Below are 110,340 nucleotides of genomic sequence, written 5' to 3'. Positions count from 1 at the left end.
GACTCTCGGAACAAGGTTGAGCAAATGAAAAGGCGGCGTCTCCTGTCGGAAGCGCCGCCTTTTCCATGGATGCGATGGGTCTTAAGCGATCGTCCGCTCAACCACGTGGTGCCCGTCGAGGGTCACGTGCCCTTCAGGCTCCGTGACGGCTTCGGCCGCTTGCCGGCGGTCTGGCGTGACCGCTTCGGCGGCGAGAACCTTCAAGGCCTCGTCGAGGGTCATGGTCTGCTGGTTCGGGCTTCCCAGGCGGCGGATCGAGACCGTGCGCTCGGCCGCTTCCTTGCGGCCGACCACGAGAAGCACCGGCACCTTCACGAGCGAGTGCTCGCGGACCTTGTAGTTGATCTTCTCGTTGCGCAGGTCCGGCTCGACGCGAAGGCCTGCGGCCTCGGCGGCGCGCACCACCTCCATGGCGTATTCGTCGCCCTCGGACGTGATGGTGGCGACCACCGCCTGCACCGGCGCGAGCCAGAGCGGGAAGTGACCCGCGTAGCTCTCGATCAGGATTCCGAGGAACCGTTCGAGGGAGCCGCAGATCGCCCGGTGCACCATCACGGGCTGCTTCTTCTCGCCGTCCGGAGCGATGTAGAAGGCGCCGAACCGCTCGGGCAGGTTGAAGTCCACCTGCGTGGTTCCGCACTGCCAGTCGCGCCCGATGGCGTCCCTCAGGGTGTACTCGAACTTCGGGCCGTAGAACGTTCCCTCGCCCTCGTTGACGCCGGTCTTGATGCGACCGCCGGACTCCGCCGCCATCCGGTCGAGGACACGCCGCAGGATGCCCTCGGCGTGATCCCACATGGCATCGGTGCCGACGCGCTTCTCGGGCCGGGTGGCCAGCTTCACCACCACTTCCTCGAAGCCGAAGTCCCGATAGACCGACAGCATGAGGTCGTTGATCTTGAGGCATTCCGCCTCGAGCTGCTCCTCGGTGCAGAAGATGTGGGCGTCGTCCTGGGTGAAGCCGCGCACGCGCATCAGCCCATGCAGGGCGCCGGACGCCTCGTAGCGGTGAACGGCGCCGAACTCCGCGAGCCGCACGGGCAGGTCGCGGTACGACTTGAGGCCGTGCTTGAAGATCTGGACATGGCCCGGGCAGTTCATGGGCTTGAGCGCGAAGACGCGCTGATCAGCCTCCGGATCGTTCGGCCGCAGGAAGGCCGAGGCCGACTTCACGGCGAACATGTTGTCCGAGTACCAGCCCCAGTGGCCGGAGGTCTCCCACAGGGACTTGTCCAGGATCTGCGGCGCGTTCACCTCCTTGTAGGTGCCCTTCAGGCGGCGGCGCATGTAGGAGATCAGCTCCTGGAACACCGTCCAGCCCTTCGGGTGCCAGAACACGACGCCCGGCCCCTCCTCCTGGAAGTGGAACAGGTCCATCTCGCGGCCCAGACGGCGGTGGTCGCGCTTCTCGGCTTCCTCGAGCTGGCGGATATAGGCGTCGAGATCCTCCTGGTTCGCCCAGGCGGTCGCGTAGATGCGGGTGAGCATGGCGTTGTTCGAGTCGCCGCGCCAATAGGCGCCCGCCACCTTCATGAGCTTGAAGGCGTTGCCGATCTTGCCCGTCGAGGTCATGTGCGGGCCGCGGCACAGGTCGAACCAGTCGCCCTGGGCGTAGATCTTGAGATCCTGGCCTTCCGGGATCGCGTCGATCAGCTCGATCTTGTAGGCCTCGCCCTTCTCCTTAAAGACCCGCCGGGCCTTGTCGCGGCTCCAGACCTCCTTGGTGAAGGGTTTGTCGCGCGCGATGATCTCGCGCATCTTTGCCTCGATGGCCGGGAAGTCCTCGGGCGTGAAGGGCTCGTTGCGGGCGAAATCGTAATAGAAGCCGTTCTCGATCACCGGCCCGATGGTGACCTGCGTGCCGGGAAACAGCTCCTGCACCGCCTCGGCGAGCACGTGCGCGGCGTCGTGCCGGATCAGCTCCAGGGCGCGGGGATCCTCGCGATTCAGAAATTCGATCTTGGCATCCCGGGTGATCGGATCGGAGAGATCGGCGACCGTGCCGTCGAGCGCCATGGCGATGGTGCGCTTGGCGAGCGACTTGGCGATGCCTTCCACGATCTCACGGCCGGTGATGCCGGATTCGTACTGGCGCTGGGCGCCATCGGGGAATGTCAGGGTAATCATCGAATGGTTCTCCTGGCTCACTCCTGCCAACGGAGCAGGTAAGCGGGGCCGACGGGGCGTTGAGAGGGACGCGAGCTCAGCCGCCGTCAGGTTCGACTGAATCGCAGGTGATCGCCGGGGCGGTTTCCGGCGCGTTGACGCCCCGCCAGCGGCCATAGGCCCAGGGCTTATACCAGGCCGCGCCGTCGGGCAATGTTTCGGGCACCAGGTCGATGCCGTGGGTGCCGAACGGGCCGCAACGGCAGATTCGGGCGAGTCCCATCCAGCCGCCCGGCCAGAAGCCGTGCAGCTGGATCGCCTCATCGGTGTATTCCGAGCATGATGGCAAGTGACGGCACTGGCGACCGATCAGGCCGGAGAGCGTGAGCTGGTAGCCCCGGATCGCCACGTGGGCGGCCCGGCGGGGGAAGCGCTTCGCTGCTCGCTCAGGAACCCTGTTTCCCACGCCCATTCCTCGATCCAGCTTCATTTGACGTAATGTTGTTACACGATTCCAGTGGGGTGACTCTACGGCATACATGCGCAAGTACAACCTGAGATTTGACCGTTATATCGTGCGATCCTTCAAAGACTCAACCACCGCATAGTGGCATCTATATAACGTGTGACAGATACTTAATTTCGTTGCCCTTCCTTCTGCTTGAGCCGCCGGGCATCCTTCGGAGCACGAATAATGACTGTTAAAATCAGGAAATTCATCTGGGATATTACCTATAACTGCCCGCTCAGGTGCGGACATTGCTATTCGGAATCCGGGCGCCGGCCGGCCCGCACGCTGGACCGGGCCGCCGCCATGCGGGTCGTCGACGTGATGCTCGGCGCCCAGGCCGAGAACGTGATGTTCAGCGGCGGCGAACCGATGTCCGTCCCCTGGGCGGTCGAGGCCATGAAGCGCCTTCATGACGCCGGCGTCGAGGTGACCCTGTTCACGACAGGCTGGTCGATGAAGGAGAGGTCCGCTGCCGCGCTGGTCGATTCGGTCTCGGGCGTCGCCGTGAGCGTCGACGGCGCCGACGCGGCGATCCACGATGCCGTCCGCGGGCGCGCCGGCGCCTTCGAGCGCGGCATGAAAGCGCTGGATATCCTGCACCGGGTCAAGGATGAACGCAGGGCCGCCGGACGGACATGCTACACGCTGGGAATCGACTATACCCTCACCCGCCCGGGCGCCGAGGAGGCGGACCTGGAGCGCTTCGTCGATGCGGCCGTCGAGCGCTTCCCGAGGCTCGACTTCATCCGCTTCGGCGCCGTCATCCCCTCCGGTCTGGCGGCCGAGCGGGCCTTCGAGACCACCGGGCTCCTCACCATCGATGAGCTGGTCGACATGATCGATGTCGGTCGGCGCTTTGCCGCCCGCCACGACGGCGGCCCCCGCATCTCGGTGACCGACGTCCGGTATTTCCTGCCCAGTCCCGGGTCGAGTCTCGTCGACCTGGATATCCTGCAGATCGAGCCCGATGGCGGTCTCCGGGCCTTCCCGATCTACGAGGCGAAGATCGGCAACGTCCTTCACGAGCCGCTGGAGGTCCTCTGGCCGCGGGCGCAGGCCTGGCGCTCCGATCCCTTCGTGGCCGAGCAGATGGGAAAGGTCAGGACCATGGCCGACTGGGCCGACACGACCCGGACCCTGGACCGGCGCTACGGCTCCGAGGATGACCGCGCCCGAATCGCGCGGCGCGGCTTGGCGATGGCGGTGCCCGCCTAGACCGGAGAATCGGGCCCGGACGCAGCTCCGCATCCGGGCCCGACCCTTTAGGCATTTATCCAACGCGTTCGACGCGTCGGGCCTCGATCTGGTCGAGCGCGTCGACGACCGCATCGAAGGTGAGCAGGATCGAGGCGTGGCGAGCCTTGTAATCCCTCAACGGCTCCAACACCTTGAGGTCCTCCCACTTGCCCTGAGGCGCCTCCCCGCCGGCCTTGAGCAGACGACTTGCCGCATCGCGCACCCCGCGAAGCTCATCTATGGTCGCGCCGATTATATTCCGCCCCATGATGGACGACGAGGCCTGCCCAAGAGCGCAAGCCTTCACTTCATGGGCGAAAGCCGTCACGACGTTGTCTTCAAGCTTCACATAGACAGTTACGGTCGAGCCGCAGAGCCTGGAATGCGCGGTCGCGGACGCATCGGGTTCGGGCAGCCGCCCCAGATGGGGAATGTCGGCCGCGAGCTCGAGAATGCGCCGGCTGTAGATGTCGTTCAGCATGACGGCCACGAGATGACGGTTGGGAATGTGCTCATATACCTATATAAGCCCTGTGAATGAGTTCTGCGACAGCGGTTGCCGCAGGGCTGTCGAGAAAGAGAATAGAAACCGCTGGGCGCGAAGCTGCCTCGGTTCGAAAGTTGAAGAAAGAGGCTCCACGTGAGTGATGTGGTCAAGTCCCTGTCCACGCGTCTGAGTACAGCCGTCGACAAGTCTGGTGTCCCGTCGCGGGAAGAAGCCGAAGCGGCCGTCCGCACCCTGCTCCGCTGGGCCGGCGACGATCCGACCCGCGAGGGTCTGCAGGATACCCCGAAGCGCGTGGTGAAGGCGTTCAAGGAATTCTACTCCGGCTACGGGGAGGACCCGTCCGAGATCCTCGACAAGATCTTCGCCGAGGTTGAAGGCTATGACGACATCGTGCTCGTGCGCGACATCCCCTTCTACTCCCATTGCGAGCACCACATGGTGCCGTTCTTCGGCGTGGCGCATGTGGCCTATTATCCCACCAAGGGGGTCGTCGGCCTGTCGAAGCTCGCCCGCCTGGTCGACGCCTATGCGCGCCGGCTGCAGACGCAGGAGACCATGACGGCTCAGATCGCCAGGGCCATGGTGGATGCGCTCGAGCCCCGCGGCGTCGCGGTCATGATCGAGGCCGAGCACATGTGCATGTCCATGCGCGGCATCCAGAAGGCGGGTGCCCTGACGCTGACCACCCAGTTCACCGGCGTCTTCAAGGAGGACCCGGCCGAGCAGGTGCGCTTCCTGACCCTCGTTCGCGGCGGCCGGGGCTGAGGTCTCCCATGAGCACGTCGCCGGCTGGCCTCTTTCCCGTTCCCGGCTCCAAGGCGGAGCTCGAGGAGGGAACCGTCCTGTCGCCCCGCTTCGGGCCCGAGGGGCTGATCACCTGCGTCACGACGGATGCGGCCACCGGCGAGATCCTGATGGTCGCCCACATGAACGCCGCAGCTCTCGCCAAGACGATCGAGACCGGCGAGGCCTGGTACTGGTCCCGCTCGCGGGGCGAGCTCTGGCACAAGGGGGCGACGAGCGGTCAGATCCAGACCGTCAAGGAGATGCGGGTCGACTGCGATCAGGACGCCCTGCTCCTGAAGGTGCAGGTGGCGGGCGACGGCGGCTGCTGCCATACGGGACGCCGCTCCTGCTTCTACCGGAGGATCGAGACCTCCGGCGACGAGCCCCGCCTCGTGATCGATTGAGACGACAGTCCTCCCAAAAATCGAGGGCTGCCATCCTCCATGAAGCGGGTGCAGTCTGCGCTTGCTCGGGTTAGGAAAGCCCGATGACACGACAAGACCTTCTCCCCGCGCGGCTGGCAGCCAGCGCCCTCTTCTTCGGCAACGGGTTCGGCATCGGCACCTGGGCGGCCCAGCTTCCCCGGTTCAAGGAATCCCTCGGCCTGTCCGATGGCCAGCTCAGTCTCGGGCTGCTGGCCTTCTCCCTCGGCGCGGTGGCGCTCATGCCGATCATCGGCTGGGCCGTGGCGGTGGTCGGCAGCCGCACCATGACGGTCGCGGCGGCATTCTCGTTCGCAGCCGCCCTGATGCTCCCGGGCCTTGCCCCGTCCTTGAGCCTGTTCGTGGCCGCCGCCCTCGTGGCCGGGGCCTGCAACGGCACCATGGACATCGCCATGAACACCAATGCCACCGTGGTCGAGAAGGCCTGGGGCTCGGCGATCATGTCGTCCTTCCACGCCTTCTTCAGCCTTGGAGGTCTGGCCGGGGCCGGAGCCTCGGGCCTCCTCATCGCGCTCGATGTCGGGATCGTCCCGACCCTGGTCATCTCCTGCCTCGGGATGGGTCTCCTGTTCCTTCCGGCGGCGTTCTGGGCCCTTGGGGAGAAGGAGCGGCCCAGCGAAGGCCACGGCTTCGCCTGGCCCCGGGGGAGCGTCATCCTCCTGGCCGTGCTCGCCATGTTCTGCTTCATCGTCGAGGGCGCCATGGTCGACTGGTCGGCCATCTATCTCCAGACCGTCGCGGGCGCGAGCCTCGAGGCGGCTGTCACGGGCTTTGCCGCGTTCTCCCTCGCCATGACGGTCTGCCGCTTCATGGGCGACTTCGTCGTCCGGCACCTCGGCCGCATCCGGACCCTGCAGCTCGGCGGCCTGCTCTCGGCCTTCGGCCTGGCCCTTGCCATGCTCCTGCCTCAGCCCCTGCCAGCCTCGATCGGCTTCGCCCTGGTCGGGATCGGCCTCGCCAACGCGGTGCCGGTGCTGTTCAGCGCCGCGGGACAGATGAAGGATCTTCCGCCCAGCATGGGCGTCGCCATGGTGGCGACTCTGGGGTATGGCGGCCTGCTGCTCGGCCCTCCGCTGATCGGATTCGGAGGCGAAATCTTCAGCCTGCGCGCCATGCTGGGCCTGCTGATCGGCTTCGCCTTCATCATCATCATTTTGTCGCAGCGCGCTTTGCAGCGCTCCACTGTTCAGTTTTCATGAACCAGTCCTAATTGAAACTTGAGGGCATCCTTCATGCGGCTTTCACGGAAGGCCGTCAGGAACGAGACGGGATGCCTTGGAGTCGATTGATGTTGTGGGACGGGATTGCCCGGCGCAGCGCCGGTTCAGGGGGTGGCGGAGGAGCGGTCGAGACCAAGCCTCCGGCCGAACGCGATCCCCGAGCGAAGGCGAAGATCGGGCTGGCGCTGGGCGGAGGCGCCGCGCGGGGCTGGTCCCACATCGGCGTCCTGAGGGTCCTCAACGAGGCCGGCATCGTGCCGGACGTGATCGCCGGCTCCTCGATCGGCGCCGTGGTCGGCGGCTGCTACGCGGCCGGCAAGCTCGACGAGCTCGAGGCCTTCGCCCTGTCGCTGACCAAGCGGCGGGTCATGGGTCTTCTCGACTTCCATTTCAGCGGCGCGGGCCTGATCGCCGGCGGGCGCCTGCAGCGACTTCTCGACCAGGATCTGATGGACCGCCGGGTCGAGACCCTGCCGGTCAAGTTCTGCACCATCGCGACCGAACTCGTGAGCGGCCATGAGATCTGGCTGACGCGCGGCCCCCTCGTCCAGGCCATGAGGGCCTCCTATGCCCTGCCGGGCGTGTTCGACCCCGTGATGATCGGCGGGCGCTGGCTCATGGACGGAGCCCTCGTGAACCCCATCCCCATCACGGCCGCTCGGGCGCTCGGCGCCGACATCGTCATCTGCGTGAACCTCAACGGCGAGGTGCGCGTGCGCGGCACCGTGATCCAGTCCTACGATGCGGGGACGAGCGACGAGCAGGAGATCGAGGAAGCGATCGATGAGGCGCCCCGGCGCTGGGGCATCTTCCCGGGACATCGCGGGGACAAGCCGCGCAAGCCGAACGCGCCGGGCCTCGCTACCGTGATGGTGGACGCCTTCAACATCACCCAGGACCGCATCGCCCGCTCGCGGCTTGCGGGAGATCCGCCCGACATCATGGTGGCGCCCAAGCTCGCCAAGATGGGTCTGTTCGAATTCCACCGGGCCCGGGAATGCGTCGCGCTGGGCCGGCAGGCCACCGAGCGTGCCCTGCCGGATATTCTGGAATTGCTGCAGGAGACGCAGGCAACCTGATCAGGCGGTCGCGATGTACTCCTTGATCGCCTGAGTCTCCGCCTCGACCTCCTCGAGGCGCAGCTTCACCACGTCTCCGATCGACACAATGCCGGACAGGCGTCCGCCTTCGACCACGGGGATGTGCCGGAACTTCTGCTGGGTCATGAGCTCCATCACGTCGTTGATGGATGTTTCGCCCGTGCAGGTGATGACCTTCTCCGTCATGAACCGGGAGACCGGCTCGTCCAGAGCCTTGGCCCCATGGGCCGCGACGGCGCGCACGATGTCGCGCTCCGAGATGATGCCGGAGACCGGCCGATGACCGTCCACGATGAGTAGGGCACCAATTCTGCGCTCCGCGAGAACCCCGGCGGCTTCGCTCAACGATCGGCCCGGCTCGATGGTGGCAACCTCGCGGCCCTTGAGCGAAAGGATTCGATTGACGATCATTCATTCCCTCCCGTTGTGCGAACGGCGAGGGCCGTCAGGCCCCGCATCCGCAAGGCTGATCCTGAGGGCGCCCCCATGACAGCGGGGCGAAAACCCTCCATCAGCCTTAGGATGATTGGGGCAAACCATGTCGGTTTCAAGCCGAGATACGGCTGGGCCGGGCCGGGAGCGGGTCCAGAAGGGGGAAAATGAGAAGCCCTGCCAGGAAGCCGCCGATATGCGCCTCCCAGGCGATGCTCGCATCCATCATCCCCAGCGGCTGGACGAAGGCGAAGATGTAGTTCGCGGCAAACCAGATCCCGAGGAAGATCAGGACCTGCCGGTTGCGCACCATGTGCCCGAGGGTTTCGCGCGGCCGCTCGTGCGGCTGCGTCAGCCGCCCTTCCCGATGCCACGAAGCCGGGGCGAACATGAACCAGGAGGCGGCCGCCATCAGCCCGGACACGGCGCCGGACGCGCCGATCATCGGCAGCACCTGAAAGGGATTCATGACCGCGTACACGATGGCTCCGCACACGGCGGCGGCCGCCGACAGGACGAAGAACCGGCCGGCGCCGCAGCGCCGGACGATCGGCGTTCCGAAGGCGGCGAGCCAGACGCTGTTGATCAACACATGGGCCCATGAGCCGTGCAGGAACGCATAGGTCAACGCCGTCCAGGGTCGCCCCTCGTCCGAGGCCAGCACGTATTGCGCGAGCGCCATCATGGGCGTGACCGTATCGTCCGGAACGCCCTCGCCCAGGGACCGCATGATCTCTTCGACCTGAACGCCCCCAAAAGCGACGGCCCAGCGCGCCGGGATCACCGCCCCGTCGATGACGATCGTGAAGTCGGTTTCATCGGACAGAAGCAGCCGGACGCCATGGATGCCGATCAGCACCGCCAGGCACAGGCTGATGGTGGCCGGCAGGTTGAGAATCGGCTCGCGGACACGGGGCGGGTTTGGGGACATAACGTGCTTTTTGTCTGGCCACCGGCCGGGATCCCGGTGGCGGCGTTCGGTTCATCGCCTGACTAGCGCCGATCCGGGTCGGCCGTCGAGAGAAACCAACGGCTTGGCAGCTTTCGGCGTGGTCCGCACAGGACGCGCCGGCTTCGCTCACCGGCGCATCGAAGTTTTTGTTAACCATGTTGGAACCGGTTGGGCCGCGACGCGTTAACTCACCTTTTACTTTCCGCTTGAGCCGAAAATGCAACCATGTCAGTTTGGTTAAAAGAACGTTAACCGGCTGGTGGGGCATGCGGAAGGTTTATTTCAAGAACAGCCTTTTCTGTGGCGTAAATGAGAAGCCTGCCTCCATCGGCACCGTCGTCAAAACGACGTTTCTCGCCCTGTCCCTCCTGGTCGTCGGCACCGCCGCTCAGGCTCAGACCCTGGCCGCTCTGCCCGTTTCCACCGCTCCGATCTCGAGCATGGGCACCGCCAAGCCCCTCCAGGGCTGGTCGCAGTTCTGTGAAAACTTTCGGTCCGAATGCGTCGTGAACACGGCCGAGCCGGACACGATCGACCTGACGCCCCAGGTCTGGAAGACCATCGTGTCGGTGAATCAGCGCGTGAATTCCAGCATCAAGGCGGTGACGGATGCCGACCATTGGGGCGTCGTCGACGTGTGGGGATTTCCCGATGACGGCCGTGGCGACTGCGAGGATTTCCAGCTCCTGAAGCGCAAGCTCCTCGCCGAGGCGGGCCTGCCCCGCCGCGCCATGCGGATGACGGTCGTGATCGACGAGCTCGGCGAAGGCCACGCGGTTCTCATGGTCCGCACCACCCGGGGCGACTTCGTCCTCGACAACAAGACCTCGTCGGTCCTGCCCTGGCACCGCACCGGCTACGTCTACATCAAGCGCGAGAGCCAGGACACGATCGGCTGGGTGTCGCTCGGCGGAATCGTGTCGTCGCCCACCACCACGGCGAATCGGTAAGGCCGGATGAGCTTTCGGCGTGAGCCGGGCGCCGGCAGCGTGAGGGACTCGGTCGACGAGACCTGAGGCGCGGGAATCAATCGATCCGGCGCATTCCCTTTTCAAACCGCTTCCAATTGTCCACGTAGTTCCGGGCGGACCAGCGCAGCCGCTCGATCGCGTCCGCGTCGAGCACGCGGATCGCTTTGGCCGGCGCGCCGACGATCAGGGAATTGTCGGGGAATTCCTTGCCTTCCGTCACAAGAGCATGGGCGCCCACCAGGCAATTCGCCCCGATGCGGGCATGGTTGAGAATCGTCGCGCCCATGCCGATCAGGGAGTTCTCGCCGATTGTGCAGCCGTGCAGGATCGCCTTGTGCCCGATGGTGCAGCCTGGCCCGACGGTCAGCGGCGCGCCCATGTCGGTGTGGAGCAGGGCCCCCTCCTGGATGTTGGTCGCCTGGCCGATATCGATGAGCTCGTTGTCGCCGCGCAGCACGGCGCCGAACCAGACACCCACGTCCCGCGCCAGCCGCACCTTGCCGATCACATGGGCGTCGGGAGCGATCCAGAACCCGCCGGGCTCGGGCAGGATGGGCGAGATGTCGTTGAGGCTGTAGGTCGGCATCGCGGGTCCGCACGGAAAACAGCAGAACCTTGAGAAGGTTCTGCTGCGGGAAAGCCGGTCAGTCCTCGAGGTCCGTGTCGAGGATGGCCATGGTGAAGTTGAAGGAGCGATCCCCGTCCTCGTCGTCGACGAAGAGCACGCCGACGAATTCCTCACCGATGTAAACTTCCGCCGAATCGGTCTTCTTCGGGCGACCGACCACGCGGATCGAGTGGTTCGCAAAGCTCTGGCGCAGGTAGCGCTCGACCTTAGCCATCTCGGTTTTGTCCACTACAGGTCCTTTCTTGATGTCACGGATGCTGCACTTGCCATGCCCGGCAAACGCGAGCAAGCGCCGTTAGGTCCCTGAAGAGTGGCTTTGCTCAGATTCCGTCCGCCTCGGAGAAGCAGTGATTCATGGACCGGGACGGCTCCTCGCATCCGGCCGCGCCCACGACCTTGGCCGGAACGCCGGCCACCGTGGCATTCTGCGGCACGGGCTTGAGAACCACCGATCCAGCCGCGATCCGGGCGCAGGAGCCGACCTCGATGTTGCCGAGGATCTTGGCCCCGGCGCCGATGAGCACGCCCTGGCGGATCTTGGGATGCCGGTCCCCGCGCTCCTTGCCGGTGCCGCCGAGGGTCACGTCCTGGAGCATCGAGACGTTGTCCTCGATGACCGCGGTGGCGCCCACCACCAGGCCGGTGGCATGGTCGAGGAAGATGCCCCGGCCGATCCGGGCGGCCGGATGGATGTCGGTCTGGAACGTGTCGGACGAGCGGCTCTGGAGATAGAGGGCGAGATCCTGCCGTCCGCGGGACCACAGCCAATGGGCCAGCCGGTGGGTCTGGATGGCGTGGAAGCCCTTGAAATAGAGCACGGGTTCGAGCGCCCGGGTGGCCACCGGGTCGCGGTCGATCACCGCGCTGATGTCGGCCCGCATGGCCGCCCCGATGGCGGAATCATGCTCCACCGCCTCGAGGAAGATCTGCTCGATGATGTCGGCGGGAACGGCCGCATGGCCGAGGCGCGAAGCCACCCGGTGAATGACCGCGGCCTCCAGGCTCGGCTGATGCAGGATCGCGCTGAGCATGAGCCCGGCGATGGCCGGCTCCGCCTGAACGACGGCCTCGGCCTCGGCGCGCAGACGATTCCAGATCGGATCGACCGTTCCGGCGATGGCGTCCGGGGCTCCGGGCTTCAGGCGCGTTTGGGTCATGATAGTCTCCTTGCCGACTCCGCTATCGCTTCGGGATAGATAAGAAGCCTAGCCTTTTTACCACAGATGCAAGCGAGCCATGACGTACTCTTTTTCTCCCGCGACTTCCAAACTCGGCGTATCCCTCTCGGAGGGTATCGCGACGCTCGCCATCGACAATCCGTCCAAGCACAACGCCATCGACCTGGAGATGTGGCAGGCCTTTCCCGACCTCATGGCGGCTCTCAGCCGGGACAGCGAGGTCCGGGTCGTGGTCATCAGGGGCGCGGGCCGCGAATCCTTCGCGTCGGGGGCCGATATCGGCGAGTTTGCGACCCTGCGCGCCGATGCGGAGGGCGGACGGCGCTACGAGGCCGTCAACGAGGCCGCCTTCTGGGCGGTCGCCCATTGCGCGAAACCGGTCGTCGCCATGATCCGCGGCTTCTGCCTGGGCGGGGGCTTCGGCCTCGCCCTCTCGTGCGACCTGCGCGTCGCGTCCGAGAGCGCGGTCTTCGGCATCCCGGCCGCCCGGCTCGGGATCGGCTATCCGCCGGGCGCCATGCGGCTCGTGACCGCGGCCGTGGGCGCCCCGGCGGCCAAGGACCTGTTCTTCACGGCGCGGCGGATCGACGCCCACGAGGCGGCGCGCCTGGGCGTGGTGCAGCGGGTGGTGCCCGACGGGCAGCTGGAGGACGCCGTCCTGGCGCTCGCCGAGACAATCGCGGGGAACGCCCCGCTGACGATCCGGGCCGCCAAGGCGGCCATCGACCGGTCTGTCGGCGTGGCCCATCCCGACCTCGACCCGGTCGGCCTTGCCGACCGGTGCTTCGACAGCCTCGATGCGGTCGAGGGACGCAACGCCTTTCTGGAGAAGCGCCAGCCGGTCTTCACCGGCCGGTAGGGTCGTTCCCCATCGCCACTCCGGAGGGCCCCGCGAGCCGGGCGCCGTTCACCTCTCCCCACGGGAGAGGTGAGGTTGCGCCTCCTCACGCCTCCCGGCGATACACGAAATAGCGCCCTTCCGGCACGCCGGTCTCGGCCGAGACGTCGCGGCAGGACGGCATCGGGAAGGCCCGGTCGCCGAGCAGGATCCCGCCGGGCTGCAGCAGCTCCTCGAGGAGCGGCGCCAGGCGCCGGGCGAGGCTGAGATTCGCGGCCTCGTCGCCGGTCCCGATATCGATGTGGATGAGCGCCGCCGAGCCCCGGCCATGCCGCTCGATGAAGGACGGCAGGGTGTCGAAGAGGTCGCCCACCACCAGGTAGCCCTCCGGCGGATAGCAGTCCGGGTGGGCGGCGGGCGAGCGCTCGAACACATGGATCTCCCGCCCCGGCAGCCGGGCGCGCAGGTGATCGTAGGTGCGTCCGTTGCCCAGGCCGATCTCGAGCACGAGGCCCGTGGGGGCGAGGCCCTGCACGGCCCAGTCGAGCAGGTCGCGCTGGGCGGTCAGGCGCCGGATGGCGCTGTCGAGGCGGGTCATGGGCGTCTCCCGGTCACGGCCGGCGGGCCAGGAAGTCGAGCACGCCCTGCTTGTGCACCTTGTCGCCGACCGCGAGGTTGTGGTCGCGGCCCGGAATGTCGAGCGCCGTGGCGCCGGGGATCAGCGCGGCGAGCTCGGGACCGGACCCCGCCACGTCGTCGGCGGTGCCGACCGACACCAGGGTGGGGAGCCGGATCGACGCCACCTCGGCCGGCGTGAGCACCTGCCGCGAGCCACGGATGCAGGCGGCGAGCGCCCGGCGGTCGCTCCGGTTCTGGTCCGCGAAGGCGCGGAACATGCGCTGCATCGGGTCGGTGAGGTCGTCGAGGGACGGCACCTCCATGGCGTCCGCGATGCCGAGCGGCAGGCCGACGCCCTCCACCAGATGGATGCCCAGCCCCCCGAGCAGCATGGAGCGCATGCGGTCCGGCGTGGCGATGGCCATATGGGCGGCGATGCGCGCCCCCATGGAATAGCCCATCACGTCGGCGCGCTCGATGTTCAGATGGTCGAGCAGCCGGCGCCCGTCCTCGGCCATGCGGTAGGAATCGTAGGCTGCCGGCTCGTAGAGCTTCTCGCTCTCCCCGTGGCCGCGGTTGTCGAAGGCGATCACCCGGTAGCCGGCCCGCGTCAGGGTTTTCACCCAGAGCGTGTTCACCCAGTTCACCGCATGGGTCGAGGCGAAGCCGTGGATGAGAAGGATCGGCTCGCCCTCGCCCTCGTGGGGCGGGACGTCGATAAAGGCGATGCTCACGCCGTCGGAATTGAAATAGCGCATGGATCCCAGGGGAAGTTGCACGGGAGGTTGCCGGATGCGCCGCACCCTAGCGCATCGCGCAGAAAAGTGGACCCGGTTTTTCCGGCCCCGAGGATGCGCGGCGCGGGGGCGAGCGCATCACCCGGCCGAGGGCATCCGACCGGGGATGACACCCTCGGCGTCAGCGAACCGGGTCCGGGTTCCCGGAATTTTGAGCTAGGCGCATGGGCGATCGGCCATTATGGTGCGCGCGAATTTCATCCCTCGCGAGCACCGTCCATGGCCGATAAAGGCACTCCGCACTTCCACAACAATCCGGGCGTTCCCGTCATTCACGTGGGCTCGAAGGAGTTCATGTGCATCGGGGCGACGCCGCCCTTCGATCACCCGCACATCTTCATCGACATGGGCTACGACAGCGAGACCGTCTGCTCCTATTGCTCGACCCTGTTCAAGTACGATTCGTCCCTCAAGGTCGACGAGGCCCGTCCGGCGGAATGCGTGTGGGAGCCCGATTTCGCGACCTCTCCCGCCTCGCGCTGACCCCTCGTGCCGTCCCGAACGATTCCCCGCCCGACGGCCGCCCCGGATGACGCCTTCGGGCGGAGTCCGACTCCCGGACCGGGGCGCTAGGTGTCCGGCCTGTCGATCGCGGTCGTCGGCGCCGGCATCGGCGGCCTGACGGCCTCCCTGGCGCTCGCCCGCCGGGGCCATGCGGTCACCCTCGTCGAGCGCCGGACCGGCTTCTCCGAGGTCGGGGCCGGCCTCCAGCTCTCGCCCAATGCCAGCCGGATCCTGATCCGGCTCGGGCTCGGCGCCGCCCTGCGCCGGGTCGTCACCGAGCCGCAGCGGGTCGTTGTGCGCGCCATCCGGTCCGGCAAGCCCATCGGCCAGGTGGCCCTCGGGGCCTTCCTGCGCGAGCGCTTCGAGGCGCCCTACTGGGTCGTCCACCGGGCCGATCTCCAGACGATCCTCCTCGATGCGGTCCGGTCCAATCCGGCGATCCGGCTCGTTATGGGCCGCAGCGTCGAGGCCGTGGAGGACGGGCCGGACGGGGTCCGCCTCGACTGGCTCTCCGCCGGCGGCGCGCGGGACACCCATGCGGCCGACCTGATCGTCGGCGCCGACGGGATCTGGTCGAAGGTCCGCCAGGCCCTCGGCGACCGGACCGCCCCGGCCTTCCGCGGCTCCGTAGCCTGGCGCGCCACCCTGGCCAGGGATGCGGCGCCGGCCGAGCTCGCCGGCGACGAGACCGGCCTCTGGCTCGGTCGACACGGCCACGTGGTGCATTATCCGGTCGCGGCCGGCAGGCTCGTCAACGTGGTGGCCATCGAGCGCACCTCCACGCCGGTAGACGGCTGGGCCGCGCCGGGCCGCCAGGACGCGCTTCTCGAGGCCTACGCCTCGGCCGCCCCTGCCCTGCAGGCCCTCCTGTCGGGGCCGGCGGAATGGCTGCGCTGGTCCCTGTTCGACCATCCGGCCGGGCGCCTCGCCGGGGGCCGCATCGCCCTCCTGGGGGACGCCGCCCACCCGGTCCTGCCCTTCCTGGCCCAGGGCGCGGCCCTCGCCATAGAGGATGCCGCCACCCTGGCGTCCCTCCTTGGATCGGAGCGCCCCGACCCGGTCCGGGCTCTCGCAGCCTACGAGGCGCAGCGTCTCGCCCGCGTCCGCCGGGTGCAGACCGAGGCTCGCCGCAACGGGCGCATCTACCATGCGGGCGGCTTGGTGGCGTTCGGGCGCGACCAGATCATGCGCCGCCTCGGGCCCGAGGGCATAACGCGACGCTACGACTGGCTCTACGGCTTCCGCGCGCCGGAGTGAGCGGACGCCGACGGCCGGATCGTCGAGGTCTTGGGCCTTGCCCGGTCGGCCAATCTCGCCCCGGCTCGGAATATGCGAGCAAGCGGGTTGCCGGTCCAAGCTCTACCGTCTAAGTAGCTTCCAGGCCCGCATGACGAAATTGGTAGACGTAACGGACTTAAAATCCGTGGCCTTCGGGTGTGCCGGTTCGAGTCCGGCTGCGGGCACCACTCCCATGACATTCTTTCGGATATGTCCGCATCAGGACACCGAACCAACATGGCTTGGCGCTGCCGGCTTGAGCGAGCGCCTCACGCCTACGAGGAAAGGGCACGGGCGCCCGAGACCGGCGAGCGAGACTTGCTGCACGCGTGTGTGAACGCACCGCCGTCGGAACGCTTCAGGAGCATCCTGATCGTGGCGTTATCACCCATCTCTGCTTTCGAGGAGAAGGACAGTGACCACGAGAGGCCCTCGGCTTTCCAGCGCAGCGCTCCCCTACACCGGCGACGATCTCACCATGGAGCGGCGTCGCATCCCGATCTCCCTGTGCCTGGCGGGAACGGCCGTGGCGATGAATGTTCTCGCGGCCGTCCTGTCGCTGATCGCCCTCTCCGTCTCCTGACCGCGTCGGGCGGCTCGATCCTCCTGCCAACGGAGTTGGACATGAAGCGCATGAAACAGGTGTGTGTCGCTCTCGGCTTCATCGGCCTCAGTTCCGGCGCCGTGGGCCAGACGCGTCTGCTGACGTCCGACATGGCCTGCAACCAGGCTCAACGGCTTGTCGCCGCCCAGGGCGCGGTCGTTCTCCACACGGGCGCTACGACCTACGACCGCTATGTGGCCTCCGGCTCCTATTGCGGGCTGGGCGAGACCCCCGGGCCCGGGTGGGCTCCCACGCGGGATGTCGCCCGGTGCCTGGTCGGATCGCGCTGCGTCTCCATCAGCCGCGGCAGCGGCCCCTGAGCCAGCGCGGCCTGCTTGCCTTTCCCGTGAGGGTCTGAACCCGCGCAGGATGGCGGCCCCTCGCCCGGCTCCCGCAGAGCGGGGCCATCGGGACTGCGAATGCCTGAAAAAATAACGACGGATTGCTGCCGAACGGGCCCAACGCGCCGGACCTGTGAGGCAGTTCACAGCGGCTGGCGCGGGATTGCGTCACCTTTCGTGCCGTTCAGCGGTCGAGAGGAGAACGCTATGAAGATGATGCATTCTTGCCGGGAGAAGCGCGAGCCCGTGTCGCGACCGTTCCCCATGTCGGTTGCCCTGCTGTTCATCGTCGCGGGCATCAACGTAGCCGCCACGATTCTCTCACTCCTGGCCTCGGCTCAGGGGTGACGACGGTGGGCAGGGCGCCGTCGTTGGATCCGGCCGAACAGGATCGTACGCATGGATCAGCTCAGCCGCTGGACCTCCTGGAACTCTCCTGCAGAGCGTGCGGTGTCCTTGAGGTTTCCGGTCGCCCACATGGCAGCCTGGGTCCTGTTGGCGACGCCGATCTTGCGCAGGATCGCCTTGACGTGGACCTTGATCGTCGCCTCGGTGATCTCGAGCTTCCGGGCGATGACCTTGTTCGGATCGCCTCCCATCAGGGACTGCAGGATCACCGTCTCACGGGGCGACAGCTTCTGAACCTTCGGATCGGGGGCCCGGTGCTCGGACAGCGGAATGATCTCGGCCGTGGCGGATTGCGTCAGCTCTCTGTCGAGCAGCGCCCGAACCATGGATCCAGGCAGAATCCGCTCACCCAGCATGGTCAGTTCGAGAGACTTGATCAGAACCTCGCGGGCACTTGTGGCGAGGCAGAAGCTGTCGACGCCGCCGGAGAGTGCCGCGTGGACGGTCTCGCTATCGAACTGATTGGCGATGACGACGACGCGCGCGGCAGGATTCCGGCCCTTGGCGTCCTGGACGAATGCGAGCGCCTGTGCGAGGGACCCGGTGGCATCCACGATATAGAGAGCAGGTTCCGGGCCGGTGGTCGCGAAGCCCTGCGAGGCGCTTTCGAGCACGTCGAAGCAGGTTCCCGACAAGAGCTGCGTTAGTCCGGCTCGCAGAAGCGCGTTGCCACAAAGCAACTCTGTTGCAAACTGCCGCGGAGAAATCGATGTACCGTTATAGCACGTCGTTTCCGACGCCATGACTTGCTCAGAATGATCTTTGATCATTACTTGCCCCTCCGAATAAACTCTACGCCAACAGCCCGTTCTCATTTATCAGCACCGAAAGATCTAAGTTGATCAAGAGACGGGGGCGCCCTCTAATCACTAAGAGGTACGTATTACTCCGTAAGGGCGCCCTCGGATAAATCTCGTGTTAAGGATTTTCGGCACCGGCAGGAGCCGAGATCGCTCCTCGAGAGGTTCGCGGCATCGATTCGCCGAAGCCGGAGACGATGCGCCGTGCCGCCTCACTCCTTGGGGTTACCGACTCGGAGCCGTGGCGTTAATCCGCAAGCTTAAAGGGCGCAGATTGCCGGCTACGCGGCCGAAACCATATTCTTCTCATCGGTGAATCGAAAGGCTGGAGGGGGAACATGCCATTCGACGAAGACGCTTTGACGAGTCCGTACACGGCGAACAGCAATCAAACCGGAATGATCACGGAAAATGACTTGAAGATACTGTGGGTCGCACGCACGCTGACGAACATCGACTTCCAGTATGGTGAAGACATCTTGAATCTCAGTCGTAGCGCGATCGAAGCCGAGCAGAAACGCTACATCGAGACGCAATTGCTCCTGAAGTATCGCGAGCGCCGCGAGCCCTACCAAAGGCTGTTGGAGAGCCTCCGGGCCTGACGGGCAGCAAGGGACCGCCCAATAAAAGAGGCCCCTGGGGGCCTCAGTTTCTCAGAGGGAGCAACCAACGCTGTCGACAACGGCTCACTCTCCCCCGGCCGGACCCGCCGGTCAATTCACGTATCCTTTCGGATCATGACGAACGTGATCACAGCATCCACGAAGCCATGATAGTCGCCCGGTACGCCCCTGGAGCTCGCGAGCACTTTCAACGATTGGCGGAGGATGTCTCGGGAGTTGCCCCCGGTCGTTCGATTTTGTTTTCGTGGAAGCGGCGAACCATGTCGCTGCCGATAGTGGTTTTCAAATTGCTCGCAATTTGGTCGCGGCTCGCTGCATAGCAGTCCTGCATGGCGAAACTCTCGTTGGCTCTGGGATTGTAGAACCGCCTCTCGGTGCGATTGTACGTCCACGGCTCGTCGCTGCAGTTTCGCCCGAAAGCGCCGACCGTGTTCTCCGTGACCGTCCATTTGAGGCTGGCATTGGGACATTGACCCTCATACTGGCCGCTATACGCACCGATGCGGGGATAGCAACTCGTCTGGGCCTGGACTGCGCCGAGCCCAGCCAGGAGAAGTGCAGCAGACAAAATCGCTCTGGCCATGATGTCATCCAATGACGTGATGGCTGTGATTAGCAACAAACGGCGCCCGGGAAAACATGGGCGCCGGCCCTAGGGCGGCTTAACGCGGCAGGATGCCGCCTATCGGCTGGTCCAGGCGCGCAAGGCAAGAATCGGCGTCAGAATGGGCCAGCCGAAGCCCGCGATGAGGATGTGATCGAGACCGACCCCTTCCTCCCTGTCGATCATCGTCGACACTGCCAGGAGCAGGATCACACCGCATAGATAGACCATCAGAACTTCACGCATGAACCCAGCCCGCCTTCGTCGCTATGGTCGAGCTTTGACCCAGGCCAGGGATGAATCCAATGCGACCGGCGGTCGCCTCACGGGTCGGGAGCGGACATGCCGGACACCGGCGAAGGCCAAGGGCGCTCTCCAGATCGCGGCCGACGGGCCCGCCGCAATCAAAAGCTTCTTCTTTTCCATAATCTTAGCTGCAACCCTCCCGGGCTTTTCCCGTTCTCCGGCTCGAAGGTTAAAAACCAAAGGAGAAGCAGGATGCCAAAGCGGCACCATCCCTATGCCGCAGGCAGCCATCGAGGCTGGAGCGTCGGCTCGAACAGCCTGACGGCGGCCGGACAGTCCGAGATCCTGAAAGATCTCGGACGGCAATTGCAGCAGAGATATCAGAATGTGCTCAAAGAGCCGGCTCCTGACCGCATCAGGCACTTGCTGGAGCGGCTGGACCGAACCCGCCACCCTGAGGAGGACGGCAATCTCTAGGCCCAGGCCGAGCCTTCCGGCTCGGTCCCCGCTCCAGCCATGGATGTCAACGCCGGCGACGGCTCTCGTGCCCGGAGGCGGATGCCCGGGGGACGAGATTGTAGATCAGGAAGCCGGCCAGGATACCTGCACCGAGCAGAACCAGCGGATAGGATCGCGCCGTGTAGGCCGCCTCGGAGGCTTTCTCGCGGAGCACGTATAGCGGCGCGGAATCATGGATCAGACGTTCGGCGCGCCTCAGGTTTTCGCGGCGGGTATGGATTTCGAGATCATATCCCTCATCGTCGTCGTGCTGGTGGAGCGCGATGCTGTTGCGAGCAAATCCACCAGACACCAGACGCTGAACGGCCCGATTGGCCTCCTTGCGGGACGAGAACGTGCCTGTGGCAATCGACGAGTGCGGCATCAGTCAATCCTTTCAAACTGCTGACGCCAATTCCTGGCAAGCGCCAAGGTTCCACGTTTCCGCCGGTTTGGACGGCGGAAACGACGCCTGGTCTGCTGTCGGGATCCCTCAGTTTCGCCGGGACGCCTGGGCGGCCTTTTCGGCCTCCATCAGGACCTCCAATGCCCGCCAGGGCTTCTGCATGAAGCGAACGTCACGCGGCACGCCCCCTTCCTGCTGGTCGAGCGGACGTCCCGAAGTCAACACGGTCCTGACCCAGGGCCATTTCAGCCGGACGGTTCGAACCAGATCGAGGCCATCCATCAGACAGGGAAGACGAACATCGGCGAACAGAAAGGCCACTTCGTCGGAATGCAGCCGCAGATAATCCAGGGCCTCTTCCGCGCTGGACGCTTCAACGACCTTGAGATCCGTCTCCTCAAGAAGAGCCGCCGCCAAGCCCCTGACTTCGAAATCGTCCTCGACGATCAAAGCAATTCGATAAGGCTCAATCCTCTGTCCCATCCGGCCATCTCCTCTGCAATCCGTGTGCTGTTTCTGGGGCCATCTACGAACGCAACGACTGTTGACGCTCTGTGATCATTGGAAAGACCGGCCCGAAAACGCTAAGCGGGTGGTCGGCGTGATGATGCGAATGCGCACGAGGGAGCTGCCTCGTCTGTTTCAACTCCCGGGAACGCTTCGCTTTTGAAGGCTGAATACAAATTCTGCATTCCCCGACGGCAAGACCATCGGGCAGACCCCTCTTCAGAGAACGGTGAACATGGTTCTGCGTTTCAGCTTGGCCGTTAAGAAATTTGCCGGAACTGCTTTTTGCCCTGGAGGAACCCACGTCGTCGCTGTAGCTTAAGCTTGGACCGACCGTTCTCACGCGAGAGTTCAACCGTGTTCAAGGAGACGCAGCTTCACCAGGAGTTCTTGGATCTGGAGCACCAGATGCGGCTTCTGGATCGGCAACTCGCAGACGCCCTGCAACGCATCCGCCATGGCTCCTCGCCAGACCTCGTCGAGAAGGCGAAGCAGGACGAGCGACATCTCCTTGCGGAACTCGATCGCCTGATGACACGGCTGCGCGCCATCGAAGGGCAGCTTCTCCAGATTCAGAAAACCGCCACGCGGCACTGACGATCACGCGCCGGTACCGGCCGCACCATGTGTGAAAGCACACCTCGCGCGGCGCGCTCAGGGTTCATGGTGGCTGCGACTAACGTAGGGTTATGTATGAAGAGGATGAGGCATGGCCAACAAGCGTTCTCATCTCACGTCTTGCGAGGCAGCCGCCCGTGACGGGCTTGCGCGACGGCTGGGCCTTCCTGTCGTTCCGACCTTGCTCGGCGCGCTGGCCATCCTCAACGTCGCGTCGGTCGTCATGGTTCTGATGGAATAGGCTCTCTCCGCCCACGCGGTATCGCGGCGGACCAGAGGCATAGAGAGAACTGCAGGGCGCTCTGTGACAGAAGCAGCCCTGCAGGTTCGGGAAGGGATCAGCGCAGCCCGAGGAACGACAGAATGGCGAGGACGACCACGATCGCTCCGATAAGCCAGATGATGTTGTTCATGACGATGCTCTCCTGACGGTTGAATTGACGTCATGCCAACGGTCAAGGTGAGTCTTCGTTCCTTCGGTCAAGCCGCGAACGGCTAATTGGACGAGCAGGCGGTGTCGTCTCTGCCGTCGCGCCTGCCCGACGGGCCGATCTGGCGCCTCGACACGGTCGTGCAGGATTCCCGCGTCAGCCCTCGGCTCGTGTCAGCCTGGACCCGGCCGTCATAGACGCGCTCCGTCTCGTAGCCCGGACCGGCCTGGTAGTTCCATGTCGAAACGCCGGCGCTTCCGACACACCCGGTCAGTCCCACGGCAAGGATTGCGGCAGAAGCCAGATTTCCCGTCGCTTTGAACATCGCTGATCCCAATTCTGGTGACGCTGAACGCATGTCCATCGCCTTATAGCCTGCCCTTCCGATACGGCAACGTGCCCACGGCCACCAACAAAAAACCCCGGTGACGTCACCGGGGTTTTTTGTTTCAGCAGGATGAGCCGATTAGAAGTCGCGCTGGACGCGCAGGCGGCCTTCCCAAGCGTCGTCATCGTCGTTGCCGACGACCCCACGCGGGTCGAGATTCGAGTACAGGACCTCGACGCCGATATCGAGACCGGAGACCGGAGACCAGATCACGTTCGTGCCGGCGCGCCACTCGTTGAAGTCGTTGGCGACGGCAGGAGCGTTGTTGCTGTACTCGACGCGAGCGTACGAACCGAACACGCTCTGGCGGATCGTCGGGGTCCAGTAGTGATTGATGCCACCGGCGATGGACCAGCCGCGGCCGGTATCGATATCGCCATCAGGGCCGATATAGGCGTCGATCACCGAGTTGAACGCCGTTCCGACCGTGACATCCGGGTCGAATCCGAGATAGGCGAGCGCGCCGTCGGCATAGGTGGCGGCGATCCAGAGAGCGTCACCTTCCGCCAGCATCGGCAGGTTGACGTAGCCCTGAGCTGTCAAGGCCCAGCCATATGCGCTGTCCGGGATCGTGCCCCCGAGAACCGGCCCGTAGGTGGCCGTATCGAGAACGTTGCTGCGGATCTGGTGAACCGCGCCGCCGATCTGAGCCGAACCCCAGGTGCCGGCGTACTTCACGTTGGCGACAAGATCGGGGGTGCGCTGACCAGCCGCCAGCGACGAACCGCTGCGGATGAGGACGTCGTCGGCAACCGCCGCATAGGCTCCCTCTTCGAGCGCCAGCGTGGCCGAGAAGCCGTTGCCGAACGAGAAGGTGTAGGCCAGGGCGTTCACGGTCGGAGCGTCGTAGAAGCGCAGGGTGCCCCAGTTCTCGTTCGGGAGGTCGCTGTTCATGAAGAACGACACGGTACGACCGGCGGTCAGGCCGCCGAACTGCACGAAGGCCTGGTCGACGATCGCCGAGTCACGCCCGTACACGCCGGTGTTGTGGGTGATTTCGAAGCGCGCGAAGGTGCGGAGCAGACCGTAGGCGGTGGCGGTGCGGGCATCGAGCTGGATGCGGCCACGAGCACGGAAGCCGATCGAGTCGTCTTCGCGGGACGTCGGCTCGAGGTACTGGTACTCGGCGCGAACACGGCCGCCGACGCGGAGGCAGGTTTCGGTGCCGGGGATGTAGAAGAAGCCTGCGCCGTAGGTGGAGCAGACGCGGACGTACTCGACGGCAGCGGCCTTCGCGACCGGCAGATCGGCGGCATGTGCCCCTGCCACCGCGGCGAGACCCGCGACCGATCCGAGGAAGAGGCTCTTAGCGAGCTTCATGGTGTTCTCCAAAGAATGCTTGAGTCCAGGACCCATGTACAACCGTGACCATAATCATGGCGGACTTGAGCGCAACCGGCAGAAACGCCGGAACCGCCCAAGACCCGTGCAATCTGCTGAAAACATAAGCATTTTCGGGCACAGTCAGAAATTATCTGATCCACTGTGACAAAATTTCAACATCCGTGACGCAGGGGGATGGTCTGCATGTCCCAACGTCAAATTCGTGCCCGGTCACCACCCGGGCAGGCCACGTTCGACGACCGCGGCCAGGCTCAGTCGTCAAGGAAGTAATCGCTGTCGCGACAGACATAGCCGACCGGGCATTGCGGCGTATCCCTGGTCGGCACGAATCCAGGCTCGATCGTTTCGTTGAACTGACAGAAGGTGCGATCCCGAACGTAGCGGTCGTAGGTATAGGTGCCCGTGCCCAGAACGACGGCGCCCCGCGAGAAAACGATCCCCCGCGCCTGGTTGCACGTCAGGCTTGGCGTCATGGGGCGGGACTGAGCCCATGCGCTCGATGCGGTGACAAAGGCAACCAGAACAAGAGCAGTTCTTCTCATCACCGAACCCTTCGTACGGACGCGCTCAGCAGGGAGCAGTTTCGCGCATATCAACGTAGGAATCGGTGCTTGGTTACCGGCGGGATGCGAGTTTGTCCTTCAAGAACACGGGAGGGGGTCCGCACTCGATGATGCGCCAAGCACGCGTGGAGCATCGGAATCGGTCCCGAAAGTGGGTCGGCTCTCGGGTCCGAAGCTCTAAAGCATCGGCTGCAGGCGCCGCGCCAGCTCGACGGCGGCGGCATAATCGGTCTTTCCCGATCCCAGCACGGGAATTCCCGACACGAGGATGGACCGGGGCATCCAGAGCTCGGGGAAACCCTGCCCTCTCGCATAGTCCATCAGAACATCCCGGTCCGCATCGGCCTTGTCGGTGATGAGAATGATCTGCTCGCCCTTGCGCGGGTCCGGTATGGCCACGACCACGTGGCTGTTCTCGGGCCAGAGGGTCTGGACGGTCGCCTCGATGGCGGCCAGCGACACCATCTCTCCGCCGACCTTCGCAAAGCGCTTCGCCCGTCCCCGGATGGTCACGATCCGGTCCTCCACGGTAACGATGTCGCCGGTATCGTGCCATCCGTCGACCGGGGGGCGGATCCCGCCCGGAGCCGCGGAATCGAGGTATCCCTTCATGATGTTCGGGCCACGCACGTGCAGACGGCCGCCCTCATGGATTCCCTCGACCGGATCGAGCCGCCATTCGATTCCCGGCAAGATCGGCCCGACGGATCCGGGCCTGTTGCGATCCGGCAGGCTCACGGCGATGACGGGCGAGCACTCGGTGGCGCCGTAGCCTTCCAGAATCACAGTCCCGTGCCGCGACCAGAGCTTGCGCGTTTCATCCTTCACCCGCTCGGCGCCGGCAATGACGTAACGGACGCTCGCCAGGTCGTTCTCGCCTGCGGCCCGGGCATAGCCCTGCAGGAAGGTGTCCGTCGCGAGCATGATCGTGGCGCGGGTTCCGGCGACGAGCTTCGGGATCTGCCTGTAGTGAAGCGGACTCGGATAGAGCACCGACTTCATGCCGTTGAGAACGGCCGTCAGGAGCCCTGCCGTCAGGCCGAAGGAGTGGAAGATCGGCAGCGGGTTGAAGAACACGTCGGTCGGCTGCAGCACGTCCCCCGCGAGCGCTTTGACCTGATAGGCATTGGCGATCAGGTTGGCGTTCGAGAGCACCACGCCCTTCGGCACGCCTTCCGAACCGGACGTGAACAGCAGCACGGCGGGATCATCGGGCTCGACGCGGGCCCCGGCGTGGACGCGCCTCGCCATCCAGGAATCGATCAATCCGCGCAGTTTGTCGAGACTCGTGAGCTGCGCCCGCACGTCCTCGAGCCACAGGATCCGCCGTCCCTCTCCCAGGGTGGCCACGATGTCGTCGAGCTTGCCCTGCTCGACGAAGCGCCGGGAGGTGACGATGGTCTTGATCCCGGCCAGTTCGCAGGCCGCCGTCAGGTTCTTGAGCCCGGCGGTGAAGTTGAGGAAGGCCGGAACGCGCCCGAAGGCGTTCAGTCCGAACAGGGTGACGGCGATCGCCTGAACGTTCGGGAGAAGCACCCCGATGGGCTCGCGCTCCTCCGTCAGGCTCGCCAGCTTGCGTCCGAGGACCAGCGACCCCAGGACGAGACGGCCGAAGGTGATCGGCTGGCGCTCCAGGTCCTCGAGGGCGACCTTGTTCCGGCCGAACCCGTCCCTGGCATCGAGGAGAGCGCCGAAAAGGCTCTTGCGCGTGCGCGCAATGTCAAACTCGGCGATGTCGAATTCGGCCACGGGCGCTCCCTGCCTCTGATTAACCTGCCGACCCTTCGCGAATTGGCGCCTGATAGGCCAGCCCCATGTCCCAGGGGAAGTAGATCCAGGTATCCTGGCTCACCTCGGTCACGAAGGTATCGATCAGGGGGCGTCCGGCGGGCTTGGCATAGACGGCGGCGAAATGCGCGTTGGGCAGCATGTCGCGTACGATCTTGGCCGTCTTGCCGGTATCGGTGAGGTCGTCGATCACGAGCACGCCCTTGCCCTGGCCGTCGCCGACCGCCTTGATCGACGGGGCGATATCCTTCAGCACCTGGAGATCGCCCTGGTTCTTGTAGTCGTGGTAGCTGGCGATGCAGACGCTCTCGATCAGCCGCAGGTCGAGTTCACGGGCCACGATGGCGGCCGGCACGAGGCCGCCGCGGGTGATGCAGACGATCGCCTCGAACGGACCGGCCGAGGCCAGGCGCCAAGCGAGAGCCCGGCAGTCGCGGTGAAATTGATCCCAGGAGACGGGGAAGGCTTTGGGAGAGGTCGGTGACATCGTTTTGCTCTTCGTGGGCGTTCAGGGAAAGACGATAAACCTTAGAGAGGCGCCCGGTCACCCTTGAGGCGACCGAGGAGCTCGCGAACGGCCGCGCTGGCCCCGGCAACCGCCGCGGGGTCCTTGCCGCGCACGACGATCTGGTTGCGGAAGCCGCTCGCCGAGAACGACGGATAGGAGCCAATGGACACGCCCGCATTCGAGGAGGCGATCTGGCTGAGGCCCTCGGCATAGATGCCTTCCGCCAGCCCTTCGGCCTCGATGGTCTCGATGATCATGCGGGCGCCGGTCTGGAGGGAGGGCGCGATGATGTCCAGCATGGCCTGCATGATGGACGGCACGCCCGCCATGACGAACACATTGCCGATGCGGAAGCCGGGAGCCTTGGAGATCGGGTTCTCGATCAGGTCCGCTCCCTCCGGGATCCGGGCCATCCGCAGGCGCGCCTCGTTCAGCTCGTGCGGCTGATACCGTTCCTGGAGCATGGCGACGGCGCGCGGATCATGCCCGATCCCGACATCGAAGGCCTTGGCGATGCAGTCGGCCGTGATGTCGTCGTGCGTGGGGCCGATGCCCCCGGTGGTGAAGAGATAGGTATAGCGGCCCCGCAGGGCGTTGACCGCGGCCACGATCTCCGCCTCCACGTCGGGCACGACGCGCACCTCGCGCAGATCGATGCCGATCCCGGTCAGGTACTCGGCGATGTAGCCGATATTCTTGTCCTTGGTGCGGCCCGTGAGGATCTCATCGCCGATGATGAGAAGGGCGGCTGTAACGGAAACGGCCATGCGCTGCGATCCCTTTTGAGGGGCTTTAGCTTCAGAAACGGCAATTCTCAAGCAACGGTTCGGTTGAACCGCGACCTTCTCCCCTGCTACGAAAAATTTTTCGGCCAATCGTTGGATTCAGATGCGTTTTCACGAAACCCTGCTCGAGGGCCGGCTCATTGAGCGGTACAAACGATTTCTGGCGGATATCGCCCTCGATACGGGCGAGGTGGTCACGGCCCACTGCGCCAATCCGGGCGCCATGATGGGCCTGAAGGAGCCCGGCAGCCGGGTGTTCCTGTCCCGGGCGACGAACCCGAACCGCAAGCTCAAATACAATTGGGAATTCGTCGAGGTGGCGGCCGGCGGCGGTCCCCTCCAGCTCGTCGGCATCAACACGTCCCGGCCGAACCTCCTGGTCGCCGAAGCCCTGGCGGATGGCCGCCTTGCGCCCTTCTGCGGGTACGACCGGATCCGGCCGGAGGTGAAGTACGGCCGCAACAGCCGGGTCGACTTCCTGCTCGAGAAGGCCGGGGAACCGCCCTGCTACCTCGAGGTGAAGAACTGCCACCTCATGCGCGAGGCGGGCTTCGCCGAATTTCCGGACTGCGTCGCGGCCCGCAGCGCCAAGCACCTCTATGAACTCGCCGACATGGTGGCTGCGGGCGCCCGGGCGGCCCTCGTCTATGTGATCCAGATGGATGCCGAGCGGTTCGACGTGGCCCGCGACATCGACCCGGCCTACGACCGGGCCTTCCGGCACGCCCTGGCGTCCGGCGTGGAATCCTATGCCTATGTCTGCCGCATCACGCCCGAAGAAGTGGCCATCGACCGGCCGGTGGCCATTGTGACGCCGCGGTAGAGCGAGGCCTCAGCCGCGCTCGAAAGCCAAGTTCATCCTGGTTTCGAGGATCTGCCGGTAGCCCTTGCCCTTCAGGAGCTCGACCACATCGATCTGCCACCGTTCAGGGACATTGGCGACGATCAGCAGGGTCGGGTAGAGGGAAGCGTTCGCATCCCGGAAGAACGGATCGAGCACCAGGTCCTCGGCTCCCTCCACGTCGAGCTTGATCGCGTCCACCCGGGTCAGCCCCTCCCGCTTCAGGAGCTCCAGCATGGTCACGGCCGGAACGCGGATGGCGTCGGTCTGGCTCGAGTTCACGATCTTCAGGCTCGCCTCGCCCCGGTTGAGGGGGTCGAGGAACAGGGTGAGCTCACCGGTCTTGTCGGCCACGGCGCAGTCCACGGCCTTGATGGTGCCGGAGGGATTCTGGCGGATGTTGTAGATCAGCCGGTCGAAGATCTCGGGCTGCGGCTCCACGGCCAGAATCCGGGTCGGAACGGTGCCCGCTTCCCGGGCGACCGAGAGGGCGTACCAGCCGACATTCGACCCGATGTCGATGAAGGTGAAGCCATCCGTGATCCGCGAGGCGAGGATCTTGAGCTCATCGGCGTCGAAGTACTGGGGCGTGAACAGGATGCGCCGCTCGCAGACGTTCTTGTAGGGATAGAGCCGCATGCGGACGCCGAAGGTCTCCAGGTCGAGCGGCAGGCCTTTCAGGGTCTTCATCGCCAGACGGCGCAGCATCAGGGCGAGCCGGCGGCCGGCCCATCCCTCGGGCAGCCCGCGCGTGCGGTCGATCACCCACCGGGTGAGTCCTGAAGGCGCAAAATCGCCGAAAGGGCGAGAATCGTTCATTAAGCGGGAATCCACGGCCGTCGATTGGGATGAACAGGGTTGCTCATGACACCCTCGGGCGCCAATCGCAAGCGGGGCAGAAGGTCTTTGCTTGCGTCCCGCGTGCCGATCCTTACATTCCCGACATCAGATCAGGGACCGAAAATGACCGAGACCGACATTGTCGAGCGCAAGCGCGCCGCCGAGATCCCGCTCCATGGGCCGGAGGCCTTCGAGGCCATGCGGCGGGTCTGCCGGATGACGGCCGAGTGCCTCGACATGCTGACCGATCACGTGAAGCCCGGCGTCACGACGGAATTCCTGGACAAGCTCGCCTTCGACTTCATCCGCGACCATGGCGCCTACCCGGCCTGCCTGAACTATCGCGGCTACACGAAGACGATCTGCACCTCCATCAATCACGTGGTCTGCCACGGCATTCCCAACGACAAGCCCCTGCGCGACGGGGACATCATGAACATCGACGTGACCCTGATCCTCGACGGATGGCACGGCGATTCGAGCCGCATGTACTACGTGGGCGAAGTGCCGCGCCGGGCCCAGCGTCTGTGCGAGATCACCTATGAGTGCCTGATGCGCGGCATCGCGGCGGTCAGGCCGGGCGCGACCACCAACGATATCGGGGCCGCCATCCAGTCCTATGCCGAGGCGGAGCGCTGCTCCGTGGTGCGGGATTTCTGCGGCCACGGCCTCGGCCGGGTTTTCCACGACTCGCCGACGATCCTCCATTACGTAGAGCCGGCCTATAACGTGGAGCTGAAGCCCGGGATGCTCTTCACCATCGAGCCCATGATCAACCTGGGCCGCCCGCAGGTGAAGGTGCTCGCGGACGGCTGGACGGCGGTGACCCGCGACCGCTCCCTGTCGGCCCAGTTCGAGCACACGGTCGGCGTGACCGAGACCGGCGTCGAGGTCTTCACCTTCTCGCCGAAGGGCCTGGACAAGCCGCCCTACACGGCGGGTTGACACTAGCCCGACGCCCAGCTTCGTGCCTACATAGTAACATTGCCGCCCCGGACGTCCCTGCCGGAGCCGCGGCAGGCAGAAGCGGTGGGAGGGCATGAGCGGCGACGACAACCCCCATTACCACGGCCATCGCGACCGGCTTCGCGCCCGCTTCCTCGATGTGGGCGGCGACGCGCTGCCCGATTACGAGCTGCTGGAGCTGGTCCTTTTCCGCTCCATCCCGCGCCGGGACGTGAAGCCCATCGCCAAGGAGCTCATGAAGCGCTTCGGCACCTTCGCCGAGGTGCTGGCGGCCTCCCCGGCCAGGCTCATGGAAGTCGAAGGAATCGGCGAGAGCGTCGTCACCGACCTGAAGGTCGTCGAGGCGTCCGCCCGGCGCCTCGCCAAAGGCGAGGTGGCCAAGCGTCCCATCCTGTCCTCCTGGACCTCGGTGATCGACTACTGCCGGGCCGCCATGGCGTTCATGGACAAGGAGCAGTTCAGGCTCCTGTTCCTCGACAAGCGCAACGCGCTCATCGCCGACGAGATTCAGCAATCGGGCACGGTCGATCATGCTCCGGTCTATCCGCGCGAGGTCATCAAGCGCGCCCTCGAACTCTCGGCATCCGCCCTGGTCCTCGTGCACAACCACCCGTCCGGCGATCCGACCCCCTCGTCGGCGGACATCAAGATGACCCGTGAGATCATCGACATCGCCAAGCCGCTGGGGATCACCGTCCACGACCACATCATCGTCGGCCGCGAGGGCCATGCCAGCCTGAAAGGCCTGCGCCTGATCTGAGCTTGGCTTCAGAACCGACTCGCTCCCGTTGGCGTTACGCTCCTGTCGAAAACGCCAATGGAGACTCGAACCAATGAAAAGAACTCTGCTGACGACCAGCCTTCTCGGCTCCATCCTCCTCGCCTCGGCCGCCATGGCCCAGACCTCGCCGGCGCCTGCCTCTCAGCCGGGCGGCTCGGCGGGGCCGGGCTTCATCACGCGGCTCGAGCCGGGCCAGATGCTGGCCTCGAAGATCATGGACGAGGACGTGGTCGGGGCCGACAACAAGGACATCGGCGACGTGGAGGACCTGGTGCTCGATCGCAGCGGCCGCGTCGTGGCGATCGTGGTGGAAGTGGATGAAGGGATCGGCGACCGCACGGTGGCCCTGCCCCTCAGCGCCGTTCAGATGAACGCCGCCGATGCGGCGACGACCGGGTCGGTTCAGGGATCGGGACAAGCCGGCGGCGCCTCCGCGTCGCGGGATGACGACATGCGGATCGTGGTGACCATTCCGGTCGATCAGCTCAAGTCCGCGCCCGAGTTCGACGACAACGACTAAGCGCGAAGCCGCCGGCGGCCTCCTGCGGGAATGGCCGCCGGCCCCTCTAGATCAGCGTCTCGATCCCGGCGAAGATCGCGTAGACGAAGCCCAGGCTCAAGGTCAGGCCGATGGAGCCGATCACCAGGCCTCCCAGGATCACGAGACCGTCGCGCTCCACCAGGCCCAATCCGACCAGACACACGGCCAAGCCCAAGGGGATCTGCCCCACGAAGGGCGGCGCGAAGAGAAGCCCGAGGGCCATGATCAGGATGACTGCGCCCATCAGACGCATCACCAAGGGCGTGTCGAGGAAGGTCATCCGGGGCCGCGAGATGCGCTCCAGCCGACGGAAGACCGGAATGGCGCGCCCGACGGCGCGCTCCACGTCGGTTCGGGCGACGGATCTGTTCATGAGCTGGCGCGGCAGCCAGGGCGCGTCGCGGCCGAACACGATCTGGATGGCGACCAGCGTCAGGAGCAGGCCGCAGACCAGCGGGATGGGCGGCGGCATGGGAAGGCAGTTCGGCAGGCCGAGCAGGACGATGAGCAGGGCGAAGGCCCTGTCCTGGAGCACGGCCATGATCTCGCGCACGGTCAGGCGTTCGCCGGGCTGGGAGGCAAGGGCGAGGAGGATTTGAGAGGTGCGCGCGTTGGAAAACAAGGAGCCCTGGCAGGTTCGGGGATGCTCAGGGCGCCTCTCTACCCGAGTTAAGGTCCGGGGCCAAGGCTCTGGGCCTCTGGCCCTCAGTGAATGTTGATTTCTCCCTGGACGGCCCGGAACTCGGCCGGCTTGATGAGCTGCGCATGGGTGATCGTGACGGAGTGCAGAGGACCGGCAAGCTCGCGCTTCCAGAAGTCCAGGAAGTCGATCAGGACGGGAAAACGCGGAGCCAGATCGTATTCCTGCCAGATATAGGTCTGCAGGAAGGATGGGTGATCGGGCATCCGGTAAAGGATCTTGGCGGTCGTCAGCCCGTAGCCGTCCATCTGGCGGATGAAGTCCTTCGATACCATGCGAACTCCTTCTCTCAAGCTCAAGCGAGCCGTTCCGACAGGTGTCCGCCCCGGTGGCACAGGCGGTTCCCTGCCCTATGCTCAAGGCTAAATCTTGAGTGCATGCCGAAGTTCCTGCAAGGGGACGGGCTTGCACATCCACGCGATCTTGCGTTGATTGCCTGAACGGAACCACGAGACGAGGAGATCACCGGGAATGCGCTTTGCCTTCGCGGGAATCGATTTTCTCGGAGACGTTTTCGAGACGCTGCTCGCCAGGGGCTGGGAGCCGGTCAAACTCTTCAGCCGTCCCTGCGACGGGATTTACGATTTCAACGACGTGACGGTCGCCCGCGCCCGTGCCTTGCGGCTGCCGATCCAGATGTCGCGGATCCTCCCGGCCGATCTCGCCGGGTTGAGAACCCTGGGGTGCGAGGCCCTGGTGGTGGCGGGCTATCCCTGGCTGATCAACGGCTGGGAGCGCCACCTTCCCTACGCGGTCAATTTCCATCCGTCGCCTTTGCCCATCGGACGCGGGCCCTACCCGCTGTTTCAGGCCATCCTGGACGACCTGCCCGAATGGGGCGTGACCGCCCATGTGCTGGAACCCGCCTTCGATACGGGCGCCATCGTGGCCCGGAGGCGGTTCCCTCTGAGCCCGACGGAAACGCACGATTCGCTGCTCGCCAAGTGCCAGATCGCCGCCAAGGAGATCTCCCTGGAGCTGGCCGACGACCTTCCCAGGCTCTGCGCCGAAGCAAGGCCCCAGGGCCCCGGATCCTACTGGCCCCGGATCACGCAGGCCCAGCGGACCGTCGACTGGACGGGAGGCATCCAGGACGTGCTGCGCACGATCCGGGCCTTCGGGTCCATCGAGACCTTCGCCCAGATCGACGCGCGCTACGTCTATGTGTGGGAAGCGGCCGGCTGGGAGGAGCCGCACCGCTACCGGCCCGGCACCCTGGTCCACAAGCACCGCAGGCACATGGTCGTGGCCGCTCGGGACGGCTTCATCCAGGTGACGGGCTGGAGCCCCTATGCGCCGGGTCCCGCCAGGGGAAAATAGCGCTTCCCTCCCCGAGATGCGGCGCCGCCGTCACCGGCGGCGCTTCACCATCTTCCAGGCCTGTCGGAGGATGAGGAGGTTTCGAATCAGCTTGAACATGGGGTTTCCTTGAAGAACGACCTGTCCTTCAAGGGCAGCGCCGGCGAGAAGGTTCCGGCCCGATCCGGATCGGGAGCCTTGCGCCTCACGTCAGCGGCGCATCGACCGAGCAGACGATGCCCGTCGGACGAAACGCGATACGGGCCACGCCGTTGAGCTCCTGCGACAGGCTGCGTTCGATCAGCCGGGAACCGAAGCCGCGGCGGCCCTGGGGCTGGACCGGCGGCCCTCCGGTCTCCTCCCAGCGCAGGTGAAGGCGAGCTGAAGGCGACGCCTGCTCGACGTCCCAGGTCACCCGGACCTCTCCCGTGGCATTGGCCAGTGCGCCGTACTTTACGGCGTTGGTGGCAAGCTCCTGAAGCGCCATGGCGAGCGCCAGCGCCATGCGCGGCGACAGCCGGACCTCCGGGCCGCTCAGATGAAGGCGATCCTCTCCCTGGCTCGCATAGGGGGCCACCGCCTGGGCGACGATCTCCCGAAGTTCGGCGCCTTCCCAGCTTTCCCGCGTCAGCACGTCGTGGGCGCGGGCCAGGGCGATCAAACGCCCTTCCAGGGCGTCCTTGGCGTCGCGCATGCTCGGGGCGTTGCGCAGGGTCTGCGACGCGATCGACTGAACGGTCGCCAGGGTGTTCTTCACCCGGTGGTTCAGCTCGTGGATGAGAAGGGTGCGCTGCTCCTCCGCGCGCCTGCGGTCGCTGATGTCGCGCTGGATCCCCCAGAGCCGCCGCAGCTCGCCGTTCTCGATGATCCCGGTCATGCTGTTGTCGAAGTACTTGTGGTTTCCGGCGGCGTCGCGTTCGACGGATTCGACCCCGGTCATGCTGTATCCGGAACGGATGACCTCGGCGAGGAAAGCCCGCGCCTGGGGATCGGACGACGGCAGCGAAAACTCGAGCGACCGGCCGATCATGTCCTCGGCCCGCGCGAGCCCGTACATGTCCGCCATGGCGTCGTTGCACTCGACGAAGCGCCCGTGGCGGTAGGCGAGATCGATCTGCTCCTCCACCGGCAGCGATGTGTCGAGGGGAGGATCGAATTCCAGGAGCCAGATGCCCTCCGAGCTGTGTGCGATGAACGTGCGATAGCGGTCCTCGCTCTCGCGCAGGGCGGCCTCCGCGTCCTTCTCGGCCGTCACGTCCCACTGGGCGCCGAGCGAACGAACGAAGCGCCCGTTGATATCCCGGATGAGCTTGGTCCGCGCGGTGATCCAGCGCATCTCGCCGGTATCGGCCCGGAAGATCCGGAACTCATAGTCGAGCTGTCGGCGCGCGTGATCGGCGACGGCCGCCCGCGTTTCCGCCTCGATCCGCGACCGATCTTCGGGATGCACCAGGGCGATCCAGTCCTCGTACGAGAAGAAGCCCGAGAGGTCCTCGTGCAGGCCATAGAGTTCCAGATATTCCGGCGACGCGATCGCCTTGTTGGTTCTCCGGTCGAATTCGAAGCTGCCGATCCTGGCGGCCTCTTGGACCTGCCTGAGCCGCTCCTCGCTTTCGCGGCGGGCATCCTCGGCCATCTTTCGTTCGGTGATGTCATCGAAGAGAACGGCGATCAGACGGCGCTCCGGATCGTCGATCCGGTAGGCGAAGACATCGTACCACCGCCCCTGGGCGGCCGCCTCGTGCTCGAAGCGCGCCGGCTCTCCGTTCAGCGCGACCCTGCCGTAGATGTCGTACCAGTATTCCTCATGGGCGGGACTCAGCGAACGCATGCTCCTGCCCGCCACGTCGTGCAGGCCGGTCTGGGCCTCGAACACGGGATTGACCTCGATGAAGACGTAATCGACCGGTCGGCCGTGCTCGTCGAACACGGGTTCGATGATGCAGAAGCCCTGATCCAGGGCTTCGAAGAGGGCGCGATAGCGCGTCCCCGTCTCGTGGAGCGCCAGCTCCCGGCTCGCATGGAGGGCGTCTTCGGCAAGCCCCTTGCCGGTCGTCTCGGTGGCCGCGCAGTAGAAGCCGGCAACGCCCCCCGTCTCGTCCCGGATCGGCGTCCAGGAGAAGGTGAACCAGCTCACGGGCTGGTCGGCCCGGCCCGCAAGGGCGACCGGACGATCGATGAAATGCTGCGCCTCGCCGGCAATGGTCGCCGCGATGACGGGACGGTACTCGTCCCAGATTTCCGGCCAAACCGTCCGATAGGGCTTTCCCAGTGCCGCCGGGTGCTTGGTGCCGAGGATCGGCACGTAGCCATCGTTATAGAGCGACGTGCATTCCGCCCCCCAGCCGATAAAGGCCGGCTGCCGCGAGGCCAGCATGAGATCGACCATGGTCCGGAGGCTCTGCGGCCAAGCCTGGATGGGACCGAGCGGCGTGGCGCCCCAGTCGTAGGCCCGGATGCGCTCCCCCATTTCGCCCTCGATCGAGGGCCAATGGGATCGTTCGGGAGTTTGCAGGGCCGGCGCTTCGCGGCCCCCGGACGGCCGGGGAGGCATCCCCTCGAGAGCGCCGTCGTTCATCGGACGTCGGTCTCCGGACGACCAGCCAGGGAGGAGCGAACCCGACGAGCCGTCTCCGTTTTCAGGGAAATGACTGATCTGGTCGGGCTTGCGGACATCCCCTGCCTCTTGGCTCGACGCGTGAGACTGCGGCGTAACCCGGCAACATAAGGCCGACAGCAAGGCTATCAAGGGATGGCGAGGAGCTTGCCCGTCCGCGCTTCTCACGAGCGATCCTGATGCGGGAACGGAATTTTGGCTCCGGTTCGGGGAACCGAACGCTCGCTGCGGCATTGACCTGTCACGAAGGCCAATGCCCCCAGGTCTTCGAGACCCTCAAAGCCCTTCACCGCCCCCGTGAAGGGCTTTTTCTTTGCTCGGATCGATCCACGGCCCCGCTGAAACCGTCTGCGGCCTCGATCGTTGGGCTTCCTGAAGGCTATCCTGTTGGCCTTCAGGACCGGGAGGCCTCCTCATGTGCCGGCGACGGCGGGTGAGGAGGCCTTTCCGTTCTGTCCACAGATTTCAGAGCTTGTGGTAATGGCGCCCCTGATAGATCAGGGGAGGCTTCCGCTCACCGAGCCGGATCCCGACGATCTCGCCGATAATGACGTGATGGGTGGCCACCACCCGGGCGTCGCTGATCCGGCAGTCGAACGACACGAGGCTCGTCGTCAGGGCCGGCGAGCCTGTCTCGAGCTTTTCCCACGCCCCGACCGTGAAGCGATCCTGGCCCTGGAGACCGGTGCGACCCGCAAAGATGTCGGCGAGCGCCAGATCCTCGGCCCCCAGGGTGTTCACGCAGAAGGCGCGGTTGGCCAGGAGGGCCTGGGCGGATCGGGACGCCGTATTGACGCATACCAGCAGCGAAGCCGGGCTGTCGGTCACGGGGGTGACGGCCGTTGCCGTGAAGCCCGCCCGTCCGGCCTCGCCGTCGGTCGTGACCACGTGAACGGCCGCGGCGGCGCGGCTCATCCCCTCCCGGAACAGGATGGCATCGGGGCTCTCGGCCCCTGTGGCGGCTGAATTGGGGGTGGCTTGAGACTTCGACATTCTGATCCGGAGCAAGCCTCTCCCACGCTTTTCCGCAGAGCACAAGGCTGATCAGGCCCATATGGCCCCTGGCCTTATCCTTTGGAAGCGGTAGGCAGAACGGAACTTGCCCAGTATTGCAACACCGCCTGCCGCTTATTCCATCATGGGTGGTGATAGGAAACTTAACAGAACGTTGTCGAACGGAAATCCGTTTGCTAGAGACACCAGCATCTTACGACAGGCTTGGCGTTGCTCAGGCATCGTGCTTTCCTGCGGTGTTTCCCAAGAATGACCCCGATCCAGAGGGGCAAGGGTAGGACATGGAAATCTTTGTGCAGCAGCTCATCAACGGGCTGACTCTGGGGTCGATCTACGGCCTCATCGCCATCGGCTACACGATGGTCTTCGGCATCATCGGCATGGTGAACTTCGCCCACGGCGACGTCTTCATGCTGTCTGCCTTCATCTCGCTGATCTTGTTCCTCCTCCTGACCACTTGGCTCGGGATCTCGTCCGTCGCGCTCGCGCTCCTGATCGTGCTCGTGGTCGCGATGGCGCTCACCTCCCTGTGGGGCTGGGCCATCGAGCGCATCGCCTACCGGCCCCTGCGCGGCTCGTTCCGCCTGGCGCCGCTGATCTCGGCCATCGGCGTCTCGATCTTCCTGTCCAACTTCGTCCAGGTGGCGCAGGGAGCCCGCAACAAGCCGACCCCCCCGATGGTCCAGGACGTGATCGTGCTCTTCCAGGGCGCCAGCGGCTACAACGTCGCCCTCTCGTATAAGCAGGTCATCATCATGATCACCACCGCGGTGCTGCTGACGATCTTCTGGTACCTTGTCCAGAAGACGTCCCTGGGCCGGGCCCAGCGCGCCTGCGAGCAGGACCGCAAGATGGCCGCCCTGCTCGGCATCAACGTGGACCGGACGATCTCCCTGACCTTCGTCATCGGCGCCGCCCTCGCGTCGGTCGCGGGCACCATGTATCTGCTGTATTATGGCGTGGTGAGCTTCAACGACGGTTTCGTGCCGGGCGTGAAGGCCTTCACGGCAGCGGTTCTGGGGGGCATCGGCTCGCTCCCGGGGGCCGTTCTGGGCGGGCTGATCATCGGCCTCATCGAGACCTTCTGGTCGGCCTATTTCTCGATCGAGTACAAGGACGTGGCCGCGTTCTCGATCCTCGCCATCGTCCTGATCTTCATGCCCTCCGGGATCCTCGGACGGCCTGAGGTCGAGAAGGTCTAAGGAGCCCTGAGAGCCATGAACGCTCCTTCCATCACCACTGCCGAGCAGACCCAGGCCGTGACCCGGACCTTCGACCTGGGCGCCGCCCTCAAGGACTCGCTCCGGACCGCGCTGATCACGCTGGGCCTCTCGATCCCGATCCTGTCCTACAAGACGGACCAGTCCGGCGCGGACCTCTTCCTCACCCCGCGCTGGGGCCTGGTGGCGACCATCTGCGTCATCGTGTTCGGCCTGCGCCTTCTTCTCCACGCCTTCACGGCCTCGCGGGCCTACCGCCAGGCCACCCCCAGCTCCCATCAGGCGACGGAGCCGGTCCATGCGGAGCCGAGCGCCTATCAGCACGTCTCCAAGTTCGCCATCCCGCTCTTTCTCGGGATCGCCGTTGCCTTCCCGCTCATCATCTACCTGATCCAGGGCGGGTTGAACGAGTCGCGCTACTGGGTCGATCTCGGCATCCTGATCCTCACCTACGTGATGCTCGGCTGGGGCCTCAACATCGTGGTGGGCCTCGCCGGCCTGCTCGACCTGGGCTACGTGGCCTTCTACGCGGTCGGGGCCTATTCCTACGCCCTGCTCTCGACCACCTTCGGCCTGTCGTTCTGGATCTGCCTGCCGCTCGCCGGCATCCTGGCGGCGTTCTGGGGCATGATCCTCGGCTTCCCGGTGCTGCGCCTGCGCGGCGACTATCTGGCCATCGTGACGCTCGCCTTCGGCGAGATCATCCGCCTCGTGCTCATCAACTGGGTGGACCTGACCAACGGCGGCGCGGGCATCTCGTCGATCCCGCGCGCGACCTTCTTCGGCCTGCCCTTCACGGCCGGCGAAGGCGGGTTCGCCCAGACCTTCGGGCTCGAATTCAACGGCATGCACCGGATCATCTTCCTCTACTACCTGATCCTGGTGCTGGCCCTGATCACCAACTTCGTCACCATGCGCCTGCGCAAGCTGCCCGTGGGCCGCGCCTGGGAGGCGCTGCGCGAGGACGAGATCGCTTGCCGGTCTCTGGGCATCAACACCACCAACACCAAGCTGACGGCCTTCGCCATCGGGGCCATGTTCGGCGGCTTCGCCGGCTCGTTCTTCGCGGTCCGCCAGGGCTTCGTCTCTCCGGAGAGCTTCAACTTCCTGGAATCGGCCATCATCCTGGCCATCGTGGTGCTCGGCGGCATGGGCTCGCAGATCGGCGTGGCGATCGCCGCCATCGTGCTGGTCGGCGGCCCCGAGGTCCTGCGCAACCTGACCTTCCTCCAGGCCATCTTCGGGGCCGGCTTCGACCCCAACGAATACCGCCTCCTGCTCTTCGGCGTGGGCATGGTGGCCATGATGGTGTGGCGTCCGCGCGGCCTGATCTCGGAACGTGAACCCTCGGTGATCTTGAAAGAGCGCAAGGCCATCTCCGGCTCGCTCGTGAAGGAAGGACACGGCTAATGCGCTGGCTGCAGGATCCCATCCTCGACGTACAGCATCTCACGATGCGCTTCGGCGGTCTCGTCGCCGTCAACGACCTCTCCTTCCAGGCCGGGCGCGGCGACATCACCGCCCTCATCGGGCCCAACGGAGCGGGCAAGACCACGGTCTTCAACTGCATCACCGGCTTCTACAAGCCGTCCGAGGGCATGGTGGCCCTTCGCAAGCCCGACGGCTCGCACCTGCTCCTGGAGCGGCTGCCGGGTTACGACATCAACTGGAAGGGCAAGGTCGCCCGCACCTTCCAGAACATCCGCCTGTTCTCCGGCATGACCGTGCTGGAGAACCTGCTGGTGGCCCAGCACAACCCGCTGATGATCGCCTCGGGCTTCACGTTCCTGGGCGTTCTCGGCATCGGCGGCTACCGCAAGGCCGAGAAGGAAGCGATCGAGAAGGCCAAGTACTGGCTCGAGAAGGCCCGGCTGATCCACCGGGCCGACGACCCGGCTGGCGACCTTCCCTACGGCGACCAGCGCCGCCTGGAGATCGCCCGCGCCATGTGCACGGACCCGCTCCTGCTCTGCCTCGACGAGCCTGCGGCCGGCCTCAATCCGCGCGAATCCCTGGAGCTCAACGAGCTGCTCCTGTCGATCCGCAAGGACAACGGCACGTCGATCCTCCTGATCGAGCACGACATGTCGGTCGTGATGCAGATCTCGGACCACGTGGTGGTGCTCGATTACGGCACCAAGATCTCGGACGGCGCCCCCGCCGAGGTCAGGAACGATCCCAAGGTCATCGCCGCCTATCTCGGCGTGGCCGATGACGAAGTCGAGAAGGTCGAGGCGGAGGTCGGCGCATGAGCACCGCTGGAGCAAACATCGCGATGCAGAGCCAGGTCTCCCCGGCCCGCCAGCCGCTTCTGAGCGTCAGGGGCGTGAAGACCTATTACGGCAACATCATCGCCCTCAAGGGCGTGGACATGGACGTCCACGAGGGCGAGATCGTCACCCTGATCGGAGCCAACGGGGCCGGCAAGTCGACCCTGATGATGACGATCTTCGGCAATCCGCGGGCCCGCGAGGGCAAGATCACCTATTCGGGTCAGGACATCACCCGGATGCCGACCCACGAGATCGCCCGCATGTCGATCGCCCAGTCGCCCGAAGGCCGGCGCATCTTCCCGCGCATGACGGTGTTCGAGAACCTGCAGATGGGCGCGTCCCTGCACAACATGGCCCATTTCGACCAGGATCTGGAGCGGGTCTGCACCCTGTTCCCGCGCCTGAAGGAGCGTCTCCAGCAGCGCGGCGGCACCCTGTCGGGCGGCGAGCAGCAGATGCTGGCGATCGCCCGCGCGCTCATGAGCCGGCCGAAGCTCCTCCTCCTGGACGAGCCGTCCCTGGGTCTCGCGCCCCTGATCGTGAAGCAGATCTTCGAGATCATCAAGGAACTGAACGAGAAGGACGGCATGACCGTGTTCCTCGTGGAGCAGAACGCCTACCACGCGCTGAAGCTGGCCCATCGCGGCTACGTGATGGTGACGGGCAACATCACCATGAGCGGCACCGGGAAGGATCTTCTCAACGATCCGCAGGTCCGGTCGGCCTATCTCGAAGGGGGGCATCACTGATGCAGGGCATCCTGTACGAAGAGCCGTCGATCTGGCTCTTCCTTCTCATCACCGTGATCATGGGCGGCTGGGCCGCCTGGATGACCGGGCGTGCCATCGCCCTCACCTGGCGTCCCTTCTGGACCCTGATCCTCTACCTGTTCATCCTCGGCGCCGCGGTGCGCTTCATCCACTTCGCCCTGTTCGGGGGGACGCTGCTGTCGATCCACTACTACGCCATCGACACCATCGTGCTGCTGATCATCGGGGCGCTCGGATTCCAGTATCGCCGCGCCCGCATGATGACCACCCAGTACCGCTGGCTCTATGAGCGGACCGGCCCGTTCTCCTGGCGGGAAAAGGCGTCTCCTGCCAAGGGCTAAGCGCATCGTTCGGAAAGGTGGTCCCGGCTTTCCGCACCAAACGATGCGCCGCTTTAAAAAGGGCGGGCATCGGTTTGATCCCAAAAGTGGAAACCACTTTCGGGTCCGATGCTCCCGCACAAAAGAATCCCAGGTGACATCCGCTTAAAAACCAGCATGATGTAACCTTGGATGACGGGTCTACCGTCAAACCGGCCCCACGAGGAAGAGGGGCCTATAAAACCACCCAGAGGAGTGACCTCATGAAAAAAATGCTGTTGACCGGCGTGGCGCTTGGTCTTGGCCTCGCCTTCTCCAGCGCTGCCAGCGCCCAGATCAAGATCGGCGTTGCTGGCCCCATCACCGGCCCGAACGCGGCTTTCGGCGCCCAGCTGAAGAACGGCGTCGAGCAGGCCGTCGAAGACATCAACGCAGCCGGCGGCATCAATGGCCAGAAGCTGCAGATCGTCGTCGGCGACGACGTGTCCGACCCCAAGCAGGGCGTGTCCGTGGCGAACAAGTTCGCCGCTGAAGGCGTGAAGTTCGTCGTCGGCCACTTCAACTCCGGCGTCTCGATCCCGGCCTCGCAGGTCTACGAGGAAGCCGGCATCGTCCAGGTCACCCCGGCCTCGACCAACCCGCAGTTCACCGAGCGCGGCATGTGGAACACCTTCCGCACCTGCGGTCGCGACGACCAGCAGGGCGCCGTTGCCGGCGCCTATCTCTCCGACAAGTTCAAGGGCAAGAAGGTCGCGGTCATCCACGACAAGACCCCCTACGGAAAGGGACTTGCCGACGAGACCCAGAAGGCCATGAACGCGAAGGGCCTGAAGGAAGTCGTCTATGAAGGCGTGAACCCGGGCGAGAAGGATTATTCGGCTCTCGTGTCGAAGCTGAAGCAGGCCGGCGTGGACGTCGTCTACTTCGGTGGTCTTCACACCGAAGCCGGCCTCATCATCCGCCAGATGCGCGACCAGGGCCTCAACGCCCCGCTCATGTCGGGTGACGGCATCGTGTCGGCCGAGTTCGTGTCGATCGCCGGCCCCGGCGCCGACGGCACCCTGATGACCTTCTCGCCGGATCCGCGCAAGAATCCGAACGCGAAGGACGCGGTGGCCAAGTTCAAGGCCAAGAACTACGAGCCGGAAGCCTACACGCTCTACAGCTATGCAGCCACCCAGATCCTGGCGGAAGCTGCGAAGCAGGCCGGTAGCACCGACGGCAAGAAGGTCGCCGACATCATGAAGTCGGGCAAGCCCTTCAAGACCGTGATCGGCGACATCTCCTACGACAAGAAGGGCGACATCACACGTCCGGACTACATCATGTACGTCTGGAAGAAAGGCGCCGACGGCAAGATCGACTACACCGGCAACGAACTCGCCATGTAATCGACCGGCCTGATGGCCAACCGACCAGACCCGCCCTGGCGACAGGGCGGGTTTTCTTATGGAAGTCTTGTTCAAGATCCGGCCACGATCAAAAACTGGATGTGTCTTTCCGACCGTCATGGCCGGGCTTGTCCCGGCTATCCCGATCTGATGAAGCACGGAGCTTCGAGCATTCGGGATCACCGGCACAAGGCCGGTGATGACGCGAACGGTCAACATACGCCCGCCCTCTTAGGAACGGAGCAACGATGCCCGCCCTCAATCTCTCCCTGCTCAGGGACGTCTACGCGGTCTGCCGCTTCCCGCCGGGCACGCCGATGGCAGCCCCCTTGCCGGGATCGTTCTCGCTTCTGGTCCAGGCCTCCGAGGAAACCACCCTCGTCTGCCCGATCGATCAGGCTCCACCCGGGGCGGAGATCGATGTCGGCTGGCGCTGCTTCCGCATCGGAGAGAGTTTCGATTTCAGCGTTCCGGGTATTCTGGCGTCCGTTCTCGCCCCCCTGGCCCAGGCCGGCATCGGCATCTTCGCCACCTCGACCTTCAGCACCGACTACGTGCTGGTGAAGGCCGGGGATGCGCAGGGCGCCGTTGCGGCGCTCAGGGAGGCCGGACACACGGTCGATCACGAGACCTGATCAGGCCCGTTCGATCCGGGCGGCAAAGCAGCCACGCCGGGCGAAATGGGCATCGACATGCGCCACCTGCGGAGCGGCGAGGAAGCGCTCGATCACGCGCAGCACCTCCGCCCCTTCGGCCACCTCGGCATCCACGATGAAGGCGTTTTCATCATAGGCCCGCAAGGACAGGAGCCGGTCCCGCAGCATGGGCGCCAACTCGCCCTGGTAGGTTCCTGGTCGGCCGGATCGGCTGACGAAGATCGGGCCGGCCGCGCGGTAAGGCGACGTGGCGATCGTCTGATGGGCGTGGTTGAGCAGCAGCAGTTCCTCGCCGACGGCAGCCCGCGTCAGCGACACCCGGCAGGGAAAGGCATCGGGCTCGTCCGCATAGACGCGCTTGGCCCCGATTGCTTCGAGGTCGCGATCGGCCATCTCGAACAAGGGGGCGAAAGGCTCGGCCTCGAGGCCGCGGATCCGGAAGGACATGAATGGTCTCCTTGATGGAGCTCTAGAATGCCAAGCCCTGCCTGTCCCCACGACCCGATTCCTGTGCCGCGTCGTTTGCCGTCACGCCCGGCCCTGTCCCGCGCCCCTTCCGCCGCGCCACCCTCTCCTCAGCAGGTGGGGCCTGTCATGGCCAGGCCTGTTCCGGTCATCCTCAGCCCGTCATTCCACCCTCCCCGTCATGGCCGGGTTTGTCCCGGCCATCCCGCTGCGGTGAGGCGCGGCGCGTCCTGGATCTGGATCACCGGCACAGGGCCGGTGATGCCGTGGGAGCGTCTGCGCAACGATGTGTTCTCACTTTGTTCTTGACAGCAGGTGCAAGCTAAGCTATATCGTTGTTCAGATCGGTTCCTGCGAGGGGCGCGCTCGCGAGGCGTCGCAAGTGTGGGAGCCGGCACGGTCCTGCGACAGGCTTCGCACCCCTGGGCGCGCAGGAGGCCGACCTTGGGCTCCGTCCAGCTGGTCCGCCTGAAAAGAACCGTGCGCGACGAGCAGCTTGGCTCTCGCTTATCACCTCAGACATCGAGCCGGGCTGCCACTCGCGCCACCCTCGATCATCCTGACAGGCTCGCAGCGCAAGCTGCGGGCCCACAGGTGCTGGCTCTTTGACAGTCCACAGATCACGAACCCGCACCGCAGCGCGACGCTCCCCCGTCACCCGACCCTGCCACGTCATGGCCGGCCCTGTGCCGGCCATCCCGATCCGGTGAGGCTCCGCGCTTCAAGCAATCGAGATCACCGGGACAAGCCCGGTGATGACGTCGAAGGGGTCAGAGCCGGCCATCCCTATCGGACACCCACCGCGCCTCGCAGTATCGAGATTACCGGCGCGAACCGAACGATGACGGCGAGGGCGAAATCCTCGTTCGAGGCCGGGCTTCGCGAAGGTCGGCCTATCCCAGCCGCCCCAATGCCGGGAACGTCTCCAGGAGCCAGAACGACATGGTGGTGATCCAGCCGGTGAGGAACGCGATGCCGGTGAGGACGAGGAGGACGCCCATGACCTTCTCGACCAGGGCGAAGCGGGAGCGCATGCGCTTCAACAGCGCCACGAACGGCTTCATGGCGAAGGCGGCGAGCAGGAAGGGGATGCCGAGGCCCGCCGAATAGGCGGCGAGCAGCAAGGCTCCGCGGGACACGCTGTCCTCCGAGCCCGCCACGGTGAGGATCGCGGCCAGGACCGGGCCGATGCAGGGCGTCCAGCCGAACGCGAAGGCGAGGCCCATCACGTAGGCGCCCAACAGGCCCACCGGCCGGGCGACGGTGAAGCGGGCCTCGCGGTAGAACAGCCCGATGCGGAACAGCCCAAGGAAATGCAGCCCCATCACGATGATGGCGATGCCGGCCACCGTGCTCAGGACATCGAGATACTGCCGGATGGCCTGGCCCAGGGCCGAGGCCGTCGCGCCCAGCAGCACGAAGACGGTCGAGAAGCCGGCCACGAACAGCAGGGCGGCCAGGACCGCGCGCTGGCGCACGGCGCGGTCGTCGCCCGCGCTGAGGCGGTCGAAGGTGGTGCCGGCCAGGAACGACAGGTAGGGCGGCACCAGCGGCAGGACGCAGGGGCTGAGAAAGCTGATGAGGCCGCCGAGCGCCGCGGCCGGATAGGAAACACTGAGCATGGAAGCCTTCTATCCTGTCACGCCTCCCCGAGAAAGGCGGTGAAGCGCCGGTTCGCCAGCTTGTGAAGGCGGCCGATTTCCGGTTTGCTCGCTGCATGACACAAAGCCGCAATCTCATCACGGACGTGGCAGGCCTGCGCATCGGCAACGCCCAGGACGCCGGTCTCGGCTCGGGCGTGACCGTCGCGCTCTTCGACGAGCCGGCCGTCACCTCGGTCTTCGCCATGGGCGGAGCCCCGGCGACCCGGGAGACCGACCTCCTCGACCCGGACAAGATGGTGCCGGCCATCCATGGCGTGGTGCTCTCCGGCGGATCCGCCTTCGGGCTCGATGCGTCGAGCGGCGTCCAGGCCTGCTTGAGGGAGCAGGGGATCGGCTTCGCGGTCCGCGACGCGCTCGTGCCCCTGGTGTCCCAGGCGTCGATCTTCGATCTCGTCAACGGCGGCGACAAGGATTGGGGCCGCTACCCGCCCTACCGGGAGCTCGGCTACGAGGCGGCCCGGCAGGCCGGCCCGGACTTCGCCCTCGGCACCGCCGGCGGCGGCTACGGCGCCACCACGGCAAACCTGAAGGGCGGCCTGGGCTCGGCGAGCGCCCTGACCTCCTCGGGCCATACGGTGGGCGCCCTCGTGGTGGTCAACAGCATCGCCTCGGCGGTCATCGGAGACGGCCCGCATTTCTGGGCCGGCGCCCTGGAGGAAGGTCGCGAGTTCGGCGGTCACGGCCATCCTGCGCGGGTCGGTCCGGACCATCGCAGGCTCGTCTGGAAGGGCGGCCCGCAGCCGGCCACCACCATTGCCCTCGTCGCCACCGACGCCGTCCTGACGAAGGCCCAGGCCAAGCGCCTCGCCGTCGCGTCCCATGCGGGTCTCGCCCGGGGCCTGCGCTTCTCCCATGCCCTGTTCGACGGCGACACGATCTTCGCCGCCGCCACCGGCCGGAGGCCGCTGGGCGATGAGGCGGCGGAGTTCACCGAGCTGACGGCGCTCGCTGCCGACTGCCTGAGCCGCGCTATCGCACGAGGCGTCTACGAGGCGACGGCCCTGCCCTATCCGGGCGCGCAGCCGGCCTGGCGGGACCGCTTCGCGCTCGCCTAGAACCGCTCTGCCCGGTAGGGCTTCGGATCGACCACCGGGGTCTCGCCGGTGATCATCTCGGCCAGCAGGCGGCCAGTGACCGGCCCGAGGGTCAGGCCGTGATGGGCGTGTCCGAAGCCGAACCACAGGTTCTTGTGCTTCGGGGCGGGACCGATGATCGGCATCATGTCCGGCGTGCAGGGCCGCATGCCCATCCACGGTTCCGGATCGACCCGCTCGCCCAGGGGAAAGAAGTCGCGCGCGATCGGCTCGGCACGCTGGAGCTGGACCGGGGTCTTCGGCGCGTCGCGGTTGGCGAATTCGGCGCCCGTGGTGAGGCGGACACCCTTCGACATGGGGGCGAGGAAATAGCCCCGGTCGAAATCCAGGGTCGGCCGGTTGAGCACCGCATTGCCCTCGGGCTTGTAGTGCATGTGGTAGCCGCGCTTGACCGCCAGGGGCAGATCGTATCCGAGCTTCGTCGTCACCACGTCCGCCCAGGCACCCAGGGCGATGACCACGGTGTCGGCGTCCACGGGCCCCTTCTCGGTCTGGATGCGCCAGCCGGTCGGCGTTTCCTCCAGCGTCCGGGCATCCCCGGAGGCGAGCTCGCCTCCGAGACGCTCGAACAGTCCGACATATCCCATGGTCAGCATGTGAGGATCGGACACCGAGGCCGGATCGGTCCAGTGGATGCCGCCCTTCGTCTCCACCTTGAGATGCGGCTCCCGCTCGGCGACGGCCCGGGTGTCGAGCGCATCGAAGTTGACGCCGAAATCGCGCTTGACCTCTTCCGCGTCCTTGAACTGCTCGTCGCGGCTCTTCTCGTCCCGGAACACCTTCATCCAGCCGGTCGGGCGGATCAGGTGCGTGGAGCCGGATTCCTCGGCCAGCGCCATATGCTCGGTGACGCTGCGCTCGATGAGCGGCGCATACATCCGGGCGATCGCCTTGTGCTGGGCGGGACGCGAATGCATCCAGTACTGCCACAGGAACGGCGCGAGCTTGGGGATCGCCGCCCAGTGGTAATGGGCGTCGATGGTGTTGTTGAGGGCATAGCGCAGCAGGGCGCCGAAATCGTGCGGAAAGCCGTAGGGGTAGACGCCCTCGCGCTGGATCAGGCCGGCATTGCCGAAGGAGGTCTCCTCGCCGGGCTTGCGCCGGTCGACCAGCAGGACCGAGCGTCCGCGCTTCTGCAGATGGACGGCAATCGACACGCCGACGATCCCGGCCCCAAGAACAACCACATCCTTACGCATGAAGGCTCTGCCCCGTTCAAAGTCGCGTCCGGCCCCGGACAGCGAGTTCGTATCCTTGTGACGAGGCCATCTTTACTCCCGTTGGATCGAGGCCGTCCATGGAATTCCTGCTGCAACCGGGCCTCTCCCCAGCCAAGTGGTCTTCAATTGGTTCGAACCGGTGGCGCGATGCCCCGTTGCGGCCGGAAAACGCCCGTGCTACCGGCGCGGCATGACACGCCCCCTTCTCATCGCCCCCTCCATCCTGGCCTCCGATTTCTCGAAGCTCGGCGAGGAGATCCGCGCCATCGACGCCTCCGGTGCGGACTGGATCCACATCGACGTGATGGACGGGCATTTCGTGCCGAACATCACCATCGGTCCCGACGTGGTGAAGGCGCTGCGTCCGCACACCTCGAAGCCTTTCGACGTCCACCTGATGATCGCGCCGGTGGATCCTTACCTCGAAGCCTTCGCCAAGGCGGGCGCGGACATCATCAGCATCCACGCCGAGGCGGGACCGCACCTGCACCGCTCTCTGCAGACCATCCGGAGCCTCGGCAAGAAGGCCGGCATCGTTCTGAACCCCGGCACGCACGAACGGGCCATCGAGCCGGTGATCGACGATGTGGACCTGATCCTCCTGATGACGGTCAATCCCGGCTTCGGCGGTCAGGCCTTCATCCCGTCCGTCTGCACCAAGCTGCGGCGGATCAAGGAGATGGTCGGCGACCGGAACATCGACATCGAGATCGACGGCGGCGTGACACCCGAGACGGCGCCCCTGGTGGCCGAAGCCGGCGCCAATGTGCTCGTCGCCGGGTCCGCCACGTTCAAGGGTGGTCCTTCCGCCTATGCGGCCAACATGGCGGCCATCCGCGAGGCGGCCGCAAAGGCACGCTGAGGCCAGCGTGCCGGGTCAGGACGTTGCTCCCGCCAGCCCGGATGCGAGCAGGCGGGTGAGGAAATCGGCCAAGCGGTCGACGAAGCTCTCGTCGACCTTCAGGTTGTGCGGCGGACGGGTGAGATACTCGTAGTCTCGGACGAAGATGAAGCCCTGATGCAGAAGCCAGAGGCTCGCCACCGCCACCTCCTCGGCGCTCGCTTCCTCGCCCAGGAACCGCCGCACCAGCCGCTCGGCGGACGTGACCAGGGAGGCGTTCTCCGCCATGGCCAGATCCTGGAAGATGTCCGTCCGCTGCAGAATCTCCCAGTTCAGAATCCGGATGTAGCGGGCCAGGACCGTTCGCTTCAGGAGCGGCAGGAGCATCTGCCGCACGAAGAGCCGCAGCGCCTCCCTCGGCTCCAGAACATCCAGCCTCTCGGCATCCAGGACGTCTGATTCCTTCAGCGCCGCGAAGGCCACGCGCAGCACCTCCCGGTACAGGCCTTCCTTGCCGCCGAAGTGATAGGTGATCGCCGCCTGGTTCGCGCCGGCCTTGCGGGTGATGTCGCGGACCGACCCACCCTCGTAACCCTTCTCGGCGAACACGATGGCGGCGGCCTCGATCAGAGCCTCCCTGGTCCGTTCGGAGGCGCGGCTCATCTCAGCACGAGGTCGGCCACGGAACCGCCCCAGGACGTAACGGTCGTGAGGATCCGCCCGGGCAACGGGACGAGGCTCGGAAGGGAGACGCCCAGAATCTCGATCGACCGGCCCTCGGAGACCTCTGCAGAGGACACGGCGGCCTGCGCTGCTTGCGCCGCCTGAGCGACGACCGGGCGAGCCGGAGGAAGGATGCCGATTGCCGGAAGATGGCTGCACGCGTCGAGGCAGGCGGAGGCAACAACTTGGCGAGGCGTTGCTTGAACGGGGTTGTCCGACTTCAGGGCAACCGTTTCGTTCGACCATTCGCGTGCAAGCGGAGGCGAGTACGGGAGGTCGTCGGTCGGCCCGAAGACGGCCGCGAACTCGTCAACGCTGGCGACGCGCGCCCGGAAGCCGTCCGCAATGAAATTCGCATTTAGGAGGCTTGCGACGTGATGCGGTTCAGCGCTTGCCAGGGCCTGGGGGGCCGCGGCCTCCTCATTCCTTCCAAGGCCCAGATAAGTGTTCGTGATCGCGGCGACGCAGACCGTTGCGGTCACGGAGACGGTAATCTGCAAGACGAGCTTTCCACCAGTCTCAGCAGCCTTGCCGATGATCCCTTTGAAAGCGGCACGCATACGGGCTCCTCATCTGAATTAAAACGTCTGTATGATTTTCAAACAAGCGTTTGAGGCGAATTCAAGACGAGGTCAAGCTCCGATCAGGTTGGCACCCCGCGGAGCGAGGATCTTCGGTGTGAATGCGCTTGAATTCGAGACAGGCATCCAATAGCGATCAGGCAACGATCGTCAGCCTCGATCCGACCATTCGAGCCAACCCGGCTGCCACTGCCCCTCCAAGGCTCTTGAAGGGGTGCGGCGCCCGCAGGCAGGAGAAGATTTGTGATCCCCCGTTACAGCCGTCCCGAGATGGTGGCCATCTGGTCGCCGGAGACCAAGTTCCGCATCTGGTTCGAGATCGAGGCCCATGCCACCACGGCTCTGGCCAATCTCGGCGTCGTGCCGAAGGACGCGGCGGAAACGGTCTGGCAGAAGGGCTCCAAGGCCACGTTCGACGTGGAGCGGATCGACGCGATCGAGCGCGAGGTCAAGCACGACGTCATCGCGTTCCTCACGCATCTGGCGGAGATCGTCGGACCCGAAGCCCGCTTCGTCCACCAGGGCATGACCTCCTCCGACGTGCTCGACACCACCTTCAACGTGCAGCTCTCCCGCGCCTCCGACCTGCTGCTCCGCGACCTCGACGAGCTGCTCGCCGCCATCAAGCGCCGGGCCTTCGAACACAAGATGACACCGACCATCGGCCGGTCCCACGGAATCCATGCGGAGCCCACCACGTTCGGGCTCAAGCTCGCCCAGGCCTATGCGGAATTCGAGCGCTGCAAGGTTCGGCTGATCGAGGCTAGGCGGGAGGTCTCCACCTGCGCCATCTCGGGCGCCGTGGGCACCTTCGCCAACATCGACCCGAGCGTCGAGGAATACGTGGCCGAGCAGATGGGCCTGCAGGTCGAGCCGGTCTCGACCCAGGTCATCCCCCGCGACCGGCACGCCATCTATTTTGCCACGCTCGGCGTGATCGCGTCCTCCATCGAGCGCCTGGCCACGGAGGTCCGCCACCTGCAGCGCAGCGAGGTCCTGGAGGCGGAGGAGTTCTTCTCGGCGGGCCAGAAGGGCTCGTCCGCCATGCCGCACAAGCGCAACCCGGTGCTCACCGAGAACCTCACCGGGCTTGCCCGCATGGTCCGGGCCTATGCCATGCCGGCCATGGAGAACGTGGCGCTCTGGCACGAGCGGGACATCTCGCATTCGTCCGTCGAGCGCATGATCGGACCCGACGCCACCGTGACCCTGGATTTCGCCCTGGCGCGGCTCACCAACGTCATCGACAAGCTCGTGGTCTATCCGGAGAATATGCAGAAGAACCTGGACCGCCTCGGCGGCCTCGTCCACTCGCAGCGGGTTCTCCTGGCCCTGACGCAGAAGGGCGCTTCCCGTGAGGACGCCTATCGGCTGGTCCAGCGCAACGCAATGCCCGTCTGGCGCGGCGAAGGCGACTTCCTGACCCTGCTCAAGAACGATACCGACGTGACGAAGTACCTGTCGGCGGACGAGATCGAGACCTGCTTCGACCTCGCCTACCACTTCAAGCATGTGGATACGATCTTCGCGCGGGTCTTCGGCGCAGGCGGCGCATAGCTCAGGGGCTGGAAATATTTCCACAATGAGCAACAATCCCCAGTAGAGCGACGGACCAAATAGGGGCGTCCACCTCGGGCGTCCCCTTGCGGGTTCGAGCCCTCTCTTCGTGAGCGCATCATCCGGGGCGGAAAACCGGGGCAGCTTTTCGCCGACCTGGCCTTTGGGTCCGCACGATGCGCTGAGAGATCAACGGCGCGGGATTGTTGCCATGCTGTCGGAGAAGCTTCTCGATCTTGCCTTCACGCGGGCCGTGACACACGGCACCCTCGAGATGACCACGGCCAGCGGCCGGCTTTCCACCTTCGGCGACGGCTCGGAGCCCCGCGTCTCGATCCGGTTCACGGACCTCGCTGCCCAAATGGCCCTCTGCCTGCATCCTGAGCTGAAGCTCGGCGAATTGTTCGTGGATGGCCGCCTCGTCATCGAGCGGGGCACCATCCTCGACCTGCTCCAACTTCTTCTTCAGGACACTCACGGTACCCTCGACGAGCTCCCTCTTCATCGATTGCGCCGGATTCGGTCCGCCATGATGCGCCGTGCCGAGAACAATGCAGCCCGGTCCAGACGTAACGTCGCCCATCACTACGATCTCGACGGCCGGCTCTATTCCCTCTTCCTCGACGGCGACCGCCAGTATTCCTGCGCCTATTTCGACCATGCCGACGCGAGCCTCGAGGAGGCTCAGATGGCCAAGAAGCGGCACATCGCGGCCAAGCTGATGGTCGATCCGGGCCACAGCGTCCTCGACATCGGCTCGGGATGGGGCGGCATGGGCCTCTATCTGGCTCAGGTGGCCGAAGCGGGGTCGGTAAAGGGCATCACGCTCTCGCAGGAGCAGTTGGAGGCGTCGCGCAAAAGATCCGCCACCGCGTGCCTCCAGGATCGCGTGCATTTCGAGCTCCAGGACTACCGGGCCACCGAGGGGTCGTTCGACCGAATCGTCTCGGTGGGGATGTTCGAGCATGTGGGTGTGGCCTCCTACGACGCCTACTTCCAGGCGAGCCGTAAACTCCTCAAGGAGGACGGGGTCATGCTCCTCCACACCATCGGGCGCTCGGGCATGCCCTATCCGACTAATCCGTGGATCACCAAGTACATCTTCCCGGGGGGCCACCTGCCGGTCCTGTCGGAGATGATGCCCGCCATCGAGCGGGCTGGCCTGATCGTGACCGATGTCGAGATCCTGCGCCTGCACTACGCCTATACCCTTCAGGCCTGGCGCGAGCGCTTCATGGCCCATCGCGAGGAGGTGATGCGTCTTTACGACGAGCGCTTCTGCCGGATATGGGAGTGCTACCTCGCCATGTCAGAATCCGCCTTCCGTTGGCAGGACGCCGTGGTGTTCCAGCTCCAGCTCGCGCGACGCAACGACGTGGTGCCCCTCACCCGCGACTATATCGCTGAGCGCGAAGCCGCCCTGAAGGAGGCGGAGGAGAACATGGAGTTGATGCGGAGCGCTTGAACCAGCCTGTGCGGGTCTTTATCTCGATGGCATGAAAACCTCCGATTGCGACATCCTCATCGTTCCCGGCTACACGAATTCCGGCGAAGACCATTGGCAGAGCCGCTGGGAGCGCCAGCTCTCGACCGCCTGGCGCGTCGAGCAGGAGAACTGGGACGCACCCGACAAGGATGCCTGGGTCGAGCGTATCGTGCGCGATGTGGAACGGGCCGAGAAGCCGGTGGTGCTCGTCGGGCACAGCCTCGGGGTGCTGGCGGTCGCCCATGCGGCGCCGCAACTCGCCGGCGGGAAGGCTCGCGGCGCCTTCCTGGTCAGCCTGCCGGACGTGGAGAGACCCGACTTCATCCCGGCCATCGACCGGGCCTTCGCGCCGATCCCGCGCGATCCCTTCCCTTTCCCGTCCGTTCTGGTCGCCAGCAGGACCGATCCCCATTGCGACTATGCCAAGGCGGAAGACATCGCCTACGCCTGGGGGGCGGCGATCGTCGACGCGGGCGATGCCGGCCACGTCAATACGGAAAGCGGCCATGGTCCCTGGCCCGAGGGCCTGATGCGTTTCGCCGGGTTCCTGAAAAGACTCTGACGAACCCACATTGTCCACATGACGAAAAGTTCATGCGGCGGTCACCTGAGCGAGAGCAGGAGCGGAGCAATCTAATCCTATCGCCACTACGGAGGATGTCCGCATGAAGACCATCGCCACCATTGCTCTTGCTGCCCTGCTGGCCGGCACAGGCACCTATGCGATCGCGCAGCAGAGTCCTGCGCCGAACGCGCCGGCGTCGCAGGATCAGGGCCGGCAGGACCGCCGTCCCCGCATGAGCCAGGACGACTTCAACCGGCTCGTGGATGCCCGTATCGCCTCCATCAAGGCCGGGCTGAAGCTCTCCGCCGACCAGGAGAGGCTCTGGGCCCCTGTCGAGACGGCAATCCGCTCCTCGGCCACCGAGCGTTACTCACGCTTCGAGCAGCGCCCGACCCGCGAACAGCGCCAGTCCATGGATTTCATGCAGCGTCTCGAGCGGCGCAGCACCATGAGGACCGAGGGCGCGCAGCGCTCGGCTGCGGCCACCGCCGCCCTGCGACCGCTCTGGGACAGCTTCAGCGAAGATCAGAAGCGGATTGCGCCGCGCCTCATGCGGGAGGCGATCGACATCGACGGACCGCGCTGGGCCGACCGCGGAGGACGTCGGGGTCACGACCGTGACCATCACCGGATGGGCATGCATCAGGGCGGGCCGCGCGGTCCGGTTCAGCAATAGGCCCGGACGACAAAAAGGCCGCCCACAGGGCGGCCTTTCTGATTTCTAACCGGCTTTCGCGGATTAGCGCGAGTAGAACTCGATCACGAGGTTCGGTTCCATCTGGACCGGGTACGGCACTTCCGACAGAGTCGGAATGCGCGTTACGCGAGCCGTCATCTTGGAGTGATCGACCTCGATGTAGTCCGGAACGTCGCGCTCGGCGAGCTGGCTCGCCACGACGACGACTTCGAGCTGCTTGGACTTGTCCTTCACCTCGATCACGTCGCCGGCCTTCACCTGATAGCTCGGGATGTTCACGCGGCGGCCGTTGACCTTCACGTGACCATGGTTGACGAACTGACGGGCAGCGAACGGGGTCGCGACGAACTTCGCGCGGTACACGACCGCGTCGAGACGGCGCTCGAGCAGGCCCACCAGGTTCTCACCGGAGTCGCCCTTCAGGCGGATCGCCTCCGCGTAGTAGCGGCGGAACTGCTTCTCGGTGATGTTGGCGTAGTAGCCCTTGAGCTTCTGCTTGGCGCGCAGCTGCGTGCCGAAGTCGGACATCTTGCCTTTACGGCGCTGGCCGTGCTGGCCCGGACCATATTCGCGGCGATTCACAGGGCTCTTCGGGCGGCCCCAGATATTCTGACCCATGCGGCGGTCAAGCTTGTGCTTGGCCTGAATGCGCTTCGACATCGCTGTTCCTCTGTGTTGTCGAATTTGCGAGGAACGCGCCCTCCTCTTCCCATCATTCCCGAGGAGGCCCAAAGGGCTGTCTCGAGGGATGGGACGACAGGCCGACCGGAGCCGGGCCACGGGAGCGTAAAAAGTTACGCGGCCCATGAGGACCGCGTGAACGGGACGCATTTAGGCGGGAACAGCCAGAAAGTCAACCGGAGATGAGCCCGTCGTGTCAGCCCACGAGCAGCGGCATTTCCTCGATGACCACCAGCGGCAGGCCTTTGCCCTGCAGGGACCTGCGGAGCGCCGTGCCTATTCCGGCTCCGCTCGTGAACACGGCCACGGTCTCGTTCTCGTCGGCCTCGTGGCCGGGAACCGGCTCGCCGATCAGCTGGGCCACCCGGCGGGCGATGGCTGGAGCCGGGTCGATCCACGTCACCGGCCAGGGCGCCAGGGACTGGAAGCGCGGGAGGAGCAGCGGATAATGGGTGCAGCTCAGCGCTACCACGTCGGTCCGGCCACCCGCATCCTCGACGAAGCAGGGCCGAAGCTCGTCCAGCAGATCCTCGTCCGGGACGGGACTGCCCGCAAGCTCCGCCTCGGCAAACCCCGCAAGGCGGCGCGAGCCCACGAGGTTGACCTTGCAGCCGGCCGCATAGGTCTCGACGAGATCGCGGGTGTAATCCCGGGCCACGGTGCCGGGGGTGGCGAGGACCGACACGTAGCCGGTCTGAGTCATCCGGGCTGCCGGCTTGATGGCCGGAACGGTGCCGACGAACGGGATGGAGAACCGTTCGCGGAGATAGGGAAGCACGACCGTCGACGCGGTATTGCAGGCCACCACGGCGATATCGGGACTGTGAAGGGCGATCAGCCGCTCCATCACGGCCACGACCCGCTCGGCCAGAACCGCCTCGCTCAGGCGGCCGTAGGGAAATCCTGCATCGTCCGCCGCATAGACGAAGCGCGCATCCGGTCGGGCCTTGAGCACCTCGGAAAAGACTGTGAGGCCGCCGAGGCCGGAATCGAAAACGAGGATGGTGGGTACGGGGGACGGCATGACGGCAGGATTATAGGTCGCCCCTGCCAGAAGATCGACACGCATGACTAACCCTTACTAACGCAACGTGGTCACAAGTCCTAGAGGCCCTGCCTGGATCCCGGAGCCGGCATGTCGAGCCTGCGGCGCGGGCCTCGCTCCTCCTTCGCCTCCGGCGCATCCCCCTTCGGCATCTGCGCCGACAGGCGCTTGACGGGCCAGCCGTCGCTCCACGTGCTCATGTCGACGAGTTTGGGATCGCGCAGGAGCGCCGTCGCGTCCCTGCCCGCGAAGGCGGCCTCGGAAGCGATGTCGAAGGTCTTCCAGAAGGCCAGGAAATCGAGGGTATCGGTGCCGTTGTTGCCAAGCTGCTGAGTCAGGATGGTCTGCGGCCCGCTGAGTGCCATATCGGCGCTCCAGCGCCAGGTGTTCCGCTGCTTGGGATCGCGGGGCGGATCCGGGGGCAGCTTGATGGTGGAGGCGTCGTAATCGGCCTTGGGAGATCCGGGCGATGCCAGGGTCGCCGTCAGGGCCGGAAAGCCGTGATCGTCGGAGGACGCCCGCATGAACAGCTTGCGGGTCGAGGGAACGGCGCTCGCCTGCTGGAGCATCAGGCGGGAGGCCCGGTCGCTCGGCAGGTAGTCGCGATCGCCGCTCATGGCGATGATCAGGGTTGATGGGTCAACGGTCGCGAGGTCCCGCAGCAGGATTCCGCGCTCCTTCTCGTTCGACGCGATGCCCCCCGGCATGAGGCCGAAGATCAGCTTCGGCGGCGGAACCTTGCCGGAGCCCGCTCCGGCCGCGATGTTGAGCGCGATCGGCATGCCGGCCGAATGGCCGATGAGGGCCAGCCGATTCTTGTCCGGCTTGGCGTTCGGGTCGTTCTCCAGCTCCGCGAGAGCATTCTGGATCAGGTCTTCGGCGAGATTCGAGGCGTCGGCCGGTCGGGATCGGTTCACGTCCTGGAACCGGGGAAACAGAACGAGATGGCCCTTCCGGGCCAGATGTTCGATCCAGCCTCCGTAAAGCCCCGGATTCACGGCTCCCCAGGAATGCAGGAAGACCACGACGGGGCGCGGCTTCGCCGGCGTGTCGGCGCCATGGAACACGAACGTCCCGGTGCTCGCTGTTCCGAGCGCCCGCTTGACGATCTCGGTCGACCTGTAGTCGCGCCCGCCCGGCCCCTGCTCGGGTTGTTGCGGCGGCGTCGCCGCGTGAGCCCATGGTCCCGCGACCGAGACGCCAAGGAGCAGAACAGGCAGCAGGGAGCGGCGCATCGTCGTCTCGAACTCTCTTCCCAACCGGGCAGATAGGGCCCTGTCGTTATAAAGCCACGATTTGATTAAGGTTTTCTCAATCGTCTTCCTTCTGCAAGGGCACGAATCGCCCCACGCAGGGTGCGCACCTCCTGCTCGGTCATCTCGAGGCGGAGGAAGATGTCCCGCATGTTGCGGGTCATGGTCGGCTTCTTGTCTTCGGGATAGAAGTTCACCGCGTCGAGTTCCGCCTCGACATAGTCGAAAAACGACGTGACCGTCTCGCGATGCGCCGGCGGCGACTGCCGGCCGCCATCGAAGGGCAGAGCACCGCCGGTGGCGAGCTTGTACCATTCGTACGACACGAGAAGGACCGCCTGCGCCAGATTGAGGGACGAAAACTTCGGATCGACCGGGAAAGTGACGATCGCATCGGCGAGCGACACCTCGTCATTCTCGAGTCCCGTGCGCTCGCGTCCAAACAGGATGCCGATGCCCTGCCCGGCCCCGAGCCGCTGCTGCGCGTCCTTCATGGCCTCGTCCGGCGCGAAGACCCGCTTCATCTGTCCCCGCTCGCGGGCCGTGGTCGCGAAGACGAAGTTCAGATCGGCAATGGCCTCGCGGACCGTGTCGTAAAGCCTTGCTCCCTCCAGCACATGAGTCGCGCCGGAAGCGGCGGAATGCGCCCCCTTCTTGGGCCAGCCGTTCCGAGGAGACACGAGACGCAGCTCCGACAGCCCGAAATTGGCCATCGCTCGGGCCACCATGCCGATGTTCTCGGCCAGCTGGGGCTCCACGAGGATGATGATGGGCTTCTGCGATGCATCGGTCATGGGTCGGGTCGCGGATCGGATCAGTTGGAAATGTCACGGGCGAGGGCTGCCCTCAGTCCCACCTGGAACATGGAGCCGTGGTTCTCTCCGGGATAGGCACGCTGGGTTAAGACGATATCGGGCCGGCCGGCAAGCCTTCCGAGCATTTCGGCGAGCATCGCCCGCCCCTGGAGCATCCGCGCTTTCCGCCGCTCGTCGCCGCGCGGGTCCTGCGTCACATCGTAGAGAATGACGACATCGGACTGCCCCTCTGTGCGACGCTTGGACGTCTCCTCCCTGCGCAGCATCAGCGGCGCATGCCACCACAGGGATGGGCTGACAGCGCAATAGGACCGGAAGAGGTCGGGCTGCCTGAAGAGGGCATGGATCACGAAGAGGCCACCATAGGAATGACCCCAGAGCGAGCGCCGCGCCGGATCGAGGGAGAAGTCCTTCGCCAGCTCGGGGAGTAGCCGCTCGGCCAGAAGGTCGAGGAAGATGTCCGCTCCTCCCACTTTCTCGGATGGGTCGGGATCATCCGGACCGGCGCGGTCCTCCGGAGGAACGGGCGGCGTGTAGTCCTGCGTCCGGGCGTTCACGTCATGTCGCCCGCCGGTCTCGTAGCCGATGCCGATCAGAACGGTCCCCGGCACATGATCGAGATCCGCCTGCCGGAGATCGTCGAAAGCCGCATTGCCGTCGAGCATGACGATCGCCGGCCAGCCTTCGGCGGGTGGATTGGCAAGCGGAACAGCGACGAACGCTCGATAATGGCGCAACCCGTCTGCGGAATCGAAGCGCCTCTGTGCAAAGCGATGCGTCGGCGACGGGGCTTCCCAGAGCGCAGTGCCGGACCGAAGCCGCAGGTCCGGCTGCGCACGAAGAGCGGACATTCCGGCGATCAAGGAGGTCGCGGCAAGAAAGCTTGGTCGATGCATGGTCGGACCGATGGACGCGATGAGCGGTACCCGTCGCTTTACGCCACCTCGGGCTGTTTGTCTCCACACCAGGGCCGGTCCAGGGATGGAGCAGGCTGACCAGGATGCGGCCGCGGTCCTGGGCCTGCGACCATGCTCCGCCGCGACCCATATGAACCCCCCTCCGGGCGGGCCCGGAGGGGTCTGTCGGCGCGGGACCGGCTTACGACCGGCGCCCTACCAGCAACCCCAGCCGCAATAGTAATGCGGACGGGAGGCCGCCCCGATGGCGGCTCCCCCGACCACACCGACCGCCGTGCCCACGGCCACCTGGCTCGCAGCCGCATTCGATTGCGCGACATTGTTGCGGTAATTCGCATTCCGGCAGCGCTCGTAGGATTTGGTACCTGGCTTCAAGCCCGATTCCATGCAGACGGAATCGGCATTGGCCATGGATTGCTCGGCCGTCTGGCAGCCGGCCAGAACCAAGGTGGCGGCCCCGAGAATGATAGCAAGACGCATGTCAGCTCCCTTTGTTGACAACACAATTCCCTCCGGCGGCACCCCCGACCCGAGGGCCTCGGATCTGATGCCTCTGAGGAGACCGCCGGAACGAAGGGATCAGAACTACGGATAAGCTTGGCTTTCCGTGCGACAGCACACGTGTCGTGGTGAATTTTCCGCCGAAGGGAACTCAGACCCGTGGATATCCCTTATTTCCTGCGATCTTAACGTCATAATATCACGCAATTCTCCCTACGTCACGGACTATCATGTAACTGCGTTGCACTTTCTCGCGCCGCGCCTTTGCCTGATCCAGGGCCTTGCCTTGCCGGCTTATGCAGTTCCCCAGACACGCACCCCGCCCGGCGCGCCTCCCCTGTTTCATGGCAACTGGTGCGGTGTGGGCGATGCGAACCGGGCCACCCCGATCAACGCTCTAGAGGGGGCCTGCCGGGCACACGACCTTTGCGATGAACAGGTCGGCCAGGGCGCCTGCATGTGAGACCGTGCCATGATGGGCGCGACGGCGGCGCTCGTGAGGAACCGGAAGGTTCCGGAGACGATCCGGAGCAAGGCGGCGACCGTCAACTCGCTGTTCAGTGCAGCCATGTGCACCGAGGTCCCGAAAATGCCACGGCAGGCGGTGAACCGCTGAATTCCTGTCCTGTCCCCACCTTCCCCCAAGACCCTAACCGCGCTATAGCCCCCGCAACCATCCTGCCGAAGGGCAGGCATGTTCCCGTTCTTCAAGCGCAAGGTGAGATCATGGCGAAGATCAAGGTTGCCAATCCGGTCGTCGAACTCGACGGCGACGAGATGACCCGCATTATCTGGCACTTCATCAAAGAGAAGCTGATCCACCCCTATCTCGACATCGACCTCAAGTACTATGACCTCGGCGTCGAGCACCGCGACGCCACCAACGACAAGGTCACCGTCGAAGCGGCCGAGGCAATCAAGAAGTACGGGGTCGGCGTGAAGTGCGCCACCATCACCCCGGACGAGGCCCGCGTGAAGGAATTCAACCTCAAGGAAATGTGGAAGTCGCCCAACGGCACGATCCGCAACATCCTCGGCGGCGTGATCTTCCGCGAGCCCATCATCTGCAAGAACGTGCCGCGCCTCGTGCCCGGCTGGACTCAGCCGATCATCGTGGGCCGCCATGCCTTCGGCGATCAGTACCGCGCAACGGATTTCAAGATCCCCGGCAAGGGTCGCCTGACGATCAAGTTCGAGGGCGAGGACGGAACCGTCATCGAGAAGGAAGTCTTCAAGTTCCCGGATGCCGGCGTCGCCATGGCGATGTACAACCTGGACGACTCGATCCGCGAGTTCGCCCGCGCGTCGATGAACTATGGCCTGATGCGCAAGTACCCGGTCTACCTCTCCACGAAGAACACCATCCTCAAGGCCTATGACGGCCGCTTCAAGGACATCTTCGAAGAAGTCTACCAGAACGAGTTCAAGGCGAAATTCGATGCCGCCGGCATCATCTACGAGCATCGCCTCATCGACGACATGGTCGCGTCGGCGCTCAAGTGGTCGGGCGGATACGTGTGGGCCTGCAAGAACTACGACGGCGACGTGCAGTCCGACACGGTCGCGCAGGGCTTCGGCTCGCTCGGCCTGATGACCTCCGTGCTGATGACGCCGGACGGACAGACGGTCGAGGCGGAAGCCGCCCACGGCACCGTGACGCGCCACTACCGCGAGCACCAGAAGGGCAAGGAGACCTCGACGAACTCCATCGCGTCGATCTTCGCCTGGACCCGTGGCCTTGCCCACCGCGCCAAGCTCGACGACAACGCGGAGCTCGCCAGGTTCGCCGCGACCCTGGAGAAGGTCTGCGTCGACACGGTCGAGGCTGGCTACATGACCAAGGACCTCGCCCTCCTGGTCGGCGCCGAGCAGAAGTGGCTCTCCACCACCGGCTTCCTCGACAAGATCGACGAGAACCTCAAGAAGGCGATGGCAGCGTAATCGACGCCATTCCTTGTCGAAACGAGAGAGCCCGGCCTTCGTGCCGGGCTTTTTGCTGTTTTACCCAGGCGAGCGGCGAAGCTTGACAATGTTCCCATTTTGTTCTAATGATATATCATGATGATAGGGAACGCCATGGATGCGTCGATACGCCGGTTCACGGAATGCCCTGCTGGAGATCCGCTATGACTTTGCCGTCGCCCAGCTGGAACTGCGACGGCTTCGCCTCCTGAGAGCCTGCAAGCGGTACGATCCCAACCAGCCGAGAGTTCCCGCCGGCGGGCCCGCTGGCGGACAATGGACAGGCGGCAACGGCGGCGGGCCACGATCGGAATACGCGCAGCTCAGACCGCGCCGAATTTCGGGATACCGCATCATCGGTGGCCGAGCGCATGCGGTCACGCCAGCCCAGGAAGCGCACTTGGACATATCGGCCGCTCAGGCCCGCGCCTTGGTGCGCGAGGTGCAGCGGCGGGACCCGGCGTGGAAGCCCAGGCCCAGCATCTATGAAGGCTTTGAGGGGCAGATCCTGGCCAACCAATCGGAGGCACAGCAAGCGACTACGCGGTTGCGGGAGTTGAATACAGGAGAGCCTCTTGCAAAGCCATTGCATGTTATCTTCAGGCCGGGAGGACAGTTGCTTGGCTCTCGATGGGGTCGGGCTTCGGAGGGAGCGCGGACCGTCACACGACTAGGATTCAACGAGCTGCTCGAAGCTCTCGGCTCAGATGCGCAATCCGTAACACCATCCCGATCTTATGAGGGTCTTTGGTATCAGCGGCCGGATGGCTCCATTTTTGGCCTCCGGTGAAGTCGCGATAATGGCATCACGATTGATGTCATTCGCAGCAATCATCCATCTGTTCTCAATGGAGAGAAGGTACACAAGCGGTGACTGAAGAACCAAGAAGTAAGCGCTTCGGCGACACGATGAGCGATTACATCGTGCAGGTCGCCAATGAATTGCCGCTCGATGCCGTGGGCATCTGGCAGATCGTGCCGGCAGGGCGTCTGGACTTCGATCTCGAAGGCGATGCTCTGACGGATTACGTTCGGCGCTGCATCGCAGAGCTTCTGTCGCGCGGAGCCGTACCGGTCATCGGCGGCGGACCCGACGGCGGGCATCATTGGATCCTCCAGCGCCAGTATGGCTTGCGGCCTGAAGAGATCCTCGAGAACGTGATCCGCGAATGGCTGGAGAATGGCGCGCAGGACGAGGATCCAGGCGGTCTGTGATTTGCCCTCGCTAAGGATGCCTGGGCGCCGCCTTCCTGAACCGCGCGTCACGGCACGCCTCCTTCAAGGCGCGATCACGGTGAGCGGATGCTCGCCCAGCCCAATCTCGAGCGGGAGGCACCCGCCGGGATCTCCGTCGAGCTGCGCCGGCTCGCCGTCATGGCCGGTGATGCGGACCGTTTGTGCCGCAACCGTCCGATAGTCGGGCATCCGGTTGAGATGTCCCATGACCATGCCGACAATGTAGGCAAGCGTGCTGAACCGCCCGCCGCGCAGGAAGAGGCAGACTTGGAGTTCCGGCCTCCCGACGGCGGCCTGTGGGGCGAGCTGAAATTCGCCGCCATAGAGCCGGCTCTTGGCCACGATGACGGAGCTTGCCTCCAGCACCTCCGCCTCATCGATCTCGACGCGATAGCGGCGCGGCACGTTGGCCACGAGTTCGCGGAATCCCTGCACGACATAGGCCAGCTTGCCGATCCTCTTCTTCAGGCGAAGGCTGGTGCGGCTGACGATATGCGCATCCATGCCGACACCGCACATGAGCGAGAAATGCCGCCCATTCGCACGGCCGACATAGATGGTACGGGCGGCCCCGTGGGCGAGCAGCTGTGCCAGAGCCTCCGCCTGCTGTGGAATGCGCAGATCGCGCGACAGCACATTGGTGGTGCCGATCGGGATGATCCCGAGCGCCGGCGGGTTCTCCCGCGCCATCAGGCCATTGATCGCCTCGTTGATCGTCCCGTCGCCGCCGGCCACCACGACCGCGCCGATGTCAGGCCCGCAACTCCGCGCGGCGCACTCCGCATCGCCGGCGCGTGCGGTCTCCCGCAATGTGACCGTGGCCCCTTGTCTCTCCAGTTCGTCGAGGACGGCTGCGAGCCGCCGGCGCTGGCTCCGCCCTGCAGCCGGATTGAATATCACGAGCAGCCGACGGGCCGGTGAAGCGCGGGGCTCTGAGACTGCCGCGGAACCCTTCGTCCAGATCATTTCGGCGCCCTTGAAACGTTAGCGGGCCGACAAGGCTTCGTCCTGTTCCCCAGCCCCCGGGCGACGGCGCCCCGGTATGGCCAGCGAGGGCGCCCGACGGAGGATCGGATGGCTGATCGATCGGCAGAGAGGGCATATCATAAAGGCGCCCTGGCGTCAGTCCTGAGCGGTGGGGAGCTCCGCGGCGACCCGCAACCGGCATGCCGGCCTGGCAAAAAGTAACCATCATTTCGAGCTAGGCGTCTTAACAAGCAGAGTGGGAAACATGGTATGAGAGCGGCTATCCCGCACTGCTCTGCTGTGTTGTTGCGCGTGGGTCGTAAAATGACTAAGCCCTTGGCACAGTCAGGGTCGCGGGACCCCGTCGTGGATCGGAAGCAGCATGCCATGCAGGTGAAAACGGTACTTTTGTGCAAGAGCTTCATGCTGCGCGTCGCTCTGGAACACATGTTGGCGGGAAGCGCTTTCGCGGTTCAGAACAAAGCCGATGACGAGAACGAGCAGGATCGGCGGTCACAACGGAGCGGCGATCATCTGTTTATCCTGGATACCGCCTCGCCCCTCGACGAGACTCTAGCCGAAGTAACTAGTCTGAAATCACAGCATCCCGGCTCCCACGTTGTCGTTGTGTCCGACTCATTCGACGAGGGCATACTGGCGCGCCTGTGTGCCGAAGGCGCGGACGGCTTCTGCCTGACATCCAGCAACGAGAACATCCTGGTCAAGGCACTTGAGCTGGTGATGCTCGGGGAAGGCTATTTTCCCTCGGCTTCCGTGCGGAATTTCCTCGATAGAAGGATGACTTCGGCCGTTTGGAACCCGCCCAATCACCACGACGGGGAAGGCCCTGTCACCGACGGCGCCCTCAAGGAGCAACTGACGAGCCGGGAAGTCGAAATCCTCGGATTTCTGATGAATGGAACGAAAAACCGGGATATTGCCGTCAGCCTCAACCTGTCGGAGGCGACGATCAAAGTCTACATCCAGGGTATCCTGAAGAAGATCGGTGCACAGAACCGCACTCAGGCTGCGATGTGGGCAACGAGCGCACTATTGCCGAAAGCATAGCCTGCATCGAGCCTGCCTGATGCTCGCAGGCTTTGGTCGATCTGCTTCCGAACGGTTTCTGCTCCCGACTTATCGATACTTTCGTCGAGGGTCGGCGAGCATTTGATTCTATTTACATTTGCCGCTGCGCATCTACTTGGCTCTCCTGATCCGTTCGATGACATCTGTTAAGAAGCATCATTGTTCAGCTGAGAGGTGCATATGACCGACGAGGAGGTGGAAGCCGTCGCCCGTGCCTTCTACGAGAGCCTCGAGAACGCGCGTGGCTGGGCGACCGAACCCGTATTCCTGAAGGAACGCTTCCGGGAGCACGCCCGCATCGCGATAGCGGCGGTCGAACAGTACGAGGCGATAACGCAGCCCAAGATCGCGCCGCTGACCGTGGCAGTGCCACTCGAGCGAGCCAGCGGCTATCTGATGCAAGCCGCCGATGTCAGCATCTTGCCGGGGTCAACGTTCCGTGCGGTGCTCAAGGGACCAAGCCACATATACCATGAAGCAAATGCCGACTACTTCAAACTCGTCGGGCACCGGAACCTCTTCACCATGCCTGTTCGGGATGCGCTCCCGGAACTGGCCGGCCAGGGCTATTATGAACTGCTTGATCGGGTCTACACCACGAGACAGACCTTCGTCGGCCAGTTCCTGCCGATCAGCCTGCAGATGGTGCCTCTAGGCGCGTTGGAGGAGCGCCGGATCGACCTGGTCTACCGCCCGATCCAGAATCGGGGCGGAGAGATGCTCGGCCTGTTCGTCGAAGGCTGCGACCGGACGCTGTGATCCTGCAATGGCGACGGTGTCCCGGCAGGGGGCGGAGTTCGAATGGACCCGTCCGTCCCTGTGACGGAGCCGAGCGGATTGGATGGCTTTCGAATGTGAATTCTGCCTCGTTCGTCGTTCGCATTCGTCTTCGATCGCTCCGCTCCGTGGGAGGGCAACGGCCTGAGAGGGACTTGACGAACGTCTCCTCGAAGCGCCCCTCTGGCACAACCGACACAGGAGTTCATTGATGACGGACAGCAAAACATCCGCAATGACCGGCGGCTGCCAGTGCGGCGCGGTGCGTTACGCCCTCATGTCCGAGCCGACCCATGCCAGCATCTGCCACTGCCGCATGTGTCAGAAGGCCTTCGGCAATTATTTTGCGCCGCTCACTGGGGTGCCGCGAAGGGATTTGGTCTGGACCAAGGGGCGTCCTGGTATCTTCAGGAGCTCGGAGGCCGTGGAGCGTGGCTTCTGCCGGGACTGCGGGACGCCCCTCACCTTCGCCTATGTGGAGCGCGACCGGATCACCGTCTCGATCGGCAGCCTCGACGAGCCCGAGCGGGTCACACCGGAAATCCAGTATGGAGTCGAGAGCAGGCTTCCGGCCTTCGAAATGCTGCATATCCTGCCCGGGCAGCGGACGGAGGACGATGCCACCCCGGAGGAACTGCGGAAGATGGCCTCCCGCCAGCACCCGGATCATGATTGAGGGCACTCCGAAACGGCATCACCGACCATTCGCCGGCACCCCCGCTTCCATCGGGCGCCACGCTCTTTGGATATGAATGGCCGGCACGAGGCCGGCCATGATCGTCGCTTCTAAGCGGCCGCCAGGGCCGCCTCGATAGCGGCCAGCGCCGCTTCCGCTTGGGCACCATCCGGGCCGCCGGCCTGGGCCATGTCGCGCCGTCCGCCGCCGCCTTTGCCGCCAAGCTTTTCGGAGCCGACGCGCACGAGGGCGACCGCATCCACCTTCGCGGTCAGGTCCTCGGTGACGCCGACCACGATACCGGCCTTGCCGTCCTCCGCCACGCCGACGATCGCGACGACGCCCGAGCCGAGGCGCTTCTTGCCCTCGTCGGCGAGGCTCTTGAGGTCCTTCATCTCGACGCCGGTGACCGCCCGGGCCATGAGCTTGATGCCGGCGATGTCCTTGACGGGATCGCTCTCGCCGCCACCGCCGCCCATGGCGAGCTTGCGACGGGCCTCGGACAAATCCCGCTCCAGCTTCCGGCGCTCTTCCAGAAGCGCCGTCAGGCGTGAGGAGACCTCGTCGACCGGTGCCTTGAGAAGGCCCGCCACCTCGCGCAGTCTGCGGCTCTCCTCCGCGAGGTGGCGCCGGGCGGCATCACCGGTCATGGCTTCGACGCGGCGGACACCTGCCGCAACGGCATTCTCGCCCACGATGGTGATGACGCCGATATCGCCCGTGCGGTTCACGTGCGTGCCGCCGCAGAGTTCGACCGAGAAGGCCTTGTTGGTCTCGCCCTTGCCCATGGAGACGACGCGGACCTCGTCGCCGTATTTCTCACCAAAGAGCGCGCGCGCGCCGGACTCGATCGCCTCGTCGACCGCCATGAGCTTGGTGACGACGGGCTCGTTCTGGAGCAGCACCCTGTTGGCGATCTCCTCGACGCGGGCGAGCTCCGCGTCCTCAATGGGCTTCGGATGGCTGAAGTCGAAGCGGAGGCGCTCGGGCGCCACCAGCGAACCCTTCTGGGCCACGTGATCGCCAAGCACCTGGCGCAGGGCCTCGTGCAGGAGATGGGTGGCCGAATGGTTGGAGCGCACGGCGAAGCGACGCTCGCGGTCGACGATCAGCTCCAGAGACTGATTGAGCTTCAGGGAACCGTGCTCGACGGTGACATGGTGCACGAAGAGGTCGCCGAGCTTCTTCTCGGTGCCTGTCACGAAAACCCGGGCGCCCTCGCCCTGCATGATGCCGGTGTCACCGACCTGACCGCCGGATTCCCCGTAGAACGGCGTCTGGTTGAGGACCACGAGACCGGTCTCGCCGGCCTTGAGCTCCGCCACCTCCTGTCCGTCCTTCAGGAGCGCCAGGACGATGCCTTCGGCGGTTTCCGTATCGTAGCCGAGAAACTCGGTCGCGCCGGTGCGTTCCTTGACCGAGAACCACACGGTCTCCGTCGCCGCCTCGCCTGAACCGGACCAAGCCGCCCGGGCCTTCTCGCGCTGGCGCTTCATGGCGGCGTTGAAGGCGTCCGTGTCGACGCCGATGCCCCGGGGCTTGAGCGCATCCTGGGTCAGGTCGAGCGGGAAGCCATACGTATCGTAGAGCGTGAAGGCTGTGTCGCCGGACAGGTTCTGACCCTTGCTCAGCTCACGGCTTTCCTCGTCGAGGATTGACAGGCCACGCTCCAGGGTCTTGCGGAAGCGGGTCTCCTCCAGCTTCAGGGTCTCGGTGATCAGCACCTCGGCGCGGACAAGCTCCGGATAGGCCTGCCCCATCTCGCGCACCAGGGCGGGCACGAGGCGGTACATGATCGGATCCTTGGCTCCCAGAAGCTGCGCGTGACGCATGGCGCGACGCATGATCCGGCGGAGCACGTAACCGCGGCCCTCGTTCGACGGCAGCACGCCGTCGGCGACGAGGAAGGACGAGGCGCGCAGGTGGTCGGCGATCACCCGGTGCGAGGCCTTGCGGTCGCCCTCGGGCGCCACGCCGGTGGCATGGGCCACAGCCTCGATGAGGGTGCGGAACAGGTCCGTATCATAGTTGGAATAGACGCCCTGCATGATGGCCGAGATGCGCTCCAGGCCCATGCCGGTATCGATGGACGGCCTGGGAAGGCCGATCCGGTTGCCGGGCTCGATCTGCTCGTATTGCATGAACACGAGGTTCCAGAACTCCAGGAATCGGTCGCCATCCTCCTCCGGGCTTCCCGGCGGGCCGCCCCAGAGCTTGTCGCCCTGGTCGATGAAGATCTCCGAACATGGACCGCAGGGGCCGGTATCGCCCATCTGCCAAAAATTGTCCGAGGTCGGAATGCGGATGATCTTGGAATCCGAAAAGCCGGCGATCTTCTTCCAAAGGTTCGCCGCCTCGTCGTCGTCGTGATAGACGGTGACGAGGAGCCTGTCCTTCGGCAGGTTGAATTCCCTGGTGATCAGCCCCCAGGCAAGCTCGATGGCCTGCTCCTTGAAGTAGTCGCCGAACGAGAAGTTGCCGAGCATCTCGAAAAAGGTGTGGTGGCGCGCCGTGTAGCCCACATTGTCCAGGTCGTTGTGCTTGCCACCGGCACGGACGCATTTCTGCGAGGTGGTCGCGGTGCTGTAGGGCCGCTTCTCGACGCCGGTAAAGACGTTCTTGAACTGCACCATGCCGGCGTTCGTGAACATCAGGGTCGGATCGTTGCGCGGCACCAGGGGGCTCGAGGCCACGACCTCATGGCCGTTCTTGGCGAAGTAATCGAGAAAGGCCGACCGGATTTCGTTGACGCCGTTCATGTTCATGGGTTTTCAAACTTAAGGTAAAGGGGCTTTTGGGGCCGAAAGATCTTGGTGGTGGCTGGTTTTAGCCGTCTGCGCCCGCCCTGTCGAGGCGGCGTGTCGTCTAATCTCCCGGGTCCTGCTCCGCGATCCGGGGGCGAGATCGAGACAGATCGGAAAACGAAAAGACCGCCGCGATCTCTCGCGACGGCCTCTCTTTGCCCTTGAAGGAGAGCAAAAGCCTATTCTGCGGAACCTTCGTCCAGGTCGTCGGCGGTCGGGGTCGCCTGCTCCAGGATGCGATCGGCGAGCAGACCGGCATTCTGGCGGATGAGCGCCTCGATCTTGCCGGCCACCTCAGGATTGTCGCGCAGGAACTGCTTGGCGTTCTCGCGGCCCTGGCCCAGGCGCTGGCTGTCGTAGGAGAACCAGGCGCCGGACTTGTCGACGATGCCGGCCTTGACGCCGAGGTCGATGAGTTCGCCCACCTTGGACACGCCTTCGCCGAACATGATGTCGAACTCGACCTGCTTGAAGGGCGGAGCCACCTTGTTCTTCACGACCTTCACGCGGACCTGGTTTCCGATCGGATCGTCACGATCCTTGAGGGTCGAGACGCGACGGATGTCGAGGCGCACGGACGCGTAGAACTTCAGGGCGTTGCCGCCCGTCGTAGTCTCGGGGCTCCCGTACATGACGCCGATCTTCATGCGGATCTGGTTGATGAAGATCACCATCGTGTTCGAGCGCGAGATCGAACCGGTGAGCTTGCGCAGGGCTTGGCTCATGAGGCGGGCCTGGAGGCCCGGCTGGACCTCGCCCATCTCTCCGTCGAGTTCCGCCTTCGGGGTGAGCGCCGCAACCGAATCGATGACGAGCACGTCGACCGCGCCGGACCGGACCAGCGTATCGGCGATCTCGAGCGCCTGCTCACCCGTATCGGGCTGCGAGATCAGGAGATCGTCCAGGTTGACGCCGAGCTTGCGGGCGTAGACCGGATCCAGAGCATGCTCCGCGTCCACGAAGGCGCAGACGCCACCCTTCTTCTGAGCCTCGGCAATGGTGTGCAGGGCCAGGGTCGTCTTGCCGGAGGATTCCGGTCCATAGATCTCGATGATGCGGCCGCGGGGCAGGCCACCGACGCCAAGCGCGATGTCGAGGCCGAGAGAACCGGTCGAAACGGTCTCGATTTCCACCGGCTGCTGGCCCTTGCCGAGCCGCATGATCGAGCCTTTGCCGAAGGCGCGCTCGATCTGGGACAGCGCCGCGTCGAGAGCTTTCGATTTATCTTTATCCATTGATGAGCTTTCCACCAGTCGCAGGGAGGACTGTGACATGACCTGACATCCTTATGGCATGGAGGAGGAGTGAATCTCAACGCGGTGTTGAGAGAATATATGTACTCACTTTGTTCCCCCTTACAAGTTCTTTTTTCGTTCTCATCCGCGAATTCACAGCTATTGGGCAGGGCACGACGCCGCAGGGTTAAAAATGAGTAAAAACAGTCGGTTAGCGCACCACCACCTGCTTCACGATCTCGACCAGCTGGCGCAGGCTGAAGGGCTTGGGCAGGAAGTTGAACTCCTCCCCTTCCGGAAGGTTCTTGCGGAAGGCTTCCTCGGCATAGCCGGACACGAAGATCACCTTCAGGTCCGGGTAGAGCTTGCGCAGCTCGCCGAGCAGGGTCGGGCCGTCCATTTCCGGCATGACCACGTCGGAGACCACGAGATCGACCGGGGCGCCGCGCTCCTGGATGATCTCCAGAGCCTCGATTCCGGAGGCAGCCTCAAGCACGGTGTAGCCGCGGGCGGAGAGCGCCCGGGCGTTGACAGCGCGGACGGGGTCCTCGTCCTCGACCAGAAGAATGGTGCCCTGCCCGGTCATGTCGGCGGCCGGCTTCTTCGGCGCATCGGCCTTCGATTCCTCGGGCGCATCCTGCACGTCGGGAACATGGCGCGGCAGGTAGATGCGGAAGACCGTGCCCTGTCCGGGCGTCGAGTCCACGTCGATATAGCCGCCTGACTGCTTGACGATGCCGAAGACCGTCGAGAGGCCGAGCCCGGTTCCCTTGCCGACTTCCTTGGTGGTGAAGAACGGCTCGAAGATCTTCTCAACCACGTCGGGCGTCATGCCCGAGCCCGTATCGGACACCTCGACGACGACGTAATCGGCCGGCGGCATCGCGCTCACGTTGAGTCGGGCGGCCTCCGTGGCCGCCACATTCGCCGTGCGGATTGCGAGCTTGCCGCCGCCCTGCATCGCGTCGCGGGCGTTGACGGCGAGGTTCACCACCACCTGTTCGAACTGGTTCACGTCCGCCTTAACGAACCAAAGGTCGCGGCCGTGACTCAAATCGAGCTCCACGCGCTCGCCCAGCAGGCGCTTGAGCAGCATGGAGAGATCGTAGAGCCGGTCGTTGAGGTTCAGCACTTCCGGCCGCAGGGTCTGGCGGCGGGAGAAGGCGAGCAGCTGGCGGACGAGACTCGCGGCCCGGTTCGCGTTCTGCTTGATCTGCATGATGTCCTGGAAGGACGGATCGGTCGGCCGGTGATTGGCGAGCAGCAGGTCGCTGTAGCCGATGATCGCCTGCAGCACGTTGTTGAAGTCATGCGCGACGCCGCCGGCGAGCTGCCCGACCGCGTTCATCTTCTGGGACTGGGCGAGCTGCTCCTCCACTTTCCGGAAATCCGTCGTGTCGAGAGCGTAGAGGATCGCCGTCTCGCCTTCGGCACCAGTATCGCCAACGGGCGTGACCCAGACCCGGACGGAGCCAGCGTTCTCTCCAGCGGTCTGAAGCTCCAGGGGCGGAATGTCGCCCTTGTTCTCCGCCGCCGCCTTAAGGGCAATCTCGATGGGACCGCGCTCGCGGAACGTGTCGAGGATGGATGCCCCGGTGACACCGCCCTCACCCCCACGGATCAGCGTGCCGAACAGCTTGGAGAACGGCGCGTTCGCATGAACGATCCGGCCGGTCTGATTGACCGTCGCGATGGCGATAGGCGTGTTGTTGAAGAACCGGGCGAAGCGCACCTCGGCAGCCCGCTGTCCCTCGTCGACTTCCCCACCGGCTGAGCGATTGAGGACAAGGGTCCGGGAAGCTCCCATCCTGCCGTCCTGCCCGAAGGCAATCCGGTGGTAAAGGCGCACGGGGAGAAACTGGCCGTTGCGGCGGCGCAGGTCGAGATCGAACGTCTCCGTGCGAACGCTGCCCGGCTCGCCGGAAAACGACGTCATCATCGACACGACATCGCGAGGCACGATGTCGGCGAGGCTCAGCCCTCCCGAGCCGACCTGGGCGAGATCATAGTCGAGCCATGAGGCAAGAGTGGCGTTCAGGTAGATGATCGATCCCTCGGGATCGACCGAGAGAAAGCCCGCGGGGGCGTGATCGAGGTAATCGATGGCATGCTGGAGTTCCTGGAAAACGTTCTCCTGCCGCTCGCGCTCATGGGTAACCTCGCAGATGGTCCAGAGTGCCGCAAACCGCCCGTTGGGGCGCGATACGGAGCGTACGCGCACGCGGTACCAGCCGAACTCGTGGGCACCGTTCAACGAGGGCGAAAGACGGATTTCCTCCGTGCCCGTGCGATGCTCCCGCGCGGCCTGGGCCAGCCGGTAGATCGCCTCGGAGACTTCGGGCGCCCCCATGAACAGGCGCTCGACCGGACGCACCTCTCCTCCCTGCAAGCCCGCGTAAGAGAGGTAAGCTTCGTTGGCATAGGTGACGCGCCCGTCGTCCTCGATCACGACGAGGCCGTCCGTCGACGTATCGGCCATGAGCTTGGTGATATCGTTGCGCGCGGTCTGTCCTGAAAACTGCACGACCCCAATCGACATCGCGAAGAGGAAGAACACACCGGCCATCGCGAAGAACGCAAGGAGGCCGAGGATGAGAGGCTGAACTTGGTCCATGCCGAGGAAACGCAGGCTCAGGGTCGCGCCGACAAGGATCCCAGCCAGGAGCAGGACCCACCCGATATGGCCGTGGCGCTCGGAACGGTCGATGGCCGAGATTTTTGGCGTGTCGCCCTCGTAAGCCATGGAATGTCAAAATCCTCAACGGAGGCGGTGGTGCCCTATGGCGCCGGCTGCAATGTTGCAGCCAGTCGCGTGATCTCTGCCGCTCATCTTACACACTAATCGTTGATCGACCTCTAAGGCGGAGCCAGGATCCGATGCAAGGGCCGGACTGCACGGTGAACACCACCGTGTGACGATTTCGCCATAGGAAATCCCTATTTTCCTTGATGAAAGGGCCAAGAGACCCATCTTGGTCCCATCGTCGAGGCCCGATCCTCATCCGCATGCCCGTTTAATGAAGCCCGGTTCCGTTAACCATTTGTTAACCTTGCGGCTGGCTTTGACGGTCAATGTGGTACAAACACCACGGAACGGGCCTGCACGGCCTGCAAACACTTGAGAGTACATCGTGTCATCTCTTTTCGGTATCGAAGCGTCACGGGCAGTCCAATTCGCGATTGCGTTCGCGATCATTCTGATCCTGCTCGTGCTCTTCGGTGTAGTCTTCCGCAAGCTGACAGGCGCCAGACTGATGATGCCCGGCAGCGACCGCGGTCGCGGCAGCCGCCAACCGAGGCTCGGCATCGTCGACGTATACGATCTCGACCGGCAGCGGCAGCTTCTCCTTCTCCGTCGTGACAATGTCGAACACCTTCTTCTCATCGGCGGGCCCAACGACGTCGTCATCGAAACCAATATCGTTCGCGTCGCCGGTGCCCGCATTCCGGCACCCTCCAACGACACAGGCGTGGAACGGTTCGAGCCGACGCTCGATCAGCCTCCCCGCCCCCCACAGGTCGAGCCCAACGGCCGCCCCTCCATCGAAACCCAGCTCGCCGCCCAGCTCGGTGCTTTCGTGCGGCGTCCTTCGGAGGAATCCGAGATCGACCAGGAACTCGCACCCGTCGCGACGGTGAGCGCTCCGGTTCCAGCTCATCCTGAGCCCGCGCTGAAACCTGATGCTGTGGCAGTCTCGGCCGCCCCTGCCATCCAAGGCCTGCGCGCCGAGGCGAGGACACCCTCGGTCCACAATGCTCAACCCGCTGCAGTTCCGCCCGTGGAGCGCCCGGAGCCGCGCCCGAGCATGGCACCTCCTCCGTTCCAGTCGCGCCCGACGCCGGTTCCCCCGCCCCCTCCTGCTCCACCGGAACCGATCCGAGAGCCGGCACCGATTGACCGTCCAGCCGTGACCGAGCGGCCCGCTCCCGGCGCAGGTCTCCTGTCGGATATGGCAAAGCAGCTCGAAGAGGCGCTGAAGCGCCCTGCGAATCCTGTCACCCCGCCCCCGGTCGCTCCAGCGCCTGAAGCCGACACATCCGAGCCTGAGGGTGTTCAGGATGAGGACGAGATCCTCGAGCCGACGCCGGCCGACACGGAGCATGTCGCCGTGTACGACCGCCGGGACGAAGACGATCGCGCCCCGATCCTGGAACCCGCGCCTCCGGCCAGACCAACACCGGCTCCCGAGCCGATCCGACCGGTGCCGCCCCCTCCGCCGGTGACGGCTCCCCTCCCGCCGCAGGCAAAGGAGCCGCCCGCTGCTCCCCAGAAGCCGACGGATCCGTTCTCCGTCGAAGATATAGAAGCGGAGTTCGCCCGCCTCCTGGGGCGCCCGCTCGACCCTTCCAAGAAAGGCTGACGCGTCCCGACGACCGCGAGACGCAAAGAAAAAGGGCTCCGCAAGCGGAGCCCTTTCGACGTGGTGCTAAAGGATCTCAGTCGTCCCGGTAGACCCGTTCGTTTCGCTCGTGACGCTCCTGCGCCTCGAGGGACAGCGTTGCGATGGGACGCGCTTCCAGGCGCTTCAAGGAGATCGGATCCCCGGTCTCCTCGCAATAGCCGTAGCTCCCATCCTCGATCCGCGCGAGCGCGGCATCGATCTTGGCAATGAGCTTGCGCTGGCGATCCCTGGCACGAAGCTCGATGGCGCGGTCCGTTTCCGAGGAGGCGCGATCCGCGAGGTCAGGATGGTTCTCGTTCTCGCTCTGCAAGGTGGCGAGGGTTTCCTGAGCCTCTTTGAGGATATCATGCTTCCAACGGATCAGCTTGCGCCTGAAGTACTCCCTTTGCCGTTCATTCATGAAGGGCTCGTCTTCTGTCGGACGATAACCCTCATCAATCACGATGTCTGTCATGTTCAGCCGTTCTTCCCCGATGAACCGTGGCGCCCCTATATAGGCAAGCAGGGTCGGCGACAACGATATTAAGCGTCATCGATTTGTCTAAGTGGCCCGAGCACCTCTTTTGCACCTTGGAAAGGGCGGGCGCGCACGATTTGCCGCACCCATCAGGAGGAGGCCGCCTCCGCCCGGCTGATAAGCTCCCCGGCGACATCGCCGATCTTGGGAGTCTCCTCCCGGATGAACGGGAGCGGACGGCAGACGGACAGCGCTGCGAGGCCGAAGCGGGCGGTCATGAGCCCGTTCAGCACCCCCTCCCCGAGCTTGGCCGAGATTCGCGCCGCAAGGCCCAGGCCCAGCACCTGCTGCATGAGGCTGTCGCCCACGGCCATTCCACCCGTGACCGCGAGGTGGTTGAAAGCCGCCTTGGCGAGGCGCAGGAACCCGAACAGGCCGGGCCGCCCGCCATAGATTCGCGAGAGGGTCCGCAGCAGCCGCACCGCCGCGAAGATCACGAAGGCCACATCCACGACGGCCCGGGGGCTCACCGCCGTGACGAGGGAGACCTGCTTCGCCGCTCCGGCAATGGCCCGCTTGGCCTGGACGTCGAGGGGCGCCAGCAGCTCGCGCTCGGCAATGGCAAGCCGGTCGTCCGCATCGATGATCTCGTCGGTCAGGCCGCGCAGGCGCGCGCTCCCCGGCGCCGCCGAGGCGCGGCCGCCATAGAGGCTCAGAAGATCGGCCACAATGCTCTTGGCGGCCTTGTGGTCCTTGACCGCAAGCGCATCGATAGCAGCCTCCCGCAGGCCTTCGATCTTTTGCTCGCGCCAGATCCCCGCCACCTCGCGGCCAATGATGGCCACGAACGCCAGGAGGGCGATGATCGCGAGGCCGAGCGCCACCCAGCCGAGCCACGGCGCGACGGCATAGAGCTCGACGATCAGGTTCTCGACTGCGAGCCCGAGGCCCAGAACGAGGAGGCCCGACAAGGCGGAAACCAGGATTCCGATCCAGGGGGCACGGCGCTTCTCGCCCATGGGCACCAGGACGCCGTCCGCGGCTTCGATGGCGTCGAAGGGCTCCTCCGTGACCTGCACGGCGCCGGCCGTGACGTTCGGATCGTCGAGACGATAGGCGCGAGGTTGGCGGCTCATGCGAAGCGATCCCCCAGAAGGAATTCAAGGGCCCGGTCGAGACGGATGTGAGGCATCTTGGCCATGCGGCCCGCAGCATCGACCGGCAGTTTCGGTGGGCGGAAGCGTGGAAATCGGAACGAGCCCGGAGGTATCGCGCCCTGGAACACGGCTTCGGGCGTTTCCGGCAGTTCGCCCGGGAAGATCGCGGCTTCCGCCTCGCCGTCGAAGATGTCGTCCCCCACCCGCTCGCCAGCCTCGGGAACGCCGGCCACGGCGCGCAGGGTTTCGCGGCCTTCGCGAATCGTCGTCTCGCGGGTCGCGCGCACGGAGGCGAGCGCCACCGTTCCGACCCGCGCGCCGGCAGCCTCAGTCCGACGAGAGGCGCGGTTCACGAGAAGGCGCAGGATCGCGTCCAGACGGTCGTGATCCGTGTGGTGGATGTGATCGGCCTTGGTCGCCGCGAACAGGACCCGGTCGGCCCGCGGTGAGAACAGGCGGGACAGCAGCGTGTTGCGCCCGGTCCGGAAGGCCATGAGCACCTGATCCAGCGCCTCCTCCAGTTCCGCTAGGGCCACCGGACCAGCGTCAATAGCGGCCAGAACGTCGACGAGAACGATCTGTCGGTCGATGCGCTGGAAATGGTCGCGAAAGAAGGGACGGACCACATGGGTCTTGTAGGCCTCGAAGCGTCGTTCCATGAGGGCTGCGAAGCTGCCTGGCGCGATCGGCTGCCCTTGAGGCAGGTCAAGCGGCGCGAAGGTCAGCGCGGGCGAGCCCGCGAGGTCGCCCGGCATGAGGAACCGGCCCGGCGGCGTGGTGGCGACGGCCTCCGAGCCGGCGCGCAGGGCCGTAAGATAATCCTTGAACGCCTCGCTCGCCCTCGAGGCGAGCATCTCGTCGGAAGTCCCCAAGGGATCGAGGGTTTTCAAGGTTTCGTGCCAGTTCCCGGCAACAGGGACGCGGTCACGCTTGCGGCTTGCTTCGATCGTCTGACGGGACCATTCGGCGTAGCCGGCATCGAGGAGGGCAAGGTCGAGGAGCCATTCGCCCGGGTAATCCACGATGTCGAGGGCGAGCGAAGCCGGTCCTGTCCGCCAGCCGGATTTCCGTTCGAATTCCACATCCACGCGCAACTCGCTGATCCGGTTAGTGGATTGCGGCCAACGACGGCTCTCGGTGAGGGCCTCCATGTGCTCCTCGTAGGGAAAGCGCGGTACCGCGTCATCCGGCTGATGGGCGAGATGGGCCCGCCGGATCCGTCCCTCGGCGGAAGCCCTGAAGGCAGGCAGGCTCGTGCCGCGGGTGAGGTGATGGACGAGCGCGGTGGTGAAGACCGTCTTGCCGGACCGGGCAAGCCCCGTGACACCGAGGCGGAGGGAGGGCTGGATCAGCTGCCCCGAAGCCTCCCAGAGCGATTGCGCAGCGGACCCGGCGCGGGAGGCGAAATCGGTGATGACGGACACGTAGATGAACCTAATGCTCTCAAGCCAAGCTCGAAGGTGGGGCTTGAAGTCCTAACGTGCAAGACAGCGTCAGTGCTCCACGCTCGGCACAGGTACCCGGGAGAGATCCGCTTTCCTCTCATCGGACCTCGCATTCTCCTTCAGCCTAGCGGCTGCCCGCTCGACGGCCTCTTCCACCAGATCGGGGCTGGCGCGCAGTGCCCCGAGCTCGAAGGCCGACATCGCCAACATCACATGGGTCAGGTTCGGTTGAGGCGTGCCGTCCTCGGCGAACAGCTTGAGATCGTCGGTGGGCTTCAACCCGAGACCTTCGACCATCCGGCCGGCGTAGTTGCGATGGCGCTGTTCTTCGGACGGACAAGCGGTAGCCACCTGAACCTTCTGGCTGGGCTTCGGAGCCGCCGAGGCGGTGACCGCCGATTCCGTCGCCGGTCTGCGCCGGGCGACGGCCTGCGGCGGCGCCTTCGGCTTTTCGCCCATGCCTTCGGCGATGCTCGGCACCCGGAATTGCGGCGTCCTCGCCGCCATCGGGATCACCATGGAGACCCGGCCCGGCCTGCCCCCGGGGCCGGCTTTTGCCGTATACCGCACACCGCCGCCCTTCTTGCGGCGCGAGGCGAGATACTGGGCCCGCACAGTGCCGCCGATGCCTCTGACGGCCAGCATGGCGATCCCCCCGATGCCCGTCGCGACGCCGCATTCGGCCGGGGCCCAGCGGCGGACGATATCGAGGGCGGACTTGCGGTTGAACTCCAGGTAATAGCGCCGCAGCAGGGTGGCGGCGGCGTCGGCTCCGTGGTCGGCGGAGATGAAGCCCACATGCCCCTCGCCATCTGTCGCGAGTTCGCCGTTCCAGCGAGCGCTCTTGATGCACCAGTAATTATTGAGCTTGACGCAACGGGTGACGAAGGGACGCTCGGCCTTGAGAAGGGCCGCCATGGCGACGACCGGCTTCGGCTCCAGGGCAGCCATCGCCTCCCGGCGCCAATTCGTGACTTCGCGGCGCTCCGGCTCATAGCGCGCCTGCAGGGCTTCTGCCTCCCGGACGGGCTGCGACGATGTTTCTCCCGCCCCGTGATCATCCCCGGGCAGGAGGGCGCGCACCGCAAGGGCGATCGCAAGAACCATCTGAGGCGTCATGGTAAGGATCAGCCCCCGCTTCGGCCGAAAAGAATGGAAAGGCTTTCAGGCAGAACGATGGTAGGGCTGATCGGTTCAGTCTCAATGCGTGATGCTGGTCCTTCGGCAGCAATCGAAGTCTAATGGTCCGACCGCTCGGTGAGGAGCCACCGACATCTCGCATCGACCGTTCCGCAGGGATCCATGTCCGCCACCATCACCATTCGACGTTTGCAGCACACGGACGCGTCGGCCTACCAGGAACTGCGGCTCGAAGCGCTGCAGACCAACCCGGAAGCCTTCGGCTCCAGCTACGAGGAGGAAGCGCCTCTCGCCCTCGAGGCGATCGAGGCTCGCATTTCCTCGTCGGGTCCGAACGCCATCTTCGGGGCCTTTTCCGAACGGAGGCTCGTCGGCATGGCGGGATTTGCCGTCTATGAGCGGATGAAGGCCCGCCACAAGGGCGTCCTCTGGGGCGTCTTCGTAAGACCGGAATGGCAGGGGCGGCACGTCGGGAGAGACCTGGTCCAGCGTGTGATCGACCATGCCTCCCGGCACGTGATCATGCTCGAAGCGGCTGTCGGCCTCACGAATGAGAACGCCCGGCGGACCTATCATGGTCTCGGATTCAGGCCCTACGGCATTGAGCGCAAGGCCCTCAGGGTCGGAAGCGTCTTCCACGACGAGGAACTGCTCTATCTGGATCTCCCACGGCCGGGAGACGTCTAATCGTCCTCGCCGTTCCCCAGAGATTTGGGCGTCACGAAGCGCTCCAGCGTACCGGACTTCGGCTTGATTGCGCTCCAGGCCTCAAGCGGGAAATCAATGACGGCAAGGCCGGCAGTCGGGTATTTCTGGCCGAGCCGCAGGATCCCGTCGATATCGCCTTCGCCGATGAGAAGCTTCGCGAGTTCCTCGAAGCCCGGATTGTGGCCGATCATCAGCAGGGTCCGAACCCCAGGCTCCACCTCCTGCACGACATCCAGGAGCCGCCCGACGGGAGCTTCGTAGATCCGCCCGTCGCGACGGGTTTGGATGTCGCCGAGGATGGACTGAACCCGTTCCCAGGTCTCCTCCGTGCGACGGGCCGGCGAGAGGATGACGAGATCAGGCTCCAGGCGCTCCCTCTTGAGATAGGTGCCCATAACGGGAGCCGCCTCCTGGCCCCGCTTGGCCAGAGGCCGGTCGAGGTCGAGGACACCGGAGGGCCAGGCGGCCTTGGCATGACGGAGGAGCAGGAGGCGAAGCATCAGCGCCCGTCCCGTCTGGCGATGAAAGCCAGCTTCTCGAACAGGCTCACATCCTGCTCGTTCTTCAGCAACGCCCCATGAAGCGGCGGGATGAGCTTGCGGGTGTCGCGCTCCCGCAACTGCTCGGGGCCGATGTCCTCGGAGAGCAGGAGCTTGAGCCAGTCGAGCAGCTCCGAGGTGGAGGGCTTCTTGCGCAGACCAGGAACGTCCCGCACCTCGAAGAAGATCTTCAGGGCTTCCTCGACCAGTCGGTGCTTGATGCCGGGATAGTGCACCTCGACGATCCGACCCATCGTCTCGGCGTCTGGGAACTTGATGTAATGGAAGAAGCAGCGGCGCAGGAAGGCATCCGGCAGCTCCTTCTCGTTGTTGGACGTGATGACCACGATGGGTCGCTGGGCCGCCTTCACGGTCTCGCCGGTCTCGTAGACGAAGAACTCCATGCGGTCGAGCTCGAGCAGGAGGTCGTTCGGGAATTCGATGTCGGCCTTGTCGATCTCGTCGATGAGCAGTACGGGACGCACCTCGGACGCGAAGGCCTCCCACAGTTTGCCGCGCTTGATGTAGTGACGGATATCGGACACCCGGGAATCGCCGAGCTGGCTGTCGCGCAGGCGGGACACCGCATCATACTCGTAAAGCCCCTGCTGGGCCTTGGTGGTCGACTTGATGTGCCAGGTCAGGAGCGGTGCGTTCAGGCTCCGGGCGATCTCTTCGGCCAGAACGGACTTGCCCGTTCCGGGCTCCCCCTTCACCAGGAGAGGCCGCTCCAGGGTGATGGCGGCATTGACCGCCACCGTTAGGTCCTCGGTCGCCACATAGGTCTCGGTTCCGGCAAAACGCGCCATTCTCACCATTCCTCGGTTTCATCCAGACCCTAATTCCTGCCGCTGCCTTTCGGCAATCGCCTTCATAGGGTAAGCCCATGACAAACAAACCGGGAGGATAACGACCTATGGCCAATAACCGCTACCACAAGGACCGCATCGGCAATCACAAGCTGAGGCCCGAGACCCTCATGCTGGGCTACGGGTATGATCCGACCCTGTCGGAGGGCGCAGTGAAGCCTCCGGTATTCCTCACCTCGACCTTCGTGTTCACCAGCGCCGAGCACGGCAAGGAGTTCTTCGATTACGTGGCGGGCCGCCGCGAGCCCCCGCAGGGCGAGGCCGCGGGTCTAGTCTATTCGCGCTTCAACCACCCCAACTCCGAGATCGTCGAGGACCGGCTCGCCATCTTCGAGGAGGCGGAGGCTGGCCTCCTGTTCTCCTCCGGCATGTCGGCGATCTCCACGACGATCCTGGCGTTTGCCCGGCCCGGCGACGTGATCCTTCACTCGCAGCCGCTCTACGGCGGCACCGAGACCCTGATCGCCAAGACGCTGGCCAACATGAACATCGGGGCCGTCGGTTTCGGCGACGGCGTGGACGAGACCGGCATTCGTGCGGCAGCAACCGAAGCTCAGGCCAAGGGCCGCGTCTCGGTCATCATGATCGAAACGCCATCCAACCCGCTCAACACGCTGGTGGACATCGCCCTGATCAAGAGGATCGCCGACGAGATCGGCACCGCTCAGGGCCATCGCCCGGTGATCGTCTGCGACAACACCCTTCTCGGCCCCCTCTTCCAGAAGCCGCTCAAGGACGGGGCCGACATCTCGGTCTATTCACTGACGAAATACGTGGGCGGCCATTCGGACCTGATCGCCGGCGCGGCGCTCGGATCCAAGGACCTGATGAAGACGGTGCGCCTGTTGCGCTCGGCCATCGGCACCCAGCTCGACCCCCATTCCTGCTGGATGATCGGGCGCTCCCTCGAAACGCTCGCCCTGCGCATGAGCGCGGCGAACCGGAACGCGGAGATCGTGGCGCAGTTTCTGCACGAGCACCCAAGCGTGGTGAGGGTGCACCATCTCGCCTATCTGCCCGAGGGCTCACGGGCCAGAGAGGTGTACGAGGCGCAGTCCGACGCGCCCGGCTCCACCTTCTCCTTCGACGTGAAGGGCGGCGAAGCCGAGGCCTTCCGGGTCCTCAACGCGCTCCAGGTGTTCAAGCTCGCGGTGAGCCTCGGTGGCACCGAGTCGCTGATCTCGCACCCGGCTTCCACGACCCATTCCGGGGTCCCGAAGGCAACCCGGGATCGGCTCGGCGTCTCCGACGCCACGATCCGCGTCTCCATCGGCATTGAGCACCCGGACGATCTCGTGGCCGATCTGGCGCAGGCGCTGGCGACGCTGGATTAGCCATCCCCATCTTGCTTATCAGCATCCCCGGCCCTGAGCCGGGGATCCAGGTCTCCTCCTGCTTTGTGCCAAGTTGGCCGGGATCTGTCCGGCCATGACGATCAGGGGGGATCATGATGAAAACCCATGCGCTCATGTCGCGCCCACCATGCCGTCGGGAGCGGCATTAACCCCTTGCGCATCACTTGGACGTAGAAGGACAATATCTCTGACCGGAAGGAAGCAATGGCCGCTGCGATAGACCTGCACGCCTATCAGGAACCCATTCTTTTTCTGGCAACGGCAGGCATCGTCGTCCCCCTGTTTCACCGGCTCAAGGTCAGCCCGGTCCTGGGGTTCCTGGCGGCAGGCGCGTTGCTGGGGCCCTTCGGTCTTGGGCGTCTCATGCCGAGCTACCCTTGGGTCGACTGGCTGACCTTCACGGACCCGGAGGGGACCTCGCGGCTGGCCGAGTTCGGCGTGGTCTTCCTCCTGTTCACTATCGGCATCGAGCTGTCCTGGCAGCGCCTGCGCCTCCTGCGACGCATGGTGTTCGGGTTTGGAACGCTCCAGGTCGTGCTCTGCACCCTCGCCTTGAGCCTGTTCGCGTATAAGAGCGTCGCCACCGTGACGGCGGCCGCCATCATCGGCATCGCCCTGGCTTTGTCCTCCACGGCCATCGTCCTGCCGGTCCTCGCGGAACAGAGGCGCCTCAACACCTCGCCGGGACGCGCGAGCTTCTCAGCCCTGCTCTTCCAGGATCTGGCCGTGGCGCCGATCCTGCTCACCATCGCGGTCCTGGACATCCGGCAGCCGGAAGTCACCACTCTGACCCTGGTCACGTCACTTCTTCAGGCGGCGCTGGCCCTGGCCGTCATCGTGGTGCTCGGACGCATCGTCCTGCGGCCCTTCTTCCAGATGGTCTCGACGACGAAAAGCCCTGAACTGTTCATGGCGGCCTGCCTGCTCGTTGTGCTGGTCACGAGCCTCGTCGCGGCTGCGAGCGGCCTGTCCATGGCGCTTGGCGCTTTCATTGCCGGCATTCTCCTGTCGGAAACCGAGTATCGGCGCGCCGTCGACACGACGATCCAGCCCTTCAAAGGCCTGCTCTTGGGCGTCTTTTTCGTCTCGGTCGGCATGAACCTGGACGTCGTGCGGTTTCTGGAGGCGCCGCTGACAATCCTTGGGATCGCCACTCTGGTGGTCGCCGTCAAGAGTGTGATCATCTTCTGGCTGAGCCGCCCGTTCGGGCTCAATGCGGCCGAAGCCGCCGAGACGGGGCTGCTGCTCGGCCCCGGCGGCGAGTTCGCGCTGGTCATCCTCGGCAGCGCCATGGCGGCCGGACTGGTTCCCGGCGAAGCGGGCCAGAGCCTCCTGATCGTGACCACGCTCACCATGGTGGCGATTCCCTTCTTCGCCCGGCTGGGACGCCGCCTGAGCCGCCGGCTGGAGAAGAAGCGTCCCCTCGACCCGGCGATCACGGTTCCACCCCCGCCGGAGGAGCCCGGACGGGTCATAGTGGCCGGGTATGGCCGTGTCGGCCAGCTCGTCGGCGACATGCTTCAGCGGCACAAGGTGCCTTATCTCGCCATCGACCTCGACCCGGCCCGCGTGGCCGAACAACGCAGAGCCGGTAAGCCGGTCTATTTCGGGGACGGGTCCTATCCCGAGTTCCTGCGCGCCTGCGGCATCGAGCAGGCGCGCGCCCTCGTCATCACCCTTGACACTCCGAGTGCCATCGGGGCGTTGGTCGCGGCCGCCCGGCAGGAGCGGTCGGACATTACCATCGTGTCCCGCGCCCGCGACGACAAGCACGCCGCTCAGCTCTACGATCTCGGCGTCGACGATGCGGTGCCCGAGACCATTGAGGCCTCCCTGCAGCTGAGCGAGGCGGTTCTGACGGATATCGGAGTTCCGATGGGGTTGGTCATTGCCTCGATCCATGAGCGGCGCGACGAATTCCGCGAGGTTCTTAAGAAGAACACCCGCAATCCGGAGCGCATCGAATTCAGAGCCCGTCGGACGGTTGGAAAGTGAGAGCAAGGTCCGAGCCTTGGATCGGCCTTGACCTTCCTCCGCAATGCCGGACACTGGCCCGATGTTTCTGACCTTCTTCACAGAGCTGCGCGCGGCCAAGGTGCCGGTCTCCTTCCGGGAGTATCTGTCCCTGCTGGAAGCGCTCGACCGTGACCTTGCGGACAAGAGCGTCGAGGAATTCTACTATCTCTCCCGTACCTGCCTGGTGAAGGACGAACGGCATTTCGACCGTTTCGATCAGGTGTTCGCCCATGTGTTCAAGGGTATCGAGAGCATGGGCCACGCGGTCGACGAGACCGGCATTCCCGGAGAATGGCTGCGCAAGCTCGCGGAGCGCTACCTCACGGAGGAGGAGAAAAAGCAGATCGAAGCCATGGGCTGGGAAAAGCTCTGGGAGAACCTGAGGGAGCGCCTGAAGGAGCAGAAGGGCCGCCACCAGGGCGGCAACAAGTGGATTGGGACCGCCGGCACCTCCCCTTACGGCGCCTACGGCTACAACCCGGAAAGCATCCGGATCGGGCAGGACAAGAACCGCAGCTTCCGTGCCGTGAAGGTGTGGGATAAGCGAGAGTTCAAGGATTTCGACGACAGTGTCGAGCTCGGCGTCCGCAACATGCGCATCGCCCTGCGCCGTCTGCGCCGTTTCGCCCGGACCGGCTCGGCCGAGGAGCTGGACCTGGATGGGACGATTCAGGAATCGGCTCACAAGGGCTATCTCGACGTGCGCCTACGCCCCGAGCGCCGCAATGCCGTGAAGGTTCTGCTCTTCCTCGATGTGGGGGGCTCCATGGACTGGCATGTCGAAGCCGCCGAGGAGCTGTTTTCGGCCGCGCGCCTCGAGTTCAAGCATTTCGAGCACTTCTACTTCCATAACTGTGTTTACGAGAACCTCTGGAAGGACAATCGCCGCCGTTTCGACGAGGTGATCCCCACCCTCGACGTGATCCGCACCTATCCGTCCGATTACCGGGTGGTCTTCGTGGGCGACGCGTCCATGAGCCCTTATGAGGTCACCCATCCCGGCGGCTCGGTGGAGCATTGGAACGAGGAGCCCGGTCAAGCCTGGATCCGGCGCGTTCTCGACCACTTCCCGAAAGCCGTGTGGCTGAACCCGGTGCCGCAGCCGCACTGGGGTCACACGCAATCCATAACCCTGATCCGACAGCTCTTTGGGGAGCGCATGTACCCGCTCACTCTCGAAGGCATCGACCACGCGATGCGGGAACTGGTCCGCTAACGTCCCACGGCCGAGCCGGCTGGGGGGTTTGCGGAACGGATGCTGCGCCGCTAAGAAGCCGCATGACCACGACCTTTACCCACAGCCCCAAGCCCTTCGGGGGGCCGATTTCCTTCACCCTCAGGGGCGAGAAGCTCACCGTGGATTCGGGCCGCAAGGTGCATGAGGTCCAGCTCGGGGCCGTCAGCACCGTTCGCATGACGTTCGAGCCCGGCCGGCTGGCACAGAAATCATTTCGCACGAAGGTGGTCATGAAGGACGGCAAGTCCTTCACGTTCAGCTCGCTCGATTGGAAGAGCCTGGTGGAGGCCCAGGAGCTCACCCAGGAATACCGCGCCTTCGCCCAAGCCCTCTGTGAAGCCATCGCCCAGGCCAACCCGCAGGCGAAGTTCGTGGCCGGAAAACCCCTAGGGCTCTGGCTGCCCACCTCGGCGCTTGCCATCGCGTCGCTCGTCGCCATGGCGTATTTGATCTGGCAGGCTCTGCGCATGGGTGCGACGGGCGTTGCGCTGCTGGGAGGGTTGTTCGCGGTCGTGGGCGTTTGGCAGATTGAGCCGATGATCAGGCTCAACAAGCCCCGCCCGTTCCGCGCCGGGGAGCTGCCGGCGGAGCTTCTGCCTAAGGCTCCTTGAAGGATGAGAATCCCGTAATCAGCGTCAGCACCGCCCTTGTGTCGACGATCTCGATCGCTCGAAGCGCCGAGCCACACAAGATCGCGGTGGCCGGACCGGCCACGACCCTGGAATGTTTGGCCTAGGCCCGCACCACCAGCACCGAGCACTTGGCGTGGCGCACGACGGTGGCGGCATTGGATCCGAGCAGGTAAGTCGCCATGGTCGGCCGATGCGAGCCGATGACGACGAGGTCGGTCCCGGTCTTTTCGGCCTCGTCCAGCACTTCGTTGTAGACGGAGCCGAGCCGGACGACGGCAGAGACGCGCTCCGCTGGAAGCGCCACCTTGGCGGCTAGGTCCGCCAGTCGCTTCTCCGCCTCGCCCTGCTGCTCCTCGTCGAAGGTCGGCGGCATGAACTCCATGTAGGTCACCGGGACGATGGCGCGCACATAGATCAGGCGCAGAGTGCCGCCCGAGGCGGTAGCGAGTTCCACCGCCTTGTCGATGGCGGGCTGCACCGCCTCCACTTCCCCGAGGTCGACAGGTACCAGGATCGTCTTGAACATCAGCTTATCTCCGGATCAACCTTGACGGGTGGGCGTGTGAACGACAAGCCCGTCAAGCTCGGGCCTGACGCGGATCTGGCATGAAAGCCGCGAGTTGGGACGCACGTCGTAGGCGAAGTCGAGCATATCCTCCTCCATGGGCTGAGGCTGACCCGTCGCCGCCTCCCATTCCTCGGCGACATAGACGTGACAGGTGGCACAAGAGCAGGCTCCCCCGCATTCTGCCTCGATCCCGGGAATGCCATTGCGGATGGCCGTTTCCATCACGGTTGCGCCCTCCTCCGCCTCCACGGTGCGGGCCGTGCCTTCGGCATCGACGAACGTAATATTGATCATTGCGGACCTCTGCTTGTCGGCGCATACTTAAGACAGACTGCGCCGGAAGACGAGAGACGCATACGAAACCTGCCGTCTTTTCGCCGCAATTTTCCCCGGTAGAGCAGGTTACTAAGCCGTTAACGACGTTCATAATTGGCAGGGGACATCGGGTTTCCTTGTTTCAGATCGGCCGCTAGACTTGCTTGGTAAATGACAGATTACCGTGCGGAATTCTCTAAATGGGACTTCGCACCGGTTGGAGCCAGGCATTCACCTCGTCGTTGTAGTGAGTGAAGGCGGCTTCAACCATCATCAGTTGCGTCACGAGGGCGGATCATGGCGACCGAGAACAAGAAAATGAAGGACCCGGCCGAGGCAGCCTTGTCGGCTGTCGAGCAGGCGCTCAATCTTGAAGAGACATTCGTGATCCACACTCCAGAGCGCTCAGGCGGCAAGCCATACGAGGAGCCGAAGCTGCCGGACATCGATGATCACGACTTCACCAAGGGTCCGTTCGGGCTTGGTTCCGATTCCCTGTCCGCCCAGGCAGACGACCATGACCCCAGGCTCGACGACATGGCCCGCTCCGGCTTCATCGCCCCCGACCGGAGCTCCGTGGCCAACGACGACCGCCAGAACGTGGGCGTGATGCTGCAGGCTCTTCAGATCCGCCCCTCTCGCCGCGCCTACTGGTTGGCCGCACTCGCTTCCCTGCTCTGGCTCGGTGGCGTGGGAGCCCTCGTCTATGGGCAGGGCATCACGACTCCCGAACAACTGCTCGCCACCTTCTCGACCTCGCAGCTCGCCCTTGGTGCCGTCGGGCTCGTGGCACCGGTCTTCCTGTTCTTCATTGCGGCGATGCTCACCGTCCGCTCGCAGGAGATGAAGCTGGTCGCGCGCGCGGTCGGCGAAGTCGCCGCGCGTCTGGCCCAGCCCGAAAACTTCTCGACCGACGCGGTTCTCTCGGTCTCGCAGGCCGTGCGCCGTGAGGTCGCCGCCGTCGGCGACGGGGTCGAGCGCGCTCTCGCCCGCGCGGGAGAACTCGAAACCCTCGTGCGCAGCGAGATCTCGACGCTGGAACGCGCCTATTCCGACAACGAGATCCGCATCCGATCTCTGATCGACGAACTCGTGGCGCAGCGCGAGGCGATCGTGTCGAACGCCGAGCGCGTGCGCGGCTCGATCACGGGCGTGCACCAGAATCTGATCCAGGATCTCGACGGCGCTAGCGAACGCGTCGTTGCCGCCGTCAGCGGCGCCGGCGACAAGGTCACCGCGTCGCTGGAACAGCAGGGCGATCACATCACCCAGGCCCTCGGCCGCGCGGGGGAGCGTGTCGTCGAGGAAATGGCAAGCCGCGGCGTCGAGCTGGTGGAGCGCCTCTCGGGCTCGAGCGAAGAGATCAAGAACGGCATCTCCGAGGTCGGCACCATCATCACGGGTGCGCTCGAGAGCAAGGCGCAGGACATCACCGGCGCCTTCGAGCGCACCGGCGATCTTCTGACCCGCCACCTCCAGGAAGGCGCGAGCCAGGTCACTCGCACCCTTGCGGAAACGGGTCGCGGCGTGATCGACGCTCTCGCCCAGCAGGGCAACGACGTGCGTGAGGCCTTCGAGTCGACGGCCCGCACCCTGGAAGACAGCTTCGCCCAGCGGGGCAGCGAAATCACGGAGAAGCTGGCAGCCACCGGCGGCGTGATCGCCGACGACATCTCGGCCCGCACTGCGGAAATGCGGGATCAGATCGCCACCGCAGGCTCCGCCGTGGGCGAGGAGATCGTGACTCGTGGCGTACAGGTTCGCGAGCAGCTCGCCGCCACCGGATCCGGTGTAGTCGAGGAGATCGTGCTGCGCGGCAACGAGTTCCGTGAGCGCCTGGCGACGACCGCAGCCGACGTCACTCGTGAGATCGATCAGCGCGGTGCAGAGGTGCGCGAGCAGTTGGAGAGCGCGGTGCGCCTTGCCGACGAATCCATCGGCACCCGTGTCGAGGATCTGGCCAACCGCCTGGAGACGGCAAGCCAGCGAGTCAGCGAGTCGGTGACCGTCCAAGGTCAGGCCCTGGAGACCAGCCTCGCTCAGGCCGGCGAGCGCGTCTCGCTCCTCATGGGCAATCAGGTGGAGGAATTCCGTACATCGTTCGAGTCGCGGGGACAGGAGTTCTCCGAGGCGCTTTCCCGCCACACGGACGAAGCGCATACCCGCCTGGCCACAACCGCCAAGGACATCGTTCTCGCCATCGCGTCCCAGGGATCGCGCGTCAACGAAGTTCTCAACCGCACCGCAGAAACCCTCTCCACGACGGTCGACACCCGCACCCGCGAGATGGAAGAAACACTGGGCTCGCGCCTCACCGCCTTCGAGGGCGTCATGGCCCGCGGCGGCGAGATGGCCGAGCGCATGTCGCGCGACGTCGGCAGCCTGACGGAGACGATCAGCGGCCGCTTCGAGGAGATGGACCGCCTCATCACCGTGCAGGGCCGCACCGTAGCCGAATCCTTCGCCGAGCGCGCCCGCGAGGCAACTACGGCGATCGAGACCCAGCTTGCCGCTCTCGAGGAGCACGCCACCCGCCGCACCTCGGAGATCGCCGTCAATTTCGACACCATCGTCGAGCGGGTCGACTCGGTTCTCGGTGCCCGCTCCACCGCCCTGAACGAGGCTCTCGTCATCCGCACCGGCGAAATGGCCCGTGTCATGGCGGAGGGGGGACGCGACGTGGCGACCGCACTTCAAGCGCGCGTCGATGAGATCAGTCAGGCAATCACTGTCAAAACCAATTCGATCGCCGATACTCTGGCATCCAAAGCCGAGCAGATCAGCGAGTCCCTGGATGGCCGCATCGCCACGATCAACGAGGTTCTCGGCAGTCGCGCCGACGAGATCACGGAGACCCTCGGTACACGGGCATTCGAGATCAACCAGACCCTCGGACGCCGCGCGGAAGAGATTTCCATCGCCCTCAACCAGAGCGTCACGATGCTCGAAGACCGGGTCGTCAACCGTCTCAGCGGCGTTGCCGAGACCATCGACGAGCGGGGGCAGGCTGTTCTCGGCTCCTTGACCAGCCGCATCGACGAGATTCGCTCAATCTTCGACACGCAGGGCGCGTCCCTCGTCGAGAATCTCGGCACCCATGGAGACCTCATCGGGCGCGAAGTCACAGCCATTAGCGAGACCACCCTGCGCAACCTCGAAGAGCGCAGCACCACCCTGCTCTCCTCGCTCCAGGAGCGCACGATGGAGCTGACCGCCTCCTACGCGCAATCGACAGAAGCCATGCGCAGCGCCATTGACGAAGGCACTCAGCAGAGTGTTCAGACGCTCACCGGCACCAGCGACCGCCTGCGGGGCGAACTCACCGATGTGCTGGGTCGCCTGCAAGACGCCAATCGTCTGCTCCAGCAGGTTGCGGCCTCGGCCAGCAGCAATCTTGGCGCCGTCGAGGACGGGCTGGCCGGACGGGTCCAGCACATCGAGTCGCTTCTCTCGGAAATCGCCAGCCAGACGGGGCGTGCCTCCGATCAGGTGGCCGATCAGGTGGACGCGCTGCGCAGCGTATCGTCCGGAGCCATCCAGCAGGCGATGGAACTGGCCCAGAGCCTCGAGGAGCGCGGCCGCGCGCTCACCGACACCACCCAGGTGCAGATGCGAACCCTCACCGAAGCGACGACCGCGCTGGAGCGTGTCGAAGCGCGCATGAGCGAGGCGCTGTCCAGCCGTCAGAGTGCCCTGGACGAGCTCCTCGCCCGGATCACCGACCGTTCGCAAGAACTGGAAACCGTCACCCGATCCTTCACGACCGTCATGGAAGGTTCTCTCGAGAACGCCGATGCCAAGGCGCGGCAGCTCGGGGCGGTCCTTGCCGCCGCCGCGGAGACGACGACGAACGCCATCGGCGAGCAATTCGAGCGCATCCGCGCCACCACGGGCGAGGAAAGCACCCGCACGGCGGCCGCCCTGCGCACCAGCTACGAACAGGCAGCGGCCGAAATGACCGAGGCGCTGACCAACGCCACGACAAAGTTCCGCGACACCATGGGCGAACTGCGCGGCATGACGGGTCAAATCCAGCGAGAGCTGGAGGCCACCCGGGCGGAACTCCGCCGCGGCGTCGTCGAGCTGCCGCAGGAGACACAGGAAGCGAGCGCCAACATGCGTCGCGTCGTCGCCGATCAGATCAAGGCCCTCAACGAACTGTCGGCTCTCGTGTCCCGCTCGAACCGTCTCGTCGACGCCGCTCCGGCTCCGCAGCCCCGCAAGGCTGCGGCCAACGAGACCCCGGTTGCCGCCACCATGGCGGCCGTCGCGGCCGCGGTCGAGCAGCGCATCGCGCAGACGCCCGCCCCCGCCCCGACGATCGCCCGGCAGGCCGAACCCAAGCCTCCGGCCGCTCCGGCCCTGAGCCCTGCTCCAGTTCCGGCTTCTGCGCCGGTTCGTCAGGCTCAGCCGGCCGAACGTCCGGCTTCCCGGAGGGACGAGGCTCCCGCCCGTGATGCCGGCGGCCGCGGCGGCTGGCTCTCGGATCTCCTGAACCGGGCCTCTCGCGACGAGGCAGTGGAACCGGCCCGCACGCCGGGAAGGACCGACCGCGCCCGCACGAACAGCCTCGAGTCCCTCGATTCGATCTCGGTCGATATCGCTCGGATGATCGACCACGAGGCGGCTGTCGAGCTGTGGGACCGCTATCGCCGCGGCGAGAGCAACGTGTTCACCCGTCGTCTCTATACGCTGCAGGGGCAGCAGACCTTCGACGAGATTCGCCACAAGTACCGCCGGGATGAGGAATTCCGGCAAACCGTGGATCGATATGTCGAGGAGTTCGAGCGCCTGCTGTCAGAAGTATCCCGCGACGATCGCGACTCCATGCTGACGAAGACCTATCTGACGTCGGAGACCGGCAAGGTCTACACCATGCTGGCCCACGCGAGCGGCCGGTTCGAGTGACTGGGATCAAACTGAGACGGTAAGAAACGCGGCCTGCGGGCCGCGTTTCTGCTTTGCGGGCTCCAGGGCTTTTTTCGCGGCATCGCTGCGGCTCGACGAAAGCTTGTTGCCTATTTGGAGCTCGACCATGAGCCACGGGCTGTCGCGCCTTGCGGGATGGGAAGAGTATTCTCGGCCGTGTGAGACGTCCGACCCGACTGTGTTCTCAATTGAACGTGTAGCGGACGCCTACTCGCATCTCATGAGCGCCGATCGACTCCATCTCCAATCCGGCACCATTATCGAAGGCGCGGGTTTTCACGTCGCCCATGCTTACATAGCGGTAGCCAAGATCGAATGTGAAATTCGATGACAACTGGTATGCGACACCAGCCATTACTGCCCATGCCAGACTGAAGTTGTCGCCGCCAGCGATCGACCTTGAGGCGCCGATCCCTGTCTCCGGATCGTAGATCGTCAGCACCTGCTGAGAGAGAACGTTGTGTGCCACGCCAAGGCCGGCGCCGACGTAAGGCGTCAGGCCCATCACCGGCCTGAAATCCAGGTAGCCATTGGCCATGATAGTCGACGATTGGAACTGACCGGAATCCGCGAGTGTGGTCGTGCCGGATATCGGCCCTGGCACGACACCTTTGAAGCGAGCGTCGAAGGTGTGATCTAGCGTGACATCCGCCCGGACATTGGCATTGAAGCGATATCCGAGGCCGGTGCCGATGACTGCAGCGTGAGCCAACCTCTCGCGGCTGAGACCATGGATATCCGGTTGAACCGCGACGTCAGCCTCAGGATGTTTATAATCGGCGTAGCCGAGCGTCCCTCGCAGGTACAACCCGCGAGAGGATTCTCTGAAATCCCGCATTGTCGTCGGCGACGACACAAAGACGCGGGAAAGGTCTGCAGCCAAAGCAGCCGACCCGGCTGCGGCGAAAAGGCCAGTGAGGGCCGCGATCTTGATTATTTGCATAGAGGATCTTCTTCACACAGCGAGCCACACGTATTGCCGAGAGCCCTCGACAGCATTGTTATTGTGTGTCGTCGACGTAAAGAAAACGTTAAGCTTAAATTCTCGTGATGCTGGTTACGAGATGTGGAATTCATGCCCTACAATGCACGATCTCGCTGAAAGCTCTCACAATTGTAAGTCTGCCAGCTTGTCAGTTTGCGGTGCTGCTGACGCAATCTCAACGGTGAAAAGCTTACGGAGGCCCAAGTTCACGTGGCAAACACTGTCCTGGGCCATCAGGAACGATCCGTTTCCTTGCGGCTTGGCAATACCCAGTATGCAATTTCGCAAGATCTAACAGAGTTCTCGCTACGTAAGAGGCGCATGAGCACGCAGAGTGTCTATAAAGGAATATACACCTGACAACCTCCTTAAGCTTCTACAGAGAATAGTCTTTTCTTGGGCAGACGATCGTATCGCGCCATAAATATTCGTAATCGGGCGCATTCTTTGTAATGCTTGTTCCAAGATCGTCCGACGGGCGACCGGAGCAACTCCTACATTTCGGCAGTGCATCGATCACAATTCGCTATTTGTTTCGCGCTTGTAGAATGATAACAATATATCGTTATATCGCATAGACATGGCCCCGCGCATTGGTCTGGAGTCGTTTGAGACTGGGTCCACGTCCTTGCTTGAATCGCGACCGAAACGATGCATCAGCATTGGAGAAGGCCATGCGTATAGGTGACGCCGCATCTGGTACGCCCCGCAAAGCCCGGTCAACCTCTGCGCACGCCGCTCGATTCAGCGAAGCCGAGCAACGACGCGGAGTTCTTCCTGCTCGGGAACCTGGAGGTCAACGCCGACATGCAGCGCCGCTTCGCCGAGGGGACGGGCATTGTCGGACCTTTTGGGCATATCATCGACTTGAAGCCGGAGAGGACCAATGTCCGCAAGAAGATCGTCAAGCCCTAAGGTTTCCCTCATTGCCTGCGCAGGGCTCCTGCCCGTGCTCGCTCTTGGCGCATGTGCGGATTACATCAAGCACAGCGACACGATCACGGCATCCGCCGGTGATGCGATAGCCTACAACAAGGTCGTGCATATCGACGACCCATGGCCGCGCGTTGCATCGGACACCCGTATCAGCAGGAATGGCCAGCGGGTCGACAAGGTGACGAAGTCCTACATCAATGGCACCGCCGCTGCGGCTCCGACTTCGCTTTCCATCAGTCTCCCGACGTCGAATGCACCTTCTCCGGACGGTTCGCCTCCGGCACAATAGTTTGCACCACCTCGTGCAGTCCCAGACGAACGGTGAATAAATCACCCAAAAGGGCTCCAGGTCTCCGGAGCCCTTTTGGGTTTTGCACTTGGCGCGCAGGCCTGTCAGGTTGGAGCTTTGTCCCTGTCGGGCACCTGCGACTGGCTGCCCAGGTCACCCGGTTCCTCGCGCCGCGGCAGCGGACTGCCGCTCACCCAGCGCACGATGTCGAGCATCACGACCGACAGGGCTTCGTCGAGGGCACGGGCGGCATTCGGCGCGTCCACGGCGCTGGCCGGGACGCTGGCGCGGAAGATGCGGCCGTTGACGATGCGACCGTTCTGGTCGCTGACGATCTTCACGGATATTTCGGCCACGGCCAGGTTGTCCGGAGTGGCGATCTCGAACCGGCGCAGCTCCGAGATGAGCTGAACGTCCGCGACGGCGCCGCTGCTCGGTCTCGAGACGCCCCGGAGCTGCGAAGCGTTCTCGAACGTGTTGATCAGGCGGGTCTGGATCAGCCGCGGGAGATTATCCGCCCACTGCCCTCCCCCGATGAACGACACGGAGCCGCTCGCGTCCTTTACGAGGATCTGCTGGGTCGCAAGCGCTTGCAGAGCCGCGGGTTCGTTGACCAGGACCTGAACGCCAGCCGCGCCCCGGATTCGGGACGTCGGCGCCGACAGGTCGAACGTCGCCGGTGCCGGCCCTGACGAGCAGGCGCCGGTCAAGGCGGCCAGAACCAGCACCGGGGCAAGGTCCCGAAGCAGGCAGGCTCGATCTTTCAGGGGGGTTAACACGGAGGATCCACGCATACTGGTTACTTAGCGGCGTCCACTATACTCGGGGAGATTCGAACGGCCACCGAAAAGAAACTGCTGTGGATTACGCTCGATGCTCCGGACGGCGCGGCTGATGTCCCCCAGGGTGCGACGGCCCTCGACCGCCAGAGCCTCGTATTCCCGCAGTCCCGATTCCGTGAAGCGGTTGACGCCTCCGAGAATGCCCTGAATGCCTTCGGTCCGGGTGTTGAGGTCGTTGGCGAGGTCACGCACGGCCACGGCCGCCGAGCGGATCTCGTCGAAAGCTCCCTTCCCGGCCTCCCCGGACGCCGAGCCGAGGAACTTCTCGGCCCCGGCCAGAACGGCATCGATCTTGTCGGCGGACTTGTTGAGCTTTTCGGTGATCGAGCGCGCTTCCTGGATCGCCTTGTCGATATCGGGGCTGCGGCGGCTCAGGGTCTGGGTGAAGGTGTCGACGTTCTCGACCGTACGGCCAATCTTGGCCGGATCGACGGCCTTGGCGATCTCGGCGATCTCCGCCACGGCCGAATCGAGCTTCGGGGCAGTCTCGTTCAACCGGTCGATCAGGCTCGCAGCATCCTTGAGCGCCTCGCTCACGACCTGACGGTTCTCCCCGAGGGCAGCGGTGAAGTTGTCGACGTTCTCGACGATGCGGGAAACGCGCTGGCCGTCGATCGAATTGGCCACCTCTTCGACCTTGTCGACGGTGCGCCCGACCTTCGCCGGATCGATGGCTTTCGCGATATTCGAGATATCACCGACGGCGCTGTCGAGCTTCGGGGCGGTCTCGTTGAGACGGCCAACGAGGCTGTCCGCATTGCGCAAGGTGTTGGTGATTGCCTCCCGGCTCTCGCCCAGGGATTGGGAGAAGCCCTCGACGTTCTCGACGATGCGGGTCACGCGCTGCGGATCGACGGCACGCACCACCGCATCGACATTGGTCGCCAGCGTCTCAAGCTTCTCGGCCAGAGGCCCGACCTTTTCGGCCGCCTGTCCAATCTGGGCCAAGAAGCGGTCGATGCCCTCCGAGTTCTCGCCGAGTGCCTGGGAGAAGCGCTCCACGTTCTGGATCGTCCGGCTGATGGCACCCTCGTTGTCGGAGACGACCCGCCCCACCCGTTCGAGCACGTCATCGGCCCGGCGGGCGATGTTGCGCGCCGTTTCGATCAGATCCTGGAAGTCGGAGCGATCGGCGAAGATTGTCGGCATGGGCTGCCCGGGGCCGGCCACGAGCGGCGGGGCGCCTGGCTCGCCTCCGGACAGACCGACATTCGCCACTCCGGTCAGGCCCTGGTATTCCAGGCGGGCGCGGGTATCGGACCGGATCGGTGTGTTGCTGTTGACCGTGGCGATGGCGACCACGCGGCGGGGATCCTCCGGCAGAAGGTCGAGACTTGTCACATCGCCGACCCGCAGGCCGTTGAAGGACACGCTCGAGCCCTGCGAGAGTCCGGAGACGGAGCCGGAAAACACGATGCGGATGCTCTGGCGGGCCTGACCGCGCTCGCCACCAGAGAACCAGTAGATGAAGCCGAAGGCGGCTGCGATCACCGCCAGGGTGAAGAGGCCGATCAAGGCGTAGTTTGCACGCGTTTCCATCGTTACCCTTATGCGCCGCCGGCCATGACCGCGCGTGCCCGTTTCCCATGAAAATAAGAGCGAAGCCACGGGTGATCCGATTCCAGCATCACCTCGATGGGACCCTCCGCGAGAATTTTTCCCTCGCCGAGAGCCGCTATCCGGTCGCAGACCGAATAGAGACTGTCCAGGTCATGGGTTACCATGAATACGGTCAGGCCTAAAGTCCGCTGTAACGTCGCAATCAGGTCGTCGAACTCGCCGGCTCCGATGGGGTCGAGCCCCGAGGTCGGCTCGTCGAGGAAAACGATTTCGGGGTCGAGAGCCAGCGCCCTCGCCAGGGCGGCGCGCTTGATCATGCCGCCGGACAGCTCGGATGGCAGCTTGTCGGCCGCGTCGGGGTTCAACCCCACCATCTCGATCTTGAGCATGGCAAGCTCGTCGAGCAGGCGGTCCGACAGGTGCAGGTATTCCCGCATCGGAACCTGGATGTTCTGCTTCACGGTCAGGGCCGAGAACAGCGCGCCCTGCTGGAACAGGACGCCCCAGTGCCGCTCGAGCTGGCGGCGCTCCTCGGGAGACAGGTCGTCGAGGTTCTGACCCAGCACCTGGATGGTGCCCGCGCGCTTGGGCACGAGACCGAGGATGGCCCGCGTGAGGACCGACTTCCCCTGGCCCGAACCGCCGACGAAACCGAGGATCTCGCCGCGGTAGACGTCGAGATCGAGCCCTTTAAGGATCGTTCTCTCTCCGAAGCCGACCTCGACCCCGCGCACGCTGATGATCACGTCGCGGTTCTTGGTCAGGTCGGAAGGGCGCCGTTCGAGCATCATGTCAATAATTTATCGCTGCAAAGAACATGGCGAAGAGGCCATCGAGCACGATGACCATGAAGATGGCCTTCACCACGGAGGACGTCACGTGACGCCCCAGGGACTCGGCCGAGCCCTCGACCGCCAGGCCTTCCAGGGTGGCGATGATCCCGATCACCAGCGCCATGAAGGGAGCCTTGATCATGCCGACCAGGAAGGTGTTCAGGCTGACGGCGGCCCGGAGGCGGTTCAGGAAGATGTCCGGGCTGATGTCGCCATAGACCCAGGTGGTCAGGCCGCCGCCGACGAGCGCCGCGATCGACGCGATAAAGGTGAGGAGCGGAAGCCCGATCACCAGCGCCATGATTCGCGGCACGATGAGAACCTCGATGGGATCGAGCCCCATGACCCGCAGGGCGTCGATTTCCTCCCGCATCTTCATGGAACCGATCTCGGCCGTGAAGGCGGATCCGGAGCGGCCCGCAACCATGATCGAGGTCAGGAGGACGCCCAATTCACGCAGGACCAGGATGCCGATGAGGTCGATGACGAACGGGGTCGCGCCGAACTTCACGAGCTGGAAGATGCCCTGCTGCGAGACGATGCAGCCGACCAGGAACGAGATCAGCACGATGATCGGAACGCCCCGATAGGCGATCTGCTCCAGCTGATTGATGACCGCCGTGCCGCGGAAGCGGCGAGGATGGACGACCACGCGGATTAGCGCGGAGATGAGCTCGCCCAGGAACCCGACGCCGCCGACCATGTCCCGGCCGGCACCCGCGACGCTCTGACCGACATCCACGAGGAAGTCGACCATCCGGGAATGCCGGGGCTTCGAGGCGCCCTGGAAGTCACGGAAGGCCGCTTCGTCCAGCAGGATCTTCTGCTCCGGCGTGGCATTGGCGAAATCGACCTGCCCCTTGCCGGACAGCTCGTGCCGTGTGCGGTTGAGCGTCCAGGCGCCGAGGGTGTCGAGACGCTCGACGCCACTCAGATCAAGGGTAAGTGGGAAGGTTTCCGCGTCCGTTTCGATCTCCTGGACCAGGGATTCGATCGTCTGGGCATGGGGCGCCGTCCACGGACCGGAGAGTCGGACCGTCGTCTGCTCCCCGGCGCGGTCGATTGTGACTTCCGGCTTTCGAGCCAAGGTGCCCTGCGCCACGATCATCCCTTCGGCATTGATTCCGCTTGGTGATAGCGTGTCATTGCGCCACAAGTCGAGACGAAGTTAAGCCGAGAGTGAAGAGAATGCGCACCCTCACCGTTTCCATCGACCGTTTCCCCATCGCCGGAACATTCACGATCGCCCGCGGCTCCCGCACGGAAGCCGTGGTGGTTACCGCGACGATCTCCGAGAATGGGGCGGTCGGCCATGGGGAATGCGTGCCCTACCCCCGCTACGGTGAGACGGTCGAGGGTGTGGCGGCGGCCATCGAAGCCATCCGGCCGCAGATCGAGGCGGGACTGACCCGGGAGGCGCTGCAGGATCTCATGCCGCCCGGCGCGGCTCGCAACGCGGTCGATTGCGCTCTGTGGGACCTGGACGCGAAGCGCTCCGGAATCCGCGCCCACCTGACCGCCGGGCTGACCCGCTGGCCGCCCGCGACCACGGCCTACACGATCAGCCTCGGCACGCCGGACAGCATGGCGGAAGCCGCCGCCAGGGCGGCCGACCGGCCGATTCTCAAGGTGAAGTTCGGCGCCCCCGACGGCGATATCGACCGGATCAGGGCCGTCCGCCGGGCGGCGCCCCAGGCGACTCTGATCGCCGACGCCAACGAGGGCTGGACCGAGGAGAACCTGGAGCGCCACCTCGCGGCCTGTGCCGACGAGGGCTATGCCCTGGTGGAGCAGCCCCTCCCGGCCAAGGCCGACGGGCATCTCGGCCGAGTCTCGCGCCCCGTCCCGATCCTGGCCGACGAGAGCGTCCATGACCGGGCGAGCCTCGACCGGCTCATCGGCCTCTACGAGGTCGTCAACATCAAGCTCGACAAGACCGGCGGCCTGACCGAGGCCCTGGCGCTGGCCGATGCCGCGGAGGCCAGGGGCTTCTCGCTCATGATCGGCTGCATGGTCGGTACCTCGCTTGCCATGGCGCCAGCCCTGGTTCTCGCGCCGCGCGCCCGCTTCGTCGATCTCGACGGCCCTCTCCTCCTCGCGAAGGACCGGGAGCCGGGCCTGCGCTACGAGGGCAGCATCGTCTATCCGCCGGAGCCGGCTCTCTGGGGCTGATATTTCTGCAGGCGGACGACCACCAGCATCAGAACGAACCCGATGGCTCCCAAGGGGGCCATCGCGGCAAAGACTCCGGCGCCAGCCTCGCTGTAGATCATGCCGCTGACGATCGTGGAGGCCGCGATGGCAAGAGCCGTCAGGGAGCCGAAGACTCCCTGCGCCCGTCCCCTTGCCCGCACGGGGGCGAGCGCTGCAAGGGCCGCCATGGTGCCGATATGGGTGGCCGCGAAGGACAGGCTGTGCATGGTCTGCAGCACGACCGTGACCCCGACCCCCGGCTCCAGCGCCATGATGGTGAAGCGGATGACGGCGGCGGCCGACCCGAGCAGGATCAGTCCGACGCCCGAACTCCGCCCAACATGGCGACCCAGATAAAGGAAGACCAGGATCTCGGCGATCACTCCCGCGGCCCAGAAATAACCGATCACCTCGTCCGAGAAGCCGGCGGAGCGCCAGTAGATGCTGCCGAAGGCATTGAGCGCCCCGTGGCTCGCCTGAGTCACGGCCCCGGCGATCAGCACCAGCCACAGGATCCGGGAGAGCCGGGCCGGAGCGGTCTCGTGCGGCAGGTCGTTCGGACCCGCGGGTTCGGGAGCCTCCTTCGGAACGGCTAGGAGCGTGGCGGAGATCCCCAGAACCGGGATGAATGTCAGGGCGACGATCACGACCTCCGGCCCGAAGGCGCCCACGAGATATCCGCCCACGATGTTGGTGATGAAGAACGCGACGGAACCGGCTCCCCTGATCCGGCCGTAACTCAGGCCGGGATGCCGCTGGACCGCATTGGTCGAGACGAGGTCGTTGCCAGGGATGATGCAGGACTGGGCGACGGCGACGAGGGCCACCAGGACCATGATCGCGACGCTGCTGTCGACCAGCAGGAACAGCGGAAAGCCGACCAGCTGGCCGAGATGGCTGGCCAGAAGCAGGCGCCTTGCGCCGAACGACCGGTCCGCCAGGCTCAGGAGCGGCGCGGTCGCCAGGATCCGTACGATGATCGGGATGGCCACCACGAGTCCGATGACGGTCGGGGACAGCGCCTTGCTCTGCAGCCACAGGGGGAAGAACGGGAGATAGATTCCGTGACTGGTGAAGCTGGCGGCCTGCAATGCGCCCAGGCGGAGTTCGAGAGCTTTGAGCGGATGCATCAGGACAATGGTCTTCTGAGGTCTGTAAGCGGGGCGAAAGGAGCAAGAACGCGGTGCAAGACTACCCCTGAAGGCCTTGCAGGGGTTGAGCTTGCAGGCGGTTTGCGCACATCTGTTGGGGACAGGAATCAAACCCGGCCGAGATGGATTGCGCCACCATGCCCGATGAAGAGACCAACGTCACGTTCGGCGACCTGGATTTCGACACCATCGAAACGGCCGTCATGGAGACGGCACGCGGCCGCTGGTTCCTGAAGGAATTCGCCAGGCGCAACCGCCATGCGGACACGCAGGCCATCGTCGAGGCGCTGAGCCGTCTGAAGGAACAGCCGCTCGATCCGAGGGTCGCCGAGCCCTTCAGGGCCGTTCTCGAGAAGTTGGTCGCCCTGATCCGGCAGACCAAGGCGGAGGTCCGGTCCTTTCCGGCGCTCGACCCCGACGATCCCATGAACGGCCTCTCGGAGGCGGAACTCCAGGAAGCGGCCGAGCAGCGCATCCGGCGCCTGGTGTCGACCCTTCACGACGTGGAAAACGCCGTCCAGAGCCTGATCGATCACAGCCGCGTGGAGATCGATCGGACGGAAGTCACCCTGGAAGCCGGCCCTTTCGAGGGTGAGAAAGCCCAACATCTCCACCCGCACCCTGCCTTCCTGATGTAGAGGCAGCTAGTGATCGGAATGGGCTTTCTCGATATTGGAGAAGAACTGCCGGGCGCTTTCCTGCCAGGTGAAGGTCTCGCCATAGGCCCGACACCGCTCCCGCGGGATCGCGAGGGCCCCGAGTGCGGCCTCCCGCAGATCCGGTGAGAGAACGCCGCAGCCCGAGGCTCCGATCACGTCGAGCGGCCCGGTGACCGGAAAGGCCGCGATCGGCAGGCCGGACGCGAGGGCCTCGATCAGCACGATGCCGAACGTGTCGGTCAGGCTCGGGAACACGAAGACGTCCGAGGACGCATAGACCCGGGCCAGATCCTCGCCCGTCAGAGCCCCGAGGAACCGGGCTTCGGGATAGGTCCGTTCGAGCCCTGTGCGGGCCGGTCCGTCCCCGACGACGACCTTCGTGCCGGGCAGGTCGAGGCTCAGGAAGGCGTCGAGGTTCTTCTCCACCGCGACCCGCCCGACATAGAGGAAGATGGGCGCGGCCACGTCCAGGATCCGCTCGGTCCGGGGCCGGAACAGGCCGGTGTCGACGCCCCGCGTCCAGCGCATGATGTTCCTGAAGCCGCGCCCGGCCAGGTCCCGCTCCAGGGACGGCGTGCTGACCATCATGGCGCGGGCGGCCCCGTGGAAGCGCTTCAGAGCCCTGTAGGACCAGGCCTCCGGGATTCGGGTGCGGGCCGCGACATATTCCGGGAAGCGCGTGTGGTAGCTCGTGGTGAAAGCCCGCCCCTGGCGGGTGCAGGTCAGCCGGGTCGCAAGCCCGATGGGTCCTTCCGTGGCGATGTGGACATGGGTCGGCTGGACCTCTTCAAGAATTCCGGCGACGGATCCGGGCCTCACCAGCGAGAGCCGGATCTCCGGATAGGTCGGCATCGGGACGGAGCGGAAGCGCTCGGGCGTGAGGAACACGACCTCCGTGCCGAAGCGCGGCGCCTCCACGGCCATGTATTCCAGGGAGCGGACGACCCCGTTGATCTGGGGCCGCCAGGCGTCGGTTGCGATCAGAAGGCGCATCAGGCGGCCTTCTCGCTGATGACCGGGGCGGCAAGGCCCTCTACTCGGGTCACCTCCAGCTGGACCTCCGTCCATCGAATGAGCTGGAACGAGCCATCGTAATGCTCGACCACCGCCGTGCAGGACTCGACCCAGTCGCCCGTGTTCACGTAGGCGACCCCGAACTGATCATGCATGGTGGCATGGTGGATATGCCCGCAGATCACGCCGTCGGCCTGCTGCCGGTGGGCCTCTGCGGCGAGAAGCTCCTCGAACCGGCTGATGAAGTTCACCGCGTTCTTGACCCGCAGCTTGGCCCAGGACGACAGCGACCAGTAGGTCAGCCCGAGGCGCCGCCGGACCATATTGAGATACGTGTTGACGAAGAGCGCCGCCGAATAGGCTCCGTCTCCGAGGAGGGCCAGCCAGCGGGCATGCCTGACGACGAGATCGAACTGGTCGCCATGGATTACGAGGTAGCGCTTGCCGTCGGCAGCTTCGTGCACCGCGTAATCGGCCAGCTCGATCCCGCCCAGATTGACCCCGATATAGTCACGCAGGAACTCGTCGTGGTTGCCCGGAAGGTAGACGAGGCGCGCCCCTTTCCGGACCTTGCGCAGGAGCTTCTGGACCACGTCGTTATGGGCCTGCGGCCAGTACCAGCCGGATTTCAGCTTCCAGCCGTCGACGATGTCGCCGACGAGATAGATCGTGTCGGCGTCGTAGGTCTTGAGAAACTCCAGCAGGGCGTCCGCCTGGCACCCCTTCGTGCCGAGATGGAGGTCGGACAGGAACAACGTCCGTACGCGCAGAGCATTCACATCCTGAGCCATGGGCTTCTCCGGCGGGCTTGCTGGACGATAGCCAAACGGATTCCCGTCTCGTCCCCATGACGGTTTTCCTGCAGATTTGTGACGCCGGGCCGTGATGCCCTCGACGTCGTCACCGGACTTGTGCCGGTGATCTCGATCGTTTGGAACGCCGCGCTTTTCTGATCGGGATGGCCGGCACAGGGCCGGCCATGACGGGCGGAGGGTCGGATGGCGGAGGAGCGTGACGCTGCGGTGCCGGTGCGTGATCTGTGGTGATGTCAAAGTGCAGCACCTGTGGGCCCGCAGCCGTGGGGCTGCGAGCCTTCAGGATGATCGAGGGTGGCGCGAGTGGCGGCCCGGCTCGATGGAGATGGTTTGATGGAAGAGCCGGACGGCACCTCGCGCACGGTACTTTTAGGCGTTTAGACTTGGCAGCCCGAAGCACCAAGGGCCTCCCGCCAGCCGGCTTGCGAGGCCAACTGCGGGACCGTGCCGGTTCCCGTCACTGCGACGCCTCGCGAGCGCGCCCCTCGAAGGAACCGATCTGTCCAACGATATAGCTTAGCTTGCGCCCGCTGTCAAGAACAAAATAAGAACATGATCTCACCGTCTCGAACTCACCCCCACGTCATCACCGGCCCTGGGCCGGTGATCCCGATCGGAAAGGCACGGCGCTCTTCCAATCGGGATGGCCGGGACAGGCCCGGCCATGACGTCGAGGGTGTCAGGACGGAGGGAGGGTGGCCATGACGTGGTGGGTGGAATGACGGGCGGAGGGTGGCGAGGACGGGCGGAGAACGGACGGGCCTGCCAGGACAGGAATCACACCCCGGCCCCGTCCCGGCCCGCCTCGGGCGAAAAGTCCGATTCACAGGCGGGCCGGTTTGCCGTAGAGCCTTATCGTCGGATCGGGCGGAGATCGTGGATGAATGGACCTGACATCGTCGGGCTGGTTGGCGTTGCAGCCTACCTGTCGGCCTACGGGTTGCTGCAACTCGGCGCCCTGAGGGTCGAGGACAACCGCTATGCGCTTCTCAATGCCCTGGGAGCGCTGCTGATCCTCTACTCCCTGCTGTTCGACTTCAATCTGGCGTCCTTCGTAACCCAGACGGCATGGCTGATCCTCACGGCGATCGGCTTCGCGAGGTCTCACATCAAGCGCTCTCGGGCCGTCCAGTCCTGAACCCTTGCCCTCAACCCATGCGTCGGGCGCAGGGGTTTGCGCGCCGATTGGGGGTTCACGGGGAGGCCCGTCCGTGATTGGCTGCACTCTTCCAAGCGACGCCAGCCGTGAAAACCCCTTCTCCCGTGAAACCTCTCCTGGGGATCTCCCTCAAAGTCACCTCCGCCGTCGTCTTCACGATGATGTCGGCGACCCTCAAGACGCTCGCCGCGCGCTATCCTGTCGGGGAGATCGTCTTCTTCCGCTCGGCCTTCGCCCTGCTCCCGCTGATGTTGTGGCTGGGTTGGCAGGGAGACCTCATCAACGCGGTGCGGACGAGGAACGTGGTCGGTCACTTCAAGCGCGGGTTCATCGGCACGGGCGCCATGTATCTCGGCTTCGCCGCCCTTTCCTACCTGCCGCTGCATGACGCCATCGCGATCGGCTACGCGTCTCCCCTCATCGCGGTGATCCTGGCGGCGCTCCTCCTGAAGGAGACGGTGCGGGCCTATCGATGGACGGCGGTCGGCATCGGGTTCGTCGGCGTGCTGATCATGCTGTCGCCCTATCTGAAGGTCGGGACCTTCGGCGGGGATCTGAACGCCGGCCCCACGCTCGGCGCGATGCTGGCCTTCACGGGCGCTTTCTGCTCGGCCGGCGCCATGATCCAGGTCCGGCGCCTGACCGAGACCGAGAAGACCGGCGCCATCGTGTTCTACTTCTTCATCATGGCGTCCGGGCTGTCGCTCTGCACCCTGGCGCTGGGCTGGCGCATGCCGGATTCCACGGACCTCGCCCTGTTCGTCCTCATCGGCATCCTGGGCGGCGTCGGCCAGATCCTGGTCACGCAATCCTACCGATATGCGGACACCTCGGTGATCGCGCCGTTCGAGTACACCACCATGATCTGGGCGCTCCTGTTCGGCTGGTTCATGTTCGGGGATCTGCCCACCCTGACCGTGCTGGTCGGCGCCGCCATCGTGGCCGCCACGGGCCTCTTCATCGTCTGGCGCGAGCACCGGCTCGGGCTCCTGCGAACCAGGGCCCTGCAGGTCGCTCCCCAGAGGCCCGGGGTCTGAACCTCAAAAGGTTGGGCCATGCGCCCCCGGCGCTTGACCCGTTCCGCCGATTCCCTCACAACCGTTTTGAGGAACGAACGTTCTCTATTTCGGAACAGAGGCAGTCATGGGCGTCGAGGGCAAAGAGCGGAGCCGGGACCTGGAGACGGGCGCACAGGTTCTGTCCGGCAACATGGGCAAGACGATCCAGCGCCTGCGCAAGGCCTACAACCTGTCCCTGTCGGAACTCGCCGAGCAATCCGGCGTGGCGAAGTCGATCATCAGTCAGATCGAGCGCAACGAGACCAACCCGACGCTCGCCACCATCTGGCGGCTGAGCCAGGCCCTCGACGTGTCGATCGAGCGGGTTCTCGCCTCCGGGGACGAGGAGCCCTTCATCGAGAAGTCCTCCAAGGCCGACACCCCGATCCTCGTGTCCGAGGACGGCAAGATGCGCCTGGCCATCATCGGCTGGCTCAAGACCATCGAGTGGCTGCAATGGTACGACGTGCAGTCCGAGCCCGGCGGCGTGCTCGATTCCGACAGCCACCAGCGCGGCTCGGTGGAATGCCTGTCGGTCCTGGAGGGCGAGTTCGAGGTCGAGGTCGGGGGCGCGATCCAGCAGGCGAAGGCCGGCGAAAGCCTGCGCTATCGTTGCGACCGTCCCCATTCGGTGCGCTGCATCGGCGACGCGCCGGGCCGGGCCACCATGGTGTGCATCCTGAAGGCCGCCGTGATGGATTGAGGCTCTCGGGCTGCGAAGTTAGCCGAACATGAGAACCTCCCTCGTCATGGCCGGGCTTGTCCCGGCCATTCCGACCGGAAGGCCGCAGCGCCTCAGGAAATCGGGATCACCGGCACAAGGCCGGTGATGACGTGGAGGGTGCGGTGAGGCGATGCCTGAGTCGTTCGAGCGCCAACGCGCAATCCCCATTACTCCGGCTTCTTGAAACCCTGCCTCGGCGGCAGCGACAGCAGGTATTCGGCCATGGCCCGCCGGTCCCCGTCGGGGAGCCGGGCCGTGTTGGCCACCACGGCGCCCATCGGCCCGCCGACCGTATCGAAATTCGGCGTCTCGCCGGTGGTCAGCAGGGTCGTGAGGTCGTCCGGCGTCCAGCCGCCGATGCCGGTCGGATGCGGGGTGATGTTGGGAACGATGCCCCGTCCCTCGGGATCGGGACCGCCGGCGAAGCGCCTTTCCTCGATGATGGCTCCCGCCATGTTGCGTTGGCTGTGGCACTCGGCGCAGTGGCCCGGCCCGTTCACCAGATAGGCGCCCCGGTTCAGGCTCTCGGACTTGCCAGGATCCGGCCGGAAGGCCTGCCCGTCCAGGAAGGCGAGCTTCCACAGACCGAGACCGCGGCGAATGTTGTAGGGGAATGGCAGCTCGTGACCGGGAGCGCGCCCTTCGACCGGCTGAAGCGTCATGATGAACGCGAAGAGATCGCCGAGATCCTCGGGGCTCATGCGCTGATAGCTCGTATAGGGAAAGGCCGGATAGTAGTGGCGGCCGTCGGGCGAGATGCCCTCCCGCATGGCACGGACGAAGTCCGCCGTGGTCCAGGAGCCGATGCCGTCCTGCTTATGGGGCGAGATGTTGGGAACGTGGAAGGTGCCGAAGGGCGACTTCAGGGCATAGCCGCCGCCGAGCCGCAGCTTGTCGTCCTGGTTGGGGACCGCGTGGCAGGAGGTGCAACCTCCCGCGAAGAACAGGGTGCGGCCGCTATCGAGATTCGGCTGGCGGGCCGGCCCCGACGCCGCTTCGGGAGAGACCTGACCGTTCCCGCGGATGAGGGCGTAGGCCGCCGGAGAGGTCAGGCCCCAGAAGCCCGCCGCCCCGAGCAGGACCAGAACCAGAAGAGCCACGATCGCCTTGCGCATTCCGTTCTCCAAACGAAACGGGCGGCCGACGGCCGCCCATTCTGAAGCCTCTCAGGCGCTACGAGCTCTTCTTGCGGAACTCGTTGTGGCAGGTGCCACAGTTCTGCAGAACCTTCGGCATCTCCGCCTTGAAGGAGGCCTCGTCCTTGATCGACGCCAGGGCGGTCTGGGCATCCTGGCTCATCTTGGTGCCGTAGGACTCGAACTTGGCCTTGTTCTCCCAGACGGACGGCAGCGCTTCGGACTTGGGCGCGTCCTTCGAGTTCTCGGGGAACAGGGCCACGAACTTCTTCGGGTTCTCCGCGAGCACCTTCAGGCTGGCCTGAACTTTGGCGAGATCGAAAGGCTCCTGGCCGCGCATCATGCCGCCGATGGGCCGGGTCTGGGCGGCCATTTCCTTCATGAGACCCTGGCGCTGCTCGACCACGTCGCTTTGCGCAATGGCGGCCGTCACTCCGAGCGCCAGAAGGCTGGCGACGAAAATAGTAGACTTCATATGTTCCTTCCCCTCATGGGCGCGATCGACGGTGTCCGGACGAACCATCGTCAGCGGGCCGGCATTAGCGCACATCTCGTCAAGCTTGAGCACTCTACCTTAGAACACATCTATGTGAGGTGCGTATCAAGGGAGCCTATTCCACAGGCTCGCCGGAGGCCGCCCAGTCCTTGAACCCGCCCCGGTAGTGCTCGCGGATGTCGCGGCCGGCGGCCTGGGCGAATTCGATCGCCCTCACGGACCGGACTCCGGCCGCGCACGAGAACACGATTCGCTTGCCCTCTGGCAGCGCGGACGGATCGAAGGACGAGAGCGGATGAGAGACCGCGCCGGGAATGTGGCCGGCGGCGAATTCGTGCGGCTCGCGCACGTCGACGAGCACGAACGAGCCCTCCTGCAGGCCCTGCTTGACGGCCTCGCGGTCGAGATCGATGACTTTGGGCGCTTCACTCATGACAAATCCTCCCTGCGGCGGGTCACACTCATACCGGCACCGCAGGGAGGAGCGCAATCGGGCCGACCGTCAGGCGAGCGGCGGAATCCGCAGCACCCAGCCTGGCTGGATCATGTCCGGATCCTTGACCGGCGGGGAGTTCGCCTTGACGATCTCGGTGTATTTCGCGCCCTTGCCCTTGCCGTAATGCTTCTCGGCGATCTCCCAGAGGGTGTCGCCCTTCTGGACCGTGTACATGGTCGAGACCGCGGCGGGCTGCTGCACCTGAAGCTCGCTCGTGTCGACCTCGGCCACCCCGTAGGTGTTGCCGAGGGACAGGATGATCTTCTCGGCCTCTTCCTGATTGGTGGCCTGGCCCGAGAGCTTCACCTTGTCGCCTTCGACCTGGATGCCGAGCTTGGTCGCGTCGAACCCATGGCCCTGGACCTCCTGCTGCAGCTTCTCCGGCGTGGCCGCGGCCGCGCTGCCGCCGAAGATCTTGGCCCCGGCCTCCTTGATGAACTTGAACAGACCCATGTCGTCCTCCATTGGCTCCTGCCCGGCTCATGATGGCCAAGCTGGGAGGAAGACGCGCGGTGATCTCAACGGTTCCGGTCAGGCCAAGGTCGAGAACACGTCGGCGAGCGACGGCAGGCGATCCTTGAGCCGGAGCAGGCCGATCAGCTCGATCTGCGCGATGGCGGTGTCGAACTCGACATCGGTCTCGTGATCGAGCCGCTCCTCGAAGGCGGCGAGGATCTCGTCCTTCGAGCGTCCCTTCACGGCCATGATGAAGGGGAAGCCGAATTTCTGCCGGTAGGCGTCGTTCAGCGCCAGGAAGCGATCGCGCTCCGCCGCGGTCAGGCTGTCGAGGCCGGCGGAGGATTGTTCACTGCGGGAATCAGCCGTGAGGTCGGCGAGCTTCAGGCGCCCGGCGAGGTCCGGATGGGCGTTGATCAGCGCCTGCTTCTGCTCGTGCGTCGCCGCCGAGAGGACCAGCACCATGGCGGCATGAAGGCCTTCCGCGGTGTCCTGCCCGGTGGTCAGTCCGGCATCGTAGGCGCGCTCGGCGATCCAGGGCGAATGCTCGAAGATGTCGCCGAAGAGCTCGACGAACACCACCCGGCTCATGCGGCTGGGCTTCACGTCCGCCGGGCGGTGATTCCGGATCCAGTGGCGCGCGATGTCGACGCGCCGCGCCACCCAGACCTTCTCGTGGGACGCCACGTAGTCCAGGAAGCGGGCGAGCGCCGCGGCCCGGCCCGGACGGCCCACGAGCCGGCAATGGAGGCCCACCGACATCATCTTCGGCGCGGTTTCGCCTTCCGCATAGAGCGTGTCGAAGCTGTCCTTCAGATAGGCGAAGAACTGGTCGCCCGCGTTGAAGCCCTGCGGGGTGGCGAAGCGCATGTCGTTGGCGTCGAGCGTATAGGGCACGATCAGCTGGGACCGGTCGCCGTGCTGCTCCCAGTAGGGCAGCTCGTCCGCGTAGGAATCGGCGCTGTAGAGGAACCCGCCCTCCTCGGCCACCAGACGGTTGGTGTGCTCCGAGGTGCGGCCCGTGTACCAGCCGAGGGGGCGCTCGCCCGTCACCTCGGTGTGGATGCGGATCGCCTCCTTGAGGTGCGCCCGCTCCTCCTCGGCCGAGAAGTCCCGGTAGT

115 protein-coding genes and 1 tRNA gene (1 of these 116 cut by a window edge) are annotated in these 110,340 nt (G+C 65.0%); 54 read left to right on the top strand and 62 right to left on the bottom strand.

The features are described from left to right. Positions 1-81 precede the first annotated feature (81 nt). Both thrS and yidD read right to left on the bottom strand, forming a co-directional pair. Positions 82-2,127 carry a threonine--tRNA ligase gene (gene thrS / locus HPT29_RS09015; RefSeq protein WP_173947599.1) on the bottom strand — a complete coding sequence of 682 codons (2,046 nt, stop codon included), beginning with the start codon at positions 2,125-2,127 and terminating at the stop codon, positions 82-84. A gap of 76 nt (positions 2,128-2,203) precedes the next feature. After that, positions 2,204-2,578, bottom strand: a complete 375-nt coding sequence (gene yidD / locus HPT29_RS09010) for a membrane protein insertion efficiency factor YidD (RefSeq protein ID WP_173947600.1) — start codon at positions 2,576-2,578, stop codon at positions 2,204-2,206. 222 nt (positions 2,579-2,800) lie between these two features. Between yidD and HPT29_RS09005 the strand changes: the two genes are divergently transcribed. Next, positions 2,801-3,832, top strand: a complete 1,032-nt coding sequence (locus HPT29_RS09005) for a radical SAM protein (RefSeq protein WP_173947601.1) — start codon at positions 2,801-2,803, stop codon at positions 3,830-3,832. A 55-nt stretch (positions 3,833-3,887) separates the two neighbouring features. Here the strand turns inward: HPT29_RS09005 and HPT29_RS09000 are convergent, their stop codons facing one another. Continuing rightward, the gene (locus HPT29_RS09000; protein ID WP_173947602.1) at positions 3,888-4,334 is read right to left on the bottom strand and encodes an iron-sulfur cluster assembly scaffold protein; all 447 of its coding nucleotides are present in this window, start codon (positions 4,332-4,334) and stop codon (positions 3,888-3,890) included. A 159-nt stretch (positions 4,335-4,493) separates the two neighbouring features. Between HPT29_RS09000 and folE the strand changes: the two genes are divergently transcribed. From folE to HPT29_RS08980, 4 genes are all read left to right on the top strand, one after another. After that, complete coding sequence (gene folE / locus HPT29_RS08995; protein WP_173947603.1) at positions 4,494-5,126, top strand: GTP cyclohydrolase I FolE; 633 nt, start codon at positions 4,494-4,496, stop codon at positions 5,124-5,126. Positions 5,127-5,134: 8 nt separating this feature from the next. After that, positions 5,135-5,551, top strand: a complete 417-nt coding sequence (gene hisI / locus HPT29_RS08990; RefSeq protein WP_173947604.1) for a phosphoribosyl-AMP cyclohydrolase — start codon at positions 5,135-5,137, stop codon at positions 5,549-5,551. A gap of 83 nt (positions 5,552-5,634) precedes the next feature. Then, positions 5,635-6,789 (top strand): MFS transporter, encoded by a 1,155-nt coding sequence (locus tag HPT29_RS08985; RefSeq protein ID WP_173947605.1) that lies wholly within the window; start codon positions 5,635-5,637, stop codon positions 6,787-6,789. An 89-nt stretch (positions 6,790-6,878) separates the two neighbouring features. Further along, entirely contained in the window at positions 6,879-7,889 is a 1,011-nt protein-coding gene (locus HPT29_RS08980) for a patatin-like phospholipase family protein (RefSeq protein ID WP_173947606.1), read from the top strand. On the opposite strand, the gene HPT29_RS08975 is transcribed toward HPT29_RS08980, so the two are convergent. Both HPT29_RS08975 and HPT29_RS08970 read right to left on the bottom strand, forming a co-directional pair. Next, positions 7,890-8,321, bottom strand: coding sequence for a CBS domain-containing protein (locus HPT29_RS08975; protein ID WP_173947607.1), 432 nt, complete (start codon positions 8,319-8,321; stop codon positions 7,890-7,892). Positions 8,322-8,457: 136 nt separating this feature from the next. After that, positions 8,458-9,273 carry a rhomboid family intramembrane serine protease gene (locus HPT29_RS08970; protein WP_173947608.1) on the bottom strand — a complete coding sequence of 272 codons (816 nt, stop codon included), beginning with the start codon at positions 9,271-9,273 and terminating at the stop codon, positions 8,458-8,460. 287 nt (positions 9,274-9,560) lie between these two features. Between HPT29_RS08970 and HPT29_RS08965 the strand changes: the two genes are divergently transcribed. Further along, positions 9,561-10,244 (top strand): transglutaminase-like cysteine peptidase, encoded by a 684-nt coding sequence (locus HPT29_RS08965; RefSeq protein ID WP_173947609.1) that lies wholly within the window; start codon positions 9,561-9,563, stop codon positions 10,242-10,244. A 76-nt stretch (positions 10,245-10,320) separates the two neighbouring features. Here HPT29_RS08965 and HPT29_RS08960 read toward each other — a convergent pair whose 3' ends face one another. From HPT29_RS08960 to cysE, 3 genes are all read right to left on the bottom strand, one after another. Beyond that, positions 10,321-10,851, bottom strand: coding sequence for a gamma carbonic anhydrase family protein (locus HPT29_RS08960; RefSeq protein ID WP_173947610.1), 531 nt, complete (start codon positions 10,849-10,851; stop codon positions 10,321-10,323). Positions 10,852-10,909: 58 nt separating this feature from the next. After that, a complete protein-coding gene (locus tag HPT29_RS08955; protein WP_210272115.1) occupies positions 10,910-11,107 on the bottom strand; it encodes a DUF3126 family protein in 198 nt (65 codons plus the stop codon). A gap of 106 nt (positions 11,108-11,213) precedes the next feature. Continuing rightward, complete coding sequence (gene cysE / locus HPT29_RS08950) at positions 11,214-12,050, bottom strand: serine O-acetyltransferase (protein WP_173947612.1); 837 nt, start codon at positions 12,048-12,050, stop codon at positions 11,214-11,216. A 79-nt stretch (positions 12,051-12,129) separates the two neighbouring features. On the opposite strand from cysE, the gene HPT29_RS08945 reads away from it, so the two are divergent. Further along, positions 12,130-12,930: an enoyl-CoA hydratase gene (locus HPT29_RS08945; RefSeq protein ID WP_173947613.1), complete on the top strand. Its 801-nt coding sequence runs from the start codon at positions 12,130-12,132 to the stop codon at positions 12,928-12,930. A gap of 85 nt (positions 12,931-13,015) precedes the next feature. Here the strand turns inward: HPT29_RS08945 and HPT29_RS08940 are convergent, their stop codons facing one another. Both HPT29_RS08940 and HPT29_RS08935 read right to left on the bottom strand, forming a co-directional pair. Beyond that, positions 13,016-13,507: a class I SAM-dependent methyltransferase gene (locus HPT29_RS08940; RefSeq protein WP_173947614.1), complete on the bottom strand. Its 492-nt coding sequence runs from the start codon at positions 13,505-13,507 to the stop codon at positions 13,016-13,018. 13 nt (positions 13,508-13,520) lie between these two features. After that, entirely contained in the window at positions 13,521-14,285 is a 765-nt protein-coding gene (locus tag HPT29_RS08935; protein ID WP_173947652.1) for an alpha/beta fold hydrolase, read from the bottom strand. Between the two features lie 258 nt (positions 14,286-14,543). Here HPT29_RS08935 and HPT29_RS08930 point away from each other — a divergent pair, with 258 nt between their 5' ends. The 6 genes from HPT29_RS08930 to HPT29_RS08905 all read left to right on the top strand — a co-directional run bounded on the left by HPT29_RS08930 (position 14,544) and on the right by HPT29_RS08905 (position 17,399). Beyond that, positions 14,544-14,807 carry a zinc-finger domain-containing protein gene (locus tag HPT29_RS08930; protein ID WP_173947615.1) on the top strand — a complete coding sequence of 88 codons (264 nt, stop codon included), beginning with the start codon at positions 14,544-14,546 and terminating at the stop codon, positions 14,805-14,807. Between the two features lie 90 nt (positions 14,808-14,897). Continuing rightward, on the top strand, positions 14,898-16,085 hold the full coding sequence (locus HPT29_RS08925; RefSeq protein ID WP_173947616.1) for an FAD-dependent monooxygenase: 1,188 nt from the start codon (positions 14,898-14,900) through the stop codon (positions 16,083-16,085). Between the two features lie 124 nt (positions 16,086-16,209). After that, positions 16,210-16,294, top strand: a tRNA-Leu gene (locus HPT29_RS08920). 227 nt (positions 16,295-16,521) lie between these two features. Beyond that, positions 16,522-16,689 (top strand): hypothetical protein, encoded by a 168-nt coding sequence (locus HPT29_RS08915; RefSeq protein ID WP_173947617.1) that lies wholly within the window; start codon positions 16,522-16,524, stop codon positions 16,687-16,689. 41 nt (positions 16,690-16,730) lie between these two features. Then, a complete protein-coding gene (locus tag HPT29_RS08910; RefSeq protein WP_173947618.1) occupies positions 16,731-17,030 on the top strand; it encodes a hypothetical protein in 300 nt (99 codons plus the stop codon). Positions 17,031-17,258: 228 nt separating this feature from the next. Beyond that, entirely contained in the window at positions 17,259-17,399 is a 141-nt protein-coding gene (locus HPT29_RS08905) for a hypothetical protein (protein ID WP_173947619.1), read from the top strand. A gap of 56 nt (positions 17,400-17,455) precedes the next feature. On the opposite strand, the gene HPT29_RS08900 is transcribed toward HPT29_RS08905, so the two are convergent. Next, positions 17,456-18,094 (bottom strand): LuxR C-terminal-related transcriptional regulator, encoded by a 639-nt coding sequence (locus HPT29_RS08900; RefSeq protein ID WP_210272116.1) that lies wholly within the window; start codon positions 18,092-18,094, stop codon positions 17,456-17,458. 503 nt (positions 18,095-18,597) lie between these two features. On the opposite strand from HPT29_RS08900, the gene HPT29_RS08895 reads away from it, so the two are divergent. Beyond that, positions 18,598-18,861 carry a hypothetical protein gene (locus HPT29_RS08895; protein ID WP_173947621.1) on the top strand — a complete coding sequence of 88 codons (264 nt, stop codon included), beginning with the start codon at positions 18,598-18,600 and terminating at the stop codon, positions 18,859-18,861. A 208-nt stretch (positions 18,862-19,069) separates the two neighbouring features. Here the strand turns inward: HPT29_RS08895 and HPT29_RS08890 are convergent, their stop codons facing one another. Continuing rightward, positions 19,070-19,465 carry a hypothetical protein gene (locus HPT29_RS08890; RefSeq protein ID WP_173947622.1) on the bottom strand — a complete coding sequence of 132 codons (396 nt, stop codon included), beginning with the start codon at positions 19,463-19,465 and terminating at the stop codon, positions 19,070-19,072. A 99-nt stretch (positions 19,466-19,564) separates the two neighbouring features. Beyond that, positions 19,565-19,732, bottom strand: coding sequence for a hypothetical protein (locus HPT29_RS08885; RefSeq protein WP_173947623.1), 168 nt, complete (start codon positions 19,730-19,732; stop codon positions 19,565-19,567). A 96-nt stretch (positions 19,733-19,828) separates the two neighbouring features. Here HPT29_RS08885 and HPT29_RS08880 point away from each other — a divergent pair, with 96 nt between their 5' ends. Beyond that, positions 19,829-20,209 (top strand): NepR family anti-sigma factor, encoded by a 381-nt coding sequence (locus HPT29_RS08880; protein WP_173947624.1) that lies wholly within the window; start codon positions 19,829-19,831, stop codon positions 20,207-20,209. A 46-nt stretch (positions 20,210-20,255) separates the two neighbouring features. On the opposite strand, the gene HPT29_RS08875 is transcribed toward HPT29_RS08880, so the two are convergent. Continuing rightward, positions 20,256-20,615, bottom strand: coding sequence for a hypothetical protein (locus HPT29_RS08875; protein ID WP_173947625.1), 360 nt, complete (start codon positions 20,613-20,615; stop codon positions 20,256-20,258). A gap of 108 nt (positions 20,616-20,723) precedes the next feature. Continuing rightward, positions 20,724-21,119, bottom strand: coding sequence for a response regulator (locus tag HPT29_RS08870; RefSeq protein ID WP_173947626.1), 396 nt, complete (start codon positions 21,117-21,119; stop codon positions 20,724-20,726). A 381-nt stretch (positions 21,120-21,500) separates the two neighbouring features. On the opposite strand from HPT29_RS08870, the gene HPT29_RS08865 reads away from it, so the two are divergent. Then, positions 21,501-21,740, top strand: coding sequence for a hypothetical protein (locus tag HPT29_RS08865; protein WP_173947627.1), 240 nt, complete (start codon positions 21,501-21,503; stop codon positions 21,738-21,740). Positions 21,741-21,852: 112 nt separating this feature from the next. After that, the gene (locus HPT29_RS08860) at positions 21,853-22,002 is read left to right on the top strand and encodes a hypothetical protein (protein WP_173947628.1); all 150 of its coding nucleotides are present in this window, start codon (positions 21,853-21,855) and stop codon (positions 22,000-22,002) included. A 254-nt stretch (positions 22,003-22,256) separates the two neighbouring features. Here the strand turns inward: HPT29_RS08860 and HPT29_RS08855 are convergent, their stop codons facing one another. From HPT29_RS08855 to HPT29_RS08830, 6 genes are all read right to left on the bottom strand, one after another. Then, the gene (locus tag HPT29_RS08855; RefSeq protein ID WP_173947629.1) at positions 22,257-22,517 is read right to left on the bottom strand and encodes a hypothetical protein; all 261 of its coding nucleotides are present in this window, start codon (positions 22,515-22,517) and stop codon (positions 22,257-22,259) included. Positions 22,518-22,658: 141 nt separating this feature from the next. Next, entirely contained in the window at positions 22,659-23,900 is a 1,242-nt protein-coding gene (locus HPT29_RS08850) for a porin (RefSeq protein ID WP_173947630.1), read from the bottom strand. Positions 23,901-24,175: 275 nt separating this feature from the next. Beyond that, positions 24,176-24,466: a hypothetical protein gene (locus tag HPT29_RS08845; RefSeq protein ID WP_173947631.1), complete on the bottom strand. Its 291-nt coding sequence runs from the start codon at positions 24,464-24,466 to the stop codon at positions 24,176-24,178. 198 nt (positions 24,467-24,664) lie between these two features. After that, positions 24,665-26,236, bottom strand: coding sequence for an AMP-binding protein (locus tag HPT29_RS08840; RefSeq protein WP_259060524.1), 1,572 nt, complete (start codon positions 26,234-26,236; stop codon positions 24,665-24,667). Positions 26,237-26,255: 19 nt separating this feature from the next. Beyond that, complete coding sequence (gene gpt, locus HPT29_RS08835) at positions 26,256-26,762, bottom strand: xanthine phosphoribosyltransferase (protein ID WP_009494102.1); 507 nt, start codon at positions 26,760-26,762, stop codon at positions 26,256-26,258. A 41-nt stretch (positions 26,763-26,803) separates the two neighbouring features. Then, entirely contained in the window at positions 26,804-27,550 is a 747-nt protein-coding gene (locus HPT29_RS08830; protein WP_173947632.1) for a competence/damage-inducible protein A, read from the bottom strand. Between the two features lie 121 nt (positions 27,551-27,671). On the opposite strand from HPT29_RS08830, the gene sfsA reads away from it, so the two are divergent. Beyond that, the gene (gene sfsA / locus HPT29_RS08825) at positions 27,672-28,391 is read left to right on the top strand and encodes a DNA/RNA nuclease SfsA (protein ID WP_173947633.1); all 720 of its coding nucleotides are present in this window, start codon (positions 27,672-27,674) and stop codon (positions 28,389-28,391) included. A 9-nt stretch (positions 28,392-28,400) separates the two neighbouring features. On the opposite strand, the gene HPT29_RS08820 is transcribed toward sfsA, so the two are convergent. Next, positions 28,401-29,228: an FkbM family methyltransferase gene (locus tag HPT29_RS08820; protein ID WP_173947634.1), complete on the bottom strand. Its 828-nt coding sequence runs from the start codon at positions 29,226-29,228 to the stop codon at positions 28,401-28,403. Between the two features lie 144 nt (positions 29,229-29,372). On the opposite strand from HPT29_RS08820, the gene map reads away from it, so the two are divergent. From map to HPT29_RS08805, 3 genes are all read left to right on the top strand, one after another. Continuing rightward, positions 29,373-30,194: a type I methionyl aminopeptidase gene (gene map / locus HPT29_RS08815; protein WP_173947635.1), complete on the top strand. Its 822-nt coding sequence runs from the start codon at positions 29,373-29,375 to the stop codon at positions 30,192-30,194. Positions 30,195-30,288: 94 nt separating this feature from the next. Continuing rightward, a complete protein-coding gene (gene radC / locus HPT29_RS08810) occupies positions 30,289-30,975 on the top strand; it encodes a RadC family protein (protein ID WP_173947636.1) in 687 nt (228 codons plus the stop codon). Between the two features lie 73 nt (positions 30,976-31,048). Further along, entirely contained in the window at positions 31,049-31,516 is a 468-nt protein-coding gene (locus HPT29_RS08805) for a PRC-barrel domain-containing protein (RefSeq protein WP_173947637.1), read from the top strand. A 46-nt stretch (positions 31,517-31,562) separates the two neighbouring features. Here the strand turns inward: HPT29_RS08805 and HPT29_RS08800 are convergent, their stop codons facing one another. Continuing rightward, a complete protein-coding gene (locus HPT29_RS08800) occupies positions 31,563-32,159 on the bottom strand; it encodes an exopolysaccharide biosynthesis protein (RefSeq protein WP_173947638.1) in 597 nt (198 codons plus the stop codon). An 83-nt stretch (positions 32,160-32,242) separates the two neighbouring features. Then, complete coding sequence (locus HPT29_RS08795) at positions 32,243-32,512, bottom strand: usg protein (protein ID WP_173947639.1); 270 nt, start codon at positions 32,510-32,512, stop codon at positions 32,243-32,245. 196 nt (positions 32,513-32,708) lie between these two features. On the opposite strand from HPT29_RS08795, the gene HPT29_RS08790 reads away from it, so the two are divergent. After that, positions 32,709-33,557, top strand: coding sequence for a methionyl-tRNA formyltransferase (locus tag HPT29_RS08790; RefSeq protein ID WP_173947640.1), 849 nt, complete (start codon positions 32,709-32,711; stop codon positions 33,555-33,557). Positions 33,558-33,741: 184 nt separating this feature from the next. Here HPT29_RS08790 and HPT29_RS08785 read toward each other — a convergent pair whose 3' ends face one another. Continuing rightward, positions 33,742-36,114, bottom strand: a complete 2,373-nt coding sequence (locus HPT29_RS08785) for a PAS domain-containing sensor histidine kinase (protein ID WP_173947641.1) — start codon at positions 36,112-36,114, stop codon at positions 33,742-33,744. Positions 36,115-36,618: 504 nt separating this feature from the next. Next, entirely contained in the window at positions 36,619-37,146 is a 528-nt protein-coding gene (locus HPT29_RS08780; protein ID WP_173947642.1) for a flavin reductase family protein, read from the bottom strand. 302 nt (positions 37,147-37,448) lie between these two features. Between HPT29_RS08780 and HPT29_RS08775 the strand changes: the two genes are divergently transcribed. The 7 genes from HPT29_RS08775 to HPT29_RS08745 all read left to right on the top strand — a co-directional run bounded on the left by HPT29_RS08775 (position 37,449) and on the right by HPT29_RS08745 (position 43,776). Then, a complete protein-coding gene (locus HPT29_RS08775) occupies positions 37,449-38,369 on the top strand; it encodes a branched-chain amino acid ABC transporter permease (RefSeq protein WP_173947643.1) in 921 nt (306 codons plus the stop codon). A gap of 15 nt (positions 38,370-38,384) precedes the next feature. Then, positions 38,385-39,797: a high-affinity branched-chain amino acid ABC transporter permease LivM gene (livM, locus tag HPT29_RS08770; protein ID WP_173947644.1), complete on the top strand. Its 1,413-nt coding sequence runs from the start codon at positions 38,385-38,387 to the stop codon at positions 39,795-39,797. Continuing rightward, on the top strand, positions 39,797-40,639 hold the full coding sequence (locus HPT29_RS08765) for an ABC transporter ATP-binding protein (protein ID WP_173947645.1): 843 nt from the start codon (positions 39,797-39,799) through the stop codon (positions 40,637-40,639). The genes livM and HPT29_RS08765 overlap by 1 nt, the downstream gene beginning before the upstream one ends. Continuing rightward, positions 40,636-41,409, top strand: a complete 774-nt coding sequence (locus HPT29_RS08760) for an ABC transporter ATP-binding protein (RefSeq protein ID WP_173947646.1) — start codon at positions 40,636-40,638, stop codon at positions 41,407-41,409. Before HPT29_RS08765 ends, HPT29_RS08760 begins: the two co-directional genes overlap by 4 nt. Then, entirely contained in the window at positions 41,409-41,771 is a 363-nt protein-coding gene (locus HPT29_RS08755) for a DUF6867 family protein (protein WP_173947647.1), read from the top strand. Before HPT29_RS08760 ends, HPT29_RS08755 begins: the two co-directional genes overlap by 1 nt. 242 nt (positions 41,772-42,013) lie before the next feature. Continuing rightward, the gene (locus HPT29_RS08750; protein WP_173947648.1) at positions 42,014-43,141 is read left to right on the top strand and encodes a branched-chain amino acid ABC transporter substrate-binding protein; all 1,128 of its coding nucleotides are present in this window, start codon (positions 42,014-42,016) and stop codon (positions 43,139-43,141) included. Between the two features lie 248 nt (positions 43,142-43,389). Then, on the top strand, positions 43,390-43,776 hold the full coding sequence (locus HPT29_RS08745) for an ACT domain-containing protein (protein ID WP_173947649.1): 387 nt from the start codon (positions 43,390-43,392) through the stop codon (positions 43,774-43,776). Here the strand turns inward: HPT29_RS08745 and HPT29_RS08740 are convergent, their stop codons facing one another. Further along, entirely contained in the window at positions 43,777-44,244 is a 468-nt protein-coding gene (locus HPT29_RS08740) for a DUF1203 domain-containing protein (RefSeq protein ID WP_173947650.1), read from the bottom strand. Positions 44,245-45,155: 911 nt separating this feature from the next. Further along, a complete protein-coding gene (locus HPT29_RS08735; protein WP_173949475.1) occupies positions 45,156-45,884 on the bottom strand; it encodes a cytochrome c biogenesis CcdA family protein in 729 nt (242 codons plus the stop codon). 95 nt (positions 45,885-45,979) lie between these two features. On the opposite strand from HPT29_RS08735, the gene HPT29_RS08730 reads away from it, so the two are divergent. Further along, on the top strand, positions 45,980-46,981 hold the full coding sequence (locus HPT29_RS08730) for a P1 family peptidase (RefSeq protein ID WP_173949476.1): 1,002 nt from the start codon (positions 45,980-45,982) through the stop codon (positions 46,979-46,981). On the opposite strand, the gene HPT29_RS08725 is transcribed toward HPT29_RS08730, so the two are convergent. After that, entirely contained in the window at positions 46,978-48,219 is a 1,242-nt protein-coding gene (locus HPT29_RS08725; protein WP_173949477.1) for an NAD(P)/FAD-dependent oxidoreductase, read from the bottom strand. The genes HPT29_RS08730 and HPT29_RS08725 overlap by 4 nt on opposite strands. 211 nt (positions 48,220-48,430) lie before the next feature. Here HPT29_RS08725 and rpe point away from each other — a divergent pair, with 211 nt between their 5' ends. Continuing rightward, positions 48,431-49,102, top strand: a complete 672-nt coding sequence (gene rpe / locus HPT29_RS08720) for a ribulose-phosphate 3-epimerase (RefSeq protein ID WP_173949478.1) — start codon at positions 48,431-48,433, stop codon at positions 49,100-49,102. A 15-nt stretch (positions 49,103-49,117) separates the two neighbouring features. On the opposite strand, the gene HPT29_RS08715 is transcribed toward rpe, so the two are convergent. Both HPT29_RS08715 and HPT29_RS08710 read right to left on the bottom strand, forming a co-directional pair. Then, entirely contained in the window at positions 49,118-49,744 is a 627-nt protein-coding gene (locus HPT29_RS08715; protein WP_210272348.1) for a TetR/AcrR family transcriptional regulator, read from the bottom strand. Continuing rightward, positions 49,741-50,364 (bottom strand): hypothetical protein, encoded by a 624-nt coding sequence (locus HPT29_RS08710; RefSeq protein ID WP_210272349.1) that lies wholly within the window; start codon positions 50,362-50,364, stop codon positions 49,741-49,743. Before HPT29_RS08710 ends, HPT29_RS08715 begins: the two co-directional genes overlap by 4 nt. Before the next feature lie 264 nt (positions 50,365-50,628). Between HPT29_RS08710 and purB the strand changes: the two genes are divergently transcribed. From purB to HPT29_RS08690, 4 genes are all read left to right on the top strand, one after another. Then, positions 50,629-51,942, top strand: coding sequence for an adenylosuccinate lyase (purB, locus tag HPT29_RS08705; protein ID WP_173949481.1), 1,314 nt, complete (start codon positions 50,629-50,631; stop codon positions 51,940-51,942). 211 nt (positions 51,943-52,153) lie between these two features. Then, the gene (locus tag HPT29_RS08700) at positions 52,154-53,407 is read left to right on the top strand and encodes a cyclopropane fatty acid synthase (protein ID WP_173949482.1); all 1,254 of its coding nucleotides are present in this window, start codon (positions 52,154-52,156) and stop codon (positions 53,405-53,407) included. A gap of 31 nt (positions 53,408-53,438) precedes the next feature. Beyond that, positions 53,439-53,990, top strand: a complete 552-nt coding sequence (locus HPT29_RS08695; protein WP_173949483.1) for an RBBP9/YdeN family alpha/beta hydrolase — start codon at positions 53,439-53,441, stop codon at positions 53,988-53,990. Positions 53,991-54,093: 103 nt separating this feature from the next. After that, positions 54,094-54,669 (top strand): Spy/CpxP family protein refolding chaperone, encoded by a 576-nt coding sequence (locus HPT29_RS08690; RefSeq protein ID WP_173949484.1) that lies wholly within the window; start codon positions 54,094-54,096, stop codon positions 54,667-54,669. 63 nt (positions 54,670-54,732) lie between these two features. Here HPT29_RS08690 and rpsD read toward each other — a convergent pair whose 3' ends face one another. The 6 genes from rpsD to HPT29_RS08660 all read right to left on the bottom strand — a co-directional run bounded on the left by rpsD (position 54,733) and on the right by HPT29_RS08660 (position 59,881). Then, entirely contained in the window at positions 54,733-55,350 is a 618-nt protein-coding gene (gene rpsD, locus HPT29_RS08685; RefSeq protein WP_009494134.1) for a 30S ribosomal protein S4, read from the bottom strand. 217 nt (positions 55,351-55,567) lie between these two features. Beyond that, positions 55,568-56,440 (bottom strand): glutamate racemase, encoded by an 873-nt coding sequence (gene murI, locus HPT29_RS08680; protein WP_173949485.1) that lies wholly within the window; start codon positions 56,438-56,440, stop codon positions 55,568-55,570. Positions 56,441-56,475: 35 nt separating this feature from the next. Next, positions 56,476-57,651, bottom strand: coding sequence for an alpha/beta hydrolase family protein (locus tag HPT29_RS08675; RefSeq protein ID WP_173949486.1), 1,176 nt, complete (start codon positions 57,649-57,651; stop codon positions 56,476-56,478). 65 nt (positions 57,652-57,716) lie between these two features. Continuing rightward, positions 57,717-58,463, bottom strand: coding sequence for an RNA methyltransferase (locus HPT29_RS08670; protein WP_173949487.1), 747 nt, complete (start codon positions 58,461-58,463; stop codon positions 57,717-57,719). A 20-nt stretch (positions 58,464-58,483) separates the two neighbouring features. Beyond that, complete coding sequence (locus HPT29_RS08665; RefSeq protein WP_173949488.1) at positions 58,484-59,335, bottom strand: alpha/beta hydrolase; 852 nt, start codon at positions 59,333-59,335, stop codon at positions 58,484-58,486. A 261-nt stretch (positions 59,336-59,596) separates the two neighbouring features. Beyond that, positions 59,597-59,881 carry a hypothetical protein gene (locus HPT29_RS08660; protein WP_173949489.1) on the bottom strand — a complete coding sequence of 95 codons (285 nt, stop codon included), beginning with the start codon at positions 59,879-59,881 and terminating at the stop codon, positions 59,597-59,599. A 493-nt stretch (positions 59,882-60,374) separates the two neighbouring features. Between HPT29_RS08660 and HPT29_RS08655 the strand changes: the two genes are divergently transcribed. The 3 genes from HPT29_RS08655 to HPT29_RS08645 all read left to right on the top strand — a co-directional run bounded on the left by HPT29_RS08655 (position 60,375) and on the right by HPT29_RS08645 (position 63,079). Next, entirely contained in the window at positions 60,375-60,518 is a 144-nt protein-coding gene (locus HPT29_RS08655; RefSeq protein ID WP_173949490.1) for a hypothetical protein, read from the top strand. A 110-nt stretch (positions 60,519-60,628) separates the two neighbouring features. Beyond that, positions 60,629-61,843: an NADP-dependent isocitrate dehydrogenase gene (locus HPT29_RS08650; protein ID WP_173949491.1), complete on the top strand. Its 1,215-nt coding sequence runs from the start codon at positions 60,629-60,631 to the stop codon at positions 61,841-61,843. 930 nt (positions 61,844-62,773) lie between these two features. Continuing rightward, a complete protein-coding gene (locus HPT29_RS08645; RefSeq protein WP_210272350.1) occupies positions 62,774-63,079 on the top strand; it encodes a hypothetical protein in 306 nt (101 codons plus the stop codon). A 63-nt stretch (positions 63,080-63,142) separates the two neighbouring features. Here HPT29_RS08645 and HPT29_RS08640 read toward each other — a convergent pair whose 3' ends face one another. Continuing rightward, the gene (locus HPT29_RS08640) at positions 63,143-64,066 is read right to left on the bottom strand and encodes a diacylglycerol/lipid kinase family protein (RefSeq protein ID WP_173949493.1); all 924 of its coding nucleotides are present in this window, start codon (positions 64,064-64,066) and stop codon (positions 63,143-63,145) included. A gap of 387 nt (positions 64,067-64,453) precedes the next feature. On the opposite strand from HPT29_RS08640, the gene HPT29_RS08635 reads away from it, so the two are divergent. The 3 genes from HPT29_RS08635 to HPT29_RS08625 all read left to right on the top strand — a co-directional run bounded on the left by HPT29_RS08635 (position 64,454) and on the right by HPT29_RS08625 (position 66,608). Continuing rightward, entirely contained in the window at positions 64,454-65,134 is a 681-nt protein-coding gene (locus HPT29_RS08635; RefSeq protein ID WP_173949494.1) for a response regulator transcription factor, read from the top strand. Positions 65,135-65,335: 201 nt separating this feature from the next. Continuing rightward, positions 65,336-65,914 carry a hypothetical protein gene (locus tag HPT29_RS08630; RefSeq protein WP_173949495.1) on the top strand — a complete coding sequence of 193 codons (579 nt, stop codon included), beginning with the start codon at positions 65,336-65,338 and terminating at the stop codon, positions 65,912-65,914. Positions 65,915-66,143: 229 nt separating this feature from the next. Then, on the top strand, positions 66,144-66,608 hold the full coding sequence (locus tag HPT29_RS08625) for a GFA family protein (RefSeq protein WP_173949496.1): 465 nt from the start codon (positions 66,144-66,146) through the stop codon (positions 66,606-66,608). 110 nt (positions 66,609-66,718) lie between these two features. Here the strand turns inward: HPT29_RS08625 and alaS are convergent, their stop codons facing one another. From alaS to cckA, 3 genes are all read right to left on the bottom strand, one after another. After that, positions 66,719-69,367, bottom strand: coding sequence for an alanine--tRNA ligase (gene alaS / locus HPT29_RS08620; protein ID WP_173949614.1), 2,649 nt, complete (start codon positions 69,365-69,367; stop codon positions 66,719-66,721). 224 nt (positions 69,368-69,591) lie between these two features. Next, positions 69,592-70,686, bottom strand: coding sequence for a recombinase RecA (gene recA, locus HPT29_RS08615; protein WP_173949497.1), 1,095 nt, complete (start codon positions 70,684-70,686; stop codon positions 69,592-69,594). Positions 70,687-70,858: 172 nt separating this feature from the next. Continuing rightward, the gene (gene cckA / locus HPT29_RS08610) at positions 70,859-73,390 is read right to left on the bottom strand and encodes a cell cycle histidine kinase CckA (RefSeq protein WP_173949498.1); all 2,532 of its coding nucleotides are present in this window, start codon (positions 73,388-73,390) and stop codon (positions 70,859-70,861) included. A 388-nt stretch (positions 73,391-73,778) separates the two neighbouring features. Between cckA and HPT29_RS08605 the strand changes: the two genes are divergently transcribed. Beyond that, entirely contained in the window at positions 73,779-75,008 is a 1,230-nt protein-coding gene (locus tag HPT29_RS08605) for a hypothetical protein (RefSeq protein ID WP_173949499.1), read from the top strand. 76 nt (positions 75,009-75,084) lie between these two features. Here the strand turns inward: HPT29_RS08605 and dksA are convergent, their stop codons facing one another. The 4 genes from dksA to HPT29_RS08585 all read right to left on the bottom strand — a co-directional run bounded on the left by dksA (position 75,085) and on the right by HPT29_RS08585 (position 79,228). Then, the gene (gene dksA / locus HPT29_RS08600) at positions 75,085-75,504 is read right to left on the bottom strand and encodes an RNA polymerase-binding protein DksA (RefSeq protein ID WP_009489488.1); all 420 of its coding nucleotides are present in this window, start codon (positions 75,502-75,504) and stop codon (positions 75,085-75,087) included. Positions 75,505-75,656: 152 nt separating this feature from the next. After that, positions 75,657-76,643: a YcjF family protein gene (locus HPT29_RS08595; protein ID WP_173949500.1), complete on the bottom strand. Its 987-nt coding sequence runs from the start codon at positions 76,641-76,643 to the stop codon at positions 75,657-75,659. Further along, positions 76,640-78,088 carry a YcjX family GTP-binding protein gene (locus tag HPT29_RS08590; protein ID WP_173949501.1) on the bottom strand — a complete coding sequence of 483 codons (1,449 nt, stop codon included), beginning with the start codon at positions 78,086-78,088 and terminating at the stop codon, positions 76,640-76,642. The genes HPT29_RS08595 and HPT29_RS08590 overlap by 4 nt, the downstream gene beginning before the upstream one ends. 69 nt (positions 78,089-78,157) lie before the next feature. After that, positions 78,158-79,228: a ferritin-like domain-containing protein gene (locus tag HPT29_RS08585; protein WP_173949502.1), complete on the bottom strand. Its 1,071-nt coding sequence runs from the start codon at positions 79,226-79,228 to the stop codon at positions 78,158-78,160. A gap of 183 nt (positions 79,229-79,411) precedes the next feature. On the opposite strand from HPT29_RS08585, the gene HPT29_RS08580 reads away from it, so the two are divergent. Continuing rightward, positions 79,412-79,936, top strand: coding sequence for a GNAT family N-acetyltransferase (locus HPT29_RS08580; protein WP_173949503.1), 525 nt, complete (start codon positions 79,412-79,414; stop codon positions 79,934-79,936). Here HPT29_RS08580 and HPT29_RS08575 read toward each other — a convergent pair. Both HPT29_RS08575 and HPT29_RS08570 read right to left on the bottom strand, forming a co-directional pair. Continuing rightward, positions 79,933-80,457, bottom strand: a complete 525-nt coding sequence (locus HPT29_RS08575; protein WP_173949504.1) for a SixA phosphatase family protein — start codon at positions 80,455-80,457, stop codon at positions 79,933-79,935. The genes HPT29_RS08580 and HPT29_RS08575 overlap by 4 nt on opposite strands. Beyond that, the gene (locus HPT29_RS08570; protein WP_173949505.1) at positions 80,457-81,305 is read right to left on the bottom strand and encodes an AAA family ATPase; all 849 of its coding nucleotides are present in this window, start codon (positions 81,303-81,305) and stop codon (positions 80,457-80,459) included. The genes HPT29_RS08575 and HPT29_RS08570 overlap by 1 nt, the downstream gene beginning before the upstream one ends. 107 nt (positions 81,306-81,412) lie before the next feature. Between HPT29_RS08570 and HPT29_RS08565 the strand changes: the two genes are divergently transcribed. The 4 genes from HPT29_RS08565 to HPT29_RS08550 all read left to right on the top strand — a co-directional run bounded on the left by HPT29_RS08565 (position 81,413) and on the right by HPT29_RS08550 (position 86,584). Then, positions 81,413-82,699 carry a cystathionine gamma-synthase family protein gene (locus tag HPT29_RS08565; protein WP_173949506.1) on the top strand — a complete coding sequence of 429 codons (1,287 nt, stop codon included), beginning with the start codon at positions 81,413-81,415 and terminating at the stop codon, positions 82,697-82,699. A gap of 225 nt (positions 82,700-82,924) precedes the next feature. Further along, positions 82,925-84,715: a cation:proton antiporter domain-containing protein gene (locus HPT29_RS08560; protein ID WP_173949507.1), complete on the top strand. Its 1,791-nt coding sequence runs from the start codon at positions 82,925-82,927 to the stop codon at positions 84,713-84,715. A 61-nt stretch (positions 84,716-84,776) separates the two neighbouring features. Continuing rightward, complete coding sequence (locus tag HPT29_RS08555; protein WP_173949508.1) at positions 84,777-85,952, top strand: vWA domain-containing protein; 1,176 nt, start codon at positions 84,777-84,779, stop codon at positions 85,950-85,952. A gap of 62 nt (positions 85,953-86,014) precedes the next feature. Then, a complete protein-coding gene (locus tag HPT29_RS08550; RefSeq protein WP_173949509.1) occupies positions 86,015-86,584 on the top strand; it encodes a hypothetical protein in 570 nt (189 codons plus the stop codon). A gap of 121 nt (positions 86,585-86,705) precedes the next feature. On the opposite strand, the gene HPT29_RS08545 is transcribed toward HPT29_RS08550, so the two are convergent. Beyond that, complete coding sequence (locus tag HPT29_RS08545) at positions 86,706-87,131, bottom strand: universal stress protein (RefSeq protein WP_173949510.1); 426 nt, start codon at positions 87,129-87,131, stop codon at positions 86,706-86,708. Positions 87,132-87,146: 15 nt separating this feature from the next. After that, positions 87,147-87,467, bottom strand: a complete 321-nt coding sequence (locus HPT29_RS08540; RefSeq protein ID WP_173949511.1) for a 2Fe-2S iron-sulfur cluster-binding protein — start codon at positions 87,465-87,467, stop codon at positions 87,147-87,149. A gap of 318 nt (positions 87,468-87,785) precedes the next feature. Between HPT29_RS08540 and HPT29_RS08535 the strand changes: the two genes are divergently transcribed. Further along, on the top strand, positions 87,786-92,396 hold the full coding sequence (locus HPT29_RS08535; protein WP_173949512.1) for an apolipoprotein A-IV repeat region-like domain-containing protein: 4,611 nt from the start codon (positions 87,786-87,788) through the stop codon (positions 92,394-92,396). Positions 92,397-92,601: 205 nt separating this feature from the next. Here the strand turns inward: HPT29_RS08535 and HPT29_RS08530 are convergent, their stop codons facing one another. After that, positions 92,602-93,360, bottom strand: a complete 759-nt coding sequence (locus tag HPT29_RS08530) for an outer membrane protein (protein WP_173949513.1) — start codon at positions 93,358-93,360, stop codon at positions 92,602-92,604. Between the two features lie 726 nt (positions 93,361-94,086). Here HPT29_RS08530 and HPT29_RS08525 point away from each other — a divergent pair. Further along, entirely contained in the window at positions 94,087-94,317 is a 231-nt protein-coding gene (locus tag HPT29_RS08525) for a hypothetical protein (protein WP_173949514.1), read from the top strand. A 414-nt stretch (positions 94,318-94,731) separates the two neighbouring features. On the opposite strand, the gene HPT29_RS08520 is transcribed toward HPT29_RS08525, so the two are convergent. Genes HPT29_RS08520 through HPT29_RS08505 form a run of 4 tightly spaced genes read right to left on the bottom strand, consistent with a single transcriptional unit; the run spans position 94,732 to position 98,970 of the window. Further along, entirely contained in the window at positions 94,732-95,406 is a 675-nt protein-coding gene (locus HPT29_RS08520) for an ABC-type transport auxiliary lipoprotein family protein (protein ID WP_259060522.1), read from the bottom strand. 24 nt (positions 95,407-95,430) lie between these two features. Then, a complete protein-coding gene (locus tag HPT29_RS08515) occupies positions 95,431-97,008 on the bottom strand; it encodes an MlaD family protein (protein ID WP_247654508.1) in 1,578 nt (525 codons plus the stop codon). A gap of 8 nt (positions 97,009-97,016) precedes the next feature. Next, positions 97,017-97,820 (bottom strand): ABC transporter ATP-binding protein, encoded by an 804-nt coding sequence (locus HPT29_RS08510; RefSeq protein WP_173949517.1) that lies wholly within the window; start codon positions 97,818-97,820, stop codon positions 97,017-97,019. A gap of 1 nt (position 97,821) precedes the next feature. Beyond that, a complete protein-coding gene (locus tag HPT29_RS08505; RefSeq protein ID WP_173949518.1) occupies positions 97,822-98,970 on the bottom strand; it encodes an MlaE family lipid ABC transporter permease subunit in 1,149 nt (382 codons plus the stop codon). 80 nt (positions 98,971-99,050) lie between these two features. On the opposite strand from HPT29_RS08505, the gene dgcA reads away from it, so the two are divergent. After that, the gene (gene dgcA / locus HPT29_RS08500; RefSeq protein ID WP_173949519.1) at positions 99,051-100,034 is read left to right on the top strand and encodes an N-acetyl-D-Glu racemase DgcA; all 984 of its coding nucleotides are present in this window, start codon (positions 99,051-99,053) and stop codon (positions 100,032-100,034) included. On the opposite strand, the gene HPT29_RS08495 is transcribed toward dgcA, so the two are convergent. Further along, positions 100,004-101,185 (bottom strand): MFS transporter, encoded by a 1,182-nt coding sequence (locus HPT29_RS08495; RefSeq protein ID WP_173949520.1) that lies wholly within the window; start codon positions 101,183-101,185, stop codon positions 100,004-100,006. The genes dgcA and HPT29_RS08495 overlap by 31 nt on opposite strands. Positions 101,186-101,343: 158 nt before the next feature. Here HPT29_RS08495 and HPT29_RS08490 point away from each other — a divergent pair, with 158 nt between their 5' ends. Then, the gene (locus HPT29_RS08490) at positions 101,344-101,844 is read left to right on the top strand and encodes a hypothetical protein (protein WP_173949521.1); all 501 of its coding nucleotides are present in this window, start codon (positions 101,344-101,346) and stop codon (positions 101,842-101,844) included. Between the two features lie 6 nt (positions 101,845-101,850). Here HPT29_RS08490 and HPT29_RS08485 read toward each other — a convergent pair whose 3' ends face one another. Together HPT29_RS08485 and HPT29_RS08480 are read right to left on the bottom strand one after the other, a co-directional pair. Further along, complete coding sequence (locus HPT29_RS08485) at positions 101,851-102,858, bottom strand: glycosyltransferase family 4 protein (RefSeq protein WP_173949522.1); 1,008 nt, start codon at positions 102,856-102,858, stop codon at positions 101,851-101,853. Next, positions 102,858-103,670 (bottom strand): UDP-2,3-diacylglucosamine diphosphatase, encoded by an 813-nt coding sequence (locus tag HPT29_RS08480; RefSeq protein WP_173949523.1) that lies wholly within the window; start codon positions 103,668-103,670, stop codon positions 102,858-102,860. The genes HPT29_RS08485 and HPT29_RS08480 overlap by 1 nt, the downstream gene beginning before the upstream one ends. Positions 103,671-104,574: 904 nt before the next feature. On the opposite strand from HPT29_RS08480, the gene HPT29_RS08475 reads away from it, so the two are divergent. From HPT29_RS08475 to HPT29_RS08465, 3 genes are all read left to right on the top strand, one after another. Then, on the top strand, positions 104,575-104,832 hold the full coding sequence (locus HPT29_RS08475) for a CBU_0592 family membrane protein (RefSeq protein ID WP_173949524.1): 258 nt from the start codon (positions 104,575-104,577) through the stop codon (positions 104,830-104,832). A gap of 107 nt (positions 104,833-104,939) precedes the next feature. Beyond that, a complete protein-coding gene (locus tag HPT29_RS08470; RefSeq protein ID WP_349774717.1) occupies positions 104,940-105,890 on the top strand; it encodes a DMT family transporter in 951 nt (316 codons plus the stop codon). Between the two features lie 106 nt (positions 105,891-105,996). Continuing rightward, positions 105,997-106,614 carry a helix-turn-helix domain-containing protein gene (locus tag HPT29_RS08465; RefSeq protein WP_173949526.1) on the top strand — a complete coding sequence of 206 codons (618 nt, stop codon included), beginning with the start codon at positions 105,997-105,999 and terminating at the stop codon, positions 106,612-106,614. Positions 106,615-106,802: 188 nt separating this feature from the next. Here the strand turns inward: HPT29_RS08465 and HPT29_RS08460 are convergent, their stop codons facing one another. The 5 genes from HPT29_RS08460 to puuE form a co-directional block, all read right to left on the bottom strand. Further along, positions 106,803-107,750: a cytochrome c gene (locus HPT29_RS08460; RefSeq protein ID WP_173949527.1), complete on the bottom strand. Its 948-nt coding sequence runs from the start codon at positions 107,748-107,750 to the stop codon at positions 106,803-106,805. Positions 107,751-107,808: 58 nt separating this feature from the next. Next, positions 107,809-108,246, bottom strand: coding sequence for a c-type cytochrome (locus HPT29_RS08455; RefSeq protein WP_173949528.1), 438 nt, complete (start codon positions 108,244-108,246; stop codon positions 107,809-107,811). Between the two features lie 136 nt (positions 108,247-108,382). After that, positions 108,383-108,700, bottom strand: a complete 318-nt coding sequence (locus HPT29_RS08450) for a rhodanese-like domain-containing protein (RefSeq protein ID WP_173949529.1) — start codon at positions 108,698-108,700, stop codon at positions 108,383-108,385. Positions 108,701-108,769: 69 nt separating this feature from the next. Continuing rightward, a complete protein-coding gene (gene lysM, locus HPT29_RS08445; RefSeq protein WP_173949530.1) occupies positions 108,770-109,216 on the bottom strand; it encodes a peptidoglycan-binding protein LysM in 447 nt (148 codons plus the stop codon). A gap of 78 nt (positions 109,217-109,294) precedes the next feature. Continuing rightward, a protein-coding gene (gene puuE, locus HPT29_RS08440; RefSeq protein ID WP_173949531.1) for an allantoinase PuuE crosses the window boundary here: on the bottom strand, positions 109,295-110,340 show its 3' portion. It continues 397 nt past the right edge of the window; 1,046 of the gene's 1,443 nt are visible here — the last part of the coding sequence; the start codon falls outside the window, past its right edge; the stop codon is at positions 109,295-109,297.

It is taken from the genome of Microvirga terrae (assembly GCF_013307435.2).
Lineage (GTDB): Bacteria > Pseudomonadota > Alphaproteobacteria > Rhizobiales > Beijerinckiaceae > Microvirga > Microvirga terrae.
Note: the sequence above shows the minus strand (reverse complement) of the source record. Positions and strands in the feature narration are given on the sequence as shown.

Coding starts and splice junctions, on each gene's coding strand:
- HPT29_RS08955 (WP_210272115.1), bottom strand. CDS start 11,107: ATGGCTAAGGTCGAGCGCTACCTGCGCCAGAGCTTTGCGAACCACTCG.
- HPT29_RS08670 (WP_173949487.1), bottom strand. CDS start 58,463: ATGACCGATGCATCGCAGAAGCCCATCATCATCCTCGTGGAGCCCCAG.
- rpsD (WP_009494134.1), bottom strand. CDS start 55,350: ATGTCGAAGCGCATTCAGGCCAAGCACAAGCTTGACCGCCGCATGGGT.
- HPT29_RS08850 (WP_173947630.1), bottom strand. CDS start 23,900: ATGAAGCTCGCTAAGAGCCTCTTCCTCGGATCGGTCGCGGGTCTCGCC.
- HPT29_RS08485 (WP_173949522.1), bottom strand. CDS start 102,858: ATGCGCCTTCTGATCGCAACCGACGCCTGGCGGCCCCAGATCAACGGG.
- dgcA (WP_173949519.1), top strand. CDS start 99,051: ATGCGCACCCTCACCGTTTCCATCGACCGTTTCCCCATCGCCGGAACA.
- cysE (WP_173947612.1), bottom strand. CDS start 12,050: ATGACCCAAACGCGCCTGAAGCCCGGAGCCCCGGACGCCATCGCCGGA.
- HPT29_RS08575 (WP_173949504.1), bottom strand. CDS start 80,457: ATGCTTCGCCTCCTGCTCCTCCGTCATGCCAAGGCCGCCTGGCCCTCC.
- HPT29_RS08855 (WP_173947629.1), bottom strand. CDS start 22,517: ATGTTCAAAGCGACGGGAAATCTGGCTTCTGCCGCAATCCTTGCCGTG.
- murI (WP_173949485.1), bottom strand. CDS start 56,440: ATGCGTGTCGATCTTCTGGCAGGGGCGACCTATAATCCTGCCGTCATG.
- HPT29_RS08790 (WP_173947640.1), top strand. CDS start 32,709: ATGCGCTTTGCCTTCGCGGGAATCGATTTTCTCGGAGACGTTTTCGAG.
- HPT29_RS08820 (WP_173947634.1), bottom strand. CDS start 29,228: ATGAACGATTCTCGCCCTTTCGGCGATTTTGCGCCTTCAGGACTCACC.
- HPT29_RS08740 (WP_173947650.1), bottom strand. CDS start 44,244: ATGTCCTTCCGGATCCGCGGCCTCGAGGCCGAGCCTTTCGCCCCCTTG.
- HPT29_RS08805 (WP_173947637.1), top strand. CDS start 31,049: ATGAAAAGAACTCTGCTGACGACCAGCCTTCTCGGCTCCATCCTCCTC.
- HPT29_RS08860 (WP_173947628.1), top strand. CDS start 21,853: ATGGCCAACAAGCGTTCTCATCTCACGTCTTGCGAGGCAGCCGCCCGT.
- HPT29_RS08495 (WP_173949520.1), bottom strand. CDS start 101,185: ATGCATCCGCTCAAAGCTCTCGAACTCCGCCTGGGCGCATTGCAGGCC.
- sfsA (WP_173947633.1), top strand. CDS start 27,672: ATGCGTTTTCACGAAACCCTGCTCGAGGGCCGGCTCATTGAGCGGTAC.
- HPT29_RS08970 (WP_173947608.1), bottom strand. CDS start 9,273: ATGTCCCCAAACCCGCCCCGTGTCCGCGAGCCGATTCTCAACCTGCCG.
- HPT29_RS08960 (WP_173947610.1), bottom strand. CDS start 10,851: ATGCCGACCTACAGCCTCAACGACATCTCGCCCATCCTGCCCGAGCCC.
- HPT29_RS08450 (WP_173949529.1), bottom strand. CDS start 108,700: ATGAGTGAAGCGCCCAAAGTCATCGATCTCGACCGCGAGGCCGTCAAG.
- HPT29_RS08930 (WP_173947615.1), top strand. CDS start 14,544: ATGGCCGATAAAGGCACTCCGCACTTCCACAACAATCCGGGCGTTCCC.
- HPT29_RS08580 (WP_173949503.1), top strand. CDS start 79,412: ATGTCCGCCACCATCACCATTCGACGTTTGCAGCACACGGACGCGTCG.
- HPT29_RS08475 (WP_173949524.1), top strand. CDS start 104,575: ATGAATGGACCTGACATCGTCGGGCTGGTTGGCGTTGCAGCCTACCTG.
- HPT29_RS08490 (WP_173949521.1), top strand. CDS start 101,344: ATGCCCGATGAAGAGACCAACGTCACGTTCGGCGACCTGGATTTCGAC.
- HPT29_RS08465 (WP_173949526.1), top strand. CDS start 105,997: ATGGGCGTCGAGGGCAAAGAGCGGAGCCGGGACCTGGAGACGGGCGCA.
- HPT29_RS08690 (WP_173949484.1), top strand. CDS start 54,094: ATGAAGACCATCGCCACCATTGCTCTTGCTGCCCTGCTGGCCGGCACA.
- HPT29_RS08895 (WP_173947621.1), top strand. CDS start 18,598: ATGCCATTCGACGAAGACGCTTTGACGAGTCCGTACACGGCGAACAGC.
- HPT29_RS08585 (WP_173949502.1), bottom strand. CDS start 79,228: ATGACGCCTCAGATGGTTCTTGCGATCGCCCTTGCGGTGCGCGCCCTC.
- HPT29_RS08560 (WP_173949507.1), top strand. CDS start 82,925: ATGGCCGCTGCGATAGACCTGCACGCCTATCAGGAACCCATTCTTTTT.
- HPT29_RS08675 (WP_173949486.1), bottom strand. CDS start 57,651: ATGCGCCGCTCCCTGCTGCCTGTTCTGCTCCTTGGCGTCTCGGTCGCG.
- HPT29_RS08905 (WP_173947619.1), top strand. CDS start 17,259: ATGAAGATGATGCATTCTTGCCGGGAGAAGCGCGAGCCCGTGTCGCGA.
- HPT29_RS08625 (WP_173949496.1), top strand. CDS start 66,144: ATGACGGACAGCAAAACATCCGCAATGACCGGCGGCTGCCAGTGCGGC.
- HPT29_RS08595 (WP_173949500.1), bottom strand. CDS start 76,643: ATGAGCCGCCAACCTCGCGCCTATCGTCTCGACGATCCGAACGTCACG.
- HPT29_RS08985 (WP_173947605.1), top strand. CDS start 5,635: ATGACACGACAAGACCTTCTCCCCGCGCGGCTGGCAGCCAGCGCCCTC.
- HPT29_RS08660 (WP_173949489.1), bottom strand. CDS start 59,881: ATGCGTCTTGCTATCATTCTCGGGGCCGCCACCTTGGTTCTGGCCGGC.
- HPT29_RS08795 (WP_173947639.1), bottom strand. CDS start 32,512: ATGGTATCGAAGGACTTCATCCGCCAGATGGACGGCTACGGGCTGACG.
- HPT29_RS08965 (WP_173947609.1), top strand. CDS start 9,561: ATGCGGAAGGTTTATTTCAAGAACAGCCTTTTCTGTGGCGTAAATGAG.
- HPT29_RS08845 (WP_173947631.1), bottom strand. CDS start 24,466: ATGAGAAGAACTGCTCTTGTTCTGGTTGCCTTTGTCACCGCATCGAGC.
- radC (WP_173947636.1), top strand. CDS start 30,289: ATGAGCGGCGACGACAACCCCCATTACCACGGCCATCGCGACCGGCTT.
- HPT29_RS08735 (WP_173949475.1), bottom strand. CDS start 45,884: ATGCTCAGTGTTTCCTATCCGGCCGCGGCGCTCGGCGGCCTCATCAGC.
- HPT29_RS08480 (WP_173949523.1), bottom strand. CDS start 103,670: ATGGCTCAGGATGTGAATGCTCTGCGCGTACGGACGTTGTTCCTGTCC.
- HPT29_RS09000 (WP_173947602.1), bottom strand. CDS start 4,334: ATGCTGAACGACATCTACAGCCGGCGCATTCTCGAGCTCGCGGCCGAC.
- HPT29_RS08540 (WP_173949511.1), bottom strand. CDS start 87,467: ATGATCAATATTACGTTCGTCGATGCCGAAGGCACGGCCCGCACCGTG.
- HPT29_RS08555 (WP_173949508.1), top strand. CDS start 84,777: ATGTTTCTGACCTTCTTCACAGAGCTGCGCGCGGCCAAGGTGCCGGTC.
- HPT29_RS08640 (WP_173949493.1), bottom strand. CDS start 64,066: ATGATCTGGACGAAGGGTTCCGCGGCAGTCTCAGAGCCCCGCGCTTCA.
- HPT29_RS08710 (WP_210272349.1), bottom strand. CDS start 50,364: ATGCGTGCCGCTTTCAAAGGGATCATCGGCAAGGCTGCTGAGACTGGT.
- HPT29_RS08515 (WP_247654508.1), bottom strand. CDS start 97,008: ATGGAAACGCGTGCAAACTACGCCTTGATCGGCCTCTTCACCCTGGCG.
- HPT29_RS09005 (WP_173947601.1), top strand. CDS start 2,801: ATGACTGTTAAAATCAGGAAATTCATCTGGGATATTACCTATAACTGC.
- HPT29_RS08565 (WP_173949506.1), top strand. CDS start 81,413: ATGGCCAATAACCGCTACCACAAGGACCGCATCGGCAATCACAAGCTG.
- map (WP_173947635.1), top strand. CDS start 29,373: ATGACCGAGACCGACATTGTCGAGCGCAAGCGCGCCGCCGAGATCCCG.
- HPT29_RS08545 (WP_173949510.1), bottom strand. CDS start 87,131: ATGTTCAAGACGATCCTGGTACCTGTCGACCTCGGGGAAGTGGAGGCG.
- HPT29_RS08550 (WP_173949509.1), top strand. CDS start 86,015: ATGACCACGACCTTTACCCACAGCCCCAAGCCCTTCGGGGGGCCGATT.
- HPT29_RS08785 (WP_173947641.1), bottom strand. CDS start 36,114: ATGAACGACGGCGCTCTCGAGGGGATGCCTCCCCGGCCGTCCGGGGGC.
- HPT29_RS08750 (WP_173947648.1), top strand. CDS start 42,014: ATGAAAAAAATGCTGTTGACCGGCGTGGCGCTTGGTCTTGGCCTCGCC.
- HPT29_RS08755 (WP_173947647.1), top strand. CDS start 41,409: ATGCAGGGCATCCTGTACGAAGAGCCGTCGATCTGGCTCTTCCTTCTC.
- HPT29_RS08890 (WP_173947622.1), bottom strand. CDS start 19,465: ATGGCCAGAGCGATTTTGTCTGCTGCACTTCTCCTGGCTGGGCTCGGC.
- HPT29_RS08455 (WP_173949528.1), bottom strand. CDS start 108,246: ATGAAGTCTACTATTTTCGTCGCCAGCCTTCTGGCGCTCGGAGTGACG.
- HPT29_RS08885 (WP_173947623.1), bottom strand. CDS start 19,732: ATGCGTGAAGTTCTGATGGTCTATCTATGCGGTGTGATCCTGCTCCTG.
- thrS (WP_173947599.1), bottom strand. CDS start 2,127: ATGATTACCCTGACATTCCCCGATGGCGCCCAGCGCCAGTACGAATCC.
- HPT29_RS08460 (WP_173949527.1), bottom strand. CDS start 107,750: ATGCGCAAGGCGATCGTGGCTCTTCTGGTTCTGGTCCTGCTCGGGGCG.
- HPT29_RS08780 (WP_173947642.1), bottom strand. CDS start 37,146: ATGTCGAAGTCTCAAGCCACCCCCAATTCAGCCGCCACAGGGGCCGAG.
- yidD (WP_173947600.1), bottom strand. CDS start 2,578: ATGGGCGTGGGAAACAGGGTTCCTGAGCGAGCAGCGAAGCGCTTCCCC.
- HPT29_RS08715 (WP_210272348.1), bottom strand. CDS start 49,744: ATGAGCCGCGCCTCCGAACGGACCAGGGAGGCTCTGATCGAGGCCGCC.
- HPT29_RS08655 (WP_173949490.1), top strand. CDS start 60,375: ATGATGGGCGCGACGGCGGCGCTCGTGAGGAACCGGAAGGTTCCGGAG.
- HPT29_RS08775 (WP_173947643.1), top strand. CDS start 37,449: ATGGAAATCTTTGTGCAGCAGCTCATCAACGGGCTGACTCTGGGGTCG.
- HPT29_RS08975 (WP_173947607.1), bottom strand. CDS start 8,321: ATGATCGTCAATCGAATCCTTTCGCTCAAGGGCCGCGAGGTTGCCACC.
- rpe (WP_173949478.1), top strand. CDS start 48,431: ATGACACGCCCCCTTCTCATCGCCCCCTCCATCCTGGCCTCCGATTTC.
- recA (WP_173949497.1), bottom strand. CDS start 70,686: ATGTCACAGTCCTCCCTGCGACTGGTGGAAAGCTCATCAATGGATAAA.
- HPT29_RS08665 (WP_173949488.1), bottom strand. CDS start 59,335: ATGTCCGCTCTTCGTGCGCAGCCGGACCTGCGGCTTCGGTCCGGCACT.
- HPT29_RS08510 (WP_173949517.1), bottom strand. CDS start 97,820: ATGATGCTCGAACGGCGCCCTTCCGACCTGACCAAGAACCGCGACGTG.
- HPT29_RS08535 (WP_173949512.1), top strand. CDS start 87,786: ATGGCGACCGAGAACAAGAAAATGAAGGACCCGGCCGAGGCAGCCTTG.
- HPT29_RS08505 (WP_173949518.1), bottom strand. CDS start 98,970: ATGATCGTGGCGCAGGGCACCTTGGCTCGAAAGCCGGAAGTCACAATC.
- dksA (WP_009489488.1), bottom strand. CDS start 75,504: ATGACAGACATCGTGATTGATGAGGGTTATCGTCCGACAGAAGACGAG.
- HPT29_RS08880 (WP_173947624.1), top strand. CDS start 19,829: ATGCCGGACACCGGCGAAGGCCAAGGGCGCTCTCCAGATCGCGGCCGA.
- HPT29_RS08730 (WP_173949476.1), top strand. CDS start 45,980: ATGACACAAAGCCGCAATCTCATCACGGACGTGGCAGGCCTGCGCATC.
- cckA (WP_173949498.1), bottom strand. CDS start 73,390: ATGGCTTACGAGGGCGACACGCCAAAAATCTCGGCCATCGACCGTTCC.
- HPT29_RS08910 (WP_173947618.1), top strand. CDS start 16,731: ATGAAGCGCATGAAACAGGTGTGTGTCGCTCTCGGCTTCATCGGCCTC.
- HPT29_RS08935 (WP_173947652.1), bottom strand. CDS start 14,285: ATGCGCTATTTCAATTCCGACGGCGTGAGCATCGCCTTTATCGACGTC.
- alaS (WP_173949614.1), bottom strand. CDS start 69,367: ATGAACGGCGTCAACGAAATCCGGTCGGCCTTTCTCGATTACTTCGCC.
- HPT29_RS08940 (WP_173947614.1), bottom strand. CDS start 13,507: ATGACCCGCCTCGACAGCGCCATCCGGCGCCTGACCGCCCAGCGCGAC.
- lysM (WP_173949530.1), bottom strand. CDS start 109,216: ATGGGTCTGTTCAAGTTCATCAAGGAGGCCGGGGCCAAGATCTTCGGC.
- HPT29_RS08980 (WP_173947606.1), top strand. CDS start 6,879: ATGTTGTGGGACGGGATTGCCCGGCGCAGCGCCGGTTCAGGGGGTGGC.
- HPT29_RS08945 (WP_173947613.1), top strand. CDS start 12,130: ATGACGTACTCTTTTTCTCCCGCGACTTCCAAACTCGGCGTATCCCTC.
- HPT29_RS08875 (WP_173947625.1), bottom strand. CDS start 20,615: ATGCCGCACTCGTCGATTGCCACAGGCACGTTCTCGTCCCGCAAGGAG.
- HPT29_RS08725 (WP_173949477.1), bottom strand. CDS start 48,219: ATGCGTAAGGATGTGGTTGTTCTTGGGGCCGGGATCGTCGGCGTGTCG.
- livM (WP_173947644.1), top strand. CDS start 38,385: ATGAACGCTCCTTCCATCACCACTGCCGAGCAGACCCAGGCCGTGACC.
- HPT29_RS08745 (WP_173947649.1), top strand. CDS start 43,390: ATGCCCGCCCTCAATCTCTCCCTGCTCAGGGACGTCTACGCGGTCTGC.
- HPT29_RS08700 (WP_173949482.1), top strand. CDS start 52,154: ATGCTGTCGGAGAAGCTTCTCGATCTTGCCTTCACGCGGGCCGTGACA.
- HPT29_RS08830 (WP_173947632.1), bottom strand. CDS start 27,550: ATGGCCGTTTCCGTTACAGCCGCCCTTCTCATCATCGGCGATGAGATC.
- hisI (WP_173947604.1), top strand. CDS start 5,135: ATGAGCACGTCGCCGGCTGGCCTCTTTCCCGTTCCCGGCTCCAAGGCG.
- HPT29_RS08635 (WP_173949494.1), top strand. CDS start 64,454: ATGCAGGTGAAAACGGTACTTTTGTGCAAGAGCTTCATGCTGCGCGTC.
- HPT29_RS08630 (WP_173949495.1), top strand. CDS start 65,336: ATGACCGACGAGGAGGTGGAAGCCGTCGCCCGTGCCTTCTACGAGAGC.
- HPT29_RS08870 (WP_173947626.1), bottom strand. CDS start 21,119: ATGGGACAGAGGATTGAGCCTTATCGAATTGCTTTGATCGTCGAGGAC.
- HPT29_RS08760 (WP_173947646.1), top strand. CDS start 40,636: ATGAGCACCGCTGGAGCAAACATCGCGATGCAGAGCCAGGTCTCCCCG.
- HPT29_RS08695 (WP_173949483.1), top strand. CDS start 53,439: ATGAAAACCTCCGATTGCGACATCCTCATCGTTCCCGGCTACACGAAT.
- HPT29_RS08650 (WP_173949491.1), top strand. CDS start 60,629: ATGGCGAAGATCAAGGTTGCCAATCCGGTCGTCGAACTCGACGGCGAC.
- gpt (WP_009494102.1), bottom strand. CDS start 26,762: ATGTCACCGACCTCTCCCAAAGCCTTCCCCGTCTCCTGGGATCAATTT.
- HPT29_RS08645 (WP_210272350.1), top strand. CDS start 62,774: ATGAGCGATTACATCGTGCAGGTCGCCAATGAATTGCCGCTCGATGCC.
- HPT29_RS08765 (WP_173947645.1), top strand. CDS start 39,797: ATGCGCTGGCTGCAGGATCCCATCCTCGACGTACAGCATCTCACGATG.
- HPT29_RS08530 (WP_173949513.1), bottom strand. CDS start 93,360: ATGCAAATAATCAAGATCGCGGCCCTCACTGGCCTTTTCGCCGCAGCC.
- HPT29_RS08570 (WP_173949505.1), bottom strand. CDS start 81,305: ATGGCGCGTTTTGCCGGAACCGAGACCTATGTGGCGACCGAGGACCTA.